At 54.9% G+C, this 115,343-nt stretch carries 86 protein-coding genes and 2 pseudogenes (2 of these 88 cut by a window edge); 31 read left to right on the top strand and 57 right to left on the bottom strand.

Going from position 1 to position 115,343, the window contains the following annotated elements; translation table 11 throughout:
• Positions 1 to 1,358, bottom strand: the 5' portion of a protein-coding gene (locus tag V4U88_RS16485) for an EAL domain-containing protein (RefSeq protein ID WP_334074333.1). 1,717 nt of this gene lie to the left of the window's left edge; only the first 1,358 of its 3,075 coding nucleotides appear in the window; its start codon is at positions 1,356 to 1,358; its stop codon lies off the left edge, out of view.
• Positions 1,359 to 1,628: 270 nt separating this feature from the next.
• Entirely contained in the window at positions 1,629 to 2,435 is an 807-nt protein-coding gene (locus V4U88_RS16480; protein ID WP_334074332.1) for a formate/nitrite transporter family protein, read from the bottom strand.
• A 205-nt stretch (positions 2,436 to 2,640) separates the two neighbouring features.
• Here V4U88_RS16480 and V4U88_RS16475 point away from each other — a divergent pair, with 205 nt between their 5' ends.
• Positions 2,641 to 2,787 (top strand): hypothetical protein, encoded by a 147-nt coding sequence (locus V4U88_RS16475; RefSeq protein WP_334074331.1) that lies wholly within the window; start codon positions 2,641 to 2,643, stop codon positions 2,785 to 2,787.
• Between the two features lie 735 nt (positions 2,788 to 3,522).
• On the opposite strand, the gene V4U88_RS16470 is transcribed toward V4U88_RS16475, so the two are convergent.
• From V4U88_RS16470 to V4U88_RS16445, 6 genes are all read right to left on the bottom strand, one after another.
• Complete coding sequence (locus tag V4U88_RS16470) at positions 3,523 to 4,992, bottom strand: glutamate synthase subunit beta (protein ID WP_334074330.1); 1,470 nt, start codon at positions 4,990 to 4,992, stop codon at positions 3,523 to 3,525.
• A gap of 281 nt (positions 4,993 to 5,273) precedes the next feature.
• Entirely contained in the window at positions 5,274 to 6,881 is a 1,608-nt protein-coding gene (locus V4U88_RS16465; protein WP_334074329.1) for a response regulator, read from the bottom strand.
• Entirely contained in the window at positions 6,874 to 8,766 is a 1,893-nt protein-coding gene (locus V4U88_RS16460) for a cache domain-containing sensor histidine kinase (protein WP_334074328.1), read from the bottom strand. Before V4U88_RS16460 ends, V4U88_RS16465 begins: the two co-directional genes overlap by 8 nt.
• Before the next feature lie 102 nt (positions 8,767 to 8,868).
• Entirely contained in the window at positions 8,869 to 10,536 is a 1,668-nt protein-coding gene (locus V4U88_RS16455) for an extracellular solute-binding protein (protein WP_334074327.1), read from the bottom strand.
• Between the two features lie 86 nt (positions 10,537 to 10,622).
• A complete protein-coding gene (locus V4U88_RS16450) occupies positions 10,623 to 11,510 on the bottom strand; it encodes a carbohydrate ABC transporter permease (protein ID WP_334074326.1) in 888 nt (295 codons plus the stop codon).
• Between the two features lie 39 nt (positions 11,511 to 11,549).
• Positions 11,550 to 12,515, bottom strand: a complete 966-nt coding sequence (locus tag V4U88_RS16445; protein WP_334074375.1) for an ABC transporter permease — start codon at positions 12,513 to 12,515, stop codon at positions 11,550 to 11,552.
• Between the two features lie 263 nt (positions 12,516 to 12,778).
• Between V4U88_RS16445 and V4U88_RS16440 the strand changes: the two genes are divergently transcribed.
• From V4U88_RS16440 to V4U88_RS16430, 3 genes are all read left to right on the top strand, one after another.
• On the top strand, positions 12,779 to 14,509 hold the full coding sequence (locus V4U88_RS16440) for a putative bifunctional diguanylate cyclase/phosphodiesterase (protein WP_334074325.1): 1,731 nt from the start codon (positions 12,779 to 12,781) through the stop codon (positions 14,507 to 14,509).
• 178 nt (positions 14,510 to 14,687) lie between these two features.
• Positions 14,688 to 15,299 (top strand): hypothetical protein, encoded by a 612-nt coding sequence (locus tag V4U88_RS16435; protein ID WP_334074324.1) that lies wholly within the window; start codon positions 14,688 to 14,690, stop codon positions 15,297 to 15,299.
• Positions 15,289 to 15,573: a GNAT family N-acetyltransferase gene (locus V4U88_RS16430; RefSeq protein WP_334074323.1), complete on the top strand. Its 285-nt coding sequence runs from the start codon at positions 15,289 to 15,291 to the stop codon at positions 15,571 to 15,573. Before V4U88_RS16435 ends, V4U88_RS16430 begins: the two co-directional genes overlap by 11 nt.
• Here the strand turns inward: V4U88_RS16430 and V4U88_RS16425 are convergent.
• From V4U88_RS16425 to V4U88_RS16405, 5 genes are all read right to left on the bottom strand, one after another.
• Positions 15,534 to 16,859 (bottom strand): MFS transporter, encoded by a 1,326-nt coding sequence (locus tag V4U88_RS16425; protein WP_334074322.1) that lies wholly within the window; start codon positions 16,857 to 16,859, stop codon positions 15,534 to 15,536. The genes V4U88_RS16430 and V4U88_RS16425 overlap by 40 nt on opposite strands.
• Positions 16,860 to 16,883: 24 nt before the next feature.
• Positions 16,884 to 17,792 (bottom strand): polysaccharide deacetylase family protein, encoded by a 909-nt coding sequence (locus tag V4U88_RS16420; RefSeq protein WP_334074321.1) that lies wholly within the window; start codon positions 17,790 to 17,792, stop codon positions 16,884 to 16,886.
• Between the two features lie 122 nt (positions 17,793 to 17,914).
• Positions 17,915 to 18,913: a glycosyltransferase gene (locus V4U88_RS16415; RefSeq protein WP_334074320.1), complete on the bottom strand. Its 999-nt coding sequence runs from the start codon at positions 18,911 to 18,913 to the stop codon at positions 17,915 to 17,917.
• A gap of 20 nt (positions 18,914 to 18,933) precedes the next feature.
• The gene (locus V4U88_RS16410) at positions 18,934 to 19,956 is read right to left on the bottom strand and encodes a phosphotransferase (protein WP_334074319.1); all 1,023 of its coding nucleotides are present in this window, start codon (positions 19,954 to 19,956) and stop codon (positions 18,934 to 18,936) included.
• Between the two features lie 167 nt (positions 19,957 to 20,123).
• On the bottom strand, positions 20,124 to 23,216 hold the full coding sequence (locus V4U88_RS16405) for a copper amine oxidase N-terminal domain-containing protein (protein ID WP_334074318.1): 3,093 nt from the start codon (positions 23,214 to 23,216) through the stop codon (positions 20,124 to 20,126).
• 217 nt (positions 23,217 to 23,433) lie between these two features.
• On the opposite strand from V4U88_RS16405, the gene V4U88_RS16400 reads away from it, so the two are divergent.
• Complete coding sequence (locus V4U88_RS16400) at positions 23,434 to 23,850, top strand: hypothetical protein (RefSeq protein WP_334074317.1); 417 nt, start codon at positions 23,434 to 23,436, stop codon at positions 23,848 to 23,850.
• 324 nt (positions 23,851 to 24,174) lie between these two features.
• Here V4U88_RS16400 and V4U88_RS16395 read toward each other — a convergent pair whose 3' ends face one another.
• Together V4U88_RS16395 and V4U88_RS16390 are read right to left on the bottom strand one after the other, a co-directional pair.
• Positions 24,175 to 26,094, bottom strand: coding sequence for an LTA synthase family protein (locus V4U88_RS16395; RefSeq protein WP_334074316.1), 1,920 nt, complete (start codon positions 26,092 to 26,094; stop codon positions 24,175 to 24,177).
• A 43-nt stretch (positions 26,095 to 26,137) separates the two neighbouring features.
• The gene (locus V4U88_RS16390; RefSeq protein WP_334074315.1) at positions 26,138 to 27,154 is read right to left on the bottom strand and encodes a LacI family DNA-binding transcriptional regulator; all 1,017 of its coding nucleotides are present in this window, start codon (positions 27,152 to 27,154) and stop codon (positions 26,138 to 26,140) included.
• Between the two features lie 175 nt (positions 27,155 to 27,329).
• On the opposite strand from V4U88_RS16390, the gene V4U88_RS16385 reads away from it, so the two are divergent.
• On the top strand, positions 27,330 to 27,461 hold the full coding sequence (locus V4U88_RS16385; protein ID WP_334074314.1) for a hypothetical protein: 132 nt from the start codon (positions 27,330 to 27,332) through the stop codon (positions 27,459 to 27,461).
• A 713-nt stretch (positions 27,462 to 28,174) separates the two neighbouring features.
• Here V4U88_RS16385 and V4U88_RS16380 read toward each other — a convergent pair.
• Positions 28,175 to 30,799: a beta-mannosidase gene (locus V4U88_RS16380; RefSeq protein WP_334074313.1), complete on the bottom strand. Its 2,625-nt coding sequence runs from the start codon at positions 30,797 to 30,799 to the stop codon at positions 28,175 to 28,177.
• 270 nt (positions 30,800 to 31,069) lie between these two features.
• Here V4U88_RS16380 and V4U88_RS16375 point away from each other — a divergent pair, with 270 nt between their 5' ends.
• From V4U88_RS16375 to V4U88_RS16355, 5 genes are all read left to right on the top strand, one after another.
• Positions 31,070 to 32,371 carry an ABC transporter substrate-binding protein gene (locus V4U88_RS16375; protein WP_334074312.1) on the top strand — a complete coding sequence of 434 codons (1,302 nt, stop codon included), beginning with the start codon at positions 31,070 to 31,072 and terminating at the stop codon, positions 32,369 to 32,371.
• A 102-nt stretch (positions 32,372 to 32,473) separates the two neighbouring features.
• On the top strand, positions 32,474 to 33,370 hold the full coding sequence (locus V4U88_RS16370; protein WP_334074311.1) for a carbohydrate ABC transporter permease: 897 nt from the start codon (positions 32,474 to 32,476) through the stop codon (positions 33,368 to 33,370).
• Positions 33,367 to 34,200: a carbohydrate ABC transporter permease gene (locus tag V4U88_RS16365; protein ID WP_334074310.1), complete on the top strand. Its 834-nt coding sequence runs from the start codon at positions 33,367 to 33,369 to the stop codon at positions 34,198 to 34,200. Before V4U88_RS16370 ends, V4U88_RS16365 begins: the two co-directional genes overlap by 4 nt.
• Positions 34,201 to 34,307: 107 nt before the next feature.
• A complete protein-coding gene (locus tag V4U88_RS16360) occupies positions 34,308 to 36,068 on the top strand; it encodes a cache domain-containing sensor histidine kinase (RefSeq protein WP_334074309.1) in 1,761 nt (586 codons plus the stop codon).
• A gap of 13 nt (positions 36,069 to 36,081) precedes the next feature.
• Positions 36,082 to 37,737: a response regulator gene (locus V4U88_RS16355; protein ID WP_334074308.1), complete on the top strand. Its 1,656-nt coding sequence runs from the start codon at positions 36,082 to 36,084 to the stop codon at positions 37,735 to 37,737.
• A gap of 699 nt (positions 37,738 to 38,436) precedes the next feature.
• On the opposite strand, the gene V4U88_RS16350 is transcribed toward V4U88_RS16355, so the two are convergent.
• Together V4U88_RS16350 and V4U88_RS16345 are read right to left on the bottom strand one after the other, a co-directional pair.
• Positions 38,437 to 39,948 carry an alpha-glucosidase/alpha-galactosidase gene (locus V4U88_RS16350; RefSeq protein WP_334074307.1) on the bottom strand — a complete coding sequence of 504 codons (1,512 nt, stop codon included), beginning with the start codon at positions 39,946 to 39,948 and terminating at the stop codon, positions 38,437 to 38,439.
• Between the two features lie 131 nt (positions 39,949 to 40,079).
• The gene (locus tag V4U88_RS16345; protein WP_334074306.1) at positions 40,080 to 41,009 is read right to left on the bottom strand and encodes an AraC family transcriptional regulator; all 930 of its coding nucleotides are present in this window, start codon (positions 41,007 to 41,009) and stop codon (positions 40,080 to 40,082) included.
• Between the two features lie 146 nt (positions 41,010 to 41,155).
• Here V4U88_RS16345 and V4U88_RS16340 point away from each other — a divergent pair, with 146 nt between their 5' ends.
• From V4U88_RS16340 to mmsB, 6 genes are all read left to right on the top strand, one after another.
• The gene (locus V4U88_RS16340; protein ID WP_334074305.1) at positions 41,156 to 42,157 is read left to right on the top strand and encodes a substrate-binding domain-containing protein; all 1,002 of its coding nucleotides are present in this window, start codon (positions 41,156 to 41,158) and stop codon (positions 42,155 to 42,157) included.
• The gene (locus V4U88_RS16335) at positions 42,138 to 44,051 is read left to right on the top strand and encodes a cache domain-containing sensor histidine kinase (RefSeq protein ID WP_334074304.1); all 1,914 of its coding nucleotides are present in this window, start codon (positions 42,138 to 42,140) and stop codon (positions 44,049 to 44,051) included. The genes V4U88_RS16340 and V4U88_RS16335 overlap by 20 nt, the downstream gene beginning before the upstream one ends.
• Positions 44,041 to 45,276: a response regulator gene (locus V4U88_RS16330; RefSeq protein WP_334074303.1), complete on the top strand. Its 1,236-nt coding sequence runs from the start codon at positions 44,041 to 44,043 to the stop codon at positions 45,274 to 45,276. Before V4U88_RS16335 ends, V4U88_RS16330 begins: the two co-directional genes overlap by 11 nt.
• A gap of 134 nt (positions 45,277 to 45,410) precedes the next feature.
• Positions 45,411 to 46,532 carry a multiple monosaccharide ABC transporter substrate-binding protein gene (gene chvE, locus V4U88_RS16325; RefSeq protein WP_334074374.1) on the top strand — a complete coding sequence of 374 codons (1,122 nt, stop codon included), beginning with the start codon at positions 45,411 to 45,413 and terminating at the stop codon, positions 46,530 to 46,532.
• Between the two features lie 16 nt (positions 46,533 to 46,548).
• Complete coding sequence (gene mmsA, locus V4U88_RS16320) at positions 46,549 to 48,081, top strand: multiple monosaccharide ABC transporter ATP-binding protein (protein WP_334074302.1); 1,533 nt, start codon at positions 46,549 to 46,551, stop codon at positions 48,079 to 48,081.
• Between the two features lie 5 nt (positions 48,082 to 48,086).
• Complete coding sequence (gene mmsB / locus V4U88_RS16315) at positions 48,087 to 49,250, top strand: multiple monosaccharide ABC transporter permease (RefSeq protein WP_334074301.1); 1,164 nt, start codon at positions 48,087 to 48,089, stop codon at positions 49,248 to 49,250.
• An 85-nt stretch (positions 49,251 to 49,335) separates the two neighbouring features.
• Here the strand turns inward: mmsB and V4U88_RS16310 are convergent, their stop codons facing one another.
• The 3 genes from V4U88_RS16310 to V4U88_RS16300 all read right to left on the bottom strand — a co-directional run bounded on the left by V4U88_RS16310 (position 49,336) and on the right by V4U88_RS16300 (position 54,833).
• Positions 49,336 to 50,244, bottom strand: a complete 909-nt coding sequence (locus V4U88_RS16310; RefSeq protein WP_334074300.1) for a TetR/AcrR family transcriptional regulator — start codon at positions 50,242 to 50,244, stop codon at positions 49,336 to 49,338.
• A gap of 81 nt (positions 50,245 to 50,325) precedes the next feature.
• The gene (locus V4U88_RS16305; protein WP_334074299.1) at positions 50,326 to 53,457 is read right to left on the bottom strand and encodes an efflux RND transporter permease subunit; all 3,132 of its coding nucleotides are present in this window, start codon (positions 53,455 to 53,457) and stop codon (positions 50,326 to 50,328) included.
• Complete coding sequence (locus tag V4U88_RS16300) at positions 53,454 to 54,833, bottom strand: efflux RND transporter periplasmic adaptor subunit (protein ID WP_334074298.1); 1,380 nt, start codon at positions 54,831 to 54,833, stop codon at positions 53,454 to 53,456. The genes V4U88_RS16305 and V4U88_RS16300 overlap by 4 nt, the downstream gene beginning before the upstream one ends.
• A 159-nt stretch (positions 54,834 to 54,992) precedes the next feature.
• Here V4U88_RS16300 and V4U88_RS16295 point away from each other — a divergent pair, with 159 nt between their 5' ends.
• Positions 54,993 to 56,330, top strand: coding sequence for a TolC family protein (locus tag V4U88_RS16295; protein ID WP_334074297.1), 1,338 nt, complete (start codon positions 54,993 to 54,995; stop codon positions 56,328 to 56,330).
• A gap of 287 nt (positions 56,331 to 56,617) precedes the next feature.
• Here the strand turns inward: V4U88_RS16295 and V4U88_RS16290 are convergent, their stop codons facing one another.
• The 4 genes from V4U88_RS16290 to V4U88_RS16275 form a co-directional block, all read right to left on the bottom strand.
• Complete coding sequence (locus tag V4U88_RS16290) at positions 56,618 to 57,304, bottom strand: ABC transporter permease (protein ID WP_334074296.1); 687 nt, start codon at positions 57,302 to 57,304, stop codon at positions 56,618 to 56,620.
• Entirely contained in the window at positions 57,297 to 58,220 is a 924-nt protein-coding gene (locus tag V4U88_RS16285; protein ID WP_334074295.1) for an ABC transporter ATP-binding protein, read from the bottom strand. The genes V4U88_RS16290 and V4U88_RS16285 overlap by 8 nt, the downstream gene beginning before the upstream one ends.
• Before the next feature lie 181 nt (positions 58,221 to 58,401).
• Positions 58,402 to 59,340, bottom strand: coding sequence for a sensor histidine kinase (locus tag V4U88_RS16280; protein ID WP_334074294.1), 939 nt, complete (start codon positions 59,338 to 59,340; stop codon positions 58,402 to 58,404).
• Complete coding sequence (locus tag V4U88_RS16275; protein ID WP_334074293.1) at positions 59,337 to 60,041, bottom strand: response regulator transcription factor; 705 nt, start codon at positions 60,039 to 60,041, stop codon at positions 59,337 to 59,339. The genes V4U88_RS16280 and V4U88_RS16275 overlap by 4 nt, the downstream gene beginning before the upstream one ends.
• A gap of 142 nt (positions 60,042 to 60,183) precedes the next feature.
• On the opposite strand from V4U88_RS16275, the gene V4U88_RS16270 reads away from it, so the two are divergent.
• On the top strand, positions 60,184 to 60,753 hold the full coding sequence (locus V4U88_RS16270) for a TetR-like C-terminal domain-containing protein (protein ID WP_334074292.1): 570 nt from the start codon (positions 60,184 to 60,186) through the stop codon (positions 60,751 to 60,753).
• Between the two features lie 172 nt (positions 60,754 to 60,925).
• A complete protein-coding gene (locus tag V4U88_RS16265) occupies positions 60,926 to 62,506 on the top strand; it encodes an oleate hydratase (RefSeq protein ID WP_334074291.1) in 1,581 nt (526 codons plus the stop codon).
• Positions 62,507 to 62,627: 121 nt separating this feature from the next.
• Here V4U88_RS16265 and V4U88_RS16260 read toward each other — a convergent pair whose 3' ends face one another.
• On the bottom strand, positions 62,628 to 62,789 hold the full coding sequence (locus tag V4U88_RS16260; RefSeq protein ID WP_416367268.1) for an aspartyl-phosphate phosphatase Spo0E family protein: 162 nt from the start codon (positions 62,787 to 62,789) through the stop codon (positions 62,628 to 62,630).
• Positions 62,790 to 64,242: 1,453 nt separating this feature from the next.
• Positions 64,243 to 65,144 (bottom strand): annotated as a pseudogene (locus V4U88_RS16255) (aldo/keto reductase).
• 196 nt (positions 65,145 to 65,340) lie between these two features.
• On the opposite strand from V4U88_RS16255, the gene V4U88_RS16250 reads away from it, so the two are divergent.
• From V4U88_RS16250 to V4U88_RS16235, 4 genes are read left to right on the top strand one after another with little or no spacing between them, the layout of a single operon-like run.
• Positions 65,341 to 66,942, top strand: a complete 1,602-nt coding sequence (locus V4U88_RS16250) for a spore germination protein (protein WP_334074289.1) — start codon at positions 65,341 to 65,343, stop codon at positions 66,940 to 66,942.
• 30 nt (positions 66,943 to 66,972) lie between these two features.
• Positions 66,973 to 68,178, top strand: a complete 1,206-nt coding sequence (locus tag V4U88_RS16245; protein ID WP_334074288.1) for a Ger(x)C family spore germination protein — start codon at positions 66,973 to 66,975, stop codon at positions 68,176 to 68,178.
• A 10-nt stretch (positions 68,179 to 68,188) separates the two neighbouring features.
• A complete protein-coding gene (locus tag V4U88_RS16240) occupies positions 68,189 to 68,425 on the top strand; it encodes a hypothetical protein (protein WP_334074287.1) in 237 nt (78 codons plus the stop codon).
• Positions 68,426 to 68,446: 21 nt separating this feature from the next.
• Positions 68,447 to 69,553: a GerAB/ArcD/ProY family transporter gene (locus tag V4U88_RS16235; protein ID WP_334074286.1), complete on the top strand. Its 1,107-nt coding sequence runs from the start codon at positions 68,447 to 68,449 to the stop codon at positions 69,551 to 69,553.
• A 7-nt stretch (positions 69,554 to 69,560) separates the two neighbouring features.
• On the opposite strand, the gene V4U88_RS16230 is transcribed toward V4U88_RS16235, so the two are convergent.
• From V4U88_RS16230 to V4U88_RS16160, 15 genes are all read right to left on the bottom strand, one after another.
• Positions 69,561 to 70,373 carry an alpha/beta fold hydrolase gene (locus V4U88_RS16230; RefSeq protein WP_334074285.1) on the bottom strand — a complete coding sequence of 271 codons (813 nt, stop codon included), beginning with the start codon at positions 70,371 to 70,373 and terminating at the stop codon, positions 69,561 to 69,563.
• A gap of 134 nt (positions 70,374 to 70,507) precedes the next feature.
• Complete coding sequence (pyk, locus tag V4U88_RS16225) at positions 70,508 to 71,929, bottom strand: pyruvate kinase (protein WP_334074284.1); 1,422 nt, start codon at positions 71,927 to 71,929, stop codon at positions 70,508 to 70,510.
• Between the two features lie 44 nt (positions 71,930 to 71,973).
• Positions 71,974 to 73,092: an alanine dehydrogenase gene (ald, locus tag V4U88_RS16220; protein WP_334074283.1), complete on the bottom strand. Its 1,119-nt coding sequence runs from the start codon at positions 73,090 to 73,092 to the stop codon at positions 71,974 to 71,976.
• A gap of 186 nt (positions 73,093 to 73,278) precedes the next feature.
• Entirely contained in the window at positions 73,279 to 75,000 is a 1,722-nt protein-coding gene (locus tag V4U88_RS16215; RefSeq protein ID WP_334074282.1) for a S41 family peptidase, read from the bottom strand.
• A 104-nt stretch (positions 75,001 to 75,104) separates the two neighbouring features.
• A complete protein-coding gene (locus V4U88_RS16210) occupies positions 75,105 to 76,481 on the bottom strand; it encodes a sensor histidine kinase (protein ID WP_334074281.1) in 1,377 nt (458 codons plus the stop codon).
• The gene (locus tag V4U88_RS16205) at positions 76,478 to 77,158 is read right to left on the bottom strand and encodes a response regulator transcription factor (RefSeq protein ID WP_334074280.1); all 681 of its coding nucleotides are present in this window, start codon (positions 77,156 to 77,158) and stop codon (positions 76,478 to 76,480) included. Before V4U88_RS16205 ends, V4U88_RS16210 begins: the two co-directional genes overlap by 4 nt.
• Before the next feature lie 1,162 nt (positions 77,159 to 78,320).
• Positions 78,321 to 79,070, bottom strand: a complete 750-nt coding sequence (locus V4U88_RS16200) for a suppressor of fused domain protein (protein WP_334074279.1) — start codon at positions 79,068 to 79,070, stop codon at positions 78,321 to 78,323.
• 145 nt (positions 79,071 to 79,215) lie between these two features.
• Positions 79,216 to 80,310 carry a threonine aldolase family protein gene (locus tag V4U88_RS16195; protein ID WP_334074278.1) on the bottom strand — a complete coding sequence of 365 codons (1,095 nt, stop codon included), beginning with the start codon at positions 80,308 to 80,310 and terminating at the stop codon, positions 79,216 to 79,218.
• A 640-nt stretch (positions 80,311 to 80,950) separates the two neighbouring features.
• A complete protein-coding gene (locus V4U88_RS16190; RefSeq protein ID WP_334074277.1) occupies positions 80,951 to 84,322 on the bottom strand; it encodes a GH36-type glycosyl hydrolase domain-containing protein in 3,372 nt (1,123 codons plus the stop codon).
• Positions 84,319 to 86,571, bottom strand: a complete 2,253-nt coding sequence (locus V4U88_RS16185; protein ID WP_334074276.1) for a glycoside hydrolase family 3 N-terminal domain-containing protein — start codon at positions 86,569 to 86,571, stop codon at positions 84,319 to 84,321. Before V4U88_RS16185 ends, V4U88_RS16190 begins: the two co-directional genes overlap by 4 nt.
• A gap of 101 nt (positions 86,572 to 86,672) precedes the next feature.
• Entirely contained in the window at positions 86,673 to 88,301 is a 1,629-nt protein-coding gene (locus tag V4U88_RS16180) for an extracellular solute-binding protein (protein ID WP_334074275.1), read from the bottom strand.
• A gap of 57 nt (positions 88,302 to 88,358) precedes the next feature.
• The gene (locus V4U88_RS16175; protein WP_334074274.1) at positions 88,359 to 89,234 is read right to left on the bottom strand and encodes a carbohydrate ABC transporter permease; all 876 of its coding nucleotides are present in this window, start codon (positions 89,232 to 89,234) and stop codon (positions 88,359 to 88,361) included.
• Positions 89,235 to 89,250: 16 nt separating this feature from the next.
• Positions 89,251 to 90,210: an ABC transporter permease gene (locus V4U88_RS16170; RefSeq protein WP_442951890.1), complete on the bottom strand. Its 960-nt coding sequence runs from the start codon at positions 90,208 to 90,210 to the stop codon at positions 89,251 to 89,253.
• A gap of 27 nt (positions 90,211 to 90,237) precedes the next feature.
• Positions 90,238 to 90,990: an alpha/beta hydrolase gene (locus V4U88_RS16165; RefSeq protein WP_334074273.1), complete on the bottom strand. Its 753-nt coding sequence runs from the start codon at positions 90,988 to 90,990 to the stop codon at positions 90,238 to 90,240.
• A gap of 33 nt (positions 90,991 to 91,023) precedes the next feature.
• Positions 91,024 to 92,037 carry a LacI family DNA-binding transcriptional regulator gene (locus V4U88_RS16160; RefSeq protein WP_334074272.1) on the bottom strand — a complete coding sequence of 338 codons (1,014 nt, stop codon included), beginning with the start codon at positions 92,035 to 92,037 and terminating at the stop codon, positions 91,024 to 91,026.
• A 390-nt stretch (positions 92,038 to 92,427) separates the two neighbouring features.
• On the opposite strand from V4U88_RS16160, the gene V4U88_RS16155 reads away from it, so the two are divergent.
• Together V4U88_RS16155 and V4U88_RS16150 are read left to right on the top strand one after the other, a co-directional pair.
• On the top strand, positions 92,428 to 93,348 hold the full coding sequence (locus V4U88_RS16155; RefSeq protein ID WP_334074271.1) for a serine hydrolase domain-containing protein: 921 nt from the start codon (positions 92,428 to 92,430) through the stop codon (positions 93,346 to 93,348).
• 128 nt (positions 93,349 to 93,476) lie between these two features.
• Positions 93,477 to 94,133 (top strand): YitT family protein, encoded by a 657-nt coding sequence (locus V4U88_RS16150; RefSeq protein ID WP_334074270.1) that lies wholly within the window; start codon positions 93,477 to 93,479, stop codon positions 94,131 to 94,133.
• Positions 94,134 to 94,172: 39 nt separating this feature from the next.
• On the opposite strand, the gene V4U88_RS16145 is transcribed toward V4U88_RS16150, so the two are convergent.
• On the bottom strand, positions 94,173 to 95,618 hold the full coding sequence (locus V4U88_RS16145) for a PsbP-related protein (protein WP_334074269.1): 1,446 nt from the start codon (positions 95,616 to 95,618) through the stop codon (positions 94,173 to 94,175).
• 474 nt (positions 95,619 to 96,092) lie between these two features.
• Entirely contained in the window at positions 96,093 to 96,503 is a 411-nt protein-coding gene (locus V4U88_RS16140) for a carboxymuconolactone decarboxylase family protein (protein WP_334074268.1), read from the bottom strand.
• Between the two features lie 126 nt (positions 96,504 to 96,629).
• On the opposite strand from V4U88_RS16140, the gene V4U88_RS16135 reads away from it, so the two are divergent.
• The gene (locus tag V4U88_RS16135) at positions 96,630 to 97,106 is read left to right on the top strand and encodes an Lrp/AsnC family transcriptional regulator (protein WP_334074267.1); all 477 of its coding nucleotides are present in this window, start codon (positions 96,630 to 96,632) and stop codon (positions 97,104 to 97,106) included.
• 93 nt (positions 97,107 to 97,199) lie between these two features.
• Here V4U88_RS16135 and V4U88_RS16130 read toward each other — a convergent pair whose 3' ends face one another.
• Entirely contained in the window at positions 97,200 to 98,369 is a 1,170-nt protein-coding gene (locus V4U88_RS16130) for a TraB/GumN family protein (protein ID WP_334074266.1), read from the bottom strand.
• A 195-nt stretch (positions 98,370 to 98,564) separates the two neighbouring features.
• Between V4U88_RS16130 and udk the strand changes: the two genes are divergently transcribed.
• Positions 98,565 to 99,203, top strand: a complete 639-nt coding sequence (gene udk, locus V4U88_RS16125) for a uridine kinase (protein WP_334074265.1) — start codon at positions 98,565 to 98,567, stop codon at positions 99,201 to 99,203.
• A 36-nt stretch (positions 99,204 to 99,239) separates the two neighbouring features.
• On the opposite strand, the gene V4U88_RS16120 is transcribed toward udk, so the two are convergent.
• The 8 genes and pseudogenes from V4U88_RS16120 to V4U88_RS16085 form a co-directional block, all read right to left on the bottom strand.
• A complete protein-coding gene (locus V4U88_RS16120) occupies positions 99,240 to 100,265 on the bottom strand; it encodes a GGDEF domain-containing protein (protein WP_334074264.1) in 1,026 nt (341 codons plus the stop codon).
• Positions 100,266 to 100,420: 155 nt separating this feature from the next.
• Positions 100,421 to 102,439, bottom strand: a complete 2,019-nt coding sequence (locus V4U88_RS16115; protein ID WP_334074263.1) for a putative bifunctional diguanylate cyclase/phosphodiesterase — start codon at positions 102,437 to 102,439, stop codon at positions 100,421 to 100,423.
• Positions 102,440 to 102,931: 492 nt separating this feature from the next.
• A pseudogene (locus V4U88_RS16110) lies at positions 102,932 to 103,066 on the bottom strand (polysaccharide deacetylase family protein); the annotation flags it as partial.
• 1 nt (position 103,067) lies between these two features.
• Positions 103,068 to 103,952 (bottom strand): carbohydrate ABC transporter permease, encoded by an 885-nt coding sequence (locus V4U88_RS16105; RefSeq protein WP_334074262.1) that lies wholly within the window; start codon positions 103,950 to 103,952, stop codon positions 103,068 to 103,070.
• A 17-nt stretch (positions 103,953 to 103,969) separates the two neighbouring features.
• Positions 103,970 to 104,851, bottom strand: coding sequence for a carbohydrate ABC transporter permease (locus V4U88_RS16100; RefSeq protein ID WP_334074261.1), 882 nt, complete (start codon positions 104,849 to 104,851; stop codon positions 103,970 to 103,972).
• Between the two features lie 97 nt (positions 104,852 to 104,948).
• The gene (locus tag V4U88_RS16095; protein ID WP_334074260.1) at positions 104,949 to 106,295 is read right to left on the bottom strand and encodes an extracellular solute-binding protein; all 1,347 of its coding nucleotides are present in this window, start codon (positions 106,293 to 106,295) and stop codon (positions 104,949 to 104,951) included.
• 105 nt (positions 106,296 to 106,400) lie between these two features.
• Positions 106,401 to 107,255 carry a response regulator transcription factor gene (locus tag V4U88_RS16090; protein ID WP_334074372.1) on the bottom strand — a complete coding sequence of 285 codons (855 nt, stop codon included), beginning with the start codon at positions 107,253 to 107,255 and terminating at the stop codon, positions 106,401 to 106,403.
• 2 nt (positions 107,256 to 107,257) lie between these two features.
• Complete coding sequence (locus V4U88_RS16085; protein WP_334074259.1) at positions 107,258 to 108,994, bottom strand: sensor histidine kinase; 1,737 nt, start codon at positions 108,992 to 108,994, stop codon at positions 107,258 to 107,260.
• 91 nt (positions 108,995 to 109,085) lie between these two features.
• Here V4U88_RS16085 and V4U88_RS16080 point away from each other — a divergent pair, with 91 nt between their 5' ends.
• Entirely contained in the window at positions 109,086 to 109,358 is a 273-nt protein-coding gene (locus V4U88_RS16080; RefSeq protein WP_334074258.1) for a hypothetical protein, read from the top strand.
• 66 nt (positions 109,359 to 109,424) lie between these two features.
• Here V4U88_RS16080 and V4U88_RS16075 read toward each other — a convergent pair whose 3' ends face one another.
• Positions 109,425 to 110,747: an MATE family efflux transporter gene (locus tag V4U88_RS16075; RefSeq protein WP_334074371.1), complete on the bottom strand. Its 1,323-nt coding sequence runs from the start codon at positions 110,745 to 110,747 to the stop codon at positions 109,425 to 109,427.
• A 296-nt stretch (positions 110,748 to 111,043) separates the two neighbouring features.
• Here V4U88_RS16075 and V4U88_RS16070 point away from each other — a divergent pair, with 296 nt between their 5' ends.
• A complete protein-coding gene (locus tag V4U88_RS16070) occupies positions 111,044 to 111,298 on the top strand; it encodes a YciI family protein (protein WP_334074257.1) in 255 nt (84 codons plus the stop codon).
• Positions 111,299 to 111,310: 12 nt separating this feature from the next.
• On the opposite strand, the gene V4U88_RS16065 is transcribed toward V4U88_RS16070, so the two are convergent.
• Together V4U88_RS16065 and V4U88_RS16060 are read right to left on the bottom strand one after the other, a co-directional pair.
• A complete protein-coding gene (locus V4U88_RS16065; protein ID WP_334074256.1) occupies positions 111,311 to 111,823 on the bottom strand; it encodes a YbhB/YbcL family Raf kinase inhibitor-like protein in 513 nt (170 codons plus the stop codon).
• 143 nt (positions 111,824 to 111,966) lie between these two features.
• The gene (locus tag V4U88_RS16060) at positions 111,967 to 112,332 is read right to left on the bottom strand and encodes a winged helix-turn-helix transcriptional regulator (RefSeq protein ID WP_334074255.1); all 366 of its coding nucleotides are present in this window, start codon (positions 112,330 to 112,332) and stop codon (positions 111,967 to 111,969) included.
• A 485-nt stretch (positions 112,333 to 112,817) separates the two neighbouring features.
• Between V4U88_RS16060 and V4U88_RS16055 the strand changes: the two genes are divergently transcribed.
• Positions 112,818 to 113,006 carry a hypothetical protein gene (locus V4U88_RS16055; RefSeq protein ID WP_334074254.1) on the top strand — a complete coding sequence of 63 codons (189 nt, stop codon included), beginning with the start codon at positions 112,818 to 112,820 and terminating at the stop codon, positions 113,004 to 113,006.
• 347 nt (positions 113,007 to 113,353) lie between these two features.
• Here V4U88_RS16055 and V4U88_RS16050 read toward each other — a convergent pair whose 3' ends face one another.
• Positions 113,354 to 115,343 carry the 3' portion of a LamG-like jellyroll fold domain-containing protein gene (locus V4U88_RS16050; RefSeq protein WP_334074253.1) on the bottom strand. The gene runs 2,270 nt beyond the window's last position, so only the last 1,990 of its 4,260 coding nucleotides appear in the window; its start codon lies beyond the right edge, outside the window — the gene reads right to left on this strand; the stop codon is at positions 113,354 to 113,356.

Here is a 115,343-nt window from a genome sequence, read left to right as displayed (position 1 = left end):
AGCTGATCATAGCTGTAGCGAAGCTCTTCCTGGGACGCCGCCAATTGCTCGTAGATCGCCTCCAACTCTTCGTAACTGTTCTGCAATTTGTATTCAAATATTTTACGCTCCTGAATATCCATCCCCGCCACAATAAAAACGTCGGCATCTCCGCCCAAGCCGCGGATTACCGAGGTCCTAAACAAAAACGCCCGCGGGAACGCCCCGTTCTGGCCGATCAGCGTCATCTCCCGATTTTCGACAAATTTCATCGTTAACGCCTCATCGAGCAAGGCTACCAGTTCTCCGAACCTTGCTCTCACCTCGTGCAGTTCATCGTACTTCACGCCGATCGCGTCCTGTTCCCGAATCCCGGTCAGCTGTTCGGCATAAGCATTGAGGCGGACCGTCATCTTATCCTCTTGCACCGCCCAAACGAATAAATTCGCGTGATCGAGCACATCTCTCGAAAATTCCCGTTCCCCGCGGATCGTCCTCCGCAGACGATTGATATACAACTTAAGCAGGATACAACCAACTGTAAACAATAAAACGGCAATCGTGGCGAAAGCTATGTAGTTGTTGCGAATTCGTTCGGCATAAAACTCGGAATGCGTAAAAAAATAACGCTGATACAGTGTCTCATAACTTGCCTTTCCCCGCAAATCGCCGATTCTATGATTAATGTAGTCCACCAGTTCGGGCTTGCCCTTGCTTATGCCATAGGCGATATCCACGGGGTAGAGGTCATAGGCAACCTGCCGGATCTCCCCGGTCAGGCCTTCCTTGACGATCAGGTAGTTCATAACATGCTGATTCTCAAAAAGAAAGTCGATCGAGCCCGCCCGCAAAGCCTTAATTCCTTCCTCTACGGTCGGAAAAGAACGGTATTCACTCAGTCCGGCCTCTTCTTTCAACTGTAGCTCGGTGTAATGGCCCGCCGCGACACCGACTTTATAGTTAGACAGTGTCTTCGGCGTCACGCTCTCGTTCTCGCTCTCGCCCTGATACAAAGATCGTTTGGCATAAATGCCCGTGTAAGTACGCATGACGGGACGGGAAAAGAGGATTTCCCGCTTCCGCTCCCGGTTTATGGCTAACAGCCCGACGGTATCGACTTCCCCGTTCACAAGCTTATTATAGGCCGAATCCCAGGGGGTGAACGTATAGTAGAGCGAATACCTCTCATCTTCAAAAAGCAGACGGGTCAGTTCCAAATCAAACCCCGACGGGTAGCCGTGCTGGTTAAATTTAAACGGGGGATAGTTCAACTCGGAGGAATAGGAAACATTATATCGGCTGCTGGAACCATTGACCGGAAGGGGAAGGGAAAAGGTGATTATGACCGCAAAAACAAGCATCCATGCAATCCGCTTCATTATTATGCACCCTTTATATTAGAGATCTTGCATCCGGCCGCCGAAAAAAAGCCAATAGGGAGCGGAGATTGCAAGCCGTAACAACAGGAACTGAAAGCATTTTTTCAGGATAATCCGCCTATTTCATTTAATTTTAACATATTCAAGGATATACAAATAGGATATTTTACCCAATTAAAAAAACAAGTAAGCCCTTTGCACTTCGGCCAAATGGCACGCATAAAAAAACCGCCCATCGCTTAATCGCCAACGGACGGCCTTAAATTCTGCCTATTTTTTCCCCGGTTCCGAAGATTGTTGGGCCTCCAAAAACGGCTTATTCACAAAATAGTACATAAATCCCATCAACAGTACCCCGCCGATCAGATTGCCGATCGTCACCGGAACCAAATTATGCACGACCCCCTCAAAGGAGATGGTTCCCGGGTGATTCAGCACCAACGCGATGGCAAAGGTACACATGTTGGCGATGCTGTGCTCGTACCCGGAAATGAAGAAACAAAACACGAAGAGCATCATCGCAAACATTTTCGCACCGTCCCCCTGCAGGGACATCGGGATAAAGAAGGCAAGACAAACCAACCAATTACACAGAATCGCGCGGAAAAACAACTCTGACGTCGAGGTGCTCATCTTGTGCTCCACCACACTTAACAAAAAACTGTTGACCGATGTGTCGGCAAACAGACCGGTAAGATAAATGAGCAGCGCAAATGTGCACGCCCCCAAAATATTTCCCGCGTAACTAAGCACCCAAAGCTTGACCACCTGTAGCCACTTCAGCTTTTTGCGCAAAGCTGCGTAGGTGTAATAGAAGGTGTTCCCGGTGAAAAGATCCCCTCCCCCGTAGGCGATCAAAATAATCGCCGCTCCGAACGTAACGGCCGCCATCGGATACGTCAGCGGAGAATGCTCGAGGTAGAAAAAGTTTCCTGTCTTGAAGGCGACGATTACCCCGAATCCGATGAACATGCTTGCCAGCATCGCTCTGGCAATATAACGGAGTTGGCTTTGCTTGAAGATTTTGTACTTTTTAAGTGCAAGCTCCTCCACTTTTAACAGCGACTCTGTTTCCATAATGCCTCCCTATGTAGTATTTCTCCCCATTTTCCATATATCCGGGCGGCTGTCAACCCACCCGATGTCCGGATGAAACATGGATATTTACTTTTTGCCCATTATTGTGCATAATGATAATTAAGATATGATAATGATTCTCATTATTAATAAAAACTTGGATTAACATCCCAGATTACTTTCATCTCAAAGGAGCATGGAGCCCATGAAATTATCTACCCGCAAATCCTCGCTTCAAATCGACGATTATTTGGATCTGCTGAACCTGGCAGCGTCTTTGGGCGATGTGAAATGGCAGAAGGAAATCCTCCGCAAGCTGAATTATCTGCAGGCCGACCTGCAGCCCCAATAAATTGAAGTGGATCCGATTGAAATTTCAATCCCACGAAGAACATCCGTACCCCAGGCGAGAGAGCGCCAGGTTTGGCGGATGTTTTTTTGTGCCTGGGAGGCGGGGGATTGCCGGGGAGTGGGAGTGGCCGGGATTTAACGGGAATTTCCCCCGTTAATCCGGCTCAGACCGCCCATGGGGAGAGGATTAGCGGGATTTTCTCCCGCTAATTTGTGCCAAATGGGCCGAACTGGAACGCAGGGCCGAAAATAGCTGGATATTTTCCAGCTATTTGTTCGCCGCGGGCTTAGAGCCTGAAATTAACGGGAGGTTTTCCCGTTAAATCTCTCCTCGGCCGCGTATCCTTTACGTAACTCGTACGCCCTCAGCCGCTCGCTAATACTCAAACATATCATGTTACTCCAACTAACTAATCTGTCTCATCCGTGCAAACGCATCTTGTTGGTGGGATCAAGCGGGCCGAGACGACTGAGGCCGACTGAGACCGACAATTAACGGGAATTTCTCCCGTTAATCCGGCTCAGACCGCCCATGGGGAGAGGATTAGCGGGATTTTCTCCCGCTAATTTGTGCTAAATGGGCCGGACTGGACACACATTGCCGAAAATAGCTGGACATTTTCCAGCTATTTGTTCGCTGCGGGCTTAGAGGCTGAAATTAACGGGAGGTTTTCCCGTTAAAATCTATGAGCACGCTATGCGGGCAGCGGGCAACTGACAGCGGACAGCGGGCCGGTCAAGCCTGCAAAAAGCGGCACACTTCCCGGGCGGCCTCGCGCCCCTCCTGGATGGCCCAGACGACGAGGCTCTGTCCGCGCCGCATGTCGCCGGCCGCGAAAATGCCGGGCACGTTGGTGCTGTACCGGCCGTCCGCGGTTTTGACATTGGTGCGGGCGTCGCGCTCAATGCCCAAGGCTCCGAGGAGGCCGTCCTCGGGGCCGGTGAAGCCGAGCGCGAGCAGCACCAGATCGGCCGGCAGCACCCGCTCCGTTCCCGCGCGTTCCACGGGAACCGGGCGCCCGTCGCCGGCCGCCTGCCACTCGACTTCAACCGTGCAGACGCCGGCGACACGGCCGTGGCCGTCGCCGACAAACCGCCGGGTTGAAGTAAGGTAGCGCCGGGGATCGCCGCCGAAGAGGGCCGCGGCCTCCTGCTGACCGTAATCGGTCTTCAGCACCTTCGGCCACTCGGGCCAAGGATTCCCCGGCTGACGGCGCAAAGGCGGCTGGGGCATAATCTCGAGCTGAACGACGCTGCGGCAGCCATGGCGGATCGCGGTCGCCACGCAATCCGTCCCCGTATCGCCTCCGCCGATGACGACGACGTCCTTCCCTTTGGCGGAAATGTACCGGCCGTCCTCCAGACCGGAGTCCAGCAGGCTCCGCGTATTCCCGGTCAGGAAGTCCATCGCCTGGTGAATGCCGTTCAGCTCCCTTCCCTCCAGCGCCAAATCTCTTGCCCGCGTGGCTCCGCCGCACAGGACGACCGCGTCGAAATCCGCGGTCAGCTCTTCGCGGGTCACCGCCGCGCCGACCTCGCATCCGGTTACAAAGGTGATCCCTTCCGCGGCCAGCAGGTCCACCCGCCGCTCTACGAGCGCTTTGTCCAGCTTCATGTTCGGGATCCCGTACATCAGCAGGCCGCCGATCCGATCGGCCCGTTCAAACACCGTCACCGTGTGACCCGCCCGGTTCAACTGGTCCGCGCAGGCGAGGCCCGCCGGGCCGGAGCCGATGACGGCTACCTTTTTGCCGGTGCGAGCCGCCGGCGGCTCCGGCCGGATCCAGCCTTCGGCGAAGCCCCGGTCCACGATTGCCCGCTCGATGGCTTTGACCGTGACGGGCAAGCCGTGCTTCCCCGCGGTGCATGCCCCTTCGCAAGGCGCCGGGCAAACGCGGCCGGTGAATTCCGGGAAGTTGTTCGCCTTGTGCAGGCGTCTCAGCGCTTCTTTCCAGTTGCCGCGATAGACCAAGTCATTCCATTCCGGAATCAGGTTGTGCACGGGGCACCCCGAGGTCATCCCCGAAAGCATGCGCCCGGCATGACAAAAGGGCGTTCCGCAATCCATACAGCGGGCCCCCTGCACCCGCAGCCGCTCTTCCCCCAGCGGAACCGTGAATTCATCCCAAGAATCAATCCGGGCAAGCGGCTGCACCTCACCCGGAACTTCGCGCTCATACTCCAAAAAACCCGTTGCCTTTCCCATTCCACCCTCGTCCTCCTCTTCCCGTTTGCCTTCAGCATTGCGTTATTGCTATAAAGCGGTAAAACCTACGGGTATGAAAGATCACCACGCATGTTAATTACGACTATGTTAGCATCGAACTCCGTCCCCGCAGAATGAAGAAAATCACTCCCTCTCCCGGCGCGCGATAACCGCCATCCTATGAAGGTGGCCAACCGCGGCAGCGGGCGCACAAAAAAGGCCGACCCAAGTCGATCCCCGCGACTTGGGTCGGCCCTGTCGATTACGGCAAGGTTTCCAGCTTAAAGCTTGCCGTCCGGCGAGCCGGTCAATCTCTCCTGCCCGGCGAACAATTTCCCCCTGTACTCGTACGGGGAGATGCCTTCGAGCTCCTTGAAGACCTTGGAAAACTGCTTTGTATTCTCGAAGCCTACGGCGGCTCCGATCTCCGACAGCTTGAGCGTCCCGGTTCCGATCATTTCCTTGGCTTTGCCGATCCGGATTTTTTTCAGATAAACCACAAAGCTCTCTCCGGTATACGCCTTAAAGGCTTCGCTAAAATAAGTGTAGTTCAAAGAAACATAATTGCTGACCATGGCCATGTTCAGAGTCCGATGGTAATTTTCCTCGATATAGGCGACCGCGGCCCTCATTTCCTCGTTTCCGCTGTGCGCGGAGCGGATGCCCCGGATATATTCATCCAGGTTTAGAAGCAACTGTTTAAGCGAGCGGTAATAATCATGAAAATGACGAAAACTGGCCATATTGCCCACTTTCCGGTACAGCTTCAAGACCTCGACGGAAGCCTCGCCATAAACCCGGAACACCTCATCCAACACCTGCTCGTTGGTGCGCTTGCCGACGGCTTCCAGGTATGCGAGATCGATGCCCGCCAACCGGTCAAGCTTGAAAATGTCGTGCAGCAGCTCGCCGATCTCTTTTCCCCGATTCGTTCCCAGCATATTGCCGAGCTTGCGGATCTCCTCCTCCGGAACCGGATAGTTCATCCGGGCATCCGAAAGTTCGCTGTACCAAATCAATCGCGTTTTGGGATAAATAAACGTATAGTCCAGCGACTCCCGGGCTTCGCGGTAGCAAGTCAAAATATCCTCCGGCCGGGCTCCCTCTTCGCTGATGCCCATCAGCAGGCCGTCCAGTTCTTTTTCCTCGGCCAGCTTCGCCATCTCCGCAAACTTCCGCTGCGGTCCGCCAATCAGCACGACCCGCCCTTCCTGGTCTTGAAAGGAAGCGTTTATCTGCCCGTTCACGCTGCTAAGCATATGCTCCGCCAGCAGTTGCAGCTCATCGCGTTTCATGCGCAGCCCGTCTTCATATTTATATGTGATTACCGCCACAGCAAAAGGAGTGGAGTAACGATCAAAACCGATTTCCTCGCCAAGTTGCACTTCGGTATCGAGTGGCGAGTCCTCTTGCAGGAGCACTTCCTGCAGGCGTTTGGACTGCAACTGGACCCGGTACGCCTCGGTAACGGCGATCTGCTCGGCCCATTCGGCCCGCCTGCCCAATTCCTCCTCGCTTTTGCGAAGCGCGGCGAACAACTCGTCTCTTCGAATCGGCTTCAGCAGGTAGTCCATCACCTGATACCGTATGGCTGCTTTGGCATACTCGAAATCCTCATATCCGCTGAGGATGATGACGATAGGACGCCCGCCCGATGGTCCCTGGTGGGCTTCCTCCGCCAGCTTCTCGATCAGGGTAATGCCGTCCATCACAGGCATGCGGATATCCGTAATGATGATGTCCGCCTCTTCCGCGCGGTACAGCTCCAACGCTTCCGCCCCTTGCCTGGCGGTCATCACGAGATGCTTGCCGGGAAAATCCCGCTCGATCATCGCTTTCAGCCCGAGCCGGATATTCTTTTCGTCATCGACGATCAACAACTTAGCCATCCTTGCCTCCCCCTCCCGTCAAAAGCGCCTTCGGTATGATCATGACTACCCTCGTATATTCTCCCCGTTCGCTAAACACTTCCAGGCCATAGTGGGGGCCAAAAAACATCCGGACCCGTTCCTGGACGTTGCGGAGTCCGATGCCCCTATCCTTCGGTTCCGGACCGAAACTGCCGGGAACCTTCACCCGGGCCCCGGCCGAGCCAAGCGTCGCGTTCAACCTCGCCAAGGCCTCGGGTTCCAGTCCCTGCCCGTTATCGGTCACCGAAATCCGGACATCGCCGTCCCCCCATTCGGTCACGCGAATCCCTATTTCCCGCTCCTCCTGTTCCTCCCCCGTCCAGGCATGTTTCACCGCATTTTCGACGATCGGCTGCAGCGACATTTTCAGCACCTCCAGCTCCAGAAACGGCTCGGGAACCTCCACCTTCAAGACGATCGATTCATCAAAGCGAATATTCATCACTTCGGTATAATTTTCAATATGCCTGAGCTCATCCCGAAGTTTCACGTACTCTCCCGACCACTTGAAGTTGTAGCGCATCATCCCGCCGAGGGAGGTCAGAGCGTCGGAAATCGCCCGCTGGCCCTCCATTTCGGCCAACATTTTAATATTCTCCAGCGTATTGTACAAAAAATGCGAGTCGATCTGGTTATGCAGCGTCCGAAGCTCGGCCTCCTTCGTGAGGGCCTGTTTGCGGATCCCCTGGGCGATCAGCTCGTTGATCGTCTGAATCAGCTTGTTAAAATGGTGCGCCAGTTCACCGACCTCCCCGCTGCCCTGGATCCGGGGAATAGGGGTATGAAACTCGCCCTTGCGGACCCGCTTCATCGCCTCGGTCAAGCGGCGCAGATTTTTTAAAATAAAGGAATTCAAAAAATAGGTGATCACCGACAACAACGTGATTAACACGACATTGGCGGCAATAATCTGGCGCCTGGATCGGGAGATGTTGTCCAGAGCTCCTTCCAATGAGACGACGTTCAGCAAGCGGGCATCGATACGTTCGACGGGCAAAACCGTAACCAGATACGATTTGCCCTGGAGCTTGAACCGGGCTTCTCCCCCCTTGCTTCCCAGGCTGCCCTGCAGAAGCTCCCCCAGCTTCCGCCGCATCGCTTTGTCGCTTCCGACCAGGCGCTGTCCGGAATCCAGGTACAGTTCTCCCCTCCCGTCCGCAAGCAGCATCTGCGACTCGTTATCCGTAATTTCCGTATACACCCTGGGAGCAAAATCCTTCAGCAGCATCTCCACGTCGACGATTCCGATATGGCGCCCTTCGGTAATTTCGCGAAAAAGCGAGATCTTCGGCTCGTTCTCCGTGGGCTCGGAGGTAAATCTTTTCATAATGTCCTTGTCGGTCTTCTGAAACACCCACAGCGGGCCGCCATCCAGCTCGTTCACAGTCTTGTACCATGATTCGGTTTGAATCCGGCTCTCGCGGAACACGGTCGGCCAGATTTCATTGACCAGAGGGTTATCGGTGAACAGGCGCCAATGGACGATTTGCGGCGTATTGAACTGAATCAGGCTGAAGTCCGCAAAAGCTCCTCGGTTCCAGTCGATCAGGTCGCTCGTCCCCGGCTCGCGGTCCAGGGTCAGATAATCGATCACATCGCGGTTGGAGATGGAAATTTGCGCGGCAAGCTCCATCGCATCGACCTGTTTTTGAATCTGCGTCTTCTCCAGCTCGATCGTGAATTGGCTTTTTCTCAACGCATCCTCGATATAATTCTCGTGAATCTGATTGAACAAGTAGTTGGACACCACAATGCTGGGTAAGAGGAAAACAGCGATGTAAGCCGCCACAAGACGGCTCTGCATCGATCTTCTTCCGATCCAGTATAGAAGAGGCTCCAAGGCCGAGCTGATCCTTTCCTTCATGCCGCTGTATCTCCCGGGAATACGGACAAAGGGGACCCCCGTCCGGCAAGCCGTAACAAGGAACCCCGCTTATATCCTGAATTATTGGAAAACTGTTTCAAATTATTTTATGAAATCGGCCAGTTTCGCCACGTTCTCCTCGTATTTTTTCTGCTTATATTCCTGAACTTTGGCGTATCCGATTTCCTCGCGTTTTTTCAGATAATTGTTCCAGATTTGATCGAACTCCTGATCCGACTTGGAGAGGATGAGTTTCGGCAGTACTTTGCCCCATTCCTGAAGTATCTTTGTATGAATGATACCTTCCTCGGAATTGCCCTGCGGATCGAGCTGGTCAAACTGAGAGAAGCTTTTCGCTTTACCGATCGTCCAGTCGACCATCTGCTTGAACGGCTCCACGGCCGGCGGCTCCCAGGCAGGTGTAATATTGGTATCCATCAGCATCCAGAACTTATGGGAAGCCCCGTATTTCTTGTCGAACGCGTCACGGTCCGTGTCCCGCAGCTTGGCAACCTCAGGCAGCAGTTGATCCTTCCCGTCGACGGTATCCCAGGTTACGCCCTTTTCGCCAAGGAAGGTGTCGCGCTGGCCCTCCTCCGAAATCAGGTAATCCAGGAAGCGGATCGCCCGCGCTTTGTCTTTGACATTTTTGGAAATGAGCGTCACGGTCCAGCCGGAGATCGAAGGTCCGGACAGCGTCGGCTGATCCAAATTGCTGTTGGCCGGCCCGTCTACGGCGATGTACACCGAGTTCGGATCGTTGGCATACAGCACGTTCTGCTGTGCCGCCAGGTCCGTACGGGCATATAGCATGGCAAAATAACGGCCCTGTGCGATTTTTTCTTCCATCTGCGGACGCTTGTCGATAAAGATGTCCTTGGCAAGGAGGCCTTTTTCATTAGCCTGGCGCATCGTCTTCAACCATCCAATATATTCGGGATCGGTCGTCCGGTCATAAAGCTTTCCGTCCTTCTCGTAAGGAACGGCCAGGAAGTTTTGCAGGTAAGCCTCCAGCGAGGGGTTGCCTTTTTCATGAAAATCGTACATCCCCAGCGGAATAAGCGGTTGTCCGTTCACATCCGGGAATTTCTCCTTCGCCGCCGCAAGCGCATTCAGAAAACCTTCCGGCGTCCGCATGTCGGGCTTGCCGAGCGCTTCGTACATATCCTTGCGGACCAGGAACGTCTGGGTGGAGTTGATGTTATCCCCGAACTTTTTGTAATCCTCCGGCGATGACGAGGCGTTCGGGTATCCATAAACGTTGCCGTCCTCCTGCGTATACCAGGATACCTTCGCCGGATCGGTCACTTTAAAGAAATACGGATCATATTGCTTCGCAAGCTCGTTAAGCGGAAGCACCAGACCGCCTTCGATCATCTTTTTGACAGCGTCTTCAGTCCAGCCCAGCGTAATAAAGTCGGGAAGGCTGCCGGAGGCGATCATCGCGTTCATCTTCTCGGCTTCGTTGCCGGCGGGGACGATAAAATTGACGCTGACCCCCGTTTTTTTGGTGACGTATTGCGAGGTCAGATCATCGCCCCACTTATGCGGAAACCAGGCGAAGTTGATGTACCAGTCAAAAGTAATTGGCGAAGTATCCACCTTCCAGCCCGGATCGTTCTCCGTCAATTTGGCTTCCTCCGCCGTCTGGGCGCTCCCCTTGGCTCCGCCCGAGGCTCCCTCTTTTCCGCCCGAAGAGCAGGCCGATAGAACCAATATCAGTGCGCATAACAGCATCAGGACGTTTTTCGTCTTCTTCTTCGCATTCATGCACTTACCCCTTTTCAGTAAAAATAAATTATATGCAACCCTGGCCGAATCCGGCAAGAGGGGTTACTGTGAGAAAGCCGGCGGACTTAGCCTTTAATGGACCCAATCATCATCCCTTTGACAAAATACCGCTGCAAAAAAGGATAGACGAACACGATCGGCAATGTGGTGACCACCATCGTCGCCAGCTTGATCGACTGCGAGGTAACGGTCTTGCTGATGCCTCCCGGGATGGCCGCCACCATCTGATTGGAGCTTGATTGGGCCACGACCCGATACAAATAGGTCTGGATCGGCTGGAGATCCATGTTGTTCAAGTAGATAACGCCGGTAAAATAGTCGTTCCACTGGTAAACCCCATGGAATAAAGCGATCGTGGCCACCACCGGCATGGACACGGGCAGGACGACCCGAAGAAAGATGGCCCAGTCGTTGGCGCCGTCGATTTTGGCGGCTTCTTCGAGACCGTCCGGAATTTCCCGGAAGAAGGTCATAAATATGATGAGATCAAAAAAGCTGAACATCGCCGGAATGATATAGATAAGGAAATTGTCCAGCAAATGGAGATCTTTCATCAGAAGATAAGTCGGGATAAGTCCCCCGCCGAAAAACATCGTAATCGTCCCGAGCAGAATGTAGATTTTGCCGCCGATCAGGTCTTTGCGGGAGAAGGCATACGCCACCATCGCCGTAAACAGCACATGCAGCAGCGTGCCGAGCAGCGTCTTGGCCACGGTGATGCCCATCGCCAGCATAATGCCGGGGCTCTTGACGACCGCCGTATAATTCTCGAAGCTGAACACGCGCGGCCACCAGTAAATTCCGCCCCGCATTCCGTCCATCCCGTCGTTGAGGGAGTTGACGATAACATACCAGATCGGATACAGGGTAACGAAACAGATGATCAGCATTCCGATCGTATTAAACAGGTCGAAGAAGGCTTCTCCTTTTGTTTTTCTTTTTAAAGTCAGCATGCTCTCAGGGCTCCTTCATAAAATGGTCTCTTCCGGGCGTCAGAACAGCGATGTATTGTTGAGCTTCTTCGTTACCCGGTTCGCCAGCAGCAGCAGGATCAAGGCAATGACCGACTTGAACAAGCCGACTGCCGTGGAATACGAATAGCGTCCCGACAGCATCCCCGTCTGGTAGACGTAGATGTCGATCACGTTGCTGGCGCTCTCGTTCAATGTGTTGCGCAGCACCAGAATCTGGTCGAAGTTGGAGTTCAGCACGCCGCTGACGGCCAGAATGAGCAGGATCGAAATCGTCGCTTTGATACAGGGTAAAGTAATGTACCACATCTTCTGAAAGCGCCCCGCTCCGTCGATCGTAGCCGCCTCGTACATTTCCGGAGAGACGCTGGAGATCGCGGCCAAATAAATGATGGCGGACCAGCCGAGCTCTTTCCATATATCCGAAGCGATGATGATGCTCCAGAAGTACTTGGGCTCCGCCAGATAGGAAATCGGCTCTTGAATCAGGTTCAAGGCCAGCAGAATATCGTTGATAATCCCTACGTCCGCCAGCCAGGTTGTCAGTATCCCGCCGAGAATGACCCAGGACAAAAAATGCGGCAGATAAGAGATCGTTTGAACCGCCTTTTTGAACCGGACGGCGCGGATTTCGTTGAGAAACAGAGCGAACAGGATCGGCAGCGGAAATCCGATGATCAGCTTGATCAGACTGATTCCCAGCGTGTTTCTCATGACGTTCACGAAATTGTCATCCCCAAAGAACGCTTTAAAATGCTCAAACCCTACCCATGGCGCGGAGGCGATGGATTTGACGATATTGAACTCTTTAAATGCGATGATGATGCCGTACATCGGCACATAGTTGAAGACGATCATCCAGGCGACGCCGAGCAGCGCCATGATTTGCAGATGCCGTTGCATGAACAGCTTCTTCAGCCATTTGCGTCCGGCGGAAGGCGGAGCCTCCTTCGGCGGCACGGCGGCAGGCCGGGCAGATTGCGGCATTTCCATTCTTCTGACCTCCAAGCGGTAAAACGCTAAAATTGTAAGCACTTACATATTCCTCGAGATCTATTGTAAAGGGATTTGAAGGCGGGGATAAGGTTTCAGATTTCGTATCGGGGGCTTATTTTTCGGCTGGGCAAAAAGTATCCATTGATTTCCTGATTGGCCCGCATGTATGATGGGAGATAGGATGTACTCCCGTAAGCCGGACATCATCAGTTTCAAACCTAATTATTACGGTTCACTACTAGGGGGTCTTTACAGTGGACAAGGATGTCAATCATTCCCGAATCGAGTCGATCATCAATTCTTCCGCGCTGCTGCGCTCCATCGATATGATGGGCGTAGGCCTGGCCATTACCGATCCGAACTTGGAAGACAACCCGCTCGTGTACGTGAATCGGGGCTTCGAGCAGATCACCGGATATCCCCGGGAGGAGGTCCTTATGCGCAACAGCCGTTTTCTTCAAGGCGAGGAAACGGATAAAGAGCATTTGAGCGTCATCCGTCAAGCGATCCGTGAGGGACGTTCCGACACGGTCACGATCAAAAACTACAAGAAAGACGGTACCACCTTCTGGAACCAGTTTATCATCAGCCCCATCCTTGGGGAGGACGGCAAGCCCTTGTATTTCATCGGACTTCAGTTCGATGTGACTGAAGAGATGGAGGCACGAAACGCCTCCGACCAAAAGATTCACCAACTCTCGAATTTCGACCCGGTAACCGGCCTCTGGAATATGAACCGTTTTAAAGAGTTCGTCAAATCGGAACTGGCTCTGAATGAGCAGGAACAGAAAACGGCGGCTATCTTACGGGTCAATTTAAACCGGTTTCGATACATTAATGAAAGCTACGGGGAAGCGGCGGGCAACGAGCTGCTGATCGGCGTCGCCAATCGGATCCGCGGCGGTCTTCCCGAAGGAACGCTGATCTGCCGCAGCTTTGCCGACGAATTTATCATCTTGCTGTCGCGGCTTTCCGACCCGCTGCAGATCCATAGAATGGCGACGGATTTAAGCGGCCGGCTCAAGAAACCCTACCCTATGTTCGGAGAGGAAATCAGCATGGGCTTCGGCATGGGCGTCAGCATATTTCCGGATGACGGCAAGGAGGTCCCGCAGCTCCTGAAGCATGCCGAACTGGCGATGAAGGAAGCCAAGAGCGAATCGCTCAGCGATCCGCACTATTTCGACTACTACCTGATGGATAAACTTCTGGAGCGCGTACAAATCGAGAAGAAGCTGCCAAAAGCCTTGGCCGAGTCGGAATTCGAGCTGCATTACCAGCCGAAAATCGACTTGTCCACCGGTGCCCTCACCGGTTTGGAGGCTCTGATTCGGTGGAACGACCCGACGGAAGGCCGTATCTCCCCCGCCTCGTTTATCCCGATCGCCGAGGACAGCGGATTCATCGTCGAGCTCGGGGAATGGGTGCTTTGGGAGGCGTGCCGGACCAACAAGAAATGGCAGGATACGGGATATCCGAAGCTGCCGGTTTCCGTCAACGTATCCGCCGTCCAGTTCAAGCACCCCGAATTTGTCCGGACCGTGGAGACGGTACTGAAGCAGACGGGTCTGGAGCCGCAATATCTGGAACTGGAGGTCACCGAATCGCTGCTCAATGATCCGGTTCTCATCAAGGATCGGCTGGACTCCTTGAAAAACCGGGGCATCTCCCTGTCGATCGATGACTTTGGCACCGGGTACTCCTCCATTTACTATTTGAAGGAATTGCCTCTACAGGTGCTCAAAATCGACCGCACCTTCATTGAGAATACACCGTCCTCGCCAAGGGACAACTCCTTGCTGCAGTCGATCATTCAGCTCGGGAAGTCGCTCGGTTTGACCGTGCTGGCGGAAGGGGTAGAGACAAAGGAGCAGTTTGACTTCCTCCGTCAACATGAATGCGATCAGATTCAAGGGTTCTACTACAGCCGTCCCGTGGACAAAGCGGCGGTTGAAGAGATGCTCAAAGCAAGCCCGTTTGCCTAATCCGTCCGGACCCGCGAGGTCTAGTCTGGGCGATCTACATACGTTAATAAAAACAGGCACCTGCGGCTCACCCGCAGACGCCTGTTTTTGTGTTTTGTGATAAATATTGGTGTGCAGAAACGGCCTTTTATTTATGATCAATTCTTAACTATAGCTTTATTCAAAGGAGGAAAGACGGATGTACCTATTGAACGTGGAGGAATATGACAAGGTGCTGGAGCCGCTTCGCCAGGTCCCTTTCAATACGTTGTTTGCCCAGTCCGTGGTCTTGAGAAAAATAAAGGGGGCGATTTATGTAGATCATTTAAGCTCCCCGTCAGCCTTTTACATCATCCACCCCTACGGTATGTCGCTGCTCTGCGGAAGCACGGATCATCTTCCTTTTCTCCAGGCGCTGAAAAATTACCTGATCGACTCGGAACATATCCGGAGGCATCCGGAATGGCTCCAGGTATTTCCTGACGGCTGGAACCGCTTTATCAGGAATCTAATCAACTCGGAGGCTTCCGCCCAGCAAGAAGGTTCCGGTTCCGGTTTCGATTCCGGTTTCGGCAACCTTTCGGACCGGGACGGATTCAGACCTATTCGGGAAAACACGCGAGTCAACTTCACCTTCGACCGTAAAGCCTTCGAAGCAACCGGTCCAACTTCTCCTAAACGATTCGACATCGTGCCTACATCCGCAGCTATATTTCGAGATGTTAAACGGCACGGTCAGCCCGAAGCATTACTGGAACGACGCGGAACACTTCCTCTCCGAAGGAATCGGCTTCAGCCTCATGCAGAATGACGAGCCGGTTTCGACCGCATTCTCCGCCTTCCGCATCGGCCGTCAAATGGAAATTGGCATAGAAACCCTGGAGCACGCCCGGGGGAAGGGGTATGCGATTGGCGTATGCCGAGCTTTGATCACATACTGCATCGAAAACGGCCTTGAGCCGGTCTGGTCCTGCCGAAGAGAAAATGAAGCTTCCTATACCCTGGCCCAAAATCTCGGATTCGTGCCGTCGATTCATTTACCTTATTACAGGCTGGACGTTTTTTTGCCGATCGGATACGCATAAAAGAAACAAAACGCCAGGAGCAAGGCGGCAGCAGGAATACCGCCCAGCATCCATTGGATGCCCGTCACGGCGGAAGGGGGCTGCACGGGAGAATCGGCCCGGTATCCCGTCATTTCAAGAACCATGCCCATCACAGCCGCCTGCAGCGAAACGCCCCATCGTACAATGAACCCGTTCATGCCGAAATACATGCCTTCGCGGCGAAAACCGGTTTTTCGTTCGTCCGCGTCGATCACTTCCGACAGCATCACATCGAGCAGTACCATCAACCCGGCCAGCCCGATCCCGACCGCCGCCGCGGTGATGATCGCCGCGGTGCCGCCGTGGATGAAGCCAAACGGCAGCAAAGCGGCCAGGTAGCAGAGAACCGCAGCCAGCGCCCCGCGTCGGGGGCCAAACCTTTCGGTGATCCTTCCCCAGAGGAACACAAAAGGGATCGCCGTCACAAAAATAGCGCCAAGCAGCAGCGTGTTGAAGCTTTCTTCCCGGACCAGCACATATTTTGTGAAGAACGGAATCCCCGCCGGGAGCAGCACAAACGTAAACTGTACCAGGAAGCTGCCAAGCACGTACATGACGAAGGCCCGGTTGCCCAGCGTATGCTTGACGGCCTCCATTAACCGAAAGGCGCTTTGAGCCGCCCGGGGATTTTCGCGGCTGCCCCAGAGCGACAGCACAAAGAATAAGACGGCGACCGCTCCAAAGATCATGCCCATGGCCTCCCAGCCAAGCAGCGGATAGAGCAGGGGCGGAACCGCCACGCCGACGATCATGCCGACGATGCCCAGCATCTGCCTCCATGAGGAAACGTAGGCCCGGTCGCGGATGCTCTGATACATTTCCGGAAACAGCGCGGAGTAGTTCAGCACCACCATAACGAACAAAATATCGTAAAGGAACACCATGGCGACGAAGTAGAGAAACGTCCACGCCGGATCGGACGGCGGCTTCCAGAGCAAGGCGAACACCGCACAGAGCGGGAGAAGACCGAAGGCAATGTACGGAATCCGCCGGCCGAAGCGGGTTCGGGTTCGATCGGACAGATGTCCGATCAGGGGGTTCAGCACCGCTCCCAGGATGCCGTGGCCGATCATCGCCAGACTGATCCAGGCCGGGCGGACGCCGAGCGTATCGACGTAATAATAAACCAGATAGGTCGCAAAAGCCTGGGCGATCAGGTTGACCGATAAATTGCCCGAGCTGTAGGCCGCCTTTCTGAACAGCGGCTTCCTTACGCGGCTTGCAGCCGAATTCATATCCGTACCCGTGACCGGTTTCCTTTCCACTCCAGTTCCCCCCGTTTTCGGTTATTACGCCTGCCGCTGCAGCTTTTGCAGTTCCTTCCACGAGATCAGCGCAATCCCCTCCCGACTCAACGTTTCCTTAATCTCGGGGTCGCGGAACAAATCGAAATCCCACTGCCTTTTTTCCCATTCTCCGTGGATGGCCCGCAATTCTTCATTCGCCAGGGCCGGGTGCAGGATAATTTCGGAAACTCCCGGTTTGAGCGTGCGGAGTACACCGATCATTTCTTTTTTGTAAGACTCGTACGTCTCCCCGGGCTGTTTGCCGAAAGAAAGTCCGATCAGTTGGTCCAGGATGACGATGCCCATCCGGTCTGCCATATCGGCAACCTGCTCCGCCAACTCCTCCGCCTTCGCCGCTATGCGCTCGATCCCCGGCAGCGAGCGCGGCAGACGGAAGGGAAGCCCGTAATCCCGGCATATTTCTAAAACGATATCCAGAAAACCCCGGCCGGTGGCGAGGCCGTACAAGCTTCCCATGTGATTGTCGAGGTGCGTGGGCTCTACGCCCAGGGAGCGGGCCATTTCAATCTGGCTGACGATCTCCCGGCGGATCTGTTCCGGGTCGGCCTGACGCTCGAAAGCGGCGCAATCCGCCGGGAAAAATCCCTCCTCCGTGACGATACTGCCCACCTCTCCCCCACGGGTTACCGGCCCCCATTTATACCCCTGCCACTCGCTGGTGAATGTCAAATGCACCCCGATCGAGAAGGCGGGATCCGGGTAAGCCGCACACCACCGCGCCGCGTCTCTCGCCCATCCGCACGGAACCATCAGCGTCGAGGAAGTGATTGCCCCCTCCTCCAATAGCTGCTTGATCGCTGTATTTTCCGCGTGACACATCCCGAAATCGTCGGCGTTCACGATCAGCAGCCTGGTCCCGGCCGCATAGCCCAATTTTTGCTCAAGTGTCATGTCCTGTCCCTTCGCTTTCGCCGCAATCGGCGCTTTAATAAAACGCTTACATTTGTGATCGGAAAAGAACGCCGATAAGCGCATAACATATCTTATGTGCCATCCTTTCCCTTATTTCCTGCTTAGCGCAGCCACCGGTCGAAAAAGTCCCGGTACCCTTGTTTCATGACCGTAGCGGAAAAACGGGAAAACGCGTAATCCCGATTATCCGTCGACGTCCTCAAGGGGGAGGCCGCAGCCATATTCACCAGTTCGAACCAGTTCTTCTCATTTCCCGCAAAAGCGTGCCGGGAGCTGATATGATCATAGCAAGGATGCTCCGGCTTCACGACGATTTTCCCCATCGCCAGCGCTTCGGTCAGCGGCATCGCAAACGTGTCGAACTTCGAGCAGCTCCAGTAGACTTTAGCCGAATTCATCAGCTCGAACACTTCGTCCTGACTCAATGCAAAACGCAGCCGGACGTTGGAGGGAATCTCATATTTCTGCATGCTTTCCTTGTAGCGCATCCCTCCGAACACCATGAACACTTCTTTGTCCGGATTTTGCCGCGCGTATTCCAGGACCAGATCCGGGCGCCGGTTTTCCTCGTCCCTGCCGATCCAGAGAATGCGATTCTCCACCACGGCGTCCGGCCGGTAGTGCTTGGCCGCCAGTTCCTCGCTGAACCCGATCGGAATGACATCCACCTCGTTAACCCCGAAAACCGTACCCATCTGCCGCTTCAAAAACTCCGTCTGCACGATAGCCTTGTCCACGATGCTGTAGAACGGCTTCATCATTTCGTACCCGGTCAGCGCCGGGTCGGGAAAACTGTGGGGAAACAGGACGCTTTTGGGCAGGAACAGATTGAGGAATGTGAAGCCTGACACCGTGTAAATCACATGCTCGATGCCCTCGGCGTAAATTTGATCCAGCACGATATCGTAGTTGACGAGATCGCCTTTTTCGTGCTCATAACCCGGAATCCAGTCGTGGCCGCTGACATGCCGCTCGGGCGAAATAAAAATGATCTCAACGCCGAGCTCCTTGGCGATATTCCGGAGCCGTTCCGCAAATACGCGGGGGCCTTGGGCTTCGGAAAACTGGATTTTCCGCATGACTAATCCGACCTTTTTCATTCTATCGATCGTCCTTCCGTTTAAATATCTCCACCTACGACCCGGCGGCGGCCGGACGGTTCCTTCACATCGCCGCCGTCAAGGGAAAGCCGGTCCAGGCAACCGGACAAATTCGCCAGGGTTTCCGCCCATTGTGCGAGCAAGCGACCCTTGGGCCACACGCTGTCTCCCCGCTCCAAATCACCATTAATCAACAGCAGCATCCACAGGGAAAACAGCGCGGCATACCGGCAGTATCCCTGGATAAATTCTTCCCCGTCCCACTTCCGTCCATGGTAAACGGACTGCTTGATGTAGTAATCGAGCAGCTTCTCGCGCTCGGATCTGCGGAGTCTCTTCGGGAACATGGGGTGTGACATGTCGATCAGATGGTACAAATCCCAAAACGGACTATTCAAGTGCGCATGCTCCCAGTCCAAAATATACAGCCGGCCATTCGCCCCCTTGGCGTAATTCCCCAAGTGCAAGTCGCCGTGCGAGAGCACCCGAAACGTCGAAAGAAAGGTGCCCTCCGTAAAGCCGTAGATGAGTTTGTCCAGGACGGCGGGATCAAGGCTAAGACCGGCCTCTTTCAAGAGGAGGACCATCTCTTCCCGCCTCGAACCCATCTCGGCCGCAATCTGTTCGATCGGCGGTTTCGGACCGCTGCTGCCCAGCCCCCGCCAGTGCGTCTCGGGAAAAGCATGCCACCAGGCCATCCGCTTCACTACTTCCAGAGCAAGCTCCAGCCGGAACTCATGCCGCAGCGGGCCCAGATCCTCGAAAATCGACCAGCCGGCCTCACCGGCCCCCTCCTCCGAGGAAGCCAGCAGCCGAGGATAGATCGGCGGGAACGAATCCAGCACGTGCCGGTAGATCCAGGCTTCCCGCTCCGGATTTTTCCCATTCGTCAGCGCCTTAAAGATATAGCCCGGCCCCGTCTTCTCCGGATAAAACCGCTCCACATATCTTCCGTTCATCCCTTGATAAAGCGGCTCTCTCCGCCAAACCTTCTCCCCGTCCAGAGTTCCGTCCGCCCGGACATATTCGCTCCATTGCACCATGGATTTACCTCGAATTTTAATTAGTTTGTATAAGCGTACAAAACGATCCCAAGGATTGTCAAATGAATGTAAAAGCTATCGTCTCACCGTGTACTCTTCGGACATCTTCGCATTATCAAAAAAAGCGGCCCCGTAACCGGGGCCGCTCATTTGCCGTGCTATTTGTTTTAAGGTGCCGGGGTTACCTTAGTGGCCCCCAAATTGCCCGACAAGGTCGGAGTTCCCTTTGCCGCATCGGCTGGAACGGAAAGCACATAAATATCATAGGCGTTTCTCGTCGTATCCAGCGCAGTTCCCGAGATATCGTTGCTCAAAGCGGTCTGAGGGCTGCCCTTTTCCACACGAACACCGCTCGATTTCAAAGCAGTGCCGGCATTCAGCGGTGTGCCGGACGGAACGGCAAAGACCACATAGTAAGCGATATTCGCCGTATTCCCCGGTTCCGCGAAGCTGACGGCAACGTCACTCGCCGCTCTTACCACGGACAAGGCATTCGGCACCTGCGGAACCGGAACAGGGGCCGCCGCGTTCAATTTAACCTGATTGGAAGCGGCCGACAAGGCGTTGGACGATGCGGAGCCGGATCTGGCAACCGACAGGACGAACACCTGATAGGTTGTGTTCGCGTTGATCGGCGTGCCGTAAACATCATTCGCGCCCTGTACCGGATAGCCCGTCACGTTACGGCCGTTCGGAGCCAGCGAGGTGTAATTGCCCGGAACCGTCACATTGTTCGCGGCCCGCAGATCGAAGCCGCCGGCCTGGGCCGATGGGACAACCAGAATCCGGTATTCGGCGATTTTGTTTTCATTCGCCGCCTTGGTGAAGCTGACTTTGATGTCGCTGGCCGTACCGGTGCTGTTGGCCGTTTCCGCTACGGCGGACAAGCCGCTCACCCCTTGCGCGTTCGAGCTGTCGGAGAGCGTAATTTCTCCGTTTTGCGAAGAGAGCGCGTTGTTGCCACCGTAGTTGTTGTTACTTACCGAAAGCACATAGACGCGGTAAGAAACTCCGTTACGGATCGCATCGCCATCCACATCCGACATCCAGGCCGTCAGGGGCACATCAAGAACCCGGCCCGCTTTATTCACCTGCGTATAACGGCCGCTCGACACATCATTCGCATCAGAGAGATCGAAACGCCCGGCCTTCGACGCCTTCACCACAAACACCCGATAGTGGCCGATATTCGACTCATCGCTCGCGCGGTTGAAGTTCACCCGCATATCCCGGGCATCGCCATAGTCGCTCACATCATTCACAGTGATGCCGGATACGGCTCCCACGCTGTAGTTGTTCCCGAGCGTAACCGCCGAAGATTCGCGGGACAGCGTATTGGTGCCGGAGTAGCTGCCGCGGCCTACGGACAGAACGAATACGCGATAGCTCACCCCGTTTTGAATGCGGTCGCCGTCGGTATCTCTTGCTCCGGAAGACAGGACCGAATTAAAATTCGAGCCCGGGTAAGCCAACGTATAGTTGCTGCTGGAAACCGCATTGGCCTTGGACAGCGTAAAGCTTCCGGCCTTGGACGATTTCACGACCATGATGCGGTATTGGCTGATGTTCGACTCGTCGGAGGCCCGGGTGTAGGAAACCAGCAGGTCCCGTCCGTCGTTATTGTCATTGACGTCGCTCACGGACAGATTGGATACGGTGCCGACGCTGTAGTTGTTCAGCAGCTTAACGGTGTTCGATGCCGCCGACAAAGCGTTGCTGCCCGCGTTGGTGCCGCTGCCGACCGCCATAACGTAGACGCGGTAGTCAACGCCGGTGCGGATCAAGTCACCGTCGATATCCCGCGCGGATGACGACAGACTTGGGTTCTGGTTATAACCGGTCTTGCTTACCGATGTGTAATTCGAACTGGAAACTCCATTGGCCCGAGCAAGGTCAAAGTTCCAGTTGCTGCTGTTCTTGACGACAAAAATCCGGTAGCCCGAGATTCTGGATTCATCCGAAACCTTCGTGAAGCTGACCCGCAAGTCGCGGCCATCGCCGTGATCGTACAGATCCTCGACCTTCGTAATAACCGGAGCCGCCACGCTCCCCGTTCCCAGTACGAATGACGACGAACCGGAAGACAGCTTGTCGGAAAGCGAGCCGGTGTTGCTGACCGACAAGACGAACGCGGTATAAGAGATTCCGTTGCGGATCAGATCGCCGGAGCTGTCCCGCGCTGAGGAAGACAGCGTGCCGCTGAGCGTTCGGTTGCTTGTCGAAGTCTTGTTGACTGTCGTATAAGACTGGCTGGACAGCCCATTCGCCGTCGACAGGTTGAAGTTGCCCGCATCCTTGGTTTTTACGATATAAATCCGATAATTAGAAATATTGCTCTCATTTTGCGGCCGGGTGAAGCTTACGCTTAAATCACGGCCGTCCCCGTAGTCGCTAATATCCGTTGCGCTCACATTTGTGGCCGCATCTGCAGATTCGCCGGTACCCAACGTGATTCTGCCGGATTCGCCGGAAAGCGCACTGCCGGCGTTTCCTTTACCTACCGCCAAAACAAAGGCCACATAGGACTGATTGTTTTGGATCGTTGCCCCATCCACATCACGCGCCCCGGAGGAGAGCGTTACGGAAGGGTCGGTACCGTTCGGCCGCAGCGTCATGTAATTGCTGGACGAAACCCGCTGGGCGTCGTTCTGGGTAAATCTCGACGCATTTGCCGCCTTCACGATCAAAATGCGGTAATGGTCAACCATGGATTCGGTGGAGGAGCGCGAGAAGCTGACTTCCAAATCGCGTCCGTCCCCCGCATTGCCTACATCACGCAAGGTTACGTAGGATACCGGGCTCAGCGTGTCCGGCTCGGGATTTTCGTATCCTCCGCTCGTTACGATCGAAACGACTCTGGAACTGGAGTTCCAGTCCACCTGTTCGCCGAGGGCTTCACTGATAAACCGGACCGGAACCATCGTTCTTCCTTTAATGGCCTGCGCCGGAACGTCGAGCGTTACTTTCTCGTTGTTGATCGTTGCCGTTTTGGATTTCATCTTCAGCACAACGGTTGTGCCGTTCTTGCTGGCCGTCACGGTTTGGGTCCACTTATTCCAGTCTACCGACGCGTCCAGCGCTTCAAAAATCGCCCGAAGCGGCAGCAAAACACGACCCTTTACCGACACTGGCGCCTGATCGGTCGCCAGGCGTGAACCGTTAATTGTAATGGAAATAGCCCTCGCCGCATTTGCCGTGTTTAACGGCAGCGTCGGAACGAGCAATGCAGCCGCCAAGAGCGTTGCCCAGATTTTCTTCACAGTTTCATCCCTCCGTCAAATGAAAAGCTTTCATGTTACTGACTATATGACGCAACAACCCCCGCAAAAGTTTCTGTCTTTTTTATATCGCCATAAAAATACCCGGTTAGCTATCTAACGAATCTGGGTAATTATGAAACGGAAAGGAATTTCAAACGTAGTAAATTTGGATAAAGATTTGCTGCATAAACCTTTAAGCGGGAAAGGAATTTAATTCATGAATATAAAACATTTTGTCATTGTAGGCACGATCGCCTGCGTCATAACCATCGTTCCCGGAAACTCCGGCCACCTCTCCAAAAATCAAGGCCAAGCCGCGGCTTACACCAAACTGACCGATTGCGGCAAACCCGGCCAAGCGGATGAAGATGGACTGCTGGCCGCGCTTGGCTTGCCCACGGAGCATGAGCTGTACGACGCCCTGCTGGAGGGGCAGTCGCTGACGGAGGTGGCCGCCGGCAGCCAAGCGGATCCCGAAGCCATCATTCGGCTTCAGACCGAGCAATTGCAGAGGCAGTTGACGGAGCGGTTTACCCGGGGACAGCTGAGCAAAACCGCCTACCTGGAGCAAATGAAGGAAGTCCCGGAACTCATTCGGGCCAGTGCGGAGCAGTCTTATCGAATATTGGGATGATGAAAAGAAGCGGCCCCCTTAAACTATTGTTTAAGGGGGCCTTTTTTTGACGCTATATGACGCTATATAGGTTGAAGTAAATTGTAATATAAAGTCCCACCGTCGGAGTCTACACATTAACGGGAAAACCTCCCGTTAATGTATCGCGCTTGCCTCTTGGATCGGATTTAGCTGGAAAAGCTCCATCTATTTCGCGGCCCTATTGCCGATATACACAATTTCAGGCGAATTAGCGGGAGGTTCTCCAGCTAATTCGCCTCTGCAGCCGCATACGCACCAAATTAACGGGAAGAATTCCCTTTAATTCGAGCCAAACTATGCGGTTTAATGCCGTTTCGGCAGCAGTTTCACATATTCATCCGACAATTTCATCAGTTGGGTCACGTAATCGTAATCACGGCGGTAAGGAGAAATATCGCTCACCGGCTCCAATGTTTTCAGCGACACGGCGGTTCCGTCCTCAAACCCCTGGCCGGGCACAAACATGACCTCATCGTTGAAAAAGGAACCGGTCGGCAGGTAGTAGCGCATTCCGACTACATTCTGGTCGATATTGAGCAGGTCCTGTCCGAGCGCGGTGAACTTCTCGTCCTTCAGAGACACGCCGAGAAGATTGGCTATCGTCGGCATCATATCCACCTGTCCGCCGGTTACGTCGGAAACGATGCCCCCCGGCTGACCGGGAACATGGACGATAAACGGAATATTAAACCGGCTGATCTCGTCGTCGTAAGGAATACCTAGCTTCTCCCGGATTTCCGCGGCTCCGGTTTCTTTCGGCTGAACCCCGAAATGGTCGCCATAGGCCGCCAGCATCGTATGATCCCACATGCCGGCTTCCTTCAACTGCCGGATCAATTGGCCGATCGCATAATCCGTGTAATTCAACGCGGTTAGATAGTTGCCCAGATTCGTGCTTTTCAGGGAATCCGGCAGCTGGATCTTTACCTTGTCCTCCGGAACGACGAATGGCGAGTGGCTGGAGGTCGTCACAAACTGTGCATAGAACGGCTTGCCCTGATTCTTAAGCTCGGTCAGCTTTTCCATGCCCACCCGGTACATCTCCTCGTCGGAGGCCCCGAAGTCATTGAAATGATCGTTCTCATAAAACGGCTTGTCGTAATACTTGTCAAAATTCAAAGCCGGATACAGGTGATTGCGATCCCAAAATGTTACATCATTAATATGGAACGTGTTGGCAACGTACCCATGACGCTGCAGTAAACGCGGCAGACTCGGCAGTTCCCGGTTTCCGAACCCCTTGGACATAGCGACGGCCGCAGTGGGATAGATCGATGTATTGGACATAAACTCCGCATCCGAGGTGTTGCCGGGCCCGATCTGTTGGAACACTTTCGGAAAGTAAAAGCCTTCCTTAATCAGTGAGTTCAGCACAGGAGTAACTTCCTGTCCGTTTACTTTCAACCCGATCGCGAAATTCTGAAAAGATTCCATTTGGATGACGATCAAGTTCATCCCTTGAGCCTTCCCGAAATAAGCGGGCTGACCGGTCGCCCCGGCAGCCGGCCGGTAAGGGTAGCCGGCCTGAAGGCTTTGGATTTTGCCGATCGTCTCCTCGATATTGCCTTCGGCGATCATACGCTCCTCTGCGTAGTTGCGGAGGGCGACGTCCGCCTGGAAGTTCAAAAATCCTACCGTTTCGGCACGAACGAGCTCATTGTCGATCTTCTCGCCGGCGCGGACGGAAAGGGCGGATCCGCCCATCCCCAAGATCAGAATACCGATCATCGCCGCCTTCCACGGCCATCCGCTCCTAACCGGTCCGGCCGGACTGCTGCGGAAACGGAGCGTGCGGCTTCCGGCGTATTTGCGGATGCGCCGGACCACCGCCACGATCGCAAGCAGCGCAAAATCGGCAAAGAACAGGAAATGCTCGGGACGAATCAGCGCATTGACGCTGGCCCGCACCTGCGGCACCTGGTTCAGTTCGCTGAGCACCGCATAGGTCGGAACCGTGCCGAAGTGGGCAAAATACAAGGTCGCGGCAAAAAGCATAAAGGAGTAAACAAAGTTAAAGCTCCAGTAAACCGGACTCTTTTTGGACAAAGGAAAGAACAGCAGATCAACCAGTCCCAGCAGCATAAGCATCGACAATGCCTCTAACGGCAGCCCTTTCCAATGGAAGCCTTCGTAGAAGAAAAAGCGCATCAGACCAATTTTGAACAGCAATAGAATAAAAATCAGTATAAATTTGCCCGGATTTGAAGACAGGCGATTTCTCATGATTCCAATCATCTCTTCTCTATAACATAGTAAATCCGAAAAACTAGACGGATTCTTCGGGACAAGGCCCGCAGGATCCACGAATGATCAGCTCGGTAGGCACTACCCGCTCCGGCGGCGGCGCGTCGGGCATACGGATCATACGGTCCAGGTACTCGATCGCCTCGCGGCCGATCGTTTGCAGATCCTGCCGTACCGTCGTCAGCGGAGGTTGTGTATACCGCGAGATTTCGATATCGTCGAAGCCGATAACCGACAGGTCGCCGGGAATGGACAGCCCGGCCTCCGCCGCGGCTTCCATCACCCCTGTGGCGCTTATGTCCGAGCTGCAGATGATCGCCGTCGGCGGCTCGTCTTGGCGGAGAAACCGCCGCATGGCGGTATATCCGCCTTCTTTTGTAAAATCGCCGTCATAGACATCCTCCGGCCGGTAAGACAGCCCGGCCTCCTCCATTCCCCGGCGATATCCCTCCATGCGCAGCCGCCCGATAAAAGAATCGGGCTGACCGGCCACGAAGGCGATCCGGCGGTGACGGAGCCCCGCCAAATAGCGGACCGCCCTCTGGATGCTGCCGACATTGTCGGACGTGATGTATCCCGTTCGGGAGCCACGCATGTCCAGGTCGATAAAGATCGTCGGAATTTCCGACTCCAGCAGTTCCGCAAAATTCAGATCATCGCGCTGAAATCCGAAAACCAGCGCTCCGTCCACGTTCCGGCTGCGGCAATGACGGAGCGGGCTATATTCCGGGTCCCAAGCGATCTGCGCCAGATAGATCAGGTCGTAACCCGACTCCTTCAGCGACTCTTCCAATCCGGCCAACAGTTGCACAAAAAAGGGATTGGACAATCCGGTCGTCAAAAATAAGCCCAACGTTCGGGAACTTCCCTTCACGAGCCCCCGCGCCGTGGAGTTCGGAACGAATTTTTCCTTGCGAATGACCTCAAGTACCCGTTCCCGGGTTTCCGTACTTATATGTGGATAATTATTTATCACCTTGGAAACGGTCGAAACCGAAACCCCGGCGGCTTTTGCGATATCGCGAATATTTCGTACCATAGCTCACCTTGTTTTTCAGACGATTTTTGTCTATTCAAGAATGATACTCTGTTTCCTTAAGGGTTGCAATCTTGTGGCCGGGCACTTCCCTCCGTCGGGCCGATTAACTCCCTGCATTTGGAATGTATATTATGGTAGAATTTAGGTAGAAAAGTAAAATGTGGGGAGAATAATTATGGAAAATCACGAGGTCGATAAAGCACGGGAAGTGAAGGAACTCAGAAGCCGCCTGGATGCGGTGGAACAACAGCTTGCGCAAAAGACGAAATACAATTGCCGGGAGCGGTCAAATTTGGAATCGCGTTAATTGCGGGCCTCTTTCTTCTATTCCTTTTAGTGGGAGTCTTTCTGTTTATATCGGAATGGTAAGAGATTGTATGCGGGCGGGAATGCCGCCAGCTGTAAGGCCATTTTAGGCCATTTTAGATGCAGGCAATAAGGGCGTTATGCGGCGCTATTTTGTCGAATTCGGCCAGGCGGTGTGATATAGCAGCTTTTTGAGGTCCTATTTTTTGGAAAATCCATTTGCGTTGCATTAACCCTGACACCTGATTACAACGGAGCTTGATGCCTTAATCGACTTTAAAAACCTTCGCAAAAAAACAAGGTTCTGCAGTCAGGAAGCCTAACGGCCGTCAGAGCCGTTATTTTGCGATTGAATCGCGTTTTGAGATTTTAACGGTCGTGTGGGCCGTTATTTACCTTCATTTCGACCAAACCAGCCATGCTTATATGAAATAGGGGCTGTGGCGGCCGTTAGAATTTGGAGTCAGCGTAAACCGGGCAAATAACGGCTGTGGCGACCGTTAGAATGGTTTAGAGGTGGAGACGACGACCTGGGTTCGCCACGTTGCTTGCCGAAGCGGCGGATAGGCCCCAAACGGGCAGTACCAGGGAAGGTTTGATGCAACGTCAGTGCCTCAAAGGGCATTATTTGCCATGCAACAAAAAGAGCCGCCCCGTCGCGGCGTTCCTTTCACCGACGACGAGGCGGCCTGGCTCCCTCAAGTGAGCCGCCGTTTATTGCACGGTATAATCCCGCATCGAACTTACGCTTAGCGCCCCGGGCGACCCCGATACGAAAGCTTCGCTCCCCAAACCGCCGCGTCGGCGGAACTCCACGGTCACCGGCCGGCCGGGAATCAGGTCGAAGAAGTTGTCCGAGAAGAAGCCTTCCTCCTCGGCATGAAGCCAGACCTGTCTGGCCAGAGCGTCCGTGCTCAGCGTAAACGCGCTGCCGCCGCTGCCCCGCACTTCTTCCACGGTCACCGAGGCCTCGGGCAGCTCGATGTCCCGGAAGGAGGCAAAATAGTGATGCCGGCTGGCCAGCACCACACGCTCTCCGGCGGCCTCCTGCTCAACGGTCGCCAGCAGCACCACGCCGCGCGGGTCATGCCCGTTCAGCAGTTCTCCGGCTGGAGCTGTGTAGACCACCTCCGCGGCGTCCGCCGGAAGCGCGACTTCATGCGTACGTTCTCCGAGAGAACGGCCGCCGAAGTCGAACAGTTCCAGGCGAAGCCGGGCATGAAGCGGCTCCCTCCGGTCGGAGACGAGGTGGACCGTCACTACGCCCTTGCCTGCGTCCGCGGCCGTATTCGTGTCCGGACCCACGCCCTTGCCTTCCCCTGCTTCCCTGCCTTCGACACCCCCGTCGATCGACAACATGACCTCGCTGAAGCTGCGGCGCACGACATACTGAAGCGCCTTCCAGCGGCCGTAGTAGTCCATGCTTGCCCAGGAGGCGACGGGCCAGCAGTCGTTCATTTGCCAATACAGCGTGCCCATGCAATAAGGCTTGTTTCTGCGATGCGCCTCGATCGCAATTTGAATCGCATCCGCCTGCAGCACCTGGCTCATGTACAGAAACGCTTTGAAATCCCGCGGGCGGGGCAGATAATGATCCATGTAACCCTTGATCAGCTGGTTACCCCGGCCGTTCTTTTGGTGGGCAAGCATCACTTCGGATTCGAGCTCCAACTGGTCTTCCGTCGCGTACTTCAGCACGGAGGACAGCTCGGGAAACGACTGGAAACCGTATTCGCTCATGAAGCGGCCGACGCGTTCGTTATAATTGGAGAACGGCTCAACGGCATGCCATACGCCCCAGTAGTGAACGTCTCCCTCACCGGTGACCTTCGTAGCGTGCTGATGCTCATCTCCGGTCAGTTCGCGCAGCGGTGAGGACGGCCAGTAGGCGATACCGCCGCCCCACCGCTCCACGGCTTCCGGGAGAATCCGGTGGAAAATCGCTTCATAATCCGCCCAGATCTTCGTCCGCTGCTCCGTTGTGTAATCCTTTTTCCAACCCCAGCCGCCATTCTCGTCAAAATGAGCCCAGGCGGAGTCGATTTCGTTATTCCCGCACCACAGTGCGATACAAGGATGATTGCGCAGACGCTTCACATTGTATTCCGCCTCCGCGGCGACGCTGTTCAGGAAGGCGTCGTCTCCGGGATACATGCTGCAGGCAAACATGAAGTCCTGCCAAACGAGCAGGCCGTATTCGTCGCAAAGCTCGTAGAACACATCCTCCTCGTAAATTCCGCCGCCCCAAACGCGCAGCATGTTCATGTTCGACTCGGCCGCCGAGGCGATCTCGTGACGGTACCGCTCCGCCGTGACCTCCGGCGAGAAGCTGTCGTTCGGGATATGGTTGGCGCCCTTGATAAAGACCGGTACGCCGTTCAGTTCAAACAGGAATGAGATCCCCGCGTCATCCCGCCGGCGGACCAGCCGGATGTCCCGCAGCCCCGTTGTTACCCGCCGGCTGGAGACCGTTTCCCCGCCTTCGCGCAAACTCGCGGTAAACTCATACCGGTACGGTTCACCCAGTCCCCGGCACCACCACAGCTTGGGCTCCGCCAGCTCGGCAGCCAACTCCAGCGTCTGGCGGCCCGGCGTCAAGGCGACCTCTTGTGTCCAAGTCTGCCCGTCCGCGGCGACTTCCAGCGTTCCCCGCCATGCCGCATCGCTTTCGATCTCCACCACGGCCGTCAGCTTCGCTTCCTCGGGGCTCACCTTATCCTGCCGAATAAAAAGGTCGGTCAACCGCGGCCCCGACCAGCCGTTCAGCCGAACCTCCCGCCAAATCCCGCTGGTTACGAAGCGCGGGCCCCAATCCCATCCGTAATGATATGGAGCTTTGCGGGCAAAAATACTGACTTTCCGGTCCCCCAAGCCGCCCAGCTCGGATTGATCGTTCGTCGCGGGCAGCGGATAGCCCAGCTTGTCCAGCTTGGGCAAATCTTCCGCGATCGGAGAACGGAAACGGACCCGGAGGGTATTTTCACCAGGCAGGACAAACTCTCCAATCTCCAGGCTCCAAGCCCGGAACATATTGTCCGTGGGCAAGACATGGCGGCCGTTCACATAAATATCGGCATACGTATCCAAGCCGTCAAACACAAGCTCGATATGACGACAGCGTTTCCATTCTTCCGTTAGGGTAAACGAGGTCTGATATTCCCAATCCTTCTTATCGATCCACTGCAACTCGTGTTCATTCGTTCCATAAAACGGGTCGGAGATTACCCCGGTTCGCAGCAGATCGCTGTGTACCGTTCCCGGAACCCGCGCTTCATTCCATTCCGATTCGTCGCAAGCTTTAAAGCGCCATTCGTTCAACACCTTATGTCGATTGGTCATAAGCCCTCCATCTTTCTCTTTGATATAATCCCATTATCCCTATTTCATTTTAAATATCAATATATTTGTTAGCATTTTGTTAGTAATAGTTATTTATCAAAACAAGAACTCATTTTCAGAATATTTGCTGTAATGTAACATGAAAGCTTTCCTGTATAATAAGACAATTCAAGACAACAAATAATAACTGAGTGCATTTAAGAACCATAACAATTAGTATAAAATAAACCTGTAAGCGCTAACAAATACCATAAATAAGGGGCGATCCAAGTGAAAAGAAGTTTTCTGCTCACATTTTTGATGGTCTTTGCCGTCTCCGCGATCCTGGCGGGCTGCGGCGGCAACGGCGGCAACGCCAAAACGGGAAATGCCGGCGGCACCGATACGGCCAATTCCGGAGGAACGGGCGGGGATAAACTGAGCGGCACAGTCACCTTCCTGACCAACCGTACGGATATGATCGGCAAAGAGTACGATGAATATGTCAAGCGCTTTAACGAGAAATATCCCGACATTAAGATCGAATTCGAAGCCAGCCAAACGGACTATAACCAGCAAGCCAAAGTCCGCATGGCCAGCGGCGAGCTTCCGGACCTGATGTTCGTTCCGGACATTCCGAACTCCGACCTGCCGAAATATTTTGCCACGCTCGACGATATCCAGTTCAGCAGCGAGCTGACCTTCAAGGATTTCAAATCGTATGAAGGCAAGCTGTACGGCATTACCACCGGCAACTCGACTTCCGGGATCGTTTACAACAAAAAAGCGTTTGCCGATGCCGGCATCACTGAAACGCCAAAAACCTGGGACGAATTCCTGGCTGCTTGCGAAAAGCTGAAGCAGAAAGGCGTCGTTCCGCTCGCCTCCAACTTCAAAGACAAATGGCCGCTCGGCAGCTGGGTTTTTGACATGCCGCGGATTATTGAAAACAACAAGAGCTTCCCTAACGAGAGAATCAATATGGAGGAGCCGTTCTCCATGGACAACGGCTACGGCAAGGCTATGACCCTGCTGAAGACGCTGGCGGACAAGAACTATCTGGAAAAAGACATCAACTCCACCAACTGGGAACAATCCAAAAAAGACTTGGCCAGCGGCAAAATAGGCATGTACTTCCTGGGCAACTGGGTCATTAATCAAGTCATCGGCGTGGGTGCCGAAGCGGATAACATCGGCTTCTTCCCGCTTCCTTTTGACAACTCGGGAGAATTGAGAGCAGCGCTCAGCCCGGACTTCTTCTATGCCGTCAACAAAAACAGCAAAAACCTCGAAGCAACCAAGACGTTCCTCAAGTGGATGATCGAAGAATCCGGTTACGAAGACTTTGCGGGCTTCATTTCGCCACTGAAAGGACGGGAATCCAAATTGCCGCAGCTGGCTGAATTCCAGGCTACCGGCGTGGAACTCCAAGAGGGCCAACCGGATGATCCGAAAGTCATCGAGATTTCCAACAAGGCGCAAATCGATTTGCCTGCCATCGCTCAGGAATTCGTGCTCGCCAAGGATCCTCAATCCGTTCTGGACAAATGGAACAAAGCTTGGGCCAAAGCCAAAAAAGATCTGGGCTACTAATATAGAAGCCTAAAACCGGCAAAATGGGTTATCCGCCAGAGATAATCCATTTTGCTTTCAAAATTGTCATTCATCTGAAGTGCGGAAAGAAGGGATAAAGGCATGTTCGGAACATTATCTTACAAAAAACAAAAAACGCTGATCATATTCTCCTTCCTGCTCATCCCGGTGGCCTTGCTGCTGTTGTTCACCTATTATCCGGCCGCCAAGCTGGTGTATTTCAGCTTTACCAATTGGGACGGCTACAGCCCGGAGAAACCTTGGGTCGGTCTTGACAATTACAAGGAGGTTTTCTCCAACCCGGATATTTTCGGTGTTTTTGCCCATAACTTTGCCTATTTTGTAATGGGTCTGATCCAGAATGTTATCGCGATTTATTTCGCTGTGATTTTGAACAGCCGGCTGCGGGGCAAAAATATTTTCCGCCTGCTGCTGTTCCTCCCGTATATTATGAACGGCGTAGCCGTTGCCTTTATGTTCGGTTACGTGTTCGACACTACGCAGGGATCGTTGAACCTGTTTCTGAACAGCCTGGGGCTGACCGGCTTGGGCGAAACCAGCTGGCTGGGCACCGAAGGCCTTGTCAACTACTCCCTGGCCTCCACCGGATTGTGGCGGTTTATGGGGTATAACATGGTCATATATATCGCATCACTGCAGGCGATTCCAAGTGATATTTATGAGGCGGCCAAAATCGACGGCGCCAATGCCTGGCAGACGTTCTGGCGCATGACGCTGCCCAACATGAAGCCGGTCATTCAGTTGAACCTGTTCCTGACCGTAACGGGCGCGCTCGAAGTATTCGACCTTCCGTTCGTTCTCACCAAGGGCGGTCCCGCCGGCGCGAGCCAAACTTATGTACAGCGCGTCGTGGAGACAGCTTTTGCCTACAACAACTATGGCCTGGCATCGGCGATGAGTATTATCCTGCTCTTCTTCGTTGTAGCGGTCGTGGCAATTCAGCAATTCGTGCTTAGCAGAGGAGGCGGCAGCAAATGAATTCCAAAAAATCTTCGTTCATCGGCGCCCTGAAATACCTGACCCTGCTCATAGGGGTGTTCGTTGTGCTCTTCCCTCCTTACGTGGTTATCGTGAACTCTTTTAAAGCGGATGAGGAATTCAACACGGCCAGTACGATGGCCTTGCCGAAAAGCTTCTTCAATTTTGAAAACTTCAAGGTTGTCTTTGAGCGCGGGGGGCTCCTGAGCGGGTTCGGAAATACGCTGATCATTATGGCCGTGGCGCTGATCTTCAACATCCTGTTCGGGACGATGGTCGCCTACGTTCTGGGACGCTTCGATTTTCGCATGAAAAAAGCGGTTTTCGGCGCCTATCTGTTCGCTACCGTCATCCCGGCCATTACCACCCAGGTGGCCACCTTCGGCATCATCAAATCGCTGGGGCTGTACAACACGCTGGGAGCGCCCATTATTTTGTACATCGGAGCCGACGTCATCCAGATTATTCTGTATCTGCAATTCATCCGTAATATTCCGTTCGATCTCGACGAAAACGCCATGGTGGAAGGGGCCTCGCTGTTCCGGATTTATCGGTCGGTCATCTTTCCGCTGCTGACGCCGGCGACGTCCACACTGATCATTCTGAAGTCCATCAGTATCTATAACGATATGTATACGCCATATCTCTACATGCCGAAGCAGAGCCTCGGGGTCGTAACTACGGTGCTAATGCGTTTTCAAGGCATCAACATTGCCAACTGGAACCTGATCAGCGCGGCGATTCTGTTGATCTTGCTGCCGACGGTTATCCTGTACTTTTTCCTGCAAAAATATATCTTTGAAGGCGTTGCCAGCGGTGCGGTAAAATAAAAGAAATTCCGTCAACACGAACAAGGGGTCCCATCATGAAGAGAATCCGCCATTTATTCCGAACATGCTGGATGTTTTTCGCCAACCTGTCAATGCAGAAAAAGCTTGTGGTCATTTTCATTTTCCTGATTTCCCTGCCGATCACTTATGTCAGCTATGCTTCCTACCGTGCCAACTCCAGCGTAGTGTTGACCAGTGCCACGACCTCGGCGGGGCAATTGACCGACAATGCGATGGACAAAGTCGATAGGTATATTGCGGACCTCAAACGTTATACTATACTGCCGCTCTATAACAAAGACGTTCAAAAATATCTGGACCAAAAGGGCACCGATTGGGACAAAAGCTCGGCCGTCAACATGTTCCTCATGTATCTGACCAACACTAAAGAGGAAATATCCGCGGTTTATATGACGGACCACTACGATTCGATTTTCTACTATAACAAACCGGGATTGGATCAGCTCTATCCCCAGGAAAGGCTGGCCGAATGGCGTGAACGGACGCGGGAAGCGGGGCTGGCCCCCGCCCTGACGGGGACGCGCTCCATTCGGGTCAACGGATCCGCGCATCGCCAGGTGTTCACCGTGATGCGCTCCATCCAGTCGGTAAGTACGCTTCAAGACATCGGAATCATTGCCATCGACGTGGATATCAGTCTGTTCAAGGAAATCATTACCCCCCTTAACGATGTGACTCACGGGAATGCCCTGATCGTGGATGAACGGGGGCGCGTCGTATATAACGAGAACCAGGGTGAACTGGGGAAGGATTTAACGGGGAGTCCGCTTTTAGCCCAGGCGACAGGGACCAAGGGAAGCTTTCGCCTTGAAATCGAAGGCAAACCTTATATGGCGGTGTATACGGTCTCCGGCCAAACCGGATGGAAAACCATCGTATCCATTCCGCTGGAAGAACTGCTCGCACCGATGAAGCAATCCCGCAACACCATGCTGATTATGGCGCTATCCATTATCGGATTCGCCCTGCTGGTCGCCATCATCATTTCGTACGCGCTGACCAAGCCGCTGAAGCGGACGGTGCAGCTCATGAAGCAAGTGCAGCGCGGCAAGCTGGACGTATTCGTCAATGTCAAATACAATGATGAGATCGGCATGCTGGGCAGCCATTTCAACCGGATGATCGGACGAATCCGGGACCTGCTTCAGGAAGTGTACGAAACGGAAAAAAGCAAACAAAAGGCGGATATGCTGGCCCTGCAAAACCAGATTAACCCGCATTTTATATATAACACGCTGGAATCCATCCGCATGCTGGCCGAGCTGAACGATGACGATCAGGTGGCCGAGCTGACCTACCTGTTGGGTCAGCTTCTTCGCTACAGCATAACCCGCAGCGATGAGATCGTCACGGTTCATCAGGAGCTTGAACATGTCGAGAATTACCTCAAACTGCTGCAAATCCGGTTTCCGGGCAAGATCAGCTACCGCTTCAGCGTCCCCGAAGCCTACATGTATTTGCCGCTGATCAAGCTCGTTTTTCAGCCGGTTGTCGAGAACGCCATGTTTCACGGCCTGGAAAAACAGGAGGAAGCCGGCACCATCACGATCCGGGGCTGGGCCCAGAACGAGGATGTCCTGTTTTCGGTACAGGATGACGGCGTAGGCATGAGCGAGGAACGGCTCGCTTCGCTGAACGAAAGCCTGAGCGACGGTAAAATCGACAAATTTGGCATCGGATTGCGCAATGTCAATGAACGTTTGCGTTTGTATTACGGGGAAAGCTCCAGTATGATCGTGGACAGCAGGCCCGGCGAAGGAACGACCGTCACGCTGCGGATCGCCGGACTTCTCGGGAACGGTCCGACGACGACGCTGGAGCTGACGAGCCCATGGGCACAGGAGTAAAGGAGGGATTGTCATGCTTCGTATCGCCATCGTCGACGATGAAACTTCCATTCGCGAAGGGCTGGGGAAAATCATCCGCCGGGAAAGCGAACAATACGAGGTCATCGGCACGTTTTCCAATGGACAGGAAGCGTTGGAATTCGCCAGAGCGGAACAGCTCGATGTCGTAATTACCGATATACGCATGCCGTTGATGGACGGACTGGAGTTGATCAAGGAGATCAAGGCGGTGAAGCCGGAGACCCGCTGCATTATTATGAGCGGGTTTACGGACTTTGAATATGCCAGGCAGGCCCTGCGGTATTCCGCGGTGGATTATTTGCTTAAGCCGATCAACAAAAAGCAACTGCTCGAGCTGCTTCAAAAACTGGACGAGGACAAAGCGGTCCGGCTCGGCAAAAACCTGCAGCTCCGCTCGGGTCTCCTGATTTCCTATATGAAAAGCTCCCCTTCCCTCTGCCCGAAGCTCCCGGAATTGGCGCTGCCCCTGCCCTTTTTTGCGGTCATCGTGATCAAGGGCAGCGATATGGATGCGCTTCGCTCCAGCGTCGGGCTTATGCAGCGCCAGCCGCAGCACCTGTTCGACGCCGTCGACACCGGGGAACAGCTGATTACGCTGGTCAGCTACTACGCCGCTCCGCCGCAGGCAGAGGATACGGCCCGGCTGACCGGCGCGCTGCGGCAGTTCCCCCACCCCGGCGTCGTCCTGGTTGGAGTCAGCCGGGGCTACAGCGACCCCGCCCGGCTCGGAGAGGCGTTCGCCGAGGCGAAGCTGGCCTGCGAGCGGGGGATGTACCGCGAGCAGGCCTGGAGCTGCGAGACTTTCGGCGAGGAGAAGGCGGAGTTGAGCGAGGGGGCTGCGGCCGCCGGGCTTTTGGCCGCGGTCCGCGAAGCGTTGACCCCGCCGATCCAGGTGCTGAACGCGCAGGAAACGCTCCACACGGTGGAGCGGCAGCTGGACGAACTCCGGCAGGTCCGGGCCTCCCGGATCGTGCTCCTGCAATACTGCCGGATCGTGCTCGAGACGGCTGAGGCCGAACTGCCCGAATGGCGCAAAGCTTTCGGGCACGCCGCAACAGGCCCGGCGGCCGAGGCTGGGGAGGACCCGGTCTCCGGGCCTGGGCCTGGCTCCGCATCGGCGTCGGCCGTTTCGGCAACCGCTGCCTCCGAAGACCGGGCAGTCCCGGCAGACTCGGCAGCGGCGGGAACGCCGGAGGTCCTGGAACGGTATCTGGAGGCCACCCTTAAGTTCGGCGAATTCAGAAAGCTCTTGACCGGCACGCTTGGCCGAACGCTACAGAACATTCGCGAGGGACGGCTGGCGCAGGGCGGCAAATCGGTCGAGATCGTGAAAAAGTGGATCGAAGAGCATTACGGCGAGCCGGCCGAGCTCAGCAGCCTGGCAGGCATGGTTTACCTGACGCCGACCTATTTGAGCAAGCTGTTCAAACAGGAGACCGGCATGACCATCACCGACTATTTGATCGAGGTCCGGATCAAAAAGGCGAAAAAATTGCTGGCCGACGCCTCCAAACTCAAAATCCATGAAGTCGGTAACGAGGTCGGTTATCCAGATCCGGCTTATTTCAACAAGCTGTTCAAGCGGATTGTCGGCGTCACGCCCAATGAATACAAGCGAATCAGCCAAACCCACACCTCCCCCTCCTGACGGGAGGTGTGTCTTTTTCAAGAAAATAACGGATTTTTAGACCGCCATTTCAGGGCCCTATTTTTATTGAACCGCCTGGCTTCATATAAAGCCCCGAAAGGAACTGGCGTTTAAAGCCCCGAAAGGAACTGGCGTTGCATTAACCCGCGGAGGTCTAACGGCTTAGCAGCCTCCCTTTGAAGCCGGGCAGGTGATTAAGGGCCTTTTGCGCCGCTATTTTCTCGAATTCGGCTCACCGGTGTGAAATAGATGTCCTTTAGGTCTTATTTTTGGAAAAAGCGGGCCAAAACCTGATTTCGAGACCCGCGACAGAGCAATAAGGCCCTTTTTGACCGCTATAATTCCCCCGGAGCCGAATCAGGCCGAAATAGCGCCCCAAAAGTCCATTATCTCATCAAGCCCCCTCGCCAGAACGTGCCCTCCGTGTCATGCGTACCCGCCGTGCCAAAAAGATGCGAAAATGCAGGAATTTCGGAAGATTAAGACGCCTCACAATTAAAAAGATGCAAATCTGCAGGCATTTTCCGCATCTTATCTGACCCGGGGAGATTTCGGCGAAAATTCCTGCAGATTTGCAGGAATTTGAAAGTATCCGCCTCTATGCCCAAAAGTTCCTGCAGATTTGCAGGAATTTCTTCGAAAAACCAAGGGACGCCCTCCCCCATCCGGCCAGCGGATGGCGGGGGCGCCCCTTTTGTGCTAGTTCGCGCCGGCGGAGGCGCGATCCTTGCCTTTGTCCGCTTCGCGGGCGTTCTTGTTCGCCGCTTCGCGGTCTTCCATCATCTCCGCTACGCTCTTGACCGCCAGGCGGGCCGCTCCCGCATAGCCCTCCCGGGTCGGCAGCCGCTTCCCTTCGGCCCGGCGGCGCTTCGCCTCCGCAATCGCCGCCGCGTACTGCGGCAGCCAGGCTTTCTGGGCGATCAGCATGTCGTCGACCATCTGCCAAATCTCCGGCGGATTGCAGACCGCGCCGACCAGCGGGTCCATCATGAACGCCTGGCGCAGCAGCCGGTCGTCGCCATGGACGGCCGCTTCCACCGCCAGGCGCTGCACGGAGATGCTGGCGCTGCACACCGCGGCCGGGCCGAGCGGCAGGGGGCCGACATGCGGCATGGAAATGCCGTTGCCGTCAACGTAGCCCGGCGCTTCAATGACCGCGTCATCCGGCAGATTGGCGATGATGCCGCGGTTGACGACATTGAAATGGCCGCGGTACACCCGGCCCGTCTCCAGGCCCTCGATAATGTAGGAGCCATGCTCCTCGCTCCGCTCCTCCGCCTTGTAGGCCAGGGCCGGCTCTTTCATCCAGTTCGGGAAATCCGTCTCGAACCAGTTGCGCCCTTCCGTACACACCCGCAGGTAGCCGCCGGTCTCGCCGTTGATCCAGTTGCCGAGATCAATCCACTCCTTAATCTCCTCCGGCCGTTTGCGATACCAGGGAACGTACTCGCTCAAATGGCCGTTGGATTCCGTGCTGTAGTAACCGAACCGGCGGAGCATATCGATCCGCACCTTCTCCGTCCTGGAAAAGTCCGGATGCCGCTCAAACGCCTCCAGGAGTTGGCCCGTCAAGTCCTCCCCGTTGTGCTTGATCCCGATATACCAGGTCTGATGGTTGATCCCCGCGCAAATGATGTCGACTTCTTCCTTGGTGAGGCCGAAAGCTTCGGCAATCTGATGGTGACCGCCCTGCACGCCGTGGCAGAGCCCGACCGTCCGCACGCCGCCGTACTGGTTGCAGGCCCAGGTCAGCATCGCCATCGGGTTGGCGTAATTCAGCAGCAGCGCATCCGGCGCGGCCACTTCCCGGATATCCCGGCAAATGTTCAGCATCTCGGCGATCCCCCGCTGCCCGTACATAATGCCTCCGGCACAAAGGGTGTCGCCGACACATTGATCCACGCCGTATTGCAGCGGAATATCGACGTCCGTCGCGAATGCCTCCAGCCCGCCGACGCGGATGGTGCAGATGACGTATTTCGCATTCTTCAACGCTTCGCGGCGGTCCAGCGAAGCCCGGATCGTGATCGGCAATCCGTTCTCCCGGATATCCCTTTGACACAGCTCCGTCACCATTCGCAAATTAGATTCACTGATGTCAGTAAAAGCAACCTCAATATTCCGAAACTCCGGCACGGCCAGCAGGTCGCGAAGCAATCCTCTTGTAAATCCAATGCTCCCTGCCCCAATAAACGCCACTTTAAACGACATGTCCATGACCTCCCCAAGCTTAAAATCTGCTTCCGGATCCCGCAGCTTCCGGGATCTCTTATCACCACCCATTTTAGCAGGGAGATCTAAGCAAGCGTTATCAAGATTCTGACTTATCCGCCGGCTTACTGTCAAAAATCCTCACTTATCACATCCGGCGCAACCTTCTGAGCATGCAGGGAATTCCGGTATTCGATCGGAGTTGCGCCCATATGCTTTTTAAACAATGCGTGAAAATACTGCCGGCTCCCCACCCCCACATAGTCGGCGATGTCGGCGACCGGGATGTTGGTATGAAGCAGCAGCATGGCCGCTTTATCCATCCGCAAGCGGGTCAGGTACTGCATAAGCGTTTCGCCCGTATGCAGCTTGAAGATTCGCTGCAAATACCCCGGATGCAGGTTAACCACCCCCGCCGCATCCTCCACGCGGATCTCGCGATCGTAATTCTCGTGCAGGTACCCTAGACACTGTTTAACGTAATAATTCATCTCCTGATGGTTGCCGCTTTCATTCTCTTCGCGAAGACGACTCAGGGAAATCAGCAGCTCCGCGAACAGCAGCCGCACCATTGGCGACGGTCCTTCGTCCGCATGCTGCCGGTCGAGCTCCAGTACCAGACTTTTCAGCGTACGGTAGATTTCTTCGGGATCGCGCAGGAGCAGATAATAAAACGGACGGGTCAGCATGGCCGAGACTTCCCTGCCCGCCCCTTCCAAGCACTGGCGAAGGGAAGGGAACCGCCCGCTGCATGGGGCGAACCGGAATTCGATGTTCAGTATCCGGCAGGGAGAGTGCCCCTCGACGATCAGCCGGTGGGGGACGCCTGCGTCAAGCAGGATGAATTCGCCCTTTTTGAGCTGCATCCCCACAGAGCTTGGGCGTTCCGGCACCCGAACCTCGACCCGGCATACCCCCGAGAGAATATACATGATCTCCGTCGAGTCGTGGCGGTGAAACGACATATCCCATTCTTCCCACTGCTTAAAGTAGTAGGCCGTAAACTCCGGTTGGAATTCTCCGTCCATCAAGCCCGTTCGATACAGACTGCCGCGTTCCATGGGGCCCCTCCTTTTCTTCTTGGATCGTTTTGTCCCTATTTTATCAGGGGATGGGTTTCCCCGGCAAAACCCTGTATGATATGGCTGGGAATGGCGGGAACCCTCCCGTGCGGCATCCTATCCACATTGATGAAAGGGGTTGCAAAATGAAAAAGCTTGGTTTGATTTATGTGCTGCTTATCGGATGTTTTTTGCTTTACGCGGCGGATTACCGCAGCAAGAGCCACCTTGAGGCGTCCTGGCAGGCGGGCGGACTTCGGGGCGAAATCGGTGAAAAATACATCATGGTCACGTTTCAGATGGGCATCGATTATTGGAAAAGCAGTCTGAAAGGATTTGAGGATGCCGCCTCCGCGCTTCAGGTTTCCGTTGAATACCGGGGAGCCACCCAGCGGGACGTGAATGAGCAGATTACGGTCCTTGAGCAGGCGATCGCCAAAAAGCCGGCGGGGATCGCCATTTCCGCCATTCACCCGCTGGAGCTGAACGCCACGATTGATAAGGCCATGGAGGCCGGCATCCCGGTCGTTCTGTTCGACTCGGACGCTCCCGGCAGCAAAGCGTATTCCTTCCTCGGCACGGATAACTACAGCGCCGGGGTCATGGCGGCCCGGCAGATGGCCGAGCTTACGGGGGGACAGGGGCGGGTCGCGATCGTGACGCTTCCCGGCCAGCAGAACCATGAGGAACGCACCCAGGGATTCGCCGACACGATCTCCCGGGAGTTTCCCGGGATGAAAGTGGAGGCCGTCAAGAACGGCAAGGGCGATCCGCTCCTCTCCAGACAAGCCGCGGAGGAAATTTTGTCCGACGATCCCGGGATTGCCGGGATTTTCACCACGGAAGCCAACGGGGGGATCGGCGTTGCGGAAGCCGTTCGGGAGCACCTGAAGCGGGGAAAGCCGGGGCCGAAAATACTCGGCTTCGATACCGACAAAGGGACGCTCGATCTGGTCAAGAGCGGGGATATTGCGGCCACGATGGCGCAGGGTACCTGGAATATGGGGTACTGGTCGCTCCAGTATCTTTTTTCCTTAAAGCATGACCCTCCCGCGGCGCAAAATCCCGGCTCTTCCGTTCCCCGGAGAACCGACACCGGCATTACGGTAGTGACGCGGAGGAATGTCGATGATTACTATGCCAAATAAACGGATTACAGGACTGGCGCGCATGTCCATGAACAATATGCCGATCCGCTATAAACTGATCCTTCATTTTCTGCTGATCAGCATTCTCCCTTCGATCGGTCTTGGCTTTCTCGTTAACTGGTCGGCGGACCGCGTCATCGAGCGCCGGATAACGGAGAATACGCTGCAGGTGATCGGGAAGGTCAATCAATCTCTGGAAGCCTATGTCGAAAATTTGCAGAGCATCACCTATTTCATCTCTTTTAATCCAGACATCCAGCACTTCTTGAAAAAAGAGACCGCCGGGACCGAAGCCCGCGCCGTCACCGGTAACCCACCGCCCGATAGCGGCGCCGAACCGGCAGCATATGCGATCCGTAAATTTTTGCAGGGCTTTACCACCCTGCACTCCGAGGTCGCCGGAATTCTGATCGTCAACCGCCGCGGAGCTTATCTCAGCAACGAAATGTATGCCCGCTATCCGAACGAAAGCCTCACGAGGGAGGATTGGTATTTGGAAGCCGTCCGGAACAAAGGCATCTTCAAAATTGTAGGCCACCCTTCCGGGCGCAACGTAACCACGCATGCCAGTTACAAGGACAGCGAGGTCGTCTCGGTGGTTCGGGCCATCCTGGACCCCGACACCGGGGAGACGCTGGGCGTCGTGCTCATCGATCTTAAGCTGCGGGTTATCGCCGAGACGGCGCAGGATGTACGACTGGGCAAAACCGGCTACCTGACGGTGCTGGATCCCGGCGGCGAGATGATCTATGCGCCGCCGGAGCCCTATGTCGGGAAAATTCCGCTTTCGTGGCTCAAAAGCCAATCCGGAGCCGGTACGTCCACCCATGAGGTGAACGGGCGCAAGCTGCAGTTTATTTATCGGGAGTCCGCTTTCACGGGATGGACGACGGTCGGTGTTTTTTCACTCAAAGAATCCGCCGCGGAGACGCGGGAAATCCGTTTTTCGATCGTCAGCTTCGTTTTCTTCGTCTGTCTGCTCGGGATGACCGCCTCCTTCTATTTGGCCTATTCCCTGTCCAGACCGATCGGACAGCTGATGTCCTTTATGCAAAAAGCCCAGGCCGGCGACCTGACCGTCCGCCACTGGGGCAACCGCTCCGATGAAATCGGGCTGCTGGGCCGGAAGTTCAACGCGATGCTGCAGCAGATCAACCGCCTGATCAAGCTGACGGAGCGGCAGGAGAGGCAAAAGCGGGAGGCGGAACTGCGCAGCCTGCAAGCTCATATCAAGCCGCATTTTCTATACAATACGCTAGATACGATTCACTGGATGGCCCGGCGCAAAGGAGCCGAAGATATCGCGCAATTGGCCGAGTCCCTGTCCAAGCTGTTCCGGATCGGTCTCAGCAAAGGGAACGACATCATTCCGCTGAACGATGAGATCGAGCATATCCGCAGCTATTTGCAGATTCAGCAGGTGCGTTACCAAAACAAGCTCAGCTATTCCATCGACATCGATCCCCGTGTGCAAGGAGCCTATGTGTTGAAACTGATTCTCCAGCCGATCGTCGAAAATGCCATCTACCACGGCATTAAGGAACGGCGCGGACCGGGCAGGGTGGAAATTCGGGGGAGCGTGCGAAACGGCGGGCTTGAGCTCACCGTCCGGGATGACGGAAAAGGCATGACGGCCGAACGGCTGCTTGCGCTCCGCCGCTCATTGGCCGCTGCCGGAACGGCCGAACCGGCGGGGGCTGCCTCCGAACCTGGCCCCGGCGGGGGAAATGGCTATGGCATGCTCAATGTGCAGGCCCGAATCGCCCTGACCTTTGGGAACCCCTACGGAATCTCGGTCGAGAGCGAGGAAGGCGAAGGTACGACTGTTACAGTAACGCACCCTATCCTAACGGAACCCCTACTAGCGAAAGGAGCTGGCGAAGATGGCGAATAACAATCCGGGGACCGCGCTCCCCGACTGCAAGGTGCTGATCGCCGACGACGAAGCCATTATCCGCGAAGGCATCCGGGAAAGCGTCCGCTGGTCGGAACTCGGGATGCGGGTCGTCGCGGAGGCCGAGGATGGCGAAGAAGCGCTCGAACTGGCGCTGCGGCATGGCGTGCAGATCGTGCTCGTCGATCTGAACATGCCGATTCTGGACGGCATCGGTTTAATGGAGAAGTTAAGAGAACAGCTCCCTGCCTGCAAAATCATCATTATTACCGGGCATGATGAATTTGCTTACGCCCAGAAGGCCATCCGCCTCCAGGTCAAGGACTATATCCTCAAGCCAGCCAATCCGGCCCAACTGGAACGCGTGCTGCGTCAGGTCCGCGGGGAACTGGAGCAGGAAGCCGACCGGCAGCAGCAACTGGAAACGGCTTCCCGGCAGTTTTCCCGAAACTACCCGCTCCTGCGGGAGCGGTTCTGCCAGGAATGGATGGGCGGCCATATGGACGCGGATGAAATTGCGGAGCATTTGGAGTTTCTGAACCTTCCCGTCCTCCCCCCCGCCCTGCTTGGCGTGATCCGGCTGCGGGAAGCGATACTGCCTCAGCCGGCCTTGAAGGAGCAGGAGCGGCAGCTTTATCTCTACGCCGTGGAAAATATCGCCGCCGAACTGCTCACCCCTTACCCGAGAGCCATTTATCGCGACCCCTTCGGGTTTGTGGTCATCCTGCTGTGGGATGCTTCCGCTCCAGCCGAAGCCGCCTTCCGCCGGATCGAGCCTGCGGCGCGCACCTTTCTGAAGATCGCCGTCGATCTGGAGGTCATGGAAGGCGGCGGAGACCTGACGGAGATTCCGGCGATTTACCGGAAATGCAAAAGCGCCGTGTTGAAGGAAGCCCCGCTCTCACCGCTGGTGCGGCGGGCCAAATACTATATCCACGACCATTATGCCGATCGTGGTTTGACGCTGGAGCGGATCGCCGCGGAACTGCATACCTCCCCGGTTTATTTAAGCCGTCTGATCAAACAGGAACTCGGCGTATCCTTCAACGGCTATTTGACCCGGCTGCGGATGCGCAAAGCCATTCAGCTGCTCCACGCCACGGAACTGGCGATCCATGAAATCGCCGAGCGGGTCGGCTATGAAACCCAGCATTATTTCAGCACAGCGTTCAAGCGGACGACGGGCGTTTCGCCGCTGCAATTCCGGAAGGGCGAGAAAAGTTAATTTTTTATAAAAAGAGTAAATTCCGTATAAATACGTGTTTCTCCCTCATTGCTATACTCAGTCTTGTAAATTGCAAACGCATTCATAGCGGTTGTGAAAATTCCATCCAATTCTATCGAGGGGGAGATCGAATGATGAAAAAATGGACGTCTCTGCTTCTGGCCTGCGCCTTGCTGGCCTTATTGACCGCCTGCGGCGGGGCGGGAGGCAAAACGGAAAGCGGGCCCGGTGGGAGCTCCGGATCAAGCGGCGGCTCCGGCGGGGAAAAGGGGACGGTCGGCATCGCCATGCCGACGAAATCCTCGGAGCGCTGGGTCAATGACGGAAACAACATGGTCAAGGAATTTGAGAAGCTGGGCTACGGGACGGACTTGCAGTATGGCGAGGATGTGGTGGAAAACCAGGTTTCGCAGATCGAAAATATGATCACCAAGGGCGTCAAAATCCTCGTCATCGCCTCCATTGACGGAGCGGCGCTGACCGATGTGCTGCAGAAAGCCCATGATGAAGGGATCAAGGTCATCGCCTACGACCGCCTGATCATGAACAGCGAGCATGTGGACTATTACGCCACGTTCGATAACTTTAAGGTCGGCGTTCAGCAGGCCTCTTATATTGAGGAAAAACTCGGGCTTAAAGAGGGGAAGGGCCCGTTTAACATCGAGCTGTTCGGCGGATCGCCGGACGACAACAACGCCTATTTTTTCTTTGACGGAGCCATGTCCGTACTTCAGCCTTACCTCGATTCCGGAAAGCTCGTCGTCCGCAGCGGTCAGACGAAAATGGAACAGGTGGCCACGCTCCGCTGGGATGGGGCTACCGCTCAGTCGCGGATGGATAACCTGCTGAGCGCCCACTATGCGACAGAAAACGTGGACGCCGTCCTTTCGCCTTATGACGGGATCAGCATCGGCATCCTGTCCTCCCTAAAAGGCGTCGGTTACGGATCGGGCGACAAGCCGCTGCCCATCGTTACCGGCCAGGACGCCGAATTGGCTTCCATCAAGTCGATCCTGGCCGGGGAGCAGACGCAAACCGTATTCAAGGACACGCGGGAGCTGGCGAAAAAGGCCGTCGCCATGGCGCAAAGCATCCTTGAGGGTACGGAGGCCGAGGTTAACGATACCGAAACCTACGATAACGGAGCTAAAGTGGTGCCCTCCTACCTCCTGGAACCCAAATCGGTGGATAAAGACAACGTGAAAAGTGTTCTGGTCGAGAGCGGCTATTACACCAACGAAGAGCTTGGCCTTTGAGGCGGGGTGACGACCGATGAGCCAGCATATTTTGGAGATGAGAGGCATCACCAAGACCTTTCCCGGCGTCAAAGCGCTGTCCCAAGTCCATTTGCAGGTTCGGGAAGGCGAAATCCACGCGCTCTGCGGGGAGAACGGAGCCGGCAAATCTACGCTGATGAAGGTGCTCAGCGGTGTATACCCTTACGGCACCTATGAGGGGGACATTATTTTCAAAGGCCAAGTCTGCGAATTCAAAGATATCAAGCAGAGCGAGAGCCTCGGTATCGTGATTATCCACCAGGAGCTTGCTCTGATTCCTTACCTGTCCATCGCGGAGAACATCTTTCTCGGCAACGAACAGGCTAATAGAGGCATCATCAACTGGCACGAAACGACGGTACGGACCAGGGAGCTGCTTGAGCGCGTCGGCCTCCGGGAGTCTCCGGTCGCTCCGGTGCTTCAGCTTGGCGTGGGCAAGCAGCAGTTGGTGGAAATCGCCAAGGCGCTGTCCAAAAAGGTAAAACTGCTGATTTTGGACGAACCGACGGCCGCGCTGAACGAGGCCGACAGCGAAAACCTGCTTAGGCTGATCGTCGAGCTGAAGCATCAAGGGATCGCTTCGATCCTCATCTCCCATAAGCTGAATGAAATCGAAAAAGTGGCTGACGCTATCACGATTCTCCGCGACGGCCAAACGATCCAAACGCTGCGCATGGAAGAGGAGCCGGTTACGGAGGACCTGATTATCAAAGGCATGGTCGGCCGCGATCTGACACAGCGCTATCCCGAGCGGACGTCCAAGCGGGACAGGGAGACGATTTTCGAGGTGAAAGGCTGGGAAGTCAGACACCACCAGCAAGCGGACCGCAAGATCCTGGACGATATCCACCTGCATATCCGCCGCGGTGAAATCGTAGGCATCGCCGGGCTGATGGGCGCCGGGCGGACCGAGTTGGCGATGAGCCTGTTCGGCCGCTCCTACGGCAGGTATGTGCGCGGGCAGATCTTCCTGCACGGCAAAGAGGTTCATTTGACCGATATCGCCACGGCCATCCGCCACCGCCTCGCTTATGTGACCGAGGACCGCAAACAATACGGGCTCGTGCTGATCGACGATATCAAGCGGAACATTACACTGTCCAACCTTGGCAAACTTTCGCGGTTCGGCATCCTTAACGAGAAGGAAGAAGTGCTTGTCGCCGAGGACTACCGGCGCAGGCTGAACATCAAGACGCCGGGCATCTGGCAGAAAACCGGCCATCTCAGCGGCGGAAATCAGCAAAAGGTCGTGCTGAGCAAATGGATTTTTACGGAACCGGAAGTGCTGATCCTCGATGAACCGACACGCGGCATCGATGTCGGCGCCAAGTATGAGATTTACTCGATCATCCATCAACTGGCGGATGAAGGCAAAGGCATTCTGTTCATTTCGTCCGAACTGCCGGAAATTCTCGGGATGTGCGACCGAATCTACGTGATGAGCGAGGGCCGGATTACGGGCGAAGTCAAGCGCGAAGAAGCCTCGCAAGAGGTGCTGATGAAACTGATGACACGGGGAAGGGGGTAACCGGAATGCAAGCGATCGGCGAACTTTTTAGAAAAAATATCCGGCAATACGGCATGATTATCGCGCTGGTCTTCATTACGGTATTATTTCAAATTTTGACGGATGGGATTTTGCTGAAGCCGCTGAACATCACCAACCTGATCTTGCAGAACAGCTATATCCTTATCCTGGCCATCGGGATGGTGCTGGTGATCATTACCGGGCATATCGACTTGTCGGTCGGCTCCGTCGCCGCCTTTATCGGCGCCCTGGCCGCCATTATGATGGTCGATATGCAACTCCATCCTTTCGTCGCGGTGATTCTCTCGCTGCTGATCGGCGCGCTGATCGGCGCCTGGCAGGGCTTTTGGGTCGCTTATGTGAATATCCCGGCGTTTATCGTCACCTTGGCCGGGATGCTGCTCTTCCGGGGCTTGACGATGATCGTGCTGGGCGGCCAGTCGATTGCGCCGTTTCCGAAGTCTTTTCAAAAAATCAGCTCCGGTTTTCTGCCCGACTGGCTCGGGGGCGGCTCCCTTCACGTACTGACCCTGGTGCTGGGCATCCTCCTCTCCCTGCTCGTCGTCTGGCAGGAGTACCGGGAGCGGCGGACCCGGATCAAGTACCGGTTCGAGGTGCAGGCTTTGTGGATCTTCGGCCTCAAACTGGCGGCGCTCGTCGTCGTGCTTAACCTGTTTACCTACGTGCTGGCCACGTATCATGGGATTCCCAATATTCTCGTCATCCTGTTCTTCTTGATCGTGATCTATTCCTTCCTGATGAACCGGATGATCGCCGGACGCCACATTTATGCGCTCGGCGGCAATGAGAAGGCCGCCAAGTTGTCCGGCGTTAAAACGAAAAAGGTCACGTTCTGGGTGTTCGTGAACATGGGAGCCTTGGCCGCCCTATCCGGCCTCATCTTTGCGGCCCGGCTGAATTCCGCGACGCCGAAGGCCGGCACGAACTTCGAACTCGACGCCATAGCCGCCTGCTTCATCGGCGGCGCCTCGGCCACCGGCGGGATCGGCACCGTCTATGGCGCGATTATCGGAGGACTGGTCATGGGGGTCATGAACAACGGGATGTCCCTCATCGGTCTCGGCGTGGACTGGCAGCAAGGAATCAAGGGATTGGTGCTGCTGCTGGCGGTCGCCTTCGATATTTACAACAAATCCAAAACCCAGTGACTCTCGTCCGCGCAGAAGATCAAAACGCCAAAAAGCAAGTCTCCTTTCGCCTTGCACGGCGTTAAAGGGACTTGCTTTTTGCTTCTCAAAGCGGCTGCCCATCCGGCTCGAACAAAAAGGCCCGCAGCTTGGCGCATTCTTCGCGCAGGTCTTCCAGTTGTTCGAGGTAAATCAGCAGTGCCTTGAATACCACGCTCTCCGTCAAGGAGTCGTTCAACTCCGTTCTCATCTTTGCGATCGCTTCCAGATAATCTTCCTTTTCCGTTTCGTTCAGCGAATCGTGATTCTTCACTATGAGTTCCATCTGGTGGAACGATTTCTGCAGTTGACGGAAACGCAGCACCGGGGTCATCTCCTCTGAGCGGCAGTTCATCACCCAGGAAGGGGTTTCGAACAAAAGCGGCATTTCGGGCTTGCGGATTTTCCACCCCTCGACCAGGACGCCAATCACGTTTTCCACATAGGTTGCCAACCTGTAGCAGTGCTCACGGGAAAGGTTCGGGCCAACCACCCGAATGTAATCCAGCAGCAAACTGCTGGCGATAAAGGTCACATCCGTCGCATAATCCTCGACCTCTTTCCCGTACAAATCGAGGATACTGTCCTGGAACCACATAAACAGTTTGCGTTCAATGACCATAAAGGCGTTCTGGATATCTTCATTTTCATAAAGCGGAATCAGCGGCTCGACAAACAATACCATGTAGGTCCGGTGGTTAAAAATATACTCCAGAAAAATCACGATCAGCTTGATAATCCGGTCGTTTTTCGACAAGCCGGCTTTTCGGTACAGCTGGTGAACCTTACCTTCGAGTTCCTCGGAGAGCATCGCCATCGCGGCCAGCAGCAGATCCTCTTTTCCGGGAAAATACTTGTAAAGGGACGGTTTGGTCATCCCGCAAGCCTTCGCGATTTCGTCCACCGTCGTAAAAGCATATCCTTTCTCCGCAAATAGCCTAATCGCTGTCTGAATGATTAGGGTTTTCTTGTCCACAGTACCTGGTCCTTTCAATTTGGATTTCCGCCAAAAAGGCCGAACCGGGAAGAACTCCCGGTCCGTTCATGGAAGATGGATCTACATGGAAAGCGGGTTCTGCGGCACATCGGTGCCGGGTTTAACGCCGGACTTGTTCGCTTTACGCTCCTGGCGCTTGATTTTGTAGAGCGCTACAACCATATAAAGCGAAGGAACAACGACCAGGGTTAAGATCGTCGAGAACATCAGCCCGAAAATAATCGTGTATGCCATAGGCCGGAACAGGATGCTTCCCGAAATGGCCAGCGGCAGCATCCCGATGATCGCGGTCAGCGACGTGAGCAGAATCGGCCGGAACCGGGCGGCGGTGGCCTCGATGATGGCCTCCTTCAATTCCACGCCCTCCCGGCGGGCTTCCTCGATGAACTCGATCAGGACAATGCCGTTCCGTACGACGATACCGGCCAGGGAGATGATGCCCATGATGCTCATGAAGCCGATTGAGGAACCGGATATGAAGATCCCGATCACCCCGCCCGCGGCGGCCAGATAGACCGTCGTCATAATGATAACCGGTGCCGACAACGAATAGAATTGCACTGTAATCAGGAGCAGAATCAGGAAGACGACGATAATAAACAGGCTGCCCAAATCGGCAAAGATTTCCGACTGGTCGGAGGTTTCCCCGCCAAGCTCCCAGGTATAGCCGTCCGGGAATGGCATATCCGCCAGCATGGCGCGGATTTCGGTGTTCAGCTCGGTCGCCGTTTTTCCCTTCGCATCCGCCTCGACCGTTACGGTCCGCACCAGATTGTAGTGCTGAATTTTCTGGATGGCGAAGGAAGGCTTCAATTCCGCAATTTGCGACAGTGGCACTTGCATCCCCTGCGCGTTCGTTATATTCATCTGCTGGAACAAATCGCTGGGGTCGCCGTTGTTATTTTTCATATAGAGGTTAACATCAATGATCTGTTCGCCCGTGTCAAAGTCGCCGATATCCAGCCCGTCCCCCATCAGGCGCAGCGTCTGGGTCAGTGTCTTGTAGTCCACGAGGTGCTGGTTCATCGCTTCCTTGTCGACCTCGAACTCCAGGGTATAGCTCTGGTTTCCAAAGTTGTCCTTGATTCCCGTGGTTCCTTCCACTTTGGCGATCTTCTCTTTTACCTGCTGGGACAAGGACTGCAGCTCATCCAGATCCTCTCCGGCGATCCGGATCGAGACGGCCGCGCCGACCGGTATCCCCATTCTCGGGATGTTCAGGGAAATCTTCGCCGCCGGATACTGCTTCTCCAATGTCTTCTGCCACGTATCCACCGTCTCCTTCAAATCGAACTCGCCTTCCTTGCCCACGACGGCAATTTGGCCGACAGTCGGCGACGAGCTTACCATGTTGGTGATATCGGAGAACAGCTGCGGCGCCTTGCCTCCCGCGGCGTAACTGACCAGCTCCGCTTCCGGCTGTTTGCGGACCCACTCCGCGATGCTGGAAACGGTGCGTTCGGTTTCCTGGAAGGAGGTGCCGACAGGCAGCTCCACATTGATGTTTACGTTCGGATCCTCGGCCTCGGGGAACAGGTCCACCGGGGTGAGCAGCGCAAAACCGAACGACGCGGTGCCGATCAAAAGGCCGGCCAACGCCGTGAGCAGCGGTCTTTGCAGCACCTTCGGGATCAGCTTCCCGGAGTACGCCCGGGTCATGGATTGAATCTGCCTGCCGAGCAGGCCGGGCGGCTTAGGCTCGCCCCCGTTCCTGTTCTTCTTGCTTCTCCGCTGCTCGTGCCATTCCCGGAAAATCGGAATAATCGTGAGCGACATCAACATGGAAGCCAGCATCGAGCTGGAGATGACGATCGGGATCGGCTTGATAAAAGAACCGATGTCGCCGGTCAGAAACAGCAGCGGCGCGAAGGCGAAGATCGTCGACAGTGTGGCCGTCAAAATGGAAACGGCGACTTCCTTTGCGCCTTTGACGGAAGCGATCGCCGGGCTTTCCCCCAAGTCGCTCAGCCTGCGCTCGATATTGTCGTTGACGACGACGGCGTCGTCGACCAGAATCCCGAGCACGATGATCAGGCCCACGATGGAAATCTCGTTCAGCGAAACGCCGGTGATCGGCAGAACGATCAGACCGAGCGCGATGGAGATCGGAATCGCCAGCGCCACGAAGGCCGATGTCAGCAAGTTTAGACCCAGCGTACAAACGATAATAACCGCGATAATCGCGATCAGCATCTCCCGGGACAAGTGGCTGAACATCTCGTTAACGACTTCCAGCTGAGCAAAGGCGTTGGTAAACGTCACATGTTTCGGCAAATCCTTGGTTAATTCATCTAACTTGGCCGTGATGGCCTTATCCATGGAAGGCACGTCCGAGCCCGTCTGCGCGTTCACATTGATCAAAAGGGCGGGCTTTCCGTTGTAATAAGGCAAATAGTCCGCTTCCGCCTGGGTCACCGCCACTTCGCCGACATCCTTCAGATAGACCGGAAATCCGCTCTGCGTGCGCATAATCAGCACATCGTTCAGCTCGTCGACTTCCTCGATACTACCCACCAGGAGTTGATAATTCCGGCTGTCGAAATCCAGATCCCCCAAAGGCACCCGCTCGTTCATGGCCTGAACGGATTGAACGACCTTTTCCCACGGAATGCCGTACTGCTGCAATTTCTGCATATCGATTTGCATCCGTACTTCCCGGTCCGGAAGGCCGCCGAGTTCAACCCCGGCTACCCCCTGCACCGTGCGAAGCTGGTCGCGCCATTGAATCATCGTATCGTTGAGGGCATAAAGCTCCTCCCGGGTGTTGGCGTAAATGACGTACGAGCCGACGAACGCCGATGCCAAATCGTCATTGACGACCGGCTGAAGCGCCTCGGCGGGCAAATCCGCCGCGGCGTCCTGCACGTTTTTGCGCAACTGATCCCAGGTCTTCTCGGCGTCCGCGTCGGCATAGGCCTGAACCGTAATACTGGAATAACCGTTGCCCGAGGTCGATATGACCGTATCGACGGTCTCCACTCCCTTAATGGCCTGCTCCAGCACTTTGGTCACGGATTGCTCCACTTTTTCCGGGGAGGCCCCAGGGTATACCGTGGTCACGAGCGCCGTTTTGACCACGGCGTCGGGCATATCCTGTCTGGCCAGCCCCGTAAAGCTGTAGACGCCGAACACAATCAGCATGGTGAAAAAGAGCAGCGTGATTTTGCGTTTTTTGACGAAAAATTCGATCATGGGGTCACGTCCTCCGAAGCCGCGATGGCATCGCCGTCAAACAGCCCGTCGGCTCCCGCCCTGACAATCACATCGCCTTCCTTCAGACCGGCGGTGATGTGAAACCGGTTGTTGCTGATTTCACCGCCCAGCTCCACCGGCGTCTTCACCGCCTTGCCGTCCATGGCGCGGAACACATAGGGCTCCTGGCCGTTGCTGATGACCGCCCCGGCCGGAACCAGAATCCCCTGTTTCCCGGCGGACTGACGTCCGGCCTTCACGACTTGCCCCGGGAACCAGTCCTTCTCCGGGTTCGGCACGCTCACCTCCACGGAAATCGTGCCTGTCCCCGCATTCGTCTGGGGATAGATCCGAATGACCGAGCCCGTCCGGGTTTTGCCGGATTGCTCCAGGTCGACCTTCTGCCCGACCTTCCAATCGCCGATCCGATCGTCGGGAACCGGGAGCATTACCTTAAGCGCCTGCGTCGAACCGATGACGAAGGCCGGCGAACCGGCTCCGGCCGTTTGGCCGACGAACACGTTTTTCTCCAGCACCGTGCCGGAAATCGGAGCGGTCAGCTTCGTTTTCGACAGGGCCAGTTCCGCCTGGGCTTGGGCCGACAAGGCGTTCTTGTAACCGGCCTGCGCTTGCGCTTCCGCCGCCAAAGCCGACCCCCTCCCGGCCTGCGCCTGATCTACCGTCGATTTCGCCGCCTGTACCTGCTCATCCGTCGCGCCTTCGGTGGCCTCCGACAAAGCTTGCTTTGCGTTATCCAGCGTAATTTCCGCATTTTTCAGCTGAACCTGGGATTTCTCATGGTCGTCCAGCGAAATCAGACCTTCCGCGTAAAGTTTACTGTACCGCTCCGCGTCGGCCTTTACTTTGTTGTAGGCTTCCTCGGCTTGCTTTACGCCGTTCTGCGCTTGAGCCAGTTGCTGCTGGCTGGCGCCTTTTTCCACCGCGGCGAGATTGGCCTTGGCGGCCTGAATCTGGGCTTCCGCGGAAGCGATCCCCGCTTTGGCCGCATTCAACTGCCCCTCGGCCTGCGCCACCCCGCTCTTGGCCTGGGTCAATTGGATTTGTGCCAGCTCCGTGTCAAGCTCCGCCAGCACGTCCCCCGCCTTGACCGTGTCCCCGACTTCAACCCGCGTTTTCTTGACCTCGCCTCCAGCCTGGAATGAGACCGTCGCGGAATCATCGGACTGAAGCGTGCCCGACAAATCATATACTGTATTCAAAGGTTCCTTCTTGACTTTGATGGTTTTTACCGCAACCGAATCGCTTACCTTGTCGCTTTCCGCCGCCGCTTTCTCTCCGCCCGTTCCCGAGGAACATGCGGTGATGGACAGCGTTAATAAAGCTGCCGCAAAAAGATATGCCCAGCGTCCTTTCATCAGGTTATTCTCCTCCTCCGTCTAACTCCCCGGTTATTTTTTTAACTCCAAAGTAACCCAGTCGGAACAAGGTTGTCAAGCGACGACCCTGCCATTGATTTTCGGAATATCGATGTGTTAGCATGGGAAAATGAAAGAAGTATGGGGAGGGAATTTTTGATGAAAAAGGAAGCTGCCGCACTGGTCCTGTCGCTTGCTCTGCTGACCGCCGGCCCCGTTTCCGCGATGGCCGCCGACGGCGATACGACCCAAACGGGTCACCACGCGGAGACGGGAGAGAAGCTGAAAACGTCATTTGTCGATTCGGGGAACCTGGTCTCGATCAAGCATTGGGATCTCGATACGATCATCAAGCGTGCTATCGACAATTCTTATAATTTGTCGCTGTTGAACATGAAGCTGACCGCGTTAAAGCAAAATGAGAGCAATTTAAAAGACCAGAAGAAAGAGCTGGATAAGGCGAAGATGGATACGGGCTCGGGGAGCTATTCATTGCCGACTAACCCGGACGAAATCACGAAAAAGTACTTCCCGCCGGACCAAATGCCAACTGAACCGCCATTATGGCTGGGGCCCGTGATCGAAACCAACACCGTGGTCAACCAAGTCATGAACGGGGTAGGCGGCATCGCTTCCGCCCTGAACAAACAGCTCCAGAGCCAACGCGAACAGCTGGAGCAAGGCTTGGAGAAGTTGAATACGGAGCAATCCAACACCCTTCTCGATCTGGAGATGGCCAAGGACGGAGCGGAGCTGCAAATCACCTCCCAATATGTCCAGCTCCTGTCCCTGGACAAGCAAATCGAGCTGGCGGAGCAATATCTTGAGCTGCTCAAGCGCGATGAGCATAAGGCCTCCGTGTTGCAGGAAGAAGGACTGGCCAGCTCGGAAACCGTCATGAACGCGCAGCGGGCCATCAGCGACCAGGAAGAGCAGTTGGAGTCCTTGAGGGCAAACTACCAGCTTGCCCTGATTCAAATGTGCTTCGATCTGGGGATTGTCTACGACCCGGAGATTGCGCTGGAGGATATCGAATATACCCCTCAACCCGTCACCCGTAAGGATACCGAGGCGTTATTGGAGAATTCCTATGATATGAAAAAACAGTGGAACGCCATCGTCCAGGCGAAGAATGAAGAGTACGGCACCGATGCCGCCAACGATCATCAGGAGGATTACCTGAACACGATGACGCGAATTTCGGAGCAGCAGGCGGAGCAAACCCGCGTCGAGCTCAGCAAAAAAATCAGCAAAACCTACAGCGACGCCGATACCGCCTACCGGGCTTATCAGACCGCCGAGAAGGACCTGGCCGAGGCGAACCAGGATTATACCCACATGGAAGCCCGCTTCAACAACGGACTCGTTTCGCATTATGATTTTTACAAATACGGATTCACCCTTACCCAGCAGGAACTCGCGCGGGATTTGACGCGCCTGCAGGTGTACATGGCCAACAAAGCCGCGCACAAAATGGAGGAAGGGCTGATCAATTAACGGGAGTTCCTCCCGATAATTCACCAGTTTTGCTCCCTTCACCTCCATTTAGCTGGAATTTCTCCCGCTAATTCGAGTCTCGCCGCCTAAACTCGTCTTCCCGCCGTAAATTAGCGGGAGTTTTTCCAGCTAATTCATTCCACGCCCCCGATCTCCCACAAATAACGGGAGAAATTCCCGTTATACTTCTTACATCGGAGGTCAACAAAGCCACCAACGGACGCCGCAGTGCCCTCGTCAAACGTCAAAGGCCCCCAGCTGTCGAGCAGCCAGGGGCCTTCTCTTTTTTAAACTACATCCTTCGTATCCGCGTTCCGGATCGCCAGGTACGCAACAACCAGACCAACCGCCGCAATGGCCGCGGGGATTACAACGATGCTGCTCAGTGTAAATTCCGTCCCGTTGTTGGCATTCAAAACCGCCGCGACGAGGATGGAGGAAACGATCGTCGTAGGCACCGAGTACTTTCTCATCCCGAAATAAAGCGGGATGAGGGCGATACAGCTGTACATCGCCGAGTTTACCAGAAACCTGACACCATGTTCGACCAGGAGTGAAGTCGGCAATTCCCCCGGGATAAAATGAGCGAAGCTATTATAAATATAGAATCCCGAAAAGACAATCACGCGGCCGATGATGCCAAACAGAAATGTAAACAGGACCACGATAATGAGTTTGGCCGTGAGCAGCTTTTTACGCTGCAGCGGGTACATGAAGAGCACGGTGATGGACCGGGTTTTGTACTCGTCGATAATGAACTTCGACAAAAGCACGGAAGCAAAAACGATAAACGTTATTGAAGTAGTAGCGTCGATGATCCCCAATACATCTTTGTAACTGGCAAACGCTTTCTCGTGGGTGTCATAATTCACGGCGATGACAAAAGCCATGATCAAAAATGACGCGATAAACCCGCCCAGGATATTCCCTGCGATTTTAAATTTCCGTAATTCCAGCTTGATCAAATTAAGCACTCAGATTCCCTCCATTCAAAAGACCCAAGAAATAATCCTCCAGCGAGCTGCTCTTCTTGTGGATGGACTCGATGACCACATCATGCAGCACCAGCGTTTTGGTCAGCTCGTTTTGCTGGACCTTCGGGTCATAGACGCGTACGGTAACCTCATCGACCACCTTCAGATTGGACACATTCAGATGATTCGTCAAAATAAACGCCGCTTTTTTGCTGTCGCCGACTTTGAGCTCAATATAATCCGTATTCCGCTCACGGACGCGATCCATCGCGACTTCCTCGATCAATCGGCCATGGTTGATGACGCCAATCGTGTCGACCATCTGCTCCATCTCGCCCAAAATGTGACTGGACACCAGCAGTGTCATGCCGTATTCCTTGGAGAGCAGCTTGAACAAATCGCGGATTTCCTTGATTCCGACCGGATCGAGCCCGTTAATCGGTTCGTCCAGGATGAGGAGCTCCGGCTTCGTTAGGATCGCCCGGGCAATCCCCAGCCTCTGCTTCATGCCGAGGGAGAAATCTTTTACCGGCTTGTGGTCGATATTTCGCAGGTTGACCAGCTCCAGCGCTTCATAGATCGCTGTTTTGTTGTAGTAGCCCATATATTCGCAGTGCAGCTCGAGGTTCTCCCTAGCCTTCAACTTGTCGTAAAATATGGGATATTCAATAATCGTTCCCATACGGCCAAGCATCTGGTACGATTTCGCCGTCAGCTTCTCCCCGAAAATTTCAATTTCCCCGCCCGTCGGCTTCACCAGGTTGGTGAGCATTTTCATGACGGTCGTTTTGCCCGCTCCGTTCGGCCCCAAAAATCCGTAAATTTCACCCTTCTTCACGTTCATGCTTACCTCGGACACAACTTCCCTGCCCTGAAACACCTTCGTCAACTGAACCGTTCTCAGAATAAAGCTCATCGTATCTCTCCTTTAGGTCTTGCCTTCCTCGTGATCTGTTTTTCACTATACTTTTATAGTAAAGCCTCTTTCGGTCCTGATTATTAATCAAATCTTACTTGTTTCTTAAGTTGACTTGCATCGGCAAAAAAAGCCTATAGATGCAGTCATACCCTGCGTGTCTATAGGCTGAACCTACGGTTCAATAGCGAAACGGCCTCAGGCCTACGGTAAAAATCGTCTTCTCGGAGGGCCGGCTATAGAGCCGGACGTCCCCTCCCATTTGCTGGGCGAGCCGCTTCGTAATCGTTAACCCGAGGCCGCTGCCCTGATAAGCCTTGTTCCGGGAATCCTCCAGCGTATACATCCGCTCGAACACCCGGCTCTGGTGAATTTCACCGATTCCCTTCCCGCGGTCCCATACGTCGATGCAGACCTGATTCTCTTCCACCCTTAAAGTCAAACCGATCACGTTTCCGTCGCCCCCGTACCGGATCGCGTTCGAAATCAAGTTGTCCAGAATCCGGTCCAGCGCGTTTTCGTTGGCGTAAGCATAAATCGGCTCCTCGGGGATCGAGAGATTGACCTCAAAACCTTTTCCCGTCAGCACCTCGTAAAAAGCGAGCATATTCCGCCGGCAAACCTCATTCATCTGCACCCGGGTCAGCGGCACGGGCTGATCTCCCGCCTCCAGCTTCGCCAGATCAAAAAATTGCCGGATCATCTCAAGCACTTCATTGGCCTTGCGGTGAACCTTGCGCATCAGCTCCATTCTCTCGGCCTCAGGCATGCCGGGATCCAGTTCCATGGCCTCCAAATAGCCGAGAACGACCGTAAGCGGGGTTTTCAAATCATGGGAGATATTGGACAACATTCTTCGGATCGACTGCTCGGTCTCCGCCCGCTCGGCTAAAATTCGCTGGTTCAGCTCCAGCACCCGGTTGATATCCGTGAGAAGCAGCCGAAGCTCGGGGTCTTCGGTAAAGAGCAGCAGCTTGGTACCCGAATCATCGGCCAGAATCCGATCCAGTTTGCTGTGGATATGCCCAAGCTGCTGGGATCTTCTTCGGTTGGCAGCATGCAGCCTGTATACCCATCCCGCCAATATTAAAATTACGCCGATCAGCACGCCGTAAATCATTCCGCAACCGTCCATTTATAGCCGATTCCCCAAAGGGTTTGCAAATATTTCGGGTCGGAAGGGTCCTGTTCGATTTTTTCCCGCAGCCGGCGGATGTGGACATTGATGACGTTGTCATCGCCCAGGTAATCATCGTTCCAGATGAACCCGTAGATTTGCGCCTTTGTGAACACGCGGTTCGGATTCCGCAGGAAAAGACCGAGGATTTCGGCCTCCTTGGCCGTCAGCTTAATCTCCTCCCCGTTCCTGCGGACCAGGTAATTTTCCAAGTCCACGGTTAAACCGTTCGAGACGACGACCGTCTCCGGCTTCTCCCCGGACTCGCGCCGGGCATACAAGGTCGCCCGGCGGATCGCCGCCTTGATCCGCGCCGTGATTTCGATCAACGAAAAAGGCTTGGCGATGTAATCGTCCGCGCCGAAGCCGAGGCCGATGGCCTTGTCGACATCATTGTCTTTGGCGGACATGATCAGAATCGGAACGGCACTGGTTTCGCGCACAATTTTTATAACCTCCATCCCATCCAGCTTCGGCATCATCAGATCCACCACGATCAAATCAAAGCTCTCGTTCCGAAACAAAGTCAGCCCGTCTTCTCCATTGCTCGCGGACCGGATGACGTAGCCCTCTTTGGTTAAATAACCGGCCAGCATATCTATAATCGAAGCATCGTCTTCTATCAGCAAAATTTTATGCGGCACGCTTGCCCCACCCCATCTCTCAAACTCCTACCATTATACACGATGAGAGGGAACCAACGGCCGTTTTTTGAGAATGGCGAAGAGGGGCGTATAATGAAAGGTGTGTGATTGCTGTAAAATTTTACAGATACAGGTGATGTCGATGTCGAATTCCCAGCTCACCAAAAAAGCGTTGGCCGCTGCTCTAAAGAACCAAATGAATACGACTCCCTTGAGCAAAATTACCGTTAAGCATCTGGTAGAGAACTGCGGTCTGAACCGCCAAACCTTTTACTATCATTTTCAGGATATCTATGAGCTGCTGGGGTGGATCTATCAAACCGAGGCCGTCGATACCATTGCGGCTTACCGCAGCTACGATACCTGGCCGCAAGGACTGCTCAAAATATTCAAGTACATCGAAACGAATCGGAGCTTCTGCCTGAACACCCTCCATTCCTTGGCACGCGATCATCTCGACACCTATTTGTTCGCCGTAACCAATCGGCTGATCATGGGCGTCGTTCAGGAGGTCTCCCGCAACAAGCAGGTAAGTGACGAGGACAAAAAGTTCATGGCTAATTTTTATACGCTGGCATTTACGGGCCTGGTGATCCAGTGGATGGGGGAAGGTATGGTGACAGAACCGGAGTTGATCATCGAACGGCTGACGCGACTAATGGAAGGAAACTTCGAGCGGGCCCTTCAGCGTTACGAAAATAGCCACCGTTAAAATTTGCGCTCCTGTCAGTCCAAGGCCGATGGCGTCGTTTTCTCTAGACAATCCCGCGTGAGTGTCCAAAAATTAAACACATGCGTTCCTTTGTTGATTCTCAAGTTTGGGGAGGCGTACTACATTAAAATTGTTCCTACAAGAACAATCCCTTTTTGTGGAGGCGACAGATATGGCAGAGGAAAAGAACGGCAAACAGGTGTATTTTGTCGGCGGCGGTATAGCGTCATTGGCGGGAGCAGCTTTTCTGGTACGGGATTGCGGCTTCTCAGGTGAACAAATTCACGTGCTGGAAGAAATGAAAATCCTCGGCGGAAGCAACGATGGCGCAGGGAACGAACTGCAAGGCTACGTAATCCGCGGCGGCCGGATGCTGAACGATGAAACCTACGAAAATTTATGGGATTTGTTAAGCACCATCCCTTCCCTGGATCAGCCCGGTCTGTCCATACGGGAGGAAATCATAGCTTTTGATACAGCCCATCCGACTCATTCCAATGCGCGGCTGGTCAACAAGGAGGGGCAGGTCGAGGACGTGACTTCCATGGGCTTCGACATGGCCGACCGGATGGCCATGGCCAAGCTGATCATAACGCCTGAAGACAAGTTAGGCACAGCCCGAATTAACGACTGGTTCGGCCCGCATTTTTTTGAAACCAACTTCTGGTTCATGTGGGCGACCACCTTCGCTTTCCAGCCTTGGCACAGCGCCGTTGAGCTGAAAAGATATATGATCCGGTTTATGCATGAATATCCTCGAATCCATACGTTGGAAGGTGTCACGCGTACGCCATACAACCAATACGACTCGATCATTCTTCCGCTGCACAAGTATTTGGAGGAGCATGGCGTGGATTTCACGCTGAAATGTACGGTAACGGATTTGGATTTTAAAGAAGGGGATGGTATTACCGTAACCGGCATTCACTATTCCAAGAACGGAACGGAGCAGGTGTTGGAGCTGGGTGAGGGGGATCTGGTGATCGTCACCAATGGCTCCATGACGGAAAGCTCAAGCTTGGGCTCCATGACATCGGCCCCTGAGCTGCTGGGGAAGGGAAGCTCCTGGAAACTGTGGGAGCGCATTGCGGCCAAAAAACCGGGATTGGGGAATCCTTCTCCTTTCGCCGATCATATCGAAGGCTCCAAGTGGGAATCGTTCACGGTGACCTGTCAGGACTCCCGCTTCTTCGATCTGATGGAGGCGTTCTCGCGCAATAAAGCCGGTACGGGAGCGCTCGTCACGTTCAAGGATTCGAGCTGGTTCATGTCCATCGTGCTCGCGCATCAGCCGCACTTCCGCAATCAGCCGGAGCATGTGAAGGTCTTCTGGGGGTATGGCTTGTTCCCGGATCGGGTCGGGGATTATGTAAAAAAGAAGATGAGCGATTGTACGGGGGAAGAAATTCTGACCGAGCTGCTGCATCATCTTCATTTCGAAAAGGATATGGATGCCATTCTGGCTTCCGCGAACTGCATTCCTTGCATGATGCCGTTCATTACGGCCCAATTCATGCCTCGGGCGATAGGCGACCGGCCCAAAGTCGTTCCGGACGGCTCCACGAACTTGGCCTTTATCAGCCAATTCTGCGAAATTCCGGACGATGTGGTGTTCACCGAGGAATATTCCGTTCGGGCAGCCCGTATTGCGGTTTACACGCTGCTCGGCCTGGATAAGCCCATTGAGCCGATCAACCAATACCAATACGACGTAAGAACATTGCTGCAAGGCTTCGTCACTTCATTCCGGTAAACAAAACCTTAATCAAAGATCAATTAATGGATGCACCACACAAAGAGCTGCGTCCCTGCATCGGACACAGCTCTTTGTCATCCGCTATTAACGCAGCTCAACCGATCCCTACGAAACCGAATCATGCAGTCGGCTGCCTTCTCTGCATATCTTCATATTTCACCTTGTTATACTTATTAATCAATTTATCCAGCAGTACGGATTGATTGAGCACGGCCTTGTGACGCAGTCCGTAACGGTCCGCCAACTGGTTTAGTTTCTGTCTCTCTTGTTCAATTCGCACTTTCATTCTCTCCTTATTATTCATAGCCTCTCACCCTATGAACATATTAGAAGATGTTGCCATTTATAGCATAATGAGACGTACTGCAAATGTGAAATAAATACCAAAACACTTATAAAAATGAAACAAGCCCAGCATCATCCTGACCCTAAAAGTTCCAGTTGTCCGATGGGTATGGGCCGGTTTTCCATTTAGAATGCCCGCTTAATGTTCCAGCATTCACTCCTGAAATCCCGGAAAATTGATGAAGGGTTCCCCTTCTCTCCTGATGTAGTCTTCCTTTTCTGCGCGTAGCGTGGTTGTGGAACTTAAAAATCTAATCACCTACCCAAGCAATTCCGCGTGCCTTAAGAGCCTAGCATCCATAAAATCACAGCTATATAGGCTGAACTATTGATTTGCATAAAAGACAGCGGTGTGAGGTGGGTGCCTATGCGGCAGCGGAGGGACATTAGCTGGAAAACCTCCCGCTAATTCGTCTGAAATTGCGTATATCAACAATTGAATCGCGAAATAGATGGAGCTTTTCCGGCTAAATCGGATCCAAGGGCTGAGAGCGGTATAATAACGGGAGGTTTTCCCGTTAAGTATAGCGGTTAAGTGTGTAAGCTCTAACGGAGGCGTTTTATATCTACAATGGTGGATGTTGGCGACTTATCTTTAGTTCAACCTATATAATAATTCAATTGGAAATTATGATTCCAACATTTACAAAAGCCAACAAAAATAACATAAAAATTAAATATTAAATTGGACTCTTGTCATCCCTTCATCTTATTTGCTGAATTACCCGGGAAATACCGTTATTGTTCGACAAGGCCTGATTTATTCAACACAAATCGCGTACAGGTGAGATTGGCCTGCCTCATCCCGGTTGGACTCAGGCCGTTGCCCCCCACAGTTGGGCGTCTTGTCGGACGAAATAGCCGCTATTTCTTCAAAGTGTGCAGGTTATCAAACACTAACGGAAATCTTAGCACCTATTTGGCTGAAAATCGGCTGTTTGCGCAGAAAATGCAGAAAATGGGCGCTCTCATTTCCTTTAAAACTCGGAGAGGGCGCTTTTATACAAAATAGCGGCTACTGCTTCCGTTAGAGTTCGGCGAGAATCCCTACTCCCGATATAGAAAAAGACGGCGACTGACAACGCGGACAGTGCCATACATAACTGGAGTTTCTCCCGTTAATTTGGCCTGTTTGTTGCCAAAGGGTACCTTTAACTGGAATTCCTCCAGCTAAATCTCACCTCAAAGGGCAATTTGCCACTTTTGCCGGAGAATAGCTGGAGGTTTTCCATCTAATTACGGGCTGACCGCCATATGGGCCGAATTACCGGGAGGAATTCCCGTAAACCGGGTACTTGGCTTGGCCAACACCCGGCTGAATTCCCGGCACAGAGGTGTGCCTGGCATCAGCATCATTCAACGCATCGTTCAGCGTTTGCCGCTTGACGTTATCGCCCCTCGACCACAAGCGCGGCGGCGCTCGCATTCGCTTCCACTTGCGCCGGATTCTTGCAGCCGGGGATAACCGCGCTGACCGCCGGGTGGCGAAGGCACCAGGCTAGTGCCCACTGGGCCATGTCCACGCCCTCCGGCACCTCTTCCCGAGCGATCCGCTCCACCTCCTCGAGCTTCTGCCGGGTGCTCTCCGGATCGTGGCGGTGCCGCACATCCGTATTGTCAAACACGGCCCCGGGTTTGTATTTGCCGCTGAGGTAGCCGCTGGCCAGCGGAACCCGGGCCAATACCCCCAAGTCCTGCTGCTCGCAGGACGGGAACACCCGTTGCTCCGGCGCACGATCCAGCCGGTTGTATACAACCTGAATCACTTTCGAATTCACCTTGGTCGAAGCTTCGGTCTGGTGGAGGTTGTCGTTGCTGCCGATTGATGTGCCGAGGTGGCGGATCTTTCCGGCTTGGACCTGCTTGTCCAACACCGTCCACAATTCATCATTGTGAACGCCTCGTCCGGCCCTGAGTGAAATTGGTACAGGTCGATATAATCCGTCTTCAGCGCTTTCAGGGAGCCGTCCAGTTGCTCCAGCACATCCTTTGCCCCAAATTTGTCCGTGCGGGTGAACCGTTCATGAAAATGATGGCCAAACTTGGTCGCGACGATCCAGTCCTCCCGTTTGCGGCGGCTTAAGTAGTCGCCTATAAACGATTCGGACAAATGATCGCCGTAACACTCCGCCGTATCGATCAGATTGATGCCCAATTCCTGGCCTTTGTCCAGGATGGCGTCGACCTCCTCCTGCGTAAACTGCAGACCCCACTCGCCGCCAAACTGCCAGGTCCCGATGCCGATAACCGATACGTCAAACTCCGTTTTCCCCAATCTGCGATATTTCATAACCAATCCCTCCCGCTTGATTTTTTTATGGACTTGGGTGTCGGTTTCATTGTATCACGCGAACAACTCGTCTCAAAAATACCGGCTGTAGCGCCCTCCCCCCCGATTGCTTGTTTTTTAAAATTCCCTGCCGAGTTTAGGCGCCGGATGCTTCGGAAATAATGGGGCTAGCAATCTCGAGAGGAAGAAGATCCCTATGCCGCTTCGCAGAAAAACCAGCAAGGCCGGTAAATCCGGCAGTCACGGGAAAAGTCCGAGTAATTCATCCCCTACATCGGAGGATATGCTGCTTTCCGACCTTCAGGCCAATTTGCAAAAAATCAGGCAGACGCTCGGAAACAGCACTGATATCGGTATCCGGGAAATCCCGTTTGGCGAGTCGGGGGAAACCAGCATAGCGCTTCTTTATACGGACGGACTGGCCGATCAGAACATCATCTACGAGTCGGTCATGAAAACCGTGGCTCATATGGCCAAAGCCGCTGGGCAACAGAATCAGGAAAGCCCTATCGTTAGCGACGGAAACCGCCTTTTGGAGGAAATCTCCCTTTATAATCAAGAAATCAAGACGGTAAACGACTATAAAACTCTGTTCCACGCCTTGTTGTCCGGCGATACTGTCGTTTTGATAAATGGCTCCGTGCAAGGCCTTATTGCTGGCACAAAGGGATGGAAGGACCGCGGCGTTACAGAAACCTCGGCGGAGAATGTCGTTCGCGGCCCCCGGGAAGCTTTTTCCGAGGCCCTCCGCACCAATACATCGATGATTCGCAGAAAAATCAAGGACCCTAATCTATGGCTGGAAACAATGCAGATCGGGCGGGTGACGCAAACCGATGTCGGCATGATGTACATCAACGGTATTGCCAATTCGGAGATCGTCCAGGAAGTTCGCGATCGTCTGAAACGGATCGATGTGGACAGCGTCCTGGAAAGCGGTTATATCGAAGAGTTTATCCAGGACACCACATTCACGCCGTTCCCTACCATTTACAACAGCGAGCGTCCCGATGTCATTGCCGCTGAATTGCTGGAGGGGAAGATTGCCATTCTGGTGGACGGAACCCCGTTCGTTTTGATCGTTCCGGCCCTCCTGATGTCCTTTCTCCACGCTTCCGAGGATTACTACCAACGGTGGGACATCAGCAGCTTTTTGCGCATCCTGCGCTATCTGAGCATCTTTATATCGCTGCTGGGGCCCTCCCTTTATATCGCAATCACGACTTTCCACCAGGAAATGCTTCCGACCCAGCTTTTGTTCGGGTTGGCCGCGCAGCGCGAGCAAATCCCGTTTCCGGCATTCGTGGAAGCCTTGCTGATGGAGGTGACCTTTGAGATTCTGCGGGAAGCCGGGGTTCGGCTGCCTAAAAATATCGGCTCCGCGATTTCGATCGTCGGCACCCTGGTCATCGGCCAAGCGGCCGTAGAGGCGGGGATTATATCCGCGGCCATGGTCATCGTCGTGGCGATTACGGCGATATCCAGCTTTGTGCTTCCGGCTTTCAATATGTCGATCGCCTTCCGCATGCTGCGCTTCCCGCTGATGGCGCTCGCCGGGTCCTTCGGCCTGTTCGGCATTTTTGTCGGGATCATGGCCTTGGTTCTCCATTTATGCAGCCTGCGCTCTTTCGGAGTTCCTTATACGACCCCTTTTGCCCCGTTAATTCCCGTGGACCAAAAGGATACGATCCTGCGATTACCGCACTGGTTGCTTGCTACCCGTCCCAGGCTGATCAGCAAGACCAACCAGACGCGCAGACCGGGCAATCCTCCAAAGAAATCGCGAAATGAAAATTAAAGCCATCACGGGAAAGCGGGTGAATGCGACATGAAACGGATCGGGGTTTTACTTTTGCTCTCTCTGCTCATCGCCCTGTTGTTGAGCGGCTGTTGGAACCGCAGGGAACTGAATGAACTCGGGATCGCGGTGGCCGCCGGGGTTGACCGTGTGGAGGACCGTTACCGCTTGTCCGTCCAGGTCGTCGTCCCCGGGCAGGTCGCTTCCAAAAAAGCGGGCGGCGCCCAGGCACCGGCCACCTTATTTACGACCGAAGGCGACACGATTTTTGAAGCGGCCCGGAGGATGACTCAAGTGAGTCCGCGAAAAATTTACTTTTCGCACCTGCGCATGTTCCTGATCAGCGAGTCGATGGCCAAAGATGGCGTCGCCAAGATTCTCGATTTTTTGCTGAGGGATCATGAATTTCGAACCGATTTCTATCTCGTGGCCACCAAAGGCGCCACCGCCGAAGAGGCCCTGAAAATCATGACGCCTCTGGAGTCCATACCGGCCAACAAATTGTTCAGTTCGCTGCAAACCTCCGAGCAGGTGTGGTCACCCAGCATCACAGTGACGCTGGATCAGTTGATTAACGACCTGAGCAGTGAAGGAAAGCATCCCATATTAACCGGTTTGGAAATCACCGGAGACCGTGAAATCGGGGAAACCCCGGAGAACGTGAATACGATCAAGACTCCCGGAAATCTCCGATTTGTCGGACTCGCCCTTTTTAAAACAGACAAGCTGGTCGGTTGGCTAAACGAGAGGGAGAGCAGAGGGTACCGCTATGTCACAGGCGGAGTAAAAAGTTCCGTCGTTTCTGTCTCCTGCGGCGATAGAGGAAAAGTTACCCTGGAGACCGTCCGAAGCGATACGAAAGTTACAGGAAAGGTCATCGACTCCAACCCGGAAATTGAGATCAAGGCGTACGTCGAGGGGAATGTGGGGGCCGTAGAGTGCAAAGGACTGGATCTGACGCAGACGAAGTCCATCGAAGAACTGGAAACCAAAATTGAAAATAAGGGGGAGCAGTTGATGAAATCGGTCATTGCAAAAGTACAGAAAGAGTATAAAGTCGATGTCTTCGGTTTCGGCGAAGCCATCCGCCGTTCGAATCCCGGTTTCTGGAAACGGGTCAAACAGGATTGGAATGAACGTTATTTCCCGGACCTGCCCGTCAGGGTCAAGGTGGATTACCATATCCGCAGAACGGGAACAACCAACAATACGTTCATCAATGACATCGAGGAATGAGGCGAGACGATTGATACAAATATTAATAATTCTGGCCGTCGCTGCCTTGATCTCCTGGATGGAGCTTCCCCGGCTGATCCGGGAGAAGGAACGGAGCACCGCTTGGGGTTTCTCCGTTCTGCTCCTCCTTGGCGTCGGAATTTCGGTAGCTCAGACCCTGTTCACCGACCTTCCGACACCTTTGGCTTACATCACGATGGCACTCAGACCGCTCAGCCGCTTTCTTACGGCCCTGGGTCTAATCTAATTTCATGAAAGGAACCTACCTATGCCGGAGTATAAAATATCTTTGCGCCAGCTTATGATTGTGACGGCGATGTTTACGATCGGCAGCGGCATTTTGCTCGTCCCCTCGGGCGTGGCCTCCATCGCCAAACAAGATGCCTGGATCGCCGCGTTGATTGGCGTTCTCTTCGGCTTCATCACGCTTTCGGTACATGTGTTGCTGGCCAGAATGTATCCCGAAAAGAACCTGATGCAAATCTGCGAAGCCCTGCTGGGCAAATGGATCGGAAAATTCGTGGGCTTGCTTTTCCTGATCACGTTTTTTCTGGCTGGCCCCACCACGGTTCTTCAAGAAGTCGGAACCTTTGTGACGATCCAAATGATGCCCGAGACCCCGATCGAGGCGATCATCATTCTTTTTGGCGTGACTGTTGCCCTGGGTGCCCGACTCGGCCTCGAAGTCCTGACCCGCTCCACCGAGTTGATGTTTCCCTGGGTTTTGTTTCTGTTTACGGCCATGACTTTGCTGCTGCTATCCGAGGTAAAGTTGGAGAAGACGCTTCCCGTATTGGAGTTTGGGGTCGCTCCGCTGTTTTCGGCCGCCCTTTCTTTTGCCAGCGTGGTGTTTTTTCCGCATATTATTCTCCTGATGATTTACCCGGCTTCAGCAAACCATCCGAAGCAGGCCCATAAAGCCGTGTATATCGGAACCCTGATCGGCAGTATCGTGCTGGTCATTGTTGTTGCGCTAACCATCCTGGTACTCGGCCCCAATATTACGGCAAAAAGCATGTACCCCAGCTATTTGCTCGCCCAAAAAATCAACATCGGCAATTTTCTGCAGCGGATCGAGGCGGTCATGGCCATTATGTGGTTTATCTCGCTGTTTTTCCGGATTTCCCTCTACCTGTATATGATCGTCGCCGGCCTTTCCCAAATCTTCGGGATTAAAAATAGTCAAGCCCTCGTGCTGCCTGCCGGGTGGACCATGATTACCATGGCGGTCTTTATCTATCCCAATGTGGCTTATAGGCAGTCTTGGGACGCCAAAGTGTGGATCCCTTATACGCTTGTCATAGGGGTTCTCCTTCCCTTGCTGCTGCTGGGCCTGCACGGAATCCGGAAACTGTGGTCAAGGAAGTCGGCGTAGCTGCCGGCTAGCCTTCCAAGAATGCCATAAGTTCCGCGTTGAATTTATCCCGTTCCTCATAGAACAGGCTGTGTCCGCTAAATTCGAACCAGACCAGCTTGGCGTCAGGGATGCCCTCTTTTTGAGCGACCGCCAGTTCAGGGTAACAGACCTTGTCATGAATGCCGTGCAGAATCAGCGTGGGCACCCCGATCTTGCCCAAATCGGAGAACAGGCTTTCATCCCGGAAGGACATCGCCACCTTTGCCGTGGAGTAACCGGCAGCCGAAAGCCCTATGTCAAAGAACCAGTCGCCAAGCGCGTTGGAGATATTCTGAAAAAAGAACAATTCCTTCAGCCCCCGAAGCATCTGAGGTCTGTCGTTCAGTGTGTCCTTGATCAGCTCCGTCACATCCTCTTTCGGCATGCCGTAAGGGTATCCCGGACGCCGGGTCAAGCTGGGGGCCGCCGCCGCAAACAACGCCAGCTTGGATACCCCGTGACCCCGGTGGCGGGCCATGTATCGCACTGCTGTCGCCCCGCCATAGGAATGGCCGGCGAGCGTGAAATCGCATAGTCCCAGCGCATCGACCACGCCCCGCACATCATCGGCCATCCGGTCCAGGCAGTAGCCGTCCCACGGCTTATCCGATTTGCCGAATCCTCTCGAATCAATGCCGATGCACCGATATCCTTTTGCAGGCAGCACATTGAACTGGTACTCAAAAGCCTTGTGGCTGAGCGGCCAGCCGTGAATAAACAGAATTGTCTTATCCCCGCAAGGGTTGATGTCTTCCACGTACAGCCGGACATCCGGCGCTACTTTCACATAGTATCCCATTCTCTCTTCCTCCGATGACTTGAGTTATTGCCTTCTCAACAGCATACTCAGCACCGTTCGAATGGGTGATTGCCCAAAAATCCATGCAAACGGAAAGCCTCCGCACCCGGATGAGTGTGGAGGCTTTCGCGCAATCATGGCCCAACTTGTTGAATCTGAATCAAGTTCGTCGTTCCGGCCTGTCCCAGCGGCAGCCCGGCGGAAAGAACGACCGTATCTCCCGGCAGCACATAGCCTGTCTTCAATGCGCTTTGAATGGCCGATTTGAACATTTCGTCGGTCGTCGAGACCTGCTCGCCCTGGAACGGAAAGACGCCGGATAGAAGACAAATTTTCGGGAGCACCTGCCTGTCATGCGTAATGGCCAAAATCGGGGCCTTTGGACGGTACTTGGACACCATTCGGGCCGTAAACCCGCTTTCCGTCGAAGTAATGATGGCTTTGGCATCCAGCTCCAGCGAGGCGCTGACCGCGCTCTGGCTGATCACCTCGGTGATGTTGGTGGCATGCTGCGCTCTTTTCCGGTCGAATTGCTCCCGGTAGTCGATCATCGTTTCCGCCTGATGCGCCACCCTCGCCATCGTCCGAACCGATGGGACCGGGTATTTTCCGGCCGCGGATTCGCCGGACAGCATGACCACATCCGCTCCCTGCATGACGGCGTTATATACGTCGCTGACCTCCGCCCGGGTAGGCCGCGGGTTGACCTGCATCGATTCAAGCATATGGGTAGCGACAATAACGGGCTTTCCGGCCAGATTGCACTTGTCGATCATTTCTTTCTGGCGCATCGGCACGCTTTCGACCGGAACCTCCACGCCCAAGTCCCCGCGCGCTACCATGATACCGTCCGAAGCCTCGAGGATATCATCCAGATTTTCGATCCCCTCGTCGTTCTCGATCTTCGATATGATCTGGACATGCTCCGCTCCCCGTTCCTCAAGGATTCTCCGCACCTCGCGGATATCGTCGCCCTTGCGGACGAACGAGACGGCGATCATTTCAACCTCCTGCTCCAGCCCGAAGCCGATATGCCGGATATCCCGCTCCGTAATGCCCGGCAGCGTCGTCTTGATTCCCGGCAGATTCACGCCCTTCCGCGGCTTCAGCGTACCGCCGCTGATAATGCGGCAGCGGATTTCGGACCCCTCGACAGCGAGAACGCGAAGCTCGATTAGACCGTCGTCGATCAGGATCCGGTCATTCTCATGAACGACTTGGGGCATCTCCGGATAGTTGACGGAAATACGCCGCGAATCCCCCTCGATGACTTCCGTCGTCAAGATCAGTTCTTCGCCGGGCACAAGTTGGCACGAAGCTTCTTTAAGCTTGCCGATCCGGACCTCGGGCCCCTTGATGTCCATCATAATGGGGATGAACGTGCCTAACTCCCCGGCCGCCTGCCGGACCCGCTTGATCCGCGCGGCATGCTCCTCCGGTTCCCCGTGCGCCATATTCAACCGCCCTACCGTCATCCCCGCCCGAATCATATCCTTCAGGATGTCCAAAGAATCGCAGGCCGGCCCTAGCGTACAAATGATTTTTGTCCGCAGCATGAAATCCCTCCTATGGTCAGATGTAGTGTGTGATCACTGGATGATTATTTTTTCAGCAGCGCAAAAATATCCTCCGCGGGCAGCCCCTGCGCTTCGGCGACAGCCGGATAGGTCACGCGCCCCGCCATCACGTTGATCCCCTTGGCCAGGGCGCGGTTGTCCAGCGCCGCCTGCCGGCACCCTTTGCCCGCAAGCTGCAGGCCATACGGCGCGGTGACATTGGTCAGCGCCATCGTCGAGGTGCGGGCGACGGCTCCCGGCATATTGGCAACGGCGTAGTGCACGACGCCATGCTTCTCATAGGTGGGCTGGTCATGCGTCGTGACACGGTCCACGGTGGCGATGGAGCCGCCCTGGTCAATCGCCACGTCGACGATGACCGAGCCCGGAGCCATGCTCTTCACCATCTCCTCCGTCACCAGCCGCGGGGCTCTTGCGCCGGGGATCAGCACGGCTCCCACCAGCAGATCGGCCCGGCGGACAGCCTCGCCGATATGATACGGGTTGGAGATCAACGTCTTCACCCGGCCCTGGAACATCTCGTCGATTTGACGAAGCCGCTCCGCGCTCAGATCGATGATCGTCACCTCCGCGCCCAGGCCGACGGCCATCCGGGCCGCATTGGTGCCCACGATCCCCCCGCCGATGATCGTCACCTTCCCCGGCTCCACGCCGGGAACGCCGCCCAGCAAAAGGCCCTTGCCGCCGTGGGCCTTCTCCAGAAAATGCGCGCCGATCTGAATTGACATCCTCCCGGCGACTTCACTCATCGGCATCAGCAGCGGCAAACGCCCGTCGTCCAGTTGGATCGTTTCATAAGCCACGGCCGTTACACCCGCCTGAACCAGCACCCCAGTCAGTTCCGGCTCGGGCGCCAGGTGCAGGTAGGTGAACAAAATTTGGCCTTCCCGAAAAAATCCGTACTCTTCCGGAATCGGTTCCTTTACCTTCACCACCATTTCCGCCGACCAAGCTTCGGCCGCGGTGGGCACCACCGTGGCTCCCGCGGCGCTGTAGGCTTCATCCGTAAAACCGATGCCTTGCCCGGCTCCGGCTTCCACCAGTACCCGATGGCCCGCCTGCACGTAGGAAAGTACGGTTCCCGGCGTCATGCCGACGCGATGCTCGTTATTTTTTCTTTCCTTGGGTACTCCGATGATCATCGCATCCCATCCCCTTGATCCGACTATATTTTCTATTACCCGAAAAATGCCGATTCCTTCTTATGCCTCAGTATATTCCGAAATTCCCCGCGTGATTTTTCCAGGATAGGATTCCCGCGGAGGGGACGGGCTATGCTACAAGTGTATTTTTTAAAGGGTGGCGGCAATGTGTTACCTGCTCGGACCTCATTGGGCGGAGCCCGCCTTCTCCAAGGCTTCTACGGCGGCTTGAAGTTCGACGTCCTGACCCTCGATATATTTCGCGGCGAACGTCTCTTCATTCAACGGCACTTGAATATCGGGCGAGACGCCGCCCCGGCCCTGGCCGTCGCTATCGCCTTGAACGGCATAACGGGCGTCCAGAGATCTCCCGTCCGGGAAGCGCAGCAGGTAGCCTTCCGGCATCTTCGCCTCGATTGGGCGGCTCATCACGCCGAAAGAGCCGTTCGTGGAGGTGAAGCCGACAATGACGGTTCGGGGCTGTCCCTTGAGCACGAGCGGCAAGCCCTCCGCCGAACTGACCGTATTGTGGTTGACCAGGATAGCTACCTTCCCTTTGTAACCCGATTCCTTAGGCGTTATGACGCGAGTCTCTCCGGCGTTGATTTCGAAGCGGCCCGTCGTCCGGCTATAGTAGCTGACGAATTCATAATGCCGCTTCCACGCGCTTAAATGCCCGGCAATAGCCGCGGCCACATCGTCGTCGCCGCCGGGATTGTCGCGTACATCGACGATCAGGCCTTTGACGGACCGGTTCTGAAAATCATTTACGATCCTCGTGAACAATCCGGCGGGATCCGGCACGGCATCGTTCGGCAGGAAATACCGGATCCGGATATAACCGTATCCGTTATCCAAGACGCGCCCTTCGATGGGGGCATCCGTCCGCTTCAGCTTGGCCTTGGTAGCCTTCAGGGTGGCATAGTCGTCTTCGTAGGCTTGCAAGATTGCTTTTCTTAGCTCGTTATTCGCCCTGCTCCTATACTCGATCTCAACCTGGCTCCCGACCGCCGCCCGAGTCATGAACCGGCCCTGGTTCATCCTCCGGTCCCCCTCCGTCGCCGTCGGATTCTCGCTCCAGGCCGCCGCTTGATAAACGTCCAGCGCGGGCCTCCCGTTCCATTCGACGATCTCGTCGCCTAGCGCCATTCCGCCGCGCTCCGCCGGACTGCCCTCCAGCAGCAGGCCGACCCGTACTTGGCCGTTATCCAGCAGGACGGCGCCGATGCCGAAGCCGCCCCCGGCCTCCCGTTGGAAGACGGGATTGTCCTCGTACAAGGCTTCGTTAACGATCTTGACGTGACCGTCCCGGAATGAGAACAGATACTCCCGCAAAGCCTTGTAATAGAGCTCCTTATCGCGCTTCTTCTCCGCTTCCCGGAAGATCGGCGCATACTTGCGTTCAAGAGCCTCCCAGTCGACCTGCTTCCGGTCGCCGAAGGGATATTCCTTGGACAGCCGCTCGTTCAACCGAACGAAAGCCTCGGAGTAGCTTAAATTCCGGAAGTCGCTGGCCGGGTTGTAACGCAATTCCCCGGCGAGCAGAAGCGCGAGGACGATCGGGCTCATGGCGGCGAGACACGACGCGGCGCGAACGATCGCGCGGAGTCTCTTGCGCTTGGGAAGCGGGGCATGCCGCTTGGGCGCCCAGATTCTTTTCGCTGTGAACAGGAACAACAAGCCGCTCAGACCGTACAGAATCAGGGCCGGCAGGGTCGTATCCCCGCGAAGCAAGCTCAGGGCGGACGTCAGCACCCCCGCGCTCGGCACAAAGTCGACCCATCGGTAAGGACGGCGAGCCGGGAAGGCGTACCATCCCAGTAAAAAGAGATCGATCGCGCACAAAACCATCTCATAAGGGGTTAGCCACTTATATGCCTCAAACAAACTAGCCGCCAAAGTACTCACTGTTCCGCCTCCAGTCTAAATCATTGAAAGTTCCGTGACACTGGAAGAGTAGAAGCGGAGTATGAACGGAGCGTGAACTCGGGCGAACTTGGCGAAAGGTTCGTTCAACGCGGAAGGGGGGTCTGGACGGCGTTTCGCGGCAGCCGGACCGTGAGAGTCGTGCCTTGACCGGGGGAACTGGACGCTTCGATCCGCCCCTGGTGGAGAAGAACGATCCACTTGACGATGGACAGCCCCAGACCGCTGCCGCTGCCGCTTCGGCGGGACCGATCGGCTTTGTAGAAACGCTCAAAGATGCGATCGAGATCCTCCGGTGGTATCCCGATCCCGGTGTCTGTTATCGTGACCTTATATTCGTCGCCCTCGGGAATCAGAGCGACGGCGATCTTCCCGCCTTCCTGGGTGAACTTGATGCTGTTGCCAAGCAAATTCGTCCACACCTGATTCAACTGGTCGGGGTCGGCCTGAATCTTAAGCGCGGGGGGCAGCGACAGATCGAGGTCCAGACGCTTGGCGGACCACAGCGGTTCCAGGGCGACCGCGACCTGCCTGATGCTCTCGTCCAGATGGAAGGTTCGCACCGCCATCGGATGATGCTCCGATTCGAGGGACGCCAGCTTCAGCAGATTGTCGCTAAGCCGGGATAGCCGACCACTCTCGGTCAGAATAATATCGATGTAACGGGCGCGGTTCTCCTCCGTTGTCAGCCCCGGAGATTTGAGCGCCTCGGCGAAGCCGGAGATGGACGTCAGCGGCGACTGAATCTCGTGCGAGACGTTGGAGACGAAGTCCTGCCGCATCTGCTCCAACCGCTTGAGGTCGCGGGCCATCGCGTTGAAGCCGCGAACCAGCTCCCCGAGCTCGTCTTGGCGCCTCGCTTGCAATTCGACGTTGAAGCGGCCCCTGGCCAGTTCCCGGGTCGCCGCCGTCAAGCCCTGCAGGGGCTTCACCAGATAGCGGGCGGCCGCCAGAATGCACAAGCTGCCGACGACCAGCACCATCAGCAGAATGGCCAATATAAACTGTAGGATCGTCCTCTCGTTCTTGGAGGAGGTCAACATAAACAAACCATAGGCGCGGCCTTCGGCGGCCAACGGGAGGCCGACCGTCAATTCATCAACGCCCCGAAGCGCGGAACGATAGGATTGTCCGCCCAGAACCTCCCGAACCGCTTGCGGGGGAAGGCTGGAGGGAAGCTCCTTCATCTCCCGGCCATAGGACCTGTAATGGTCCTCATCGCGGAACAGAATCAACGGATAGGAGATGAGCTTGGAAGTATGGGTTAGGAAGCTGTCGAGATCCCGCGGACGCGTCAGCTCGTAGAGACGGATTACCCGCTCGCCGGCATCCGTCATCTCCTCCTGGCCGAGGCGGTTCAGCTTCGGCTGGAACAGGACGAGGCCGACGATCAGGGACGACAACAGGCTGATGATCATGATGACCAAAAAAGTCAGCACGACGCGGACGTATAAGGTCTTCATCTCGCGTTCACCACAAGCCGGTAGCCGAGGCTGCGGGCAGTCTCGATATGGAAATGCCCGGCATCTCCGGCGAAACGCTGCCGCAGCCGCTTGATATGGACGTCGACCGTCCGGTCGTCTCCTTCGTAATCGATCCCCCAGATCTGAACGATGAGGCTCTCGCGGGTGAAGATCTGACCGGGATGGCTGGCGAGCTTGAACAGCAGCTCGAATTCCTTAAGGGGTAAAGTCAGTTCCTCGCCGTCTCGAATAACCTTGTTGCTGCGGCCGTCCAGCACGATCCCGCCCAGTTGAATGAGCCGGGATGCGGCGATCCGGTACCGCTTCAGCAGCGCCTTCACCCGCATCACCAGCTCCATGGGGTGGAACGGCTTGGTCAGGTAATCGTCACTGCCCAACTGGAAGCCTCTCACCCTGTCAGCCGCTTCCCCCTTGGCCGTCACCATGAGCAGGGGGAGGTCGTCATTCCGCTTGCGGATCTCCCGACACAGCTCCCAGCCGTCCATGAGCGGCATCATAATATCGAGAATGACCAACTGGACGCCCGCCCCCGCGACGAGCGCAAGCGCATCCTCGCCGTTGTCCGCCTCCGCGACCTCGAAGCCCTCGTTCCGCAGATAGAGGCCCATCAGTTCGCGAATATGGGGGTCGTCGTCGGCGATCAGAATTTTTACCATAACGGCGCCACGCTCCCTTCCTGTTTATCCTGACATATTATAGCAGTGAGAATCGCGCCCGGAATAGTAGTTACTCGCTAGTGCCCCATCAGCCATCGTAGTAGAAGCGGGAGAAAATGGGAATTACTTACTTTGGGAGTGAGGTACTCCATAAGCACGCAGTCTCAAGCACACAGAACATCCCATCCGTAGTAAGTCCGCGGCTATCCAGGCCAGGTGCCGAACGCACTTCCAACTCCAAAAAACGCTCGTCCGCTACTTCTATAATAGGTTGAACTAAAGAATTGGCGTTGGGCAAAGTTATAAAGTTATGAATGGTTTCGGAGATAGGTTGCCAACACCCACAATTGTAGATATAAAGCGCCCCCGTCAGAGTCTACACATTAACGGGAAAATCTCCCGTTAATGTACCGCTCTTGGCTCTTGGATCGGATTTAGCTGGAAAAGCTCCATCTATTTCGCGGCCCTATTGCCGTTATACACAATTTCAGACGAATTAGCGGGAGGATTTCCAGCTAATTCGCCTCTGCAGCCGCATACGCACCAAATTAACGGGAAGAATTCCTTTTAATTCGAACCGAACCGGTAGTTACAGGTCAAGAGTGTGGCAAAGAACCCTTTGCAACGCTGTCTAGTGCCCCATACAGACATCGTAGTACGAGAATATGAGAATACGCTGCTTACCGAAACCAGGGTTTGGCCTGCTTTTTTCCAAATAGGACCCTAAAAAGCCGCTATTTCACACCACCCAGCCGAATTCGACAAAATAGCGTCGTAAAAGGCCTTTATTTACCTGCCCGGCTATCAAAGGAAAGCGGGCTCCGCCGAAAAGCATAGGGTGTTGGCCTAAAAATGCAGGAGTCTGATTTTTTGTTCCAGACAGAAAGAAATACACTTGTGCAGGAATTCTATGTAAAACAAGGTTGGCTGATGAGGCAATAGGTTTGACATGATGCCCCCTTTAAGTCGATTATCATGATTGACGGCCTATTTCGGTACCGATGGATTCCATAGACTTCCTGTTATTTCAACGAAGGTCACAAGGCGATAAGAACGCTTCCGGTCATCGAAAAACTCGATCAGGCGAAAAATTTCAATTAAGCCAGCAATACAAAAAAAGAGATGGCACCCTGCACCTGCGGCCATCCCTTTTTTATGCATTTCAAATGTCTCTATAGGCATTCTTCCGGTGCGGATCCAGAACCAAAAAATCTCCGGGGAGCTCGGCCAGTTTGTCGATCAGCACGTCGCAGCCGAACTGAAGCTTCGCCTCCATCTCCTCCCGGTAGAGCGGTACCGGAAAATACACCTGGATCTGATTGCCGTCTTCTGTATGAATCGTGCTAACCTCTTCCGGAAGCGAAAGCAGCACGACGCCCGACAATTCCGTATTCGGTGCATACGGGTCGTAATTCTCCGAGTTCGGAATCGTATGCCCGTAACCTAGCCAAGTGTGATATTGGTGCGGAAACCGCGCGAGGACTTTAAGCAGCCGGATCGGCCAGTAATTTTCCTCCGCTTCAAAATCTTTCTGTTCCAAAGGCCAGTCCTGCGGCAAAAACATCATCAGCTCCGCCCGTTCCAGATGCTTGTACTCTTCCCGGATTTCCGGCGGAAGCGTCATCGGCAGGTCGCTCATCCCGTTCGTGAACAGCACGCGGTAGGGTTCTTCCGGCGTCGCTTCCATAATGTTTACGTCAATATGTACAAGATCCGATACGATTTCATGGAACACCATCGTTTCCCGGTTCGGAAACACCTTGTTGAAATGCTCGCCGATTTCCTCCATATACATAATTTCCGACGGCGGCGCCCACTCCTGCTCTTGGGGTCCATCATAACGGTAAATGGTCGTGCCGTCTTCCGACTTGCCGGTTTCCCGGCCGCCGAACAGCTTTTTAAAAAAGTTCATTTTCCTACTCTCCTCATCCGAAATTTGATCATTGCCGTTCCATTCGAGTATGTATTTTCTTGTATCCTGCTATGGAAAAATGCGGAACTCTCCAGGAAGTATAACAAAACCCATAGCCTATGAGCCATGGGTCTTGAAACGCATATTACAAAATGCCGCCCAATTTGCCGTCCAAGGATCGGAACATGGCGGCGCGGCGTTCTTCCGGCACCAACGCATAACAATCACCCACACTAAGTTCAAAATAGCTCGTCCCTCCATCGAAGTCCCGCAAACTCCCGGTCACCCCGATGCCGGTCTCTTCGCAGAGCGCAATCAGCAGCGGCTCGACCTTGTCTTTCGGAGCGTCGAAGTGAACATGAAACAGGTTGGAGACGGGAACCGCCGGGAGGGTCGTCACTCCACGGCAAGCCTGGAATTGTTCGGACAGTACCAAGGCTTCCCGGTAATAGCGGTCCATTCTGCCGATACGTTCCCTGAAATAATGCGCACTCGTCAAAATATACGGGTACAGGCTGATCAGATCGCCGCCATGCCTTCTTTTCCAAACCTTCGACCGCTCCGTAAACGCCGCGTCTCCCGCCAAAATCGCCCCGGCAATCCCGCCGATCGACTTGTAAAAAGAAACGTACACACTGTCAAACAGCGCGCAAACTTCCGCCGCCGTCTTCCCGTAATACGGAAGAATTTCAAACAACCGCGCCCCGTCCAGATGCAGCTTTATGCCCTTCTCCCGGCAATAATCCGCAATCGCTTCGAGCTCCCGGAACTCCGGCAACTGCCCGCCGATTTCACGCTGGGGAAGCTCCAGCAGCAAACAGGCGATTTTTTCCTCCAGCCCGGCGACATCCTCCAAAGTAATCAGGCGGTGCCGGTCGGCCAGCAAAATCGGCCGGATGCCATGCAGCTCCTTCAGTCCGTCTTCCTCGTGAATCTCCAGATGACAGAGGGGATGGTAGGCAACCTGCGCCAGCTTTCTATCATCACAGTGGATTCTCAGGGCAATCTGCTGCGCCATCGTGCCGCTCGGAAAAAACACCGCCGCCTCCTTGCCGAGGTAGGCCGCCATCTCCTCCTGAAAGTCCTCAATGACTTTGCCCTTGCCGTACATGTCGCTCTCCACATTCCCGTCAACATGCTCCAATACGGCTTTAAGCACGTCCGCATTTCTCGGTCCGTGTCCCGATAACCGGTACTCCGCCCGGCTGAAAACCTCCGCCATTGTCGGCCGCTCGCTCATCGTATTCCGCTCCTTTAATTATGGTTTACGTATTAACGGGAAAACCTCCCGTTAATTGATCTCTATGGGCTCTGCGATCAGAATTAACTGGAAAAACTCCATCTATTACGTGCCCTCGGACGCCGATTACTCGATTTCAGTTAAATTTACGGGAAGTTTTCCAGCTAATTCAACTCTGCGGCGGCGTAGACATCCAATTAACGGGGGGAAATCCCGGTAAATTTCTGATTCATTCCCGTGAAAATGGCTCTCACCGGCCCCCTCCGGCGCATGCCTGTATTGTACACCTGCTTGCGGAAAAGGAACAGCAGCGGCCATGTGCCACCCGAAAACCTAACGGACGCAGCAGCGGCTATTTTGGCAAAAAACGCTCTTCCCATATTCTAACGGAAATAATAGTGCCTATTTGCTTGCCTCACTGCCAAAAAGGACGGGTTTTAAGCAAATAGCGGCTATTATTTCCGTTAGCGTTTGAAAACGGCAAATTTGGAGCAAATAGCGGCTATGGTGTCCGTTAGAACATCGGCGGCGGTTCGGCGAGGACGATTCGACGTCAGCGATCCGACGGATGGAGGCCGCATAACTTAAAGAGAAACCACCCCTTGTTCATACGAACGGCGGGGCGGCTTCTCGATTTTTCTTACATATGAATCTCGATGACCTGACGTGCGCGCTGGCTTTCGGCAAGCCGCTCGAGCTCCGCGCGGCCGATGCGCACGCCACCGGCCCGGTAGCGGTTGCTCATCGGCTCGGCCGCGGCCTCCCGGCCATTGACCGTGATCCGCTCGATCGCCGACCGGCCCGTGAGGCGATACACGATCGTCGCCGGCAATCCGGCCACCTCAAAATCGAAGGCTGCGCCGTCGAGCGACTCCGGCAGCACCGGATCCAGAATCAGGTCCCCGCCCTCTTCGCGAACGCCGAGGGCCTGGGAAATAAGCTGATTCATGTAGATTCCCGGGCCGCTGGAGTATATTCTCCAGCCGCCTTTAACCGGCACGGCGCCGCTGCGCAGCTCGTTAAAGCGCTCCTGCGCCTCGTACCGGGTGCTGAACTTCCCGTCCGAGCTGCTGAAATACGCGTTGGCCTGCCGCAGTTCCGCGTTCGGCACCACCTCGCTGAGGCCGACCGGGTTGATCATTTCCAGGCCGCGCCAAACCTCATCCTGTTTGCCGAGCTTGGCCATCGCCTCCACGTAGCGGATATGCGCGTGCACATACTGGAGGCCGATCTCCCGGCCGAAGTTGGACGCCTGCTCCGCGCGTTTGAAGTGTGTGCTGACCCCGCCGGCATATTGGGCCGGCCGGTTCATCAGGCGCACGCCGTCCGGGCAGTAGAACTGCTCCCGGATCAACCGGTAATGCTCCTCCGCCTGTTCCGGCGTCAACAGCTCGCTGATCATACTGCGCGTCATCGGCAGCAGCCGGTACTGGATGCCGGTTTCGGTATCGCTCGGATGCAGCATCAGCTTCGCTTCGTCCGGACGCTCCATATACACGAAGCCCGGAATGACCCCGGTGCCCAGCATGTACTTGCCGAAGTCGGCGCGGATACCGTCCGCCATGGACGCAAGCTCTTTCGACGCTTCCGGACGGACGCCGGACAGCACCTGCGCAAACCGGCCGACCGTCTGGTACGTCAGCGCCACCGTCCAGCTGCTGACCATATATTGCTTCAACTGCGCGTTCGCCGGCTGCAGCGTATCGTCCCAGTCCCCGTCCCCGTAGGAGGACAAATGGGTACCGTGGAGGAAGTGCTGCCGGATGTAGCCGATTTCTTTTTCCGCGTGTTCCATCAAGGTCGCCGTTTCGGCGGTAAAGTCAAAAGAACCCTTGCGCGTATACGGAATCCGTTCCTCCAGAATCCCGTAATCCCCGGTCACCGCCAAATAATCTCCCAGCACCTTGAGCGGCCAGACAATGATGTCGCCGTGGCTTTCCTCCTGCTGGATACGGGTATAGTTGTCGAACATAAACCATTGCGGCCAGTTTCCGTCATCCTCGTATTGGTGAGCGAAGACGGTCAGCAAAATTTCGCGGACCCGGTCATATTTGCGGGTGGCGAGGAAATACTCGACCGGCCCCTGGCAGACATCGCGCGTCCCCCAGGCCGCGCCGCCGTACTGCTCCAAACCGTGCGGCATCGAGTAGTGGACGAGCATGTTATGCGTATACCACCAAGCGAGCGCGTTGACCTTGAACAGCTCGCCCTCGTCGCCGCCGCTCCGGTACAGGCGGAAACCGTTCATCACGCCGCGGAAAAATTCGCGGTAGCGGGCGATTTCCTCTTCCGCGGAGACGGAAGTCGAAGGCGCAGCTTCTTCCCCGTCCAGTTGCCCGCGGATCGTCAAGGCCCACGAGGCCGCCGGGTCCAACTCCAGCACGGCCAGCGGCGCCGCTTCCGACTGCGGCAGCGAGACCAGCTTGCGGTCGTCGGACAGCTTCATGCCGGTTCCGCCGGAAACTTCCATCCGGTACTGCAGGTCCGGATACGCTTCGGCCCCGGCGCTGAGTGCGGACGGATCGGCCCGGAAAATGACGGCGTTCTCCCCGTCCACCTCGAATCGATAAGGAATTTCGAACTCGTTCACATGCATCGTAATCTGATTCGTTACGAGGCAGCGGTAGGCTTTATTTTTTGCGGAGGCAAAATGCAATACCACCTCCGGCGAATCGTTCCGGGTATAGTTCGTAATCGTGAGCAGGTCGTCGGTCAATTGATAGTACCAGCGCACATAATTGAAGCCCATCTCAAAGGCCGATGGCATGGTCAACAAACGATAGGCGCCGCCTTGCTCCACATAAACGCGCTGGCCCGACGTTTTCGCGACGTTGAGCGCATTTCGGGTATTCGACATCAACTTGTTGAAATTGGTGTTGCCGATCACGACCTGCGAATTGAACACGCCGTACATATACGAAGTCGTCGTGATCACTTGACTGTTCATCCGGTCGTTGCCGCCGCTCATCAAAATATGTCCGTGCGGACGTTCAATGCGCAGTTCTTTTTCCTTCAATACCACGTGTTCATAGGTGTTCGTAAAAAACGACAGCAGTTGGCCGTCCGCCCGCTCCTCCTGCTTGCGCTGCGGGAACAGCCGGTCCAGGTCCTCCGCCGTCAACGAACGCCCCGTCAGCGGTTTCCCGATTTCCGGGGACCGCACGGCGCGCGGCAGGACTTCCAATGCCGCATCACCCGGGGACTCCGCCTCATCACGGGCCGCACGAATGTCGTCGCGGAACTCCAACCCGTTAATCGCCGAAGGATGATCCTCCTTGAACAGGCCGTAGAAGACAAACCGAACCGTGGTTTCTTCGCCAAGCTCCACGGCCTCGGTCTGCAGAGCGGTGTAGGCGAACTCGTACTGGTAGACCTCATTCGCCGGATTCGCGCGGGTCAAGGCCTCCGGCACATTGGTTTCCTTGTAGGACAGTCCGAAAAACTGAAATCCGTCCGTGGAAAACCCGGTACTTCCCGTCAGCGCCCCCTGCTGCAGGTAAGGAAACCGTCCGCCCTGCGGCTGATTTTGCCGGGAACAAACCACATAACCCCATTCCTCGTCCTGGAATACGGAATGGTCGATATATTGGGACAAGTAGGCCTCATTGCTGCGGACCGCACCCGGTGCGGCGATGCCGATGTCTTGGCCGTAGACCACATCCGCCTTGCCCCGGCCGCCTTCCAGCGTAACGTCCCAGAACCAGATCCCCTGCTCGGTCAGTGTAAACACAACCTGGTAGCCGATGCCTTCCGCAATCCCGTTCCAGATCATCCGGCGCTCCGTCCGGCGAATCGCCGCGCCGGACCGGATGCCCAGCAGCGGGATGGCCCGAATGCCGTCCTCGCGATGCAGACGCAAATAAAGGTTCCCCAGCGCGCCGTCGGCGGCGTGCGGGAGAAGCTGATTAATCATGGTGGTCTTCGACGAAGCTTGATACAAATCGCCGCTATTCAAAAAGGAAAAGGTCAGGCCTCCGGCCTCCAGTTCATATTGATGCACCTGTTTGGTCATCGCACTTCACTCCCCATCTCTTCGTGTTGGTTCTTCCCGAGGTTTGCTCCCTGAAGCCGGGTTCCGCTCGTCACGGGGCCCTTTTCCAGCCGGAAGCGCAGTTCTTCGGCATCGCGGCTGTTCGGGCCCACGAATACCGAGAACTGCCCGGCATCGCTGGCGAACTCCAGGTTGTGATGCGTGTAACGCAGCATTTCTTCCGTTACCGTGAAACGGACCTCCCGGCTTTCCCCGGCAGCCAGACGCACTTTGGCAAAAGCCTTCAGTTCCTTGACCGGACGAACCGTATCCCCGACCCAATCGCGGATATAGAGCTGTATGGTTTCTTCACCCTCGGCCGGACCGGCGTTCGTCAGGACGACCGATAATTCCAGCGGTTTGTCCGGCGTCATGATTTCCCCGGACAATTGCGGCTTGCCATAAATGAACGTCGTGTAGCTCAGGCCGAAGCCAAAGGGCAGGAGCGGCTCATTCGGAAGGTCCAGGTAGTGCGAAACATACCGTTCTTGGGCATCCGGCGCCCCGAGCGGGCGGCCGGTGCTGAAATGGTTGTAGTACACCGGGATCTGCCCGACCGCGGCCGGGAAAGACATGCTGAGGCGCCCGGACGGATTGGCGTCCCCGTACAGCAGGGCGGCGATCGCCGCGCCGCCTTCGCTGCCCGGGAACCAAGCCTCCAGCACCGCGTCGGCGGTGTCGTACACGCCGCGCAGGTCCAGCGGCCGGCCGTTGAACAGCACGACGGCCACCGGCTTGCCGAGCGCCTTCATGCGCCGCAGCAGCTCAAGCTGCGCCGCCGGCAGCGTGATGTCCGCGCGGCTGCCCGCTTCCCCGCTCATCTCCGACGACTCGCCGAGGGCGAGCACGATGACGTCCGCCCCAGCGGCGGCGCGGGCCGCCTCCGCCCATTGGGCCTCCGTCATCGCCTCGATGTCCGAGCCCTCGGCCACGGCGATGTCGCCCGGCTCCGCGGCGGCCGCCTTCATGGCCGTGTCCAGCCGGACCGCATCCTTGCGCGATCCGGTCCACGACCACGGCCCCAGGATGTCGCCGCTCTGCGCGAACGGCCCGACCAGGGCCACCCGCTGCCCGCGGGCCAGCGGCAGCAAGCCGCGCTCGTTCTTCAGCAGCACGCACGATTTCTCGGCGAGCTCGCGCGCGGCGGCCCGGTGTTCGGCGCAGAAGACGATTTCTTTCTCCGCTTCGGGATCCGCCCCGCGGTGCGGCCGCTCGAAGAGGCCCAGCTTCTCTTTGAGCTGCAAAATGCGCAGCACCGCCTCGTCGATGATTTTCTCCTCCACGAGTCCCTCTCTGACGAGCCGCGGCAGATGATGGACATAACAGGAGGTCGCCATCTCTATATCTACGCCTGCCCGTATAGCCTTGTAAGCAGCTTCCGCTTCATCTTCGGCCACCCCGTGCGGGATCAATTCTTTCACCGCGCCCCAATCCGAAATCAGGACGCCGTCAAAGCCCCACTCCTCCCGCAGCAGCTTTCGCATCAGTTTGGTATTTCCGCTTGCCGGCACGCCGTCAACCGTATTGAACGAGGTCATGACCATCTCGCAGCCCTCGTCCAAGGCGGCCCGGTAAGCCGGAAGATAATATTCGCGAAGCTGCCATTCCGACAGGTCCACGGTATTGTAATCTCTCCCGCCCTCGGACAAACCGTAAGCGGCGAAATGCTTCACGCAGGCGGCTACCCGCTGTACATCCTCCCGCAGATTTTGGCCCTGGAAGCCGCGCACGAAAGCCCGCGCGAGCTCGCTGTTCAGGTAAGGATCCTCCCCCGTCGACTCCATGACTCTTCCCCACCGGGCGTCGCGGACGAGGTCCACCATCGGGGCGTAGGTCACGTGAACGCCGGAAACCGCCGCTTCCCGGGCGGCGATCTCCGCGCTCCGCTCGGCCAGTGGGAGATCCCAGGAGCAGCCGATCGCGAGCGGGATCGGGAATATGGTTTTGAAGCCATGCACAATGTCCGCCATGAAGAGCAGAGGGATGCCCAGCCGGTTCTTTTTCAAATGTGCTTCCTGAACGGCGATCGCCCCTGCGGCGCCCGCGTATCCCAGCACCGAACCGCTGTTCCGCACCATTTCCTCCGTCACGCCCAACGATTTCATCGGACCCGTAATTTGCCCTTCTCCCTCCGCCCCTTCAAAGAACGGAGCCGCCAATTGCATCAGCTGAGCAACCTTTTCCTCCAGTGTCATTTGCGTCACCATTGTAAGCAGCTGCTGATTGTCCATGTCTAGTCCTCCATCGCTTTTGCTTATGTTTTGATCCGCAGCGCGCCTATGAATGGAAGAACCCGGTGCGGGAAACCCACGCCGGGTTCTTGGCCTGCTGCCTATTTCTTCAGGCTGTTCAATTCGTCGAGCACCGGTTGCACGAGCGACATTTTGCTGTCCACCCATGCCTTCCAGTTCGCCTCCAGATCACCGTCCTGCAGGATCAGGTTGGTGTACTCTGTCGCGTAATCGAAGCCGGCCTGATTTTTGGCCTTGGAATCATACAATTGCACATCCCAATCGTATTCGGCCATCGCTCCGCCTTCCGTACTGAACTTCGCTTTGTCCTGATAGTGCTTGACCGCTCTTTCGCGAAATTCCTTCTTGATCGCCGGGTTAATGATGCTGAAGTCGTCGCCCAGCAGATAGAGCCCTTCGAAACGGCTAGGGTATTTTTTCTCCAGGGTCGTTCCCTCCGGAAGCAGGCTGACGAGTTCCTTGTTCTCTCCGTACTTCCAGTCCTTGCCTTCAAAGCCCATGTTCAGCAGAAGCTGTCCCTCATGACTGATCGAATAGTCCATCAAATCCATGACGCGTTCGAATTTCTCTTTGCTGATGTTCGGCGAGAAAATAATGCTCGACCAGAAGTTCGCCTGCTCCAGGTTGCGGTACTTCCCGTCATCGCCGAGGACGATCGCCGTGTGCACCACTTCCGAGCTGTCCAGCCCCAGGTTCTCTCTCATCCGCGTATCGATATCCTGTCTGTAAGAAGCCAGACCGCCAATACTTGTAATGCCGGCTACGCCGTTAATGGAGAATTTCTGGCTGGCCTCCTGGCTCTTCCAGGTATAGAACTCGGGGCTGAGCAATCCCTCTTTATAAGCGGCTTGGTATTGTTTCAACGCATTCAATGTTTCCTTGTTGGCGGGACCCCATTGATACTTGCCGTCCTCGCCTTTATAGAAGGCCGATTCTACGCGGGAGTGCGCGCTGTTCGCCATGATGATGTTGGTCAGCGAATCGTTGATGTCGAAAGAAATCGGAACCAGTTTATTGCCGACTTTCCCTGGATCTTTCTCTTTAAGCAGTCGGGCGTAATCCATCAGTTCTTTGACGGTATAAGCGTCTTTGAGTTCAAAGCCGACAGCTTTGGCCCAGTCTTTGCGCAGGCCGATGACCCCGATTTGGTTCAACAGCGGATCGGCCGGCTTGTTTTCGAAATATACCGGCTTCGGCAGCACGTACGTTCCGCCGGTCAATTCCTCCAGCTTTTCGCCCAGTCCGGTTTGTTTATAGGCGGCGGCGACATTAGGCCAGCGCTCTTTCCAGTCGTCCGGCAGTTTGTACAACAGCCCTTGTTCGATATAATTAATGGCATCGCCGTGCACATAGTTCCAGCTGGCTACATCAGGTAGGTCGCCGGAGTTGATCCACAGGCGGAGTTTTTCGGGCCAGGAATCCCATTCCACATAGTTGTAATCCCATTCCATATTGAACTTGTCCGTCCAGTATTTATGGAATTCGTTATTCAGCACGTCGGGCTTTTCCAGCTTGATCGTACTGGCCAAGGAAATCTTCAGCTTCTTGTCGTAACCGTCTTTGGCATTGCCGCCTGAGCTGGTATTCGAGCCTTGTGCATTTCCGCTGTTACCTTCCCCTTTGGAGCAAGCGGCTGTCACCGCCATCAGGACGATGCACAGCGATAAAACCATAATTCTTCTGAGCGAAAGCCATTGGGTTGCTTTCATGTTTTGACCTCCCTGTTTTTTTAAGTAGTTGCTAAGCGAGAATTTTATGTGTATGAATCAGGTCTTGATAGCCCCTGTCATAACCCCTTTGGCGAAATGCTTCTGAAGCAGCGGGAAAAAGCACATGATCGGCACCATCGTGACGAAGACCGCCGCCATCTTCATTCCCATCGAGAACTTCTGGCCCGCAGAGGCATCCAGGCTCGCCGCGTTGGACGTGTTCAACTGCGATTCCACGATGATGCTGCGCAGTACGTTCTGCAGCGGCATCTGCTCGGTCTTCCGAAGGAAGATCATCGCGTCATACCAGCCGTTCCAGATCGCCACGCCGTAGAACAGCGTTATCGTGGCGACGATCGGAGCCGAGAGCGGAAGAATGATCGAGAACAAGATTTTCCACTCTCCCGCCCCGTCCAGCCTTGCGGATTCCATCAGCGACTCCGGCAGGGTATGGAAGTAGTTCATCATCAAAATCATGTTAAAGGCGCTGAACCCCCCGGCCAGGACGACCGACCAAAGGCTGCCCGTCAGGTTCAGATCCTTCATGATCAGGTACAGCGGGACAATCCCCCCGTTAAAGATCATCGTGAACAAGACGAGGAAGAAGATCGGCTTTTTCCCCGGATATCCGGTTCGGCTCAGTCCGTAGGCCATACTGGTCGTCAGGAACAGACTGAGCGGCAGGCCGAGCAGCAGAAGTTTAAGGGTATTGAGGTAGCCGGTACCGATCCCGCCCTTCACGAACAGTTGTCTGTAATTTTCCAGGGTAGGTTGGCTCGGGAAGATCATCAACGGATTGTCGGCGTATTCCTTTTGCGTCGAAAATGAAATCATGATGACATTCCAGAAAGGAATGAGGATGGCCAAAGCCCCCAGAGTCAATAAAACAAAGATGATGGCATCCATCCAGGACCATTTGTGTTTCTGTATCATTGTTCGCACTCCTTTCTCATCGGAACAGCCCGTCGCCGCCCATCCATTTCGCCGCCCGGTCGGCAATCAGCAGCAGCGCCATATTGATAATGGACCGGAACAAGCTGACCGCGGAGGAGAACGAAAAGTCGGTAGCGGATTGGAACGTAATCCGGTAGATGTAGACGTCGAGCACCTCTGCCGCATTCTTCGTGGCGGCGTTCATCAAGTTAAAGATCTGGTCGAAGCCGGAGGACATCAAACCGCCGACGGATAGAATGAACATGACCGTAATGGTCGGTAAAATATTCGGCAGCGTAATCCGGAACAACTGCTGCAGCCGGGTCGCTCCATCAATTTGCGCGGATTCGTACTGGTCCATATCGATCCCCGAAATGGCCGCCAAATAAATGATGGCCCCCCATCCCGCGGATTTCCATATGTCCGTCAAGATGACCATCGGCACGAACATTTTCTCCGAGCCCATGAAGTTGATGGGCTGCGCCCCGAACAAAGCCAAGGTACTGTTGATCAACCCGTCATGAGAGAGAACGTTGATCACGATCCCCGAAACGACGATCCAGGACAAAAAGTGCGGGAAGGTAAATACGGTTTGCATCACTTTCTTATAGCGGCTCATGCGGAGCTCATTCAGCAGCAGAGCCAGCATGATCGGGAAAGGGAACTGAATGATCAGCTTGGTGATATTGATTGCAAGCGTTTTCCACACCGCGTCGATGAAGGCGGGATCCCGGAACACATACTCGAAGTTCTCCCACCCGACCCAGGGGCTGCCCCAAATCCCCATGTTGGCCTTGAAGTCTTTAAACGCCAGAGATAAGCCTCCCATCGGCATGTAGGCAAATAGCACGAGCCACACCAAGCCGGGAATCAAAAGCGTATAAGTCATCCGGTGTTTCCAAATTTGTCTGAAATACATTCCCAGCTTATTCCCGTCGGTGCGGCTATTCTGAGGTACTGCGGCTGCCGGTTTCAATTTTGCATCTCCTCGCTCTACTAGAATCTATTTGTGATACAGGAAGTCAAAAGCGGTTTTTAAATGCTCCTCCCAAAAACGCCATTCATGGGTTCCCGGGGTCTCGACATACCTGAAATCAAAAGGTGACTTTTCCATGTAGGAGGAAAAAGCACGATTCATTCCGCAAAACGGATCCTCCGACCCGCAGCAGGCGAGTAGGGAAGGAAGCCTTTTGTTCTCCCGGACGAGTGCGTCGGCCAGAGCGTATAAATCCTGATCCGGCTTCACCTCCAGGCGCTCTCCAAACACCGCCTTCATCTCCTTGATCATCCCCGGGGGCATGTCCGAATCCCGCAAACGTTCCCGGATATCGGTGGCGCCGGAGAGCGAGACCGCTTTGGCATATTTCTCGGGGAAGGTCAGCGCGCACTTCAGCGCTCCGTACCCGCCCATCGAGAGCCCGGCCACATAGGTTTTGGCGGGGTCCGTATCCAGGTTCAGCATCCGGACGCAAAGTTCCGGAAGCTCCTGCGTGAGATAGGTGAAATAATCGAGCCCATACTCCATGTCCGTATAGTAGCTGCGGTTCACTTCCGGCATAATCACGGTGCAGCCGTAATGCTGCGCGTAAAGCTCGATCGTAGTCAATCGGTGCCAGGTGCTTGCATCGTCACCGGCTCCGTGCAGGAGATAGAGGGTTCCCCCATCCTGCCTGCCCGCATCGCACGGGGATATGACATGAATAGACGTCGTCATCCGCAGCGTGGGGGAACCTGTTTCCACTGTTAAAAGCGCCATCTGCTGGCTCCTCTCCTTTCCCTTGCCGATCCGTCATTTGCTGATTTTTTTGCAGGATCCCCGCTTGACCAGCACGGAATCAAACACGACATGCTTATTGGTCGCCTGGCCGCTGATCAGGTCGAACAGAATCTCCACGCTGGCCTTGGCCATATCGACCCCCGGCTGGCTGATGGTATCCAGGGACGGATGGTAATACTCCGCCATTTCGATGCCGTCGAAGCCGATGACCGAAATGTCGCCCGGGATGGATAAGCCCGAGGAAAGAATCGCCTTGGCCGCCCCGATCGCAATCGTATCCGAAGCGGCGAAAACGGCGGTCATATCCTTGTTCTTGTTCATCAACCGTTTCGTTGCCGTAAAGCCCGAGCTTGGACTGTACTCGCAATCCTCCACCAGGGAAGGATCGTACGGAATTCCGTGCTCCTCAAGCGCCTTGATGTAACCGAGCAGCCGCCGGTTCCCCGTCGTATGCTGCACAAGCGGAAAACGGGCCAAGAAGCTGATTTTCGTATGTCCCAGCGAGATCAGGTAGCTGGTCGCCTTGTAGGCTTCCTGCACATCGTCGATAATCACGCTGGAGAATACTGAAGGATTCACCTCCTGGGTCGTTGTGATCGTGGTTAACACGAAGGGAATATTGAGCTGCCGGAATTTCTCCTCGGAGTGATCATAGGTCCCCCCCATGAAAATAACGCCGTACAAGTTTTTCTCTTTGACCAGTTGAAGCGCCGCGTTAATCTCGTCACTGCCGTCTTCAACATGTTGGATCAGCAGCGGGCAGCCCCGAAGATTAACCTGGCGTTCGACCTCTTTAATCATGTTGGCGAAAAACGGGTTCGAGATCCCTTTAACCATTAGTGCAATCGTGTTGGATTGTGTCATCTTCAAGTTGCGGGCGCTGCTGTTCGGAATATAGTTGTACTTTTTCACCACTTCCATCACTTTGGCCCGGGTGGCATCGCTTACAAATCCCGTATTATTCAGAACTCGGGAAACGGTAGAAATGCCAACGCCGGAGAGCCTTGCAATGTCTTTAATATTCATTTCTTGCGGACCACCTCTACTATAAATCGCCTTGTCCCGCCTGGGCGGATCGGGCCTTCTGCTATTTTCATTATTTTCGGGAAACGTTTCCCGTTCGTGGTGTGAGCGACCCGCGAAGGAATAATCCTTCGATCGATAACATTATGCATCCAACCTTTTGAGGTTGTCAATAATCAATTTTTAAAGTAAATACCTTATTATAATGCGCTTACAAAGTTGAAGTGCACATTTTTCGGGCAGGTCACCTCGCAGTCGCTCGTGTTATTGACATTTTTACAGCACTCCCTTACGATCAATGTAGAATTAACCACAAAAATATAAGGAAACGTTTCCCTATGATTTTTCCCTATTGTTACAAGGGATGGAATTTGCTTTCGAGGAGGAAATGAGATGGCGCTGAATCTGTCCCCGTTCCAGGCTAAAGTTGAGCAAAAAGGACTTCGCATTTTTACCGTCCGCGTGTTGCAGCGGGGCGAGCCGGCGGGCGCGGTAAACTTTGCGGGCGCCGAAGACATTCGGCGTTTGCAGCACTCCGTCAGCAAATCGTTTACCAGTATGGCTGCCGGCCTGGCCCTTCAGGAAGGGCTGGTGGATTTGGATACACGTGTAGGGGACATTTTTCCCGAAGCCGGTTCGGATCGGGCTTGCACCTCCGAGTCCCTGAATCCCGCCCGCATCCGGTTGATTGACCTGCTTCGCATGTCCAGCGGTCATGACACGCCTCCTCTAACCTATGAGGAGAGAGCCGTTTTGGAGGAACCGGACTGGGTGAAACATTATTTGTCGCAGCCTCTCGATCGTCCGCCCGGGGAATTGTTCACCTATAGCAGCGGGGATACTTATATGATCTCGGCCATGCTGGAAGCCGTCACCGGGCAGACGGTCAAAGATTATCTCGTCCCCCGCCTGTTCGAGCCTTTGGGAATCGAAGGGGTGCGGTGGGATACCTGCCCGCTCGGCCGGACACTCGGCTGCACCGGACTGTATTTGACCACCGAAGAATTGAGCCGGTTCGGGGAGTTTTTGCTGCGCCGCGGGGAATGGAAAGGCCGGCAGTTGGTCTCCTCCGCCTGGATCGAACTGGCGACAAGCAAGCAGGTCGCCACGCCCGAAGACGGCGGAGACTGGGGGATCGGGTACGGCTATCAGTTTTGGCGCTGCACCCATGGGGCCTACAGGGCCGACGGCATGTACGGACAATTCTGCATCGTGCTGCCCGAACGGGATGCCGTAATCGCCATCAACAGCCAGGAGGATAAGATGCAGGGGATCTTGGACGCCGTTTGGGAAGAAATTTACCCTCTGCTATAAGCGGTTTTCCCGGGAATCATCTTTTGTGAAGGCATGTTCGCTTTTCGGCCGGCATACACTTGTGACAAGTAGACTTTTAGGACTGGCCCTGAACAAAAGCCTTCATCTCGAATAAAGGATGGTCTCTTGTGAATTTATTAACACGCAGAACCAAAGCCTATCTTGTTCGCCGTTCTCTCCAAAAAGGCTCCATGATCTTTGCGGGCTCCATGATTCAGGGGTTTGCCATGGCCGTCTTTTTATTTCCGCACGCCATTCCCTCCGGCGGGGCCGCCGGTCTCGCGGTGCTGCTGAATTATTGGTTTCAGTTGCCAATGAGTATCGGGTTGTGGCTGATGAACTTTCTCTTCCTGATCACATCGATTCAATACCTGGGCAAAATCAGTGCGGTGGGCACGATCGGCGTGATTACGACGACCGCGGTATCCGTCAATTTCTTTGAGGTTTACTTTCACAGCCCCTTTACGAACATCTGGCTCGACCTCCTGACCGGCTCCGTCATTCTTGGTCTCGGCATTACGCTTCTGCTGAAGCAAAGGGTATCTAACGGCGGGATCGGGTTTGTCGCACTCGCCCTTTCCAAACAGAAACACATCGACCCCGGCAAGGCCCTATTCTGGATGAACGGCTTTATCTTCCTCCTTACGGCGGTTGTGATCAACTGGCAGATCGTGATCCAGGCGCTGCTCTGCCAGTGGGTTTCCACCCGGATCGTAAGCTGGCTGTACAGCATTTCATTTCCGCCCGTTTTGCAAATGGCCTGGCGCAACAAAAGGGATGGCTGAGCGCCATCCCTGCGTAACCGATTGGGGAAGATTTCACGGTTAGTCCAGAGTTTCCGTATATGTAGTCAGAGCTTTTTTAAACCAATCCTCGTTAGCTTCCATAAAATCCTGCTCCCCTGTAAACATCATTTGGGTAAATTGACGTGAAGAGCGGGTAAGCGCCATGATTACCATCGCCTTTCTCCCATTGAAGATTCCGGTTCCTTTAAAGTAGATCGCTTCATTACCTTTGATTTTGATCGGTTCGGGCTTGGTCCAACTGGGATTTTCCAGCGCTAAACTTTCGATATAGAGTTGGTAAGCATCTTCCATTGTCACGGATTCGAGTCCAGTGGCGTCTTCGGCATATGCCGTAAAAAGGGTGTTATCGCTACCATCGTGGCGCACCTCAATCTCACCATCATTAAACAGCTTAAATTCTTTCCATTTCTCGGTAAGCTCGATCTTCATTGAAGCACGTTTATTTTTGAATACCTTGGTTTTTTCCTTAATGAAGCCAAGTGAAAGGTTTGGTTCTTCTACCTCTTTCAGCACTTTGAAGGAATCCACAATACGTTTATACTCCCTTTTGTGTGAAACAAAATCATCGGGGGGACACGTAACCGTTAGAAAATAATAAGCGTTCCCTTTTTTTAGCCCTGTTATCAGTACTCCTCGCTTCTCCCCCTCCAACTCCGATCTCCCTTCCAACTGGTACGCCGGCCGACCGTCAATGGTAAGATTTCTCCAGCCGGTCTTCTCGCCGTGTCCCACTAGTTGAAGAGAATCGAACCTCTCATTTACAATCGCCTCGGGTTCTTTCCCTTCCGTCATTTTCGACTCGAACACCCTAGTAACTATTAATTGGGCATTCCGGTCGTCGTGCAGTATAAACTCGGCGACTTGATCATACTGGGTCCTCATCTTGTTCCATTTCAAAGGGACCTTGATTTGCATGGATTGATCATTATTAACGACCGTTTCACTCTGATATTCTATAAATTGCTCCTTCTCCGCGGGTTTCAACACTTTAAACGTCGACATCAGTTTCCGGAGCTCCTCTTTTGGTGAAGAAGACGCCCCCAGGCCGGCGATCTCTATTAAGTAAAATGCCCCTTCCTTTTCTAAAAATGCCTGCATAGCATAATCCGTTACGTTATTATGTACTCGCATGATATATCTCTCTTTTGCCGAAACTCCATCGATTTCTACGGTTTGAACGTCTTGTACATCAACACTCTCATACTCTTTATCCAGCTCCTTCTCCCATACTTCGAGATTCATTCCTTCGCTAGCATCCGCGAGAAGCTCCTGCATAATGCTTAAAGTTACAGGAGTTAGATTTGTTTGATTGCCGTGAAGTACAAGACGGGTACTTCCGTAGGTATGGTCCTCTTCATCCGGCCACCAAGACTTCGGAACGGAAATTTGAACCGTCCCGTCCTTGCTCCCGACCGTTTTGACCGGCTCGCGCAGCAAGGCAAGGCCCGGCTCTTTCTCTTTCACAGGCTGCGCGTTGCCGCTCTCTCCCGAATGGCATGCCGTGATCAAAACGAACATCATGATGCCGGCAAGCCACTTCACCCAATCCATCCTCCGCTGCTGCTTCTTCATGCTTCCTTTCACCATCCAAAAATTGTTATTGAGCTTCTTGTCCTTTCATTTATCGGGTTGGGTTGGTGAAAGTGTTAACATTTAGGATAATTAGCCGGGCGTTCAAGTCATCATCATTAACGGGAATTTCTCCCGTTAATTTTGCTCTTTACGCTCAATGGCACAACTTAGCTGGAAATTCTCCCGCTAATTCCGCCCAAAAAGGGCGAACGAGGCTTCTTCCGTAGATTAGCTGGAGGTTTTCCAGCTAATTGTGAGCTGCGGGCGGTGCAGCTCCGAATTAACGGGAGGTTTTCCCGTTAATACTTCCCTCACTCCCCCCGCCGCCCTTTTGGGCCAAACTACTTATACGACTGAATCCTCCGATTATTCCGGCTTCAAATCCATCATCGCTCCGAACAACTGGGAGCCCGTGGTGAAGCAGATATACGCGCAAAGCTCGGCGATTTCCCGCTCGGTGAACAGCTCCCGGAGAATGTCAAAGCTCGCTTCCCCTATGGCCTTGCGATCCTTAAGAAACAGCTCCGCAAATCCGACCGCAAGGCTGGTGCGCATGTCCTCCTGGCTGGCGTCCGCCCGGCCCTTGGCCTGGCAGTACTCGCAGCCGTTGCCGAACGCCAGCGTGCGGCGGACCTGCTCTTTCAAATTCTGATCCAGAGTCCCCTCGGAATAGAATGTCTCCTCGAGTCTGGCCCACTGCGACAAAATCGCTTCATGATGCCCCAATAGCTTTTGAAACGGCGTGTCTCCCCGGTCCGAATAAGCAATTCTTGGCATAAAAAATACCCCCTTTGGTTTTGGTTTGATTATATATACCAAATGAGGGTAGGTGAATTATAATTGAAATCAAAAAAACAGATTATCAAATCGTTTAAAACAAGTTTACAAGGAAAGAGGTTTCATATGAAAATTGACCATATCGACGACATCGACATCGCCATCCTGCATGAATTGGCTGAAGATGCCCGGCTATCCATGCGGGAGCTCTCCAAAAAGGTAAATCTCTCCCCGCCGTCGGTCACCGAAAGAGTACGCCGTCTGGAAAGCGAAGGAATTATCGAGGGATACACGATCCGACTGAACCGGAAGCGGCTGGGCTTCGGACTGGAATGTATCATGGAAATCACCGTGCGGAACGGGGATTACGAGCGATTACGGCAGCTTGTCCAGGAGCATCCCCGCGTTCTTGGCTGCTGGCGGACCGCAGGGAAGGCCTGTTTTTTCGTGCACCTGTACGCCAAGGATTTGGCGGAGATTGAAGAGTTTGTTGACCGCATCGCCTCGTTCACCTCTCCCTCCACCAACATTATTTTTTCCGAGGTCAAGATTAACACCCCGCTGATAGAGCAGTTGTCAGGCGGCTCTACTGATAATTCTTAACTCCTCTAACCCATTCTAACGGTCGCCTATCCCAGGCAGTCCTTGAACAAAAAAGAACCCCTCCTCGTCACCGAGGCAAAGGGTTCTTCCGGGTTATTTCCGCGTAACGGTGTAGCCTTTTTCTTGCAGAAGGGTTACGATCCCCTTTTCGCCGAGCATATGCGCCGCTCCCACGACGATCATATAAGTGGAAGAGTCCTTCCCTTTCAAATAACCGTCGATTTTCTCCGTCATTTTGATGTTGCGGTCCACGAGCATCGCTTTGTAATATTCGTCGTTGGTTTTCATGGAATCGACAATCTCCAGCAGAGCCTGATCATCGCCGGTTTTCCACATATCGGCCATGTTGTTCACACTCTCGTCTACCGTGTGGAAGTTGTTAATCGCCGTCAGCAGATTGGCTTCCTGCAGTGCTTGGGAGAAACCGTTGAACATCCCCAACTGCGATTCATAAGATTCGAGTTCAATAACAGGGATTTTGCGTTCCGCCGCTTTCGAGGTGAAGTAATAATCGATGCCGATTTGTCCTTGATATCCACTTTTGCTGGCCTGCACATTCTGCAGTGACGTTTCGATCACCCATGGCTTAAAAGGTTCGAACGCATCCGGTTGCATCCCGTTCTCGGTCAAAAATTTAGCCAATTTCGCATAAGTCGTTTCGGAAATATGATCCTTTAAGGTTGTTCCGTCCTGATACATGCCCAGGTTTAACACCAACTTCTGCGTGTCCGGGTCGGAGGACTTGGTCACGTCGACCTCTACGCCGAGATAATCGGCTTCCGCAAAAGCGTCTTCGATCGACGGATCGAGCGGATAGAAGCTATCATCCGCGATATGCATCGATCCCAGCAGGTATACTTTATTTCCGGCGTTCTCCACTTCCCACAGGAAGCCGCGTCCGCTGGCCGCCGCCGATGGTTTGGACCATATATAGACGGCTCGCGCCGACGCGCTCCAGTGCACATCATAGCCGGAGACTTCCCCGAACGAACGGACGGGGAGGTAAGTGACGCCATCCACCATTTTCGAGCCCGATACGCTCTGGTCCTTTTGTTCCACCTTCAGGTTCAGCGCTTTAAAAAGTTCTTCCGCCGGAACCAGGGTCGCCCCCTTGTCAATGACCGGCGCATGTTCGCCGAACTGGACCCATTTTCCGTCCACTTGAACCGACACCGGTTTTGGTGCAGCGGAAGCGGCCGGGACGAGTACGGCAAAGGACATGAACAAGGATAATAGCGAGGCTGTCCATTTCTTGATTCTCATTCTTTCTAGTCTCCTCTCTTATATGTACCTCATTAAGTATAGCGAAAGTCCAAAGGCAAAGCCAAGCCCGATAAACGTTAATCGATAGGCGAGCTTCAATAAACCACCGTCTGTCGGAAGATGAAAAAAAACGTCCACTGTGCTACAATAACGGAATGTTTAACGGGAAATTGCCTAGGAGGTTAACAAGATCGCATGCTGATTATCGGAATCGCCGGCGGCACCGGCTCGGGAAAAACCACGGTGGCCCGCTCTGTCATCGAGCAGCTCGGCTCGGACAAAGTCACTTTCATATCCCAGGATAATTATTATAAAGACCAGGCGGACCTGACGATGGAGGAACGGCTGCTGACCAACTACGATCACCCTTTCGCTTTTGACAACGAATTGCTGATCGAGCATCTGCAACTGCTGAAAAAAGGCCTGCCCGCCTATGCGCCGGTATACAATTTTACCGACTATACCCGCTCCACTTCGGAAACCGTGCTGCTTCAGCCCAACCGGATCGCCATCGTCGAGGGCCTGTTCGTGCTCTATGACGAACCGTTGCGGAAGCTGCTCGACATCAAAGTGTTTGTGGACACGGATGCCGACGTCCGTCTGCTGCGCCGCGTTTTGCGGGATATGGAGGAACGGGGCCGCTCCATTCATTCGATTTACCAACAGTACCTGGCCACGGTGAAGCCGATGCACGAGGCGTTTATCGAGCCGTCCAAAAAATACGCCGACCTCATCATCCCCGAAGGCGGGCATAACGAAGTCGGCATTCAACTGCTGAAGATCCTTACGGAAAAATACTTAACCGGCGGAGAGGAATGGCCGCCCGTCGGATAAGAAATTTACCCCTATAAGACCGGACGTCCGCCCGCTTTAAGCGCTCTCTTCGGGAGCATGGAGGACGGTCCGGTTTTTTCCCGCTCTTTTAGCCTTGTACAAAAAGGAATCCGCCTCTTCGAACAAAGCTGTCCGCGAGTCCCCCGCCCGGTATTCGGCCAGCCCGATGCTCACGGAAATTTGCCGCCCGTTCATTTCCGCATGGGTGAGCCGCCAGATGTTCTCCCGGGCATGCTCGGTTTCCGCGTAAGCTTCCGCGATCGTTTTCCCCGTAAAGATCACCACGAACTCTTCGCCTCCGTATCGCGCGATGATTTCATTCGAGGAAAAAGCGGCTTTCAGTTCGTCGGCCACGCGGGCGAGGATCACGTCTCCAACGGCGTGACCGAACGTATCGTTAACCGCTTTAAAGTCATCGATATCGATTACCGCCAGTTGCATCGGCATCCCGCAGTTATTGCTTTGCTCGATCAGTTGATCGAGGTATTCATACAGCGTTTTGTGGTTATACAAATCGGTTAAAGCGTCGATTTTTACCATCCGGTCCATCAGCACGTTTTTGACGAATAGCTCCTGCTCGGACCGCAAGACACGCGTATGTTCACCAAGAAGTTGTTCCCCACGTGCAATAATCCCCCGCGCAATGTACAGCATCCCTATCATCAGGGCAAAAAAAGCAAGCAGCTCGTATGTGACCATACTATCGCGAATTTCGCGGTATAGCGCATAGACCGTACCGAAAGCGATCATATTCAGGGCAAAAGCGAGGTAGAGCCGCCTGATATTGAAGTAATACATCGAAACCAGCAGGGATAAGAGGAAGATATACTGCAGGTGCACCGTTTTATTGGCGATGAACAAAGCGCAGGCGATACAAGTCCCGCTGGCGATAATGAGCAGCGGCCATTCTTTGCCGTAACGAAAAGCCGCCTCATTCACGCCCAGCACGACGAGCTGAATCAACGAAGGAATAACCATGGAATCAACGAGAAAAATATCGGCCTGTTCCGGCTCGACCCGGAGCTTTAAATAGAGGACAACAAATTCCGCGAGCAGGGACAAGAAAAATACAGCCCAGTAAGACTGAAGGATTTTTCGGTGCAGGCTGCGGGTTTCGGGCTGTTGAATCGACTTGTCTGTAATGGCGGACCACCCTCACTTGAAAAGTTGAACTACGGTAGCTGAACTTGACTTCCGTTTAAATAGGACTGGTGTGTTCATGATGATGGCAAGCCCCCCTTCCGGAGCAGCCATTCGTCAATTTGCTCTACCCGCATCGGTTTGCCGTAGTAATATCCCTGCATCACATGGCAGCCGAGCTCCGTTAAAAACGAAACCTGCTCCCCGGTCTCCACCCCCTCGGCAATCACATCCAGATGAAGATTGCTGGCCATCTGGATGATGGCGCTGATGATCGCCCGTTTCGCCGGCATTTCCAGATCATTGGTAAACAGGCGGTCGAGTTTCAGTGTATCGAGCGGAATTCGATCGAGCAGACCGATTGATGAATACCCGCTGCCGAAGTCGTCCATGGAGATTCGGACGCCCATGTCGCGCAGCCGCTCAATCTGCCGGATAATCTCTTGAACGTCGTGCAGCACCATGGATTCAGTAATTTCGAGCTCCAGGAGACGGGGGTCCAACCCGGTTTCATAAAGCACGCCGCTGATGATGCTGTGCAAGCTCCCCGTCCAGAACATCCCGACCGACAAATTGACCGAGACCGGTTGGCGGACGCCGCGGGACAGCCAGGCACCGCACTGGCGGCAGGCCTGCTTCAAAGACCAGCGCGTCATCGGAACGATCAGCCCCGTCTCCTCCGCAATCGGGATAAACTCCCCCGGGGATACCATCCCCAAACGGGGATGATTCCACCGGATTAAAGCTTCCCAGCCGACCAGCCGATTCTCCTTGACGCTCCACTTCGGCTGGTACACGAGGTAGAACTCGCGGTTGTCGAGCGCTTTTTTCAAATCCTTCTCGAGTTCCATCCTCCGGATCTCCTGAAGCTCCATCTCCTTGCTATAGAAACAGTACCTGTTCTTCCCCGCCGATTTCGCCCGGTACATGGCCGTATCCGCCGATTTGAGCAGGGTGGAGCCGTCCGCCATAGGCGAAGAACGGAGACAGATTCCAATACTTGCGGTTATGTATAATTCATTTCCTTGAATAAAATAAACCTGTTTGACGCACTGCAAAATTTGCTCCGCCAGCCGTCTGGCCCGGTCCTCCCCACAGGGGGAGACGATGAACAAAAATTCATCCCCGCCGATCCGGAACACCTCCCGGCCTTCGCCCGCGAACCGGAGCAGCCTGCGCCCCACATGGCCGATCAAAAGATCTCCTACGGAATGCCCGAGCGTGTCATTGATCGACTTGAACTGATCGAGATCCAGGAACAAGACGCCCAGGCTGTCCCGGTCCGATACCGTATGCAAGAAGCGGTTCATTTCGTTACGGTTCGGCAAGCCGGTAATGGTGTCGCGGTAAGCCATGCTTTCAAGAACGAAGCGGTCCAGGAAAATCGCCGTCCAGGAAACGGACAGGATGATGAGAATCACCACGGTTACCCCATACAGCAAAACGAGGTCCACAACGTGTTCGTTTGTCATCCTCATCCCGGGATCCCCCAGGAAACGGGCCGCCTTCATACCCGTATAGTGCATCCCGCACACCGCAACCCCCATGGCCAGGGCGGACGCCCACTTTAACCCGCTTCCCCCCGGCTTATTGCGGAAGCGGAGAAACAAGATCAACGCCATGTAAGAAGCCCCTACGGCAATTCCGGCGGACAAAATCACGTATACGGGATCGTAACTCAGTCGGGCCGGCATGATCATCGCTTCCATCCCGATGTAATGCATCAGCACGATCCCGCCGCCCATCACACCGCTGCCGAGGATCAATGTTTTCCGGCCGACTTTCTTAGGTAATGTTATGTAAAAAGCAACCCACGAGGAAATCATGCTTACGCCCATCGAGAAGGTCGTCAGCCACCAATCATACCTGACCTCCATGCCCAGATGGACCGCCTGCATTCCTACAAAATGGGTTGCCCAAATCCCTGTTCCCATCACGAACGAGCCCGCCAGCGTCCAAAAGAACCGGACTCCCCCGCTCGCGCGGGAAATCCGCGCCGAGATGCTTAATGCGGAGTACGATGCTAATACGGCTATCAAGCACGATAGCGCAACAATGTAGTAATTATAGATCCCCTCCATAATCAACGCACTCACCCCTGTCTTCTCCTGCTGTCTAAAGTGATTATAATATGATAATCAAATAAATGAACAGAATAATCTAAAGCGAAAAAGCGAATATTTCGTCCTCCGGGTGCACTAACGGGAAAACCTCCCGTTAATACGGCTGCTTTTGGCCCGTGGATCCGATTTAGCTGGAAAAACTCCAGCTATTTTGCGGCATAACCACCAAAACGCACGATCTCGGACGAATTATCGGGAGATTTTCCAGTTAATTCGCCCCTGCTGCCGAATGGCCCCCAATTAACGGGATGAATTCCCGATAATTAGGTTCAATCCCCTAAGAAAACCGTCTGTCGATGTTCATTCAAAGTAGACACTCCGCACTAACGTTGCATGAAACCTACATGGCGCTTCCCCATTCGAGACTTATGCGACGCCTTAAGTAATGTAACAGTGTGGCAGCGACGCTAGTGGACAGAAAAAACCGGTACCGCAAAATTCCCCGGTACCGGCCCTGCACGAAATCTATTCTTGTTGCGAATTCAGCAGCTCGCTGACCGTCACCAGGTCATATCCTTGAGCGCGAAGTTCGGACACCAAAATCCGGACGGCCTCTACCGTCTGGGAGCGGTTTTCATAACCGTCGTGAAACAGCAGGATTTCAGCCTTTAACGGATCCAGCGGCAATCCCTTCCACAATCTTGTTGCTGAGCACCAGGAATACGATCAGAATCGGAAGAATGCTGATCATCAACGTCGCCCCGATCGCTCCCCAGTCCGTAGTGTACTGGCCGACGAAGTTCTGCACGCCGACGGTCAAGGTCTTGAGCGGATCGGAACCGATAAAGGTATTGACAAAGATGAACTCATTCCAATTGTAGATCATATTAATGATGGCTGCGGTAACAATGACCGAGACCGTCATCGGCAGCACAATGCGGAAAAACATAATATTGACGCCGCACCCGTCCATCACGGCCGCCTCTTCCACCTCCCTCGGCAAGGCGTAGTAGAAACCGAGCAGAATCATGATCGTAATCGGAAGATTAAACGCTGTATAGGAAAGGACAATGCTTAGGTGCGTATCCGTCAATCCGGTTTTTTGAAACAGACTGAACAGCGGAATCAGCGTGGAATGGACCGGGATCATCAAGCCGATCATGAACAAGCCCAGAACCGCCGACCGCAGCTTCCAGCGCATTCTCGTAATGGCGTAAGTCACGAAACTCGCCAGTAAAATCGTCAGGATCACCGAGACCACCGTAATTCCGATACTGTTTATAAAATAACGGCCGATGTTGCCCTGCGACCAGACCGTCTGGTAATTTTCCCACTTGGGTTCCCGGGGCAGGGCCAGCGGCGGGAGATTGAATACCTCCTGGTTGTTTTTTAAGGAAAAAAAGAGCAGCCAGACGAGCGGGATCATCTGAACGACCGCCGCTCCGTAAAGGACCAGATACAAGACCGCGTAACCGAACTTGGATCCGGCGGACCGCGGCCCCGGGATCGTTGCCGATGCCGGGATGGCTGGGGTAGCTGTCTTCATGGGGATTCCCTCCTCGCTTAGGAATATTGGATCGTGTCTTTGGTGGCCGTCAGCCTGCGAATCCCCCAGGTCGCCACCATGCAGATCACCAGCAGGAAAAAGCCGATCGCGCTTCCGTAACCGAAATCGAATCCCCGGAACGCCTTATGATACATGTAAGAGGCCATCACCTCGCTGGCACCGTTGGGACCGCCGTCGGTCATGACATAGATCAGGTCGAAGTACTTTAGAGACCCGACCACCGCCAGGACCACCGTGACCTTGATCACCTCCGTGATCAGCGGCAGCTTGACCTTCAGGGCGATTTGCCACGGGCTTGCTCCATCGATCCGGGCCGCCTCCTCAAGGGAAGCGGGGATATTCTTCAGGGCGGCGTAATAGATCAGAATGTAAAATCCCGCATACTGCCACAAAATCGGAACGAACAACGCCCACAGCACCAGTTTGGGTTCGGAAAGCCAGGCCGGAGTGTTCTCCACGCCGAGCGAGTCCAAAAACGTATTCAACATGCCGTTGGTCGGATGATAAATCTTCAGCCAAAGCTGGGCGATCGCCACCGAGGACAGCAGCATGGGGATCAAATAAATTTTTCGCAGCAGCCCGGCCCCTTTGATTCGTCCGGCCAGGATCAGCGAAATCAGCAGATATACCGCCAAACTGACCGTGGACAGGACCGCAAACAGCAGCGAATGGGAAACACTGCTCCAGAACGCGCCGTCCTTCAGAAGGACCGCGTAATTCTCCAGCCCGATAAACGTCATGCCGCTGACCCCGTCCCACTGCATCAGCCCATAGTACCCGGTGAGCACAATGGGGATGTAGATGATAGCCAGGATCAGCAACAGGGACGGAAGCACGTACAGGGCGATGATTGTTCGGTTCGACATCACTTTATCCATAACGGATTGTCCTCCTCGCTCCCTTGCCTGCCGCCGGAGAAAAGAACCGGACCGGGAAATCGCCCGGTCCTTCGTCTTTTCTCGCTAAGCGGCCGGGTTATTTGCCGGCCTTCAAGACCTCTTCCTGTTTTTTGACGAACTCCTCCGGTGTAATGGCGTTGCCGAGCAGCGCCTGAATCAGATTGTGATGCTCCTCGGAGGCCACCGGCTTCATCTGCACATCGAGGTAGAGAATGACTTTTTTGGCATTGTTGAGCTCGTTCAGGACATCCATAAACATCTGCGGCAGCTCGACGTTCGAGGTGTCGACCTTTGTTCCGGGAATAATGCCCGCATCGGTCACGGACAGTTCGCCCCACCGCTGCACGAAGAAGCTGACGAACTTCTCGGCGTCCTCCTTCACCTTGGAGTTCTCGGAGACGAACAATCCGACCCCGACGCCCCCGACCCAATCGTTGGCGTCCCCTTTGCCGCCTTCAATCGTCGGGAACTTGAAGAATCCGATCTTGTCCTTGAACTCCTGCGGGATATCCGGGTTCGTCGTATAGTTGGGCACTTCCCACGTCCCCATCGCGTACATGGCGGCTTTTTCATTCATAAATTCGGACTTCGCTTCGTCGTTCGACAATCCGTTAAAGCCCTTGACGAACGCGTTGCCTTTAACCAGAGCCTGAGCCTCCTTGGCGGCTTCCAACAAGCTTGGATCGCTGAAGCTGCCGCTGGCCACGGCCTGATCCTGCACATCCGGTCCGCCGATCCGGTCGGCCAGATACATGTACCAGAACGATCCGGTCCACGCGTCCTTCGAACCGAGGGCGATCGGCGTCACTTTGTTGTCGTTCAGCGTTTTGATAATGTTTTTGAATTCCTCATAGGTTTGCGGCGGCTGGAGCTTGTATTTCGCAAAAATCTCTTTGTTGTAGTAGACCGGCACGATGTTCAGCTCTACGGGAAGCGCATACGTTTTGCCGTCCATAGCGTAAGCCTCGGTCGTTCCGGCCACGAATTTATCCTTCAGTTCGCCCTGCAGCAGATCGTCCAACGGTGCGAACATCTTGCCTTTCACGTAGGGCTCCAGAAATCCGGCGGCCCAGGTAAAACCGACGTCCGGCAGACTGTTCGAAGCGGACAGCACCTTGATTTTATTTTTGTACTGTTCATTTTCCAGCACTTCGGTTTCGATTTTGACATTCGGATTCGCCTGTTCGTATTCGCCGATAATCTGCTTGACCAGCTTGTTTTGTGCGGAATTGCTGCCATCCGGCCAGAGGTGCATCATTTTGATCGTCACCTTGTCTCCGCCGGCGCTTTGGCCCCCTTCACTTCCCGTTCCGGCCGAGGTATTCGCCCCGCCCGAGCCGGCTCCATTCTTCCCCCCGCAAGCAGCCAGCACCAAGGTGAGCGCAAGTAGCAGCAGGGATGCGGAAAACGCCTTTCTTTTCATTTCGTCCCTTCCCCCTTATTCGGTCTTGAGAGATGTATGCGCTTTCTCTCTGAAGCCAGTGTAGCACCCTGCCGCCAAGGGACATAAGGTCACAGCGATTGGGTATTATTCCAATTTCTTTAGATCGGCGTCCGGCCCCGGCACTTCCGGCGCTTGGCCCTTCACCTCGTTCCGGTAGAAACCGGGACTGTGCCCTTCGTACTCTTTAAATACCTTGTTAAAATACTTGGTTGTCTGATATCCGACGCGCTCGGCGATCTCCCCTACCGGCAGCTTCGTTTGCAGCAGCAGTTCCTTCGCCTTCTGAATCCGCAGGCGGGTGACGTATTCGATGAAGGTCATCCGCATCTGCTCTTTGAACAGCACGCTGAAATAGCTCGGGTTTAGGTGCACGTGCTGCGCCGCTTCGCGCAAGCCGAGGCCCTGATCAAGATGCTCCTCCACATAGCGGAGCGCCTCCCTGACGGGCTCCGCCACCGAGTCCAGTTCCCCGGCGGCCTCGAGCAGCTTGCGGTCCATCATCCGCGCCAGCCGGGTCATCCGGCTGCGCTCCTCGCCAACCCGGAGCGCCCGCTCCACCGTATCGATCAGCTTCTCTTTGCGGATCGGCTTCAGCAAATAGTTGACCACCCCGAGCTGGATGGCTTGTTGGGCATATTCAAATTCGGCGTAACCGGAAATCAGAATAACCGCCGGCCGGTATGCCCCCGTTCCCGAGCTTTCCTCCGCTTCCGCCGCGGAAAGACGCTCCACCAGACTCAGCCCGCTGATTTCCGGCATGCGAATATCGGAAATCAGCAGCACGACCGGTTCCCCCGCCAACAGCTCCATCGCCCGGGGGGCATGTTCCGCCGTCATCACCTCGTAGCGGCCGCCGCTCCAGGCCTCAAGCATATTTTTCAACCCTTGGCGGGTCCTCGGTTCGTCATCGACAATCAAAATAACCCTGCGCTTCCACATATTCATTCCTCTCCCTCTCCCGTCTGCATTGGAATTGTCAAGCTGACCCGGGTGCCTTCGCCGCTGGCGCTGCGGATGGACACCCCCGGGCGCAAGCGGCCGCGGCCGTAATAAAGCTTCAACCGCTGCCGCACGTTGAAGATTCCCATCCCCGTCCCTTTGGATGGCGGGGATTGGCCGGTCTCCAGCGCATGGTTCAAGGTGCGCAGAGTCGCCGCATCCATCCCCCGGCCGTCGTCTTCCACGGTGATCCCCAGGTGGATCCCGTCTTCGGCCGGCTCTACCCGGATCGTCACCGTTCCCGGGCCGATCCGGCCTTCGATGCCGTGCAGGATCGCGTTTTCGACGAGCGGCTGAATCAACAGCTTCGGCATGCTCACCCGCGCGTAAGCGGGCGGCGACAAAATGCTCCACCCGATCCGGTCGCCAAGCCTCATTTTCATGATCAGCAAATAGCGTTCGATGTGCTCCAGTTCATCCCCCAAGGTGACCCACTCCTCCTTGTTCGGCCCCGTAATCGTATAGCGGAACAAATCCGCCATCGCGACCACATATCCGGCAAGCTCCTCTTCCCGCTTCTCCTGCAAAGCCCAGTAAAGCGCTTCCAGAGTGTTGAACAAAAAATGCGGATGGATTTGCGCCTGCAGCGCCTTCAGCTCCGTTCGGCTCTGGATCAGCTCTTTTTCGTACACCAGTTCGATCAGCCCGTTCATATGCTCGACCATCCGGTTGTACGTATGGTTCAGTTCATTGATCTCGATCGTCGACGAGATTTGCGTCGTCGGCTTAAGACCGTTCAGCCGGGCGCCGCGCATCGTTTTGATCAGCTTGAACACCGGCCTGGTAATGATCGTGGACATGGGAAAAGACAGCACGATAAACAGCAGCGTGCCGATCCCCGCGGACATCAAAATGGCCGTGCGCAACACGGAAATTCCCTCCGTTATGGCGCTCACGGGGGTCAGGATCAAGAAAATCCAGCCCGTGACCGCTGAAGGCTGCTTCACCAGCATGTATTTCCTTTTGCCGATCGACACGCCCGTCTCTTCCGCTTCCACCAGCGGCCGGATCGCCCCCGTATTAAAGGTCGGATCGCTGCTGGCAATAAGGCTGTAATTTTGCCCGACGACCAGCATCGTCTCCCGACCGCTATCGCCGTTGAACGATTCGCTCAGCCTGAACGCCTCCCGGTCCATCCGTACCAGCACATATCCGCCGTGCGTAAACCACTGGTCCATCAGACTGACGCTGCGGATCGCCAGGACGGTGTCCGGCTCCAAAGGGTCCTTGCCGATCCACACCATCCGTCCCTTGCCTTCCTTGGCCCTGGCGATCCATTCCTGACCCACCTTCATATCCAGACGCCCTTCATCGAGCGGAAACAGCCGCCGATTCTCAGCGCTGTACAGCTCGACCGAGGTGATGCCGTCGGCATAGGTCTGCACGATTTTGATGCTGGAGAGCAAAGCTTGGCGTTCCGAGAACGTCGCCGGATTCCCGTTTCGCTCATTCAGCAGCACCTTCTGGACATAGGCGTTCGTAGCCACCTGCGTCGTCAGGGAGTCGATCTGGTTCAGCACGGCCTCCAGCCGCCCGTTGGCCTGAACCGCCGTCTGCCGGATATGCTTCTCCGCATTGTTTTTCAGCAGCCGGGACACGGAATCGAAGGTGACCACCCCGACCACGCACAAAATAAGGATCATCACCCCGAGGAACCCCACCAGCATTTGATTGCGCAAGGTATTCCACCCGCGGAAACGCCGCATTCGTCCATCCCCTTTCCACCCCTTGACGGTCGGTCCTCCGTTTTCGAGTTACCTAAATTCTAGGTTGAACGGAAAAGTCCTTTTTTCGAGGGGGGCGGCATCACAAAAAGGGGGCGATCCCTCCGTATCCCGCTCATTCGGCAATGAAGCCGTAAACCTCGGCAGCCGCATCCCCGAATACTACCGACACCGGCATGAATACCAGGGCAGAGAAACGATTCTGGCATGTACCGGGCGACAAGGATACATTTTAGGCAGGAGCAAAGGAAACAGCGTGACGCGGCGGGATCTTGATTTGGAGGAAGGCAGCAAATTCGAGAACATCGATTATGAATAAGCAACAAATCCCGGTCAAGATGACCGGGATTTGTTGTCTTTTTACGGAAAGCTCGCTAATGGACCGCTATATCAATTTATGCGCATACCACTTTTTGCCCCGGAACCGCCAAAGGAAAATCGCTCCGCGGACCCCCCATTCACAGTTCATCGCCAGCCAGACGCCGAGGATGCCGAAATTGAACACAATGCCCAAAATATATCCGAGAATTACCCGGAACAACCACATGGTCAGCATCGACGTGATGGAGGTGAACTTCGAATCTCCCGCAGCCCGCAAGGCGGACGGCAAAATAAAACTGATCGCCCAAAGCGGAACCTGGGCCAGGGTATTCACGAGCAGAACGAGAAATATGTCGTCCACGATTTCCGGCGGCGGATCAAAAAGACCCACCAAAGGCCGGAAAAACGGCATCAAAATCAGTCCGACCAGCGCCAGGGATATCGATCCCAGCCAAAGGAAGGATTTGATAAACTTCCGGGCATCCTCGATATTCCCCCGTCCGATGCACTGCCCGACCACGGTTACAATCGCCAGGGACATCGCGCTGGCGGGAACTTGGAACACCATGGCGAGCGAGCCGCTAATCGCGTTGGTCGCGATGGCGTAGGTCCCCAAGCTGACGATGAAAACCTGGGTCAACAATTTTCCCCCGTTAAAAAACATCTGCTCGGCGGCAAAAGGCACGCCGATAAACATAATTTTGCGCAGCATCGACAGCGGAAAATGAAAGAGGTCGCGGATGCGGAGGTGCAGCGTGGCATCCAGCTTGAACAAATAATACAGCGCACAGGCCGCCCCCACGTAACGGGCGATGTTTACCGCAATCGTCATCCCCACCACGCCCATGTCCAGCAGCGTAATGAAAACGATGTTGAGCAGCACGTACAGCAGGTTCATAATCAGCGAAAGGGCCAGCGACGCCCGGGTCTTGCCGATCCCGCGCAAGGCGCCGCAGACGGCTTGAACCACCGCGATGCCCAGGTACGATAGGCTGCTGCCGATAAGGTAGACCCTGGCGTTGTCGAGGACATCCGCCGAGGCCGTTCCGAACAGCACGTTCAACACCGGATTATGAAAGCCCATGATCAGCAGGCCGATGGTCAGAGCGATCATCGACACGGCGGCCACGGTGGCCGCCGAGGCCCGGGATACCATCGGGTCGTTGCCGCTGCCTTTGTACTGGGCTACCACCACGGTCCCCCCGGTCGCCACGGCGACAAACACGTTGATCAAAAAGATATTGAGCGAATCCACCATATTCACCGCGCTGACCGCGGCGACCCCCGATGAACTGATCATCGCGGTATTCACCAGATTAAGCCCGACGATGAAGACCTGGTCGATCAGAATCGGAATAAACAGGGCGATAATCTGCCGGTAATCCATCGTCTCGCCGGTAAAATATTTGTTTAAAATCGCGGGATTTCGCAAACGCTCGGGTAAACGAATCACTATTCATCACATCTTTACTTTTAAAATGGAAAAAACCCTTCGGAATGAAGAGCTTTTGCAAAAAAGAACTATAAAAATCGATCACTCATTATTTAAACCGTATCTGTTTGAACATATCACTCGGGGTTGGTTATGTCAATGAACCGGGTCATGCAGGCATGCGGGTTCCTTATACCAGGGAGCGATGCTATAATGGCCCAAATGTATTTAAAAACGGAGGCGATGACATCTTGAAGTATTTTTTGTTGATGACCACCCGAACCGAATCCTTCAATCCCGATCATGTAGATGGACACTACCAACATCTGAACCAACTCAAAAACGAAGGCCTGCTCGAAATGTACGGCCCCTTTGGCGATGCGACCGGGGGCGCCTACCTGATTAAGTCCGATTCCTTGGAGGAAGCCGCCCGGATTGGGCAGGCGGACCCGCTGATCCAAGGGGGCTCCTCCACGTTAATCGTCAAAGAATGGGTTCTGCGGTAATCTTTATTGGGTTCATTCTTCCGGATCGTGACTGTAGATCCCCTTTAATGTGGCCTGGTCGAGGATATGCCCCTCCATCCGGCGGTGCAGTTCGTTGAATAGAAAGCCCTGCGGCAGTTCCAAAAGCGCATCCAGCGCATAGACGTGAAGCTCGTAACGGTGCGGAGCGTCCGGCGGTGTCATCCCGCCGTAACCGCTGCAGACATCCTTGGCCAGACTTCCTCCCTGAAGACTGATCCAACTGTTGGCCCCCTGAACAAAATCGGCCGCGTGAAGACTTTCGTTCTCGCGCAGCTCCGTTCGGGTCAGGTCGGCTCCCATCCAATGAATCCAGGAAAAACCGACCACGGGGTAGGCATCCTTATCTTCCAGAACGAACGCGAAGGACAGGGTGCCCTCGGGGGCTTGCTCTATCTTTAGCGGCAGAGAATACGTAGGTACCCCCGCCTCGTTGAACTGGGTTCCTTTTTGGCCGAAACGGTCTTGAATATGGCCGTCCACAATGCCCGTACTGGTTACAATCATCTAGTTATTCCTCCTTGATGCTGGTTGCAAGGACTGCGCAGTTCTTGATCATGTATCCCATTATAGAGACGCCGCGCCGAGGAGGCTATTACTTACTTTTTTGTGGGTATATTGGGGATGGAGTGGGGAGTACGCTTCGCCGATTATTCGGGAACGACCTTTTTCGCCTCCAGCAGTTCCCGCATTCCCTTCTGTTCCAAATACCGGATACCGATGCCCTGCATGATTTTCAACGCCTCAAGCATTTCCTCGCCCAGCGGTTTGGTTAAGTAGTACTCCACTTGCAGCGGATATCCGGCGTATGTACGTTTTTTCACGAACCCGTATTCCATGAGTTCCTTCAGTTGTTCCAGCAGCATTTTCTGGCTGATGCCTTCGATGTCCTTTTGCAGCCTGGAGAGCGAAGTCCGCCCCAGACGGAGGCGCCACAAAATAATCGGCTTCCACTTCCCCTTCATCATATCGTGGGTCAACTCAAGCGGGCAGGTAAACGAATGGCGAAGCTTCATAGTAATCCTCCTGTTTCCTTTCACTGGTTCCCCTAGTTTAACATACCCCGCTTCAAGAAGCGTCCGGCTGACCTTGTGATCCCGAATAGCGGGCTTTTCGGCGGTAATTTCACCGGAATGACGGGACCCGCCATAACAGCATAGCGGGGAGTTGATCGGCCAGGGCATCGTTAACATCGCGACCCCGTTCTTTTTGGCGGCATACCTGCCACCACCCGGCCTGAAGGCTCGACAGACTGGCCGAAAATTCTAACGGAAGCCATAGCGGCTATTTCGTCCTTTCAGGGCAAAACGGAATTCTAACGGACGCAGTAGCGCCTATTTTGGTAAAAGGAGAGCATTGGGGCGGGGAAATCCGCAAATAGGTGCTACTATTTCCGTTAGAATTCAGAAGGAACCTCTTTTGGCGAAATAGCGGCTATTACGTCCGTTAGAGCTACCGATCGCGGGGAGCACGCGCCCGACCGGCCGTGGTTGCCGACGGAATGACGGGACCCGCCATAACAGCAACCGGGGAGTTGATCGGTCAAAACATCGTTAACATCGCGACCCCGTTCTTTTTGGCGGCATACTGCCACCACCAGGCCCAGCCTGAAGGCTCGACAGACTGGCCACAAATTCTAACGGAAGCCATAGCGGCTATTTCGTCCTTTCAGGGCAAAACGGAATTCTAACGGACGCAGTAGCCGCTATTTTGGTAAAAGGAGGACATTGGGACGGGGAAATCCGCAAATAGGCGCTACTATTTCCGTTAGAATTCAGATGGAGCCACTTTTGGCGAAATAGCGGCTATTATGTCCGTTAGAGGAATAAAACGCCGTATCTATGCTACTAAAAGTCGATTATATCTAAAAAGAGAAGCAGACAGGGAGCGAAACCGGCGGTCCAAGGCAAGGCAAGCCCGATTCAGGCCACGCTACAACTCGCCCTACACCTAGCGCTACACCTCGCTCTGCACCTATGCCTTCAGGCAAAAAAACCGCCTCCCGGCCCGATAGCCGGAAGGCGGCGCTCCGCCCTTTTAGCGGGCGGCCAGGTCTGCGACCTGCTCCGCCGAAAGGGCGCCTTTGTAGACATGCAGCTCATCGAGCATGCCTTGGAATGGCGGGTCCCACCAGTTCACGCCCAGGGCGAAGGTGCCCTGATCGTCCGTGAATATATCGGGGAAGCCTGCGCCCGTAAATTTCGCTTCGCCATTCACGTAGACCGTTACCTTGCCCCGATTCACGGTAAAAGCCAGGTGGGTCCACGTACGCAGCGGCGTGCTCACCCCGGTGACGGCGTCGTACCAGGACGAGCCGGACCAAAGCTTGGAGGAAGCGCCTCCGCCGCTTCCGGCAGCCTCCGGCCCGGCCGGCAGCAGGCTGATCCAGCTGTTGTTGGTCTGCGCGCCGAAGAAGGCCGGGGTATAGGTCGTCAGACGGTCGGCGTAGACCCACATCGTCACCGAGTAGTTCGGACTGGAGATCAGTCCCTTCGGCAGAAGGACGCCCGACTTCCCGTCAAACACGGCCGCTTTCCCGTTAACGCCGTCGGCAAAGCCGATAACGCCGCCTGCGGAAACGTCGTCGATTTTCTCGCCGACGACCGTTCCGCCCAGGCCGCCCACCGTATCCGCCAAGTTCCCCTCAAAGGAGAACTTCGCCGTCAATTCGGCCGGCGGCTCCACTCCGTCCGGCCGGGCGGCTGCCAGCTTCGCGACCAGCGCGTCCGTGATCGGGACGTTGTAGACGCGCACCTCATCCATCCGGCCTAGGAACGGCGCATCCCACCAATTGACGCCCAGGCCAAAGGTCTCTTTGCCGGTTTTGAAGACATCGGGGAAGCCTGCGCCGGAATACTTCAAAACGCCGTCGACATAAACCTTAACCGCGTCCCCGTCCACGGTAAAGGCGATGTGCGACCACTGGTTGGCGCGGATTCGCGAACCTGTCGTGCCGTCGTACCACGCTTCGCCGGACCACAGCATCGTGTTGTTGTCCCAGGCTTGCGGGACGAGGCTGATCCAGTTTTTGTTCGTGCCGCCGAAAAAGGTAGTGGTGTTGGCCGTATGTTTCTCCGGATTCAACCACAGCGAAACCGAGTACTTGTTCCCTTGGATCAATCCGTCCGGCAGCCGGATGCCGGAAGCGCCGTCGAATGCGGCCGCCTTGCCGTTCACGCCCTCGCCGAAGGTGATGTTTCCCCCGGGAGATTTGTCGATCCGGTCCCCCGTGACGACCCCAACGCCAAACCGGCCGGACGAATCTTTCAGATTTTCCTCAAACCCGTAGTGCGCCACCAGCCCGGCTGAGATGTCCACCGGGACGACAACGATGGAAAAGGTTTTTACGGCGGAAGCATTCCCTTTAGTAATGGTCGCTGTCAGGGTAGCCGTCCGGTTCGGTTGTCCCGGCTCCGGCGGAGAAATCACGCCTTGATCGGTGATGACGCCAGGGTCCGAGGACTTCCACGCAATGAGCGTCCCCCGGGCTCCGCGTGCCGGCAGCGCCAAATTCGCCATGACCTTGCTTGTATCGCCAAGGGTCAAGGCTTGCCGGACGTCCGCCACGAGGCTCTCATCGCTTTTATCCGGCTGTCGGATGCCCCAAATGGTTTCCCCCGCCTTCGAGCTGGCCGTAAAGGTCATCGTTTCCGCGCGCCGCGTCTCATCCCACTGGCGGACGAAGACCCCGTCATAAGTCACCCCGTTCAGCGTGAGGGATGCCCGGTAGCCGTCGCTTAACTTCCAAGTGCCTGTGATATCGCCCGCCACCGACCCATCTTCCTTCAGCCGGAGTGGAACGGACTTCGTGATCTCGCCGGAGTAGGACAAACCGTGATTGACGAACTTGTAATCCCCCGTTACATCCCGGGCGCTGACCGGCTTAACCGTCTCCCCGGTATAGCCCGCAGGCGCCGTGACCAGCCACCCGTCCTTGTTCAAAAAGAGCTGGTGAACCCGGACTTCATGCGCCTCGCCTTTTTGCGGGAAACGGGTATGGAAGATCAGGAAGCGTTTGCCCGTCTTT

This window comes from Paenibacillus sp. A14 (assembly GCF_036864815.1).
GTDB lineage: Bacteria > Bacillota > Bacilli > Paenibacillales > Paenibacillaceae > Fontibacillus > Fontibacillus sanfengchensis.
Note: the sequence above shows the minus strand (reverse complement) of the source record. Positions and strands in the feature narration are given on the sequence as shown.

Coding starts and splice junctions, on each gene's coding strand:
- V4U88_RS16175 (WP_334074274.1), bottom strand. CDS start 89,234: ATGATACAGAAACACAAATGGTCCTGGATGGATGCCATCATCTTTGTT.
- V4U88_RS16400 (WP_334074317.1), top strand. CDS start 23,434: ATGAATATAAAACATTTTGTCATTGTAGGCACGATCGCCTGCGTCATA.
- V4U88_RS16210 (WP_334074281.1), bottom strand. CDS start 76,481: ATGAAGACCTTATACGTCCGCGTCGTGCTGACTTTTTTGGTCATCATG.
- V4U88_RS16055 (WP_334074254.1), top strand. CDS start 112,818: ATGACGGGACCCGCCATAACAGCAACCGGGGAGTTGATCGGTCAAAAC.
- V4U88_RS16280 (WP_334074294.1), bottom strand. CDS start 59,340: ATGATTTACGGCGTGCTGATCGGCGTAATTTTAATATTGGCGGGATGG.
- V4U88_RS16265 (WP_334074291.1), top strand. CDS start 60,926: ATGGCAGAGGAAAAGAACGGCAAACAGGTGTATTTTGTCGGCGGCGGT.
- V4U88_RS16390 (WP_334074315.1), bottom strand. CDS start 27,154: ATGGTACGAAATATTCGCGATATCGCAAAAGCCGCCGGGGTTTCGGTT.
- V4U88_RS16075 (WP_334074371.1), bottom strand. CDS start 110,747: ATGGATTACCGGCAGATTATCGCCCTGTTTATTCCGATTCTGATCGAC.
- V4U88_RS16480 (WP_334074332.1), bottom strand. CDS start 2,435: ATGGAAACAGAGTCGCTGTTAAAAGTGGAGGAGCTTGCACTTAAAAAG.
- V4U88_RS16235 (WP_334074286.1), top strand. CDS start 68,447: ATGCCGGAGTATAAAATATCTTTGCGCCAGCTTATGATTGTGACGGCG.
- V4U88_RS16380 (WP_334074313.1), bottom strand. CDS start 30,799: ATGACCAATCGACATAAGGTGTTGAACGAATGGCGCTTTAAAGCTTGC.
- V4U88_RS16180 (WP_334074275.1), bottom strand. CDS start 88,301: ATGAAAGCAACCCAATGGCTTTCGCTCAGAAGAATTATGGTTTTATCG.
- V4U88_RS16245 (WP_334074288.1), top strand. CDS start 66,973: ATGAAACGGATCGGGGTTTTACTTTTGCTCTCTCTGCTCATCGCCCTG.
- V4U88_RS16335 (WP_334074304.1), top strand. CDS start 42,138: ATGATTACTATGCCAAATAAACGGATTACAGGACTGGCGCGCATGTCC.
- V4U88_RS16090 (WP_334074372.1), bottom strand. CDS start 107,255: ATGTGGAAGCGCAGGGTTATTTTGATTGTCGATGACGAACCGAGGACC.
- V4U88_RS16105 (WP_334074262.1), bottom strand. CDS start 103,952: ATGAAGACAGCTACCCCAGCCATCCCGGCATCGGCAACGATCCCGGGG.
- V4U88_RS16340 (WP_334074305.1), top strand. CDS start 41,156: ATGAAAAAGCTTGGTTTGATTTATGTGCTGCTTATCGGATGTTTTTTG.
- V4U88_RS16185 (WP_334074276.1), bottom strand. CDS start 86,571: ATGGACAATCAGCAGCTGCTTACAATGGTGACGCAAATGACACTGGAG.
- V4U88_RS16300 (WP_334074298.1), bottom strand. CDS start 54,833: ATGAAAGGACGCTGGGCATATCTTTTTGCGGCAGCTTTATTAACGCTG.
- V4U88_RS16365 (WP_334074310.1), top strand. CDS start 33,367: ATGAATTCCAAAAAATCTTCGTTCATCGGCGCCCTGAAATACCTGACC.
- mmsA (WP_334074302.1), top strand. CDS start 46,549: ATGAGCCAGCATATTTTGGAGATGAGAGGCATCACCAAGACCTTTCCC.
- V4U88_RS16475 (WP_334074331.1), top strand. CDS start 2,641: ATGAAATTATCTACCCGCAAATCCTCGCTTCAAATCGACGATTATTTG.
- V4U88_RS16330 (WP_334074303.1), top strand. CDS start 44,041: ATGGCGAATAACAATCCGGGGACCGCGCTCCCCGACTGCAAGGTGCTG.
- mmsB (WP_334074301.1), top strand. CDS start 48,087: ATGCAAGCGATCGGCGAACTTTTTAGAAAAAATATCCGGCAATACGGC.
- V4U88_RS16465 (WP_334074329.1), bottom strand. CDS start 6,881: ATGGCTAAGTTGTTGATCGTCGATGACGAAAAGAATATCCGGCTCGGG.
- V4U88_RS16420 (WP_334074321.1), bottom strand. CDS start 17,792: ATGACACTTGAGCAAAAATTGGGCTATGCGGCCGGGACCAGGCTGCTG.
- V4U88_RS16200 (WP_334074279.1), bottom strand. CDS start 79,070: ATGAACTTTTTTAAAAAGCTGTTCGGCGGCCGGGAAACCGGCAAGTCG.
- V4U88_RS16460 (WP_334074328.1), bottom strand. CDS start 8,766: ATGAAGGAAAGGATCAGCTCGGCCTTGGAGCCTCTTCTATACTGGATC.
- V4U88_RS16155 (WP_334074271.1), top strand. CDS start 92,428: ATGGCGCTGAATCTGTCCCCGTTCCAGGCTAAAGTTGAGCAAAAAGGA.
- V4U88_RS16445 (WP_334074375.1), bottom strand. CDS start 12,515: ATGCCGCAATCTGCCCGGCCTGCCGCCGTGCCGCCGAAGGAGGCTCCG.
- V4U88_RS16415 (WP_334074320.1), bottom strand. CDS start 18,913: ATGAAAAAGGTCGGATTAGTCATGCGGAAAATCCAGTTTTCCGAAGCC.
- V4U88_RS16205 (WP_334074280.1), bottom strand. CDS start 77,158: ATGGTAAAAATTCTGATCGCCGACGACGACCCCCATATTCGCGAACTG.
- V4U88_RS16140 (WP_334074268.1), bottom strand. CDS start 96,503: ATGCCAAGAATTGCTTATTCGGACCGGGGAGACACGCCGTTTCAAAAG.
- V4U88_RS16350 (WP_334074307.1), bottom strand. CDS start 39,948: ATGTCGTTTAAAGTGGCGTTTATTGGGGCAGGGAGCATTGGATTTACA.
- V4U88_RS16410 (WP_334074319.1), bottom strand. CDS start 19,956: ATGGTGCAATGGAGCGAATATGTCCGGGCGGACGGAACTCTGGACGGG.
- V4U88_RS16435 (WP_334074324.1), top strand. CDS start 14,688: ATGTACCTATTGAACGTGGAGGAATATGACAAGGTGCTGGAGCCGCTT.
- V4U88_RS16130 (WP_334074266.1), bottom strand. CDS start 98,369: ATGAGAATCAAGAAATGGACAGCCTCGCTATTATCCTTGTTCATGTCC.
- V4U88_RS16345 (WP_334074306.1), bottom strand. CDS start 41,009: ATGGAACGCGGCAGTCTGTATCGAACGGGCTTGATGGACGGAGAATTC.
- ald (WP_334074283.1), bottom strand. CDS start 73,092: ATGATCATCGGAGTACCCAAGGAAAGAAAAAATAACGAGCATCGCGTC.
- V4U88_RS16065 (WP_334074256.1), bottom strand. CDS start 111,823: ATGATTGTAACCAGTACGGGCATTGTGGACGGCCATATTCAAGACCGT.
- chvE (WP_334074374.1), top strand. CDS start 45,411: ATGAAAAAATGGACGTCTCTGCTTCTGGCCTGCGCCTTGCTGGCCTTA.
- V4U88_RS16305 (WP_334074299.1), bottom strand. CDS start 53,457: ATGATCGAATTTTTCGTCAAAAAACGCAAAATCACGCTGCTCTTTTTC.
- V4U88_RS16060 (WP_334074255.1), bottom strand. CDS start 112,332: ATGAAGCTTCGCCATTCGTTTACCTGCCCGCTTGAGTTGACCCACGAT.
- V4U88_RS16430 (WP_334074323.1), top strand. CDS start 15,289: ATGCAGAATGACGAGCCGGTTTCGACCGCATTCTCCGCCTTCCGCATC.
- V4U88_RS16295 (WP_334074297.1), top strand. CDS start 54,993: ATGAAAAAGGAAGCTGCCGCACTGGTCCTGTCGCTTGCTCTGCTGACC.
- V4U88_RS16100 (WP_334074261.1), bottom strand. CDS start 104,851: ATGGATAAAGTGATGTCGAACCGAACAATCATCGCCCTGTACGTGCTT.
- V4U88_RS16190 (WP_334074277.1), bottom strand. CDS start 84,322: ATGACCAAACAGGTGCATCAATATGAACTGGAGGCCGGAGGCCTGACC.
- V4U88_RS16450 (WP_334074326.1), bottom strand. CDS start 11,510: ATGCTGACTTTAAAAAGAAAAACAAAAGGAGAAGCCTTCTTCGACCTG.
- V4U88_RS16095 (WP_334074260.1), bottom strand. CDS start 106,295: ATGAAAAGAAAGGCGTTTTCCGCATCCCTGCTGCTACTTGCGCTCACC.
- V4U88_RS16160 (WP_334074272.1), bottom strand. CDS start 92,037: ATGAATATTAAAGACATTGCAAGGCTCTCCGGCGTTGGCATTTCTACC.
- V4U88_RS16230 (WP_334074285.1), bottom strand. CDS start 70,373: ATGGGATACTATGTGAAAGTAGCGCCGGATGTCCGGCTGTACGTGGAA.
- V4U88_RS16250 (WP_334074289.1), top strand. CDS start 65,341: ATGCCGCTTCGCAGAAAAACCAGCAAGGCCGGTAAATCCGGCAGTCAC.
- V4U88_RS16270 (WP_334074292.1), top strand. CDS start 60,184: ATGTCGAATTCCCAGCTCACCAAAAAAGCGTTGGCCGCTGCTCTAAAG.
- V4U88_RS16285 (WP_334074295.1), bottom strand. CDS start 58,220: ATGAGCTTTATTCTGAGAACGGTTCAGTTGACGAAGGTGTTTCAGGGC.
- V4U88_RS16355 (WP_334074308.1), top strand. CDS start 36,082: ATGCTTCGTATCGCCATCGTCGACGATGAAACTTCCATTCGCGAAGGG.
- V4U88_RS16385 (WP_334074314.1), top strand. CDS start 27,330: ATGGAAAATCACGAGGTCGATAAAGCACGGGAAGTGAAGGAACTCAGA.
- V4U88_RS16455 (WP_334074327.1), bottom strand. CDS start 10,536: ATGAATGCGAAGAAGAAGACGAAAAACGTCCTGATGCTGTTATGCGCA.
- V4U88_RS16195 (WP_334074278.1), bottom strand. CDS start 80,310: ATGAGCGAGCGGCCGACAATGGCGGAGGTTTTCAGCCGGGCGGAGTAC.
- V4U88_RS16135 (WP_334074267.1), top strand. CDS start 96,630: ATGAAAATTGACCATATCGACGACATCGACATCGCCATCCTGCATGAA.
- V4U88_RS16370 (WP_334074311.1), top strand. CDS start 32,474: ATGTTCGGAACATTATCTTACAAAAAACAAAAAACGCTGATCATATTC.
- pyk (WP_334074284.1), bottom strand. CDS start 71,929: ATGCTGCGGACAAAAATCATTTGTACGCTAGGGCCGGCCTGCGATTCT.
- V4U88_RS16470 (WP_334074330.1), bottom strand. CDS start 4,992: ATGGGAAAGGCAACGGGTTTTTTGGAGTATGAGCGCGAAGTTCCGGGT.
- V4U88_RS16395 (WP_334074316.1), bottom strand. CDS start 26,094: ATGAGAAATCGCCTGTCTTCAAATCCGGGCAAATTTATACTGATTTTT.
- udk (WP_334074265.1), top strand. CDS start 98,565: ATGCTGATTATCGGAATCGCCGGCGGCACCGGCTCGGGAAAAACCACG.
- V4U88_RS16165 (WP_334074273.1), bottom strand. CDS start 90,990: ATGGCGCTTTTAACAGTGGAAACAGGTTCCCCCACGCTGCGGATGACG.